The 112,031-nt window shown below is 69.5% G+C and carries 105 protein-coding genes and 2 tRNA genes (1 of these 107 running past the window's edge); 75 read left to right on the top strand and 32 right to left on the bottom strand.

The features are described from left to right. The 18 genes from BDK63_RS09945 to BDK63_RS09860 all read left to right on the top strand — a co-directional run. A protein-coding gene (locus tag BDK63_RS09945) for a tripartite tricarboxylate transporter substrate binding protein (RefSeq protein ID WP_183331416.1) crosses the window boundary here: on the top strand, positions 1-764 show its 3' portion. 232 nt of this gene lie to the left of the window's left edge; 764 of the gene's 996 nt are visible here — the last part of the coding sequence; the start codon falls outside the window, past its left edge; it ends in the stop codon at positions 762-764. A gap of 109 nt (positions 765-873) precedes the next feature. After that, positions 874-1,356: a tripartite tricarboxylate transporter TctB family protein gene (locus BDK63_RS09940; protein WP_183331414.1), complete on the top strand. Its 483-nt coding sequence runs from the start codon at positions 874-876 to the stop codon at positions 1,354-1,356. 21 nt (positions 1,357-1,377) lie between these two features. After that, positions 1,378-2,868: a tripartite tricarboxylate transporter permease gene (locus tag BDK63_RS09935; protein WP_183331412.1), complete on the top strand. Its 1,491-nt coding sequence runs from the start codon at positions 1,378-1,380 to the stop codon at positions 2,866-2,868. Positions 2,869-3,225: 357 nt separating this feature from the next. After that, a complete protein-coding gene (gene urtA, locus BDK63_RS09930) occupies positions 3,226-4,569 on the top strand; it encodes an urea ABC transporter substrate-binding protein (RefSeq protein ID WP_183331410.1) in 1,344 nt (447 codons plus the stop codon). Between the two features lie 81 nt (positions 4,570-4,650). Further along, entirely contained in the window at positions 4,651-6,249 is a 1,599-nt protein-coding gene (gene urtB / locus BDK63_RS09925; protein WP_183331408.1) for an urea ABC transporter permease subunit UrtB, read from the top strand. A 3-nt stretch (positions 6,250-6,252) separates the two neighbouring features. Then, positions 6,253-7,398, top strand: a complete 1,146-nt coding sequence (gene urtC / locus BDK63_RS09920; protein WP_183331406.1) for an urea ABC transporter permease subunit UrtC — start codon at positions 6,253-6,255, stop codon at positions 7,396-7,398. After that, positions 7,395-8,231 carry an urea ABC transporter ATP-binding protein UrtD gene (gene urtD, locus BDK63_RS09915; RefSeq protein WP_183331404.1) on the top strand — a complete coding sequence of 279 codons (837 nt, stop codon included), beginning with the start codon at positions 7,395-7,397 and terminating at the stop codon, positions 8,229-8,231. The genes urtC and urtD overlap by 4 nt, the downstream gene beginning before the upstream one ends. Further along, positions 8,231-8,929, top strand: coding sequence for an urea ABC transporter ATP-binding subunit UrtE (gene urtE / locus BDK63_RS09910; RefSeq protein WP_183331402.1), 699 nt, complete (start codon positions 8,231-8,233; stop codon positions 8,927-8,929). The genes urtD and urtE overlap by 1 nt, the downstream gene beginning before the upstream one ends. A 280-nt stretch (positions 8,930-9,209) precedes the next feature. Then, positions 9,210-10,103: an urease accessory protein UreD gene (locus tag BDK63_RS09905; RefSeq protein ID WP_183331400.1), complete on the top strand. Its 894-nt coding sequence runs from the start codon at positions 9,210-9,212 to the stop codon at positions 10,101-10,103. Between the two features lie 27 nt (positions 10,104-10,130). Next, positions 10,131-10,433, top strand: a complete 303-nt coding sequence (locus BDK63_RS09900) for an urease subunit gamma (protein WP_183331398.1) — start codon at positions 10,131-10,133, stop codon at positions 10,431-10,433. 10 nt (positions 10,434-10,443) lie between these two features. After that, positions 10,444-10,770, top strand: coding sequence for an urease subunit beta (locus tag BDK63_RS09895; protein ID WP_183331396.1), 327 nt, complete (start codon positions 10,444-10,446; stop codon positions 10,768-10,770). Continuing rightward, positions 10,767-12,482: an urease subunit alpha gene (gene ureC / locus BDK63_RS09890; protein WP_183331395.1), complete on the top strand. Its 1,716-nt coding sequence runs from the start codon at positions 10,767-10,769 to the stop codon at positions 12,480-12,482. Before BDK63_RS09895 ends, ureC begins: the two co-directional genes overlap by 4 nt. 68 nt (positions 12,483-12,550) lie before the next feature. Next, positions 12,551-13,087 (top strand): urease accessory protein UreE, encoded by a 537-nt coding sequence (gene ureE, locus BDK63_RS09885; protein WP_183331393.1) that lies wholly within the window; start codon positions 12,551-12,553, stop codon positions 13,085-13,087. Further along, positions 13,077-13,772 (top strand): urease accessory protein UreF, encoded by a 696-nt coding sequence (locus tag BDK63_RS09880; protein WP_183331391.1) that lies wholly within the window; start codon positions 13,077-13,079, stop codon positions 13,770-13,772. The genes ureE and BDK63_RS09880 overlap by 11 nt, the downstream gene beginning before the upstream one ends. A gap of 41 nt (positions 13,773-13,813) precedes the next feature. Next, on the top strand, positions 13,814-14,482 hold the full coding sequence (gene ureG / locus BDK63_RS09875) for an urease accessory protein UreG (protein ID WP_183331389.1): 669 nt from the start codon (positions 13,814-13,816) through the stop codon (positions 14,480-14,482). 124 nt (positions 14,483-14,606) lie between these two features. Then, entirely contained in the window at positions 14,607-14,762 is a 156-nt protein-coding gene (locus BDK63_RS09870) for a hypothetical protein (RefSeq protein ID WP_183331387.1), read from the top strand. Positions 14,763-14,921: 159 nt separating this feature from the next. Continuing rightward, a complete protein-coding gene (locus BDK63_RS09865) occupies positions 14,922-16,346 on the top strand; it encodes a phospholipase D family protein (RefSeq protein WP_183331385.1) in 1,425 nt (474 codons plus the stop codon). A gap of 68 nt (positions 16,347-16,414) precedes the next feature. Next, positions 16,415-16,645: a lipopolysaccharide assembly protein LapA domain-containing protein gene (locus BDK63_RS09860; RefSeq protein WP_183331383.1), complete on the top strand. Its 231-nt coding sequence runs from the start codon at positions 16,415-16,417 to the stop codon at positions 16,643-16,645. A gap of 14 nt (positions 16,646-16,659) precedes the next feature. Here BDK63_RS09860 and BDK63_RS09855 read toward each other — a convergent pair whose 3' ends face one another. After that, the gene (locus BDK63_RS09855) at positions 16,660-17,574 is read right to left on the bottom strand and encodes a YihY/virulence factor BrkB family protein (RefSeq protein ID WP_183331469.1); all 915 of its coding nucleotides are present in this window, start codon (positions 17,572-17,574) and stop codon (positions 16,660-16,662) included. Positions 17,575-17,819: 245 nt separating this feature from the next. Here BDK63_RS09855 and BDK63_RS09850 point away from each other — a divergent pair, with 245 nt between their 5' ends. The 5 genes from BDK63_RS09850 to BDK63_RS09830 are packed head-to-tail and all read left to right on the top strand — an operon-like array spanning position 17,820 to position 23,073. After that, positions 17,820-19,361: a GAF domain-containing sensor histidine kinase gene (locus tag BDK63_RS09850; protein WP_183331382.1), complete on the top strand. Its 1,542-nt coding sequence runs from the start codon at positions 17,820-17,822 to the stop codon at positions 19,359-19,361. Then, positions 19,358-19,747, top strand: coding sequence for a response regulator (locus BDK63_RS09845; protein WP_183331380.1), 390 nt, complete (start codon positions 19,358-19,360; stop codon positions 19,745-19,747). The genes BDK63_RS09850 and BDK63_RS09845 overlap by 4 nt, the downstream gene beginning before the upstream one ends. Positions 19,748-19,761: 14 nt before the next feature. Then, on the top strand, positions 19,762-20,541 hold the full coding sequence (locus BDK63_RS09840) for a YaiO family outer membrane beta-barrel protein (protein WP_221202578.1): 780 nt from the start codon (positions 19,762-19,764) through the stop codon (positions 20,539-20,541). After that, positions 20,531-21,655: a HEAT repeat domain-containing protein gene (locus BDK63_RS09835; RefSeq protein WP_221202577.1), complete on the top strand. Its 1,125-nt coding sequence runs from the start codon at positions 20,531-20,533 to the stop codon at positions 21,653-21,655. Before BDK63_RS09840 ends, BDK63_RS09835 begins: the two co-directional genes overlap by 11 nt. Beyond that, entirely contained in the window at positions 21,652-23,073 is a 1,422-nt protein-coding gene (locus tag BDK63_RS09830) for a glycosyltransferase family 2 protein (protein ID WP_221202576.1), read from the top strand. The genes BDK63_RS09835 and BDK63_RS09830 overlap by 4 nt, the downstream gene beginning before the upstream one ends. Here BDK63_RS09830 and BDK63_RS09825 read toward each other — a convergent pair whose 3' ends face one another. Then, positions 23,074-24,117, bottom strand: a complete 1,044-nt coding sequence (locus BDK63_RS09825; protein WP_246386013.1) for a serine hydrolase domain-containing protein — start codon at positions 24,115-24,117, stop codon at positions 23,074-23,076. A gap of 114 nt (positions 24,118-24,231) precedes the next feature. Between BDK63_RS09825 and BDK63_RS09820 the strand changes: the two genes are divergently transcribed. The 6 genes from BDK63_RS09820 to dcd all read left to right on the top strand — a co-directional run bounded on the left by BDK63_RS09820 (position 24,232) and on the right by dcd (position 28,888). Continuing rightward, positions 24,232-24,906 carry a polyamine aminopropyltransferase gene (locus tag BDK63_RS09820; RefSeq protein WP_183331375.1) on the top strand — a complete coding sequence of 225 codons (675 nt, stop codon included), beginning with the start codon at positions 24,232-24,234 and terminating at the stop codon, positions 24,904-24,906. 81 nt (positions 24,907-24,987) lie between these two features. Next, the gene (gene arfB, locus BDK63_RS09815; protein ID WP_183331373.1) at positions 24,988-25,401 is read left to right on the top strand and encodes an alternative ribosome rescue aminoacyl-tRNA hydrolase ArfB; all 414 of its coding nucleotides are present in this window, start codon (positions 24,988-24,990) and stop codon (positions 25,399-25,401) included. Further along, the gene (locus BDK63_RS18660) at positions 25,398-26,108 is read left to right on the top strand and encodes an RNA pseudouridine synthase (RefSeq protein WP_183331371.1); all 711 of its coding nucleotides are present in this window, start codon (positions 25,398-25,400) and stop codon (positions 26,106-26,108) included. The genes arfB and BDK63_RS18660 overlap by 4 nt, the downstream gene beginning before the upstream one ends. A 135-nt stretch (positions 26,109-26,243) precedes the next feature. Further along, a complete protein-coding gene (locus tag BDK63_RS09805; RefSeq protein ID WP_183331369.1) occupies positions 26,244-27,263 on the top strand; it encodes a coiled-coil domain-containing protein in 1,020 nt (339 codons plus the stop codon). Further along, positions 27,232-28,218, top strand: coding sequence for an iron-sulfur cluster carrier protein ApbC (gene apbC / locus BDK63_RS09800; RefSeq protein WP_281379266.1), 987 nt, complete (start codon positions 27,232-27,234; stop codon positions 28,216-28,218). The genes BDK63_RS09805 and apbC overlap by 32 nt, the downstream gene beginning before the upstream one ends. Positions 28,219-28,321: 103 nt before the next feature. Further along, complete coding sequence (dcd, locus tag BDK63_RS09795; RefSeq protein WP_183331367.1) at positions 28,322-28,888, top strand: dCTP deaminase; 567 nt, start codon at positions 28,322-28,324, stop codon at positions 28,886-28,888. Between the two features lie 347 nt (positions 28,889-29,235). Here dcd and purN read toward each other — a convergent pair whose 3' ends face one another. Further along, complete coding sequence (gene purN / locus BDK63_RS09790; RefSeq protein ID WP_183331365.1) at positions 29,236-29,967, bottom strand: phosphoribosylglycinamide formyltransferase; 732 nt, start codon at positions 29,965-29,967, stop codon at positions 29,236-29,238. Next, positions 29,964-31,031 (bottom strand): phosphoribosylformylglycinamidine cyclo-ligase, encoded by a 1,068-nt coding sequence (gene purM / locus BDK63_RS09785; RefSeq protein WP_183331363.1) that lies wholly within the window; start codon positions 31,029-31,031, stop codon positions 29,964-29,966. The genes purN and purM overlap by 4 nt, the downstream gene beginning before the upstream one ends. 154 nt (positions 31,032-31,185) lie before the next feature. On the opposite strand from purM, the gene BDK63_RS09780 reads away from it, so the two are divergent. Next, entirely contained in the window at positions 31,186-32,277 is a 1,092-nt protein-coding gene (locus BDK63_RS09780; RefSeq protein WP_183331361.1) for an AI-2E family transporter, read from the top strand. Next, positions 32,274-32,975, top strand: a complete 702-nt coding sequence (gene hda / locus BDK63_RS09775; protein WP_183331359.1) for a DnaA regulatory inactivator Hda — start codon at positions 32,274-32,276, stop codon at positions 32,973-32,975. Before BDK63_RS09780 ends, hda begins: the two co-directional genes overlap by 4 nt. A gap of 6 nt (positions 32,976-32,981) precedes the next feature. Here hda and BDK63_RS09770 read toward each other — a convergent pair whose 3' ends face one another. Together BDK63_RS09770 and BDK63_RS09765 are read right to left on the bottom strand one after the other, a co-directional pair. Then, the gene (locus BDK63_RS09770; RefSeq protein WP_183331357.1) at positions 32,982-33,536 is read right to left on the bottom strand and encodes a carboxypeptidase-like regulatory domain-containing protein; all 555 of its coding nucleotides are present in this window, start codon (positions 33,534-33,536) and stop codon (positions 32,982-32,984) included. A 161-nt stretch (positions 33,537-33,697) separates the two neighbouring features. Further along, positions 33,698-34,081: a phasin family protein gene (locus BDK63_RS09765; RefSeq protein WP_183331459.1), complete on the bottom strand. Its 384-nt coding sequence runs from the start codon at positions 34,079-34,081 to the stop codon at positions 33,698-33,700. Positions 34,082-34,356: 275 nt separating this feature from the next. Here BDK63_RS09765 and BDK63_RS09760 point away from each other — a divergent pair, with 275 nt between their 5' ends. Next, positions 34,357-35,736, top strand: coding sequence for a class II fumarate hydratase (locus BDK63_RS09760; RefSeq protein ID WP_183331355.1), 1,380 nt, complete (start codon positions 34,357-34,359; stop codon positions 35,734-35,736). A 3-nt stretch (positions 35,737-35,739) separates the two neighbouring features. On the opposite strand, the gene BDK63_RS09755 is transcribed toward BDK63_RS09760, so the two are convergent. From BDK63_RS09755 to BDK63_RS09725, 7 genes are all read right to left on the bottom strand, one after another. Beyond that, the gene (locus BDK63_RS09755) at positions 35,740-36,804 is read right to left on the bottom strand and encodes an endonuclease/exonuclease/phosphatase family protein (protein ID WP_183331353.1); all 1,065 of its coding nucleotides are present in this window, start codon (positions 36,802-36,804) and stop codon (positions 35,740-35,742) included. 71 nt (positions 36,805-36,875) lie between these two features. Beyond that, a complete protein-coding gene (gene phnE, locus BDK63_RS09750) occupies positions 36,876-37,685 on the bottom strand; it encodes a phosphonate ABC transporter, permease protein PhnE (RefSeq protein ID WP_183331351.1) in 810 nt (269 codons plus the stop codon). Beyond that, a complete protein-coding gene (phnE, locus tag BDK63_RS09745; RefSeq protein ID WP_183331349.1) occupies positions 37,679-38,491 on the bottom strand; it encodes a phosphonate ABC transporter, permease protein PhnE in 813 nt (270 codons plus the stop codon). Before phnE (BDK63_RS09745) ends, phnE (BDK63_RS09750) begins: the two co-directional genes overlap by 7 nt. Beyond that, positions 38,478-39,296 carry a phosphonate ABC transporter ATP-binding protein gene (gene phnC / locus BDK63_RS09740; protein ID WP_183331347.1) on the bottom strand — a complete coding sequence of 273 codons (819 nt, stop codon included), beginning with the start codon at positions 39,294-39,296 and terminating at the stop codon, positions 38,478-38,480. The genes phnE (BDK63_RS09745) and phnC overlap by 14 nt, the downstream gene beginning before the upstream one ends. 63 nt (positions 39,297-39,359) lie before the next feature. Further along, positions 39,360-40,283 carry a phosphate/phosphite/phosphonate ABC transporter substrate-binding protein gene (phnD, locus tag BDK63_RS09735; protein ID WP_246386019.1) on the bottom strand — a complete coding sequence of 308 codons (924 nt, stop codon included), beginning with the start codon at positions 40,281-40,283 and terminating at the stop codon, positions 39,360-39,362. 314 nt (positions 40,284-40,597) lie between these two features. Next, on the bottom strand, positions 40,598-42,127 hold the full coding sequence (glpD, locus tag BDK63_RS09730; RefSeq protein WP_183331345.1) for a glycerol-3-phosphate dehydrogenase: 1,530 nt from the start codon (positions 42,125-42,127) through the stop codon (positions 40,598-40,600). A gap of 138 nt (positions 42,128-42,265) precedes the next feature. Beyond that, a complete protein-coding gene (locus tag BDK63_RS09725) occupies positions 42,266-43,027 on the bottom strand; it encodes a DeoR/GlpR family transcriptional regulator (protein ID WP_183331343.1) in 762 nt (253 codons plus the stop codon). Positions 43,028-43,198: 171 nt separating this feature from the next. Here BDK63_RS09725 and glpK point away from each other — a divergent pair, with 171 nt between their 5' ends. The 3 genes from glpK (at position 43,199) to BDK63_RS09710 (ending at position 44,942) form a co-directional block, all read left to right on the top strand. Continuing rightward, on the top strand, positions 43,199-44,686 hold the full coding sequence (glpK, locus tag BDK63_RS09720) for a glycerol kinase GlpK (protein WP_183331340.1): 1,488 nt from the start codon (positions 43,199-43,201) through the stop codon (positions 44,684-44,686). Positions 44,687-44,767: 81 nt separating this feature from the next. Next, positions 44,768-44,844: transfer RNA gene (locus BDK63_RS09715), tRNA-Val, on the top strand. A gap of 21 nt (positions 44,845-44,865) precedes the next feature. Further along, positions 44,866-44,942, top strand: a tRNA-Val gene (locus BDK63_RS09710). 74 nt (positions 44,943-45,016) lie between these two features. Here BDK63_RS09710 and BDK63_RS09705 read toward each other — a convergent pair. The 4 genes from BDK63_RS09705 to BDK63_RS09690 form a co-directional block, all read right to left on the bottom strand. Continuing rightward, complete coding sequence (locus BDK63_RS09705; protein ID WP_183331338.1) at positions 45,017-45,484, bottom strand: GAF domain-containing protein; 468 nt, start codon at positions 45,482-45,484, stop codon at positions 45,017-45,019. A gap of 72 nt (positions 45,485-45,556) precedes the next feature. After that, positions 45,557-46,351 (bottom strand): MetQ/NlpA family ABC transporter substrate-binding protein, encoded by a 795-nt coding sequence (locus BDK63_RS09700; RefSeq protein WP_183331337.1) that lies wholly within the window; start codon positions 46,349-46,351, stop codon positions 45,557-45,559. Between the two features lie 238 nt (positions 46,352-46,589). Beyond that, a complete protein-coding gene (locus tag BDK63_RS09695) occupies positions 46,590-47,243 on the bottom strand; it encodes a methionine ABC transporter permease (RefSeq protein WP_183331335.1) in 654 nt (217 codons plus the stop codon). Then, a complete protein-coding gene (locus BDK63_RS09690) occupies positions 47,224-48,309 on the bottom strand; it encodes a methionine ABC transporter ATP-binding protein (protein ID WP_183331333.1) in 1,086 nt (361 codons plus the stop codon). The genes BDK63_RS09695 and BDK63_RS09690 overlap by 20 nt, the downstream gene beginning before the upstream one ends. A gap of 433 nt (positions 48,310-48,742) precedes the next feature. Here BDK63_RS09690 and BDK63_RS09685 point away from each other — a divergent pair, with 433 nt between their 5' ends. From BDK63_RS09685 to BDK63_RS09620, 14 genes are all read left to right on the top strand, one after another. Beyond that, positions 48,743-49,372 (top strand): riboflavin synthase subunit alpha, encoded by a 630-nt coding sequence (locus BDK63_RS09685; RefSeq protein ID WP_183331331.1) that lies wholly within the window; start codon positions 48,743-48,745, stop codon positions 49,370-49,372. A gap of 215 nt (positions 49,373-49,587) precedes the next feature. Then, positions 49,588-50,889, top strand: a complete 1,302-nt coding sequence (locus tag BDK63_RS09680; RefSeq protein WP_183331329.1) for an NCS2 family permease — start codon at positions 49,588-49,590, stop codon at positions 50,887-50,889. A 36-nt stretch (positions 50,890-50,925) separates the two neighbouring features. Beyond that, positions 50,926-51,471, top strand: coding sequence for an adenine phosphoribosyltransferase (locus tag BDK63_RS09675; protein ID WP_183331327.1), 546 nt, complete (start codon positions 50,926-50,928; stop codon positions 51,469-51,471). Between the two features lie 2 nt (positions 51,472-51,473). Beyond that, positions 51,474-51,953, top strand: a complete 480-nt coding sequence (gpt, locus tag BDK63_RS09670) for a xanthine phosphoribosyltransferase (protein WP_183331324.1) — start codon at positions 51,474-51,476, stop codon at positions 51,951-51,953. A 20-nt stretch (positions 51,954-51,973) separates the two neighbouring features. Next, complete coding sequence (ung, locus tag BDK63_RS09665; protein ID WP_183331322.1) at positions 51,974-52,657, top strand: uracil-DNA glycosylase; 684 nt, start codon at positions 51,974-51,976, stop codon at positions 52,655-52,657. A gap of 115 nt (positions 52,658-52,772) precedes the next feature. After that, a complete protein-coding gene (upp, locus tag BDK63_RS09660) occupies positions 52,773-53,402 on the top strand; it encodes a uracil phosphoribosyltransferase (protein WP_183331320.1) in 630 nt (209 codons plus the stop codon). Positions 53,403-53,716: 314 nt separating this feature from the next. After that, positions 53,717-54,805: an ABC transporter ATP-binding protein gene (locus BDK63_RS09655; protein ID WP_183331318.1), complete on the top strand. Its 1,089-nt coding sequence runs from the start codon at positions 53,717-53,719 to the stop codon at positions 54,803-54,805. Between the two features lies 1 nt (position 54,806). Beyond that, positions 54,807-55,907, top strand: a complete 1,101-nt coding sequence (locus tag BDK63_RS09650) for an ABC transporter ATP-binding protein (protein WP_183331316.1) — start codon at positions 54,807-54,809, stop codon at positions 55,905-55,907. Then, a complete protein-coding gene (locus tag BDK63_RS09645; protein ID WP_183331314.1) occupies positions 55,900-56,787 on the top strand; it encodes a carbohydrate ABC transporter permease in 888 nt (295 codons plus the stop codon). Before BDK63_RS09650 ends, BDK63_RS09645 begins: the two co-directional genes overlap by 8 nt. A gap of 1 nt (position 56,788) precedes the next feature. Continuing rightward, positions 56,789-57,682, top strand: coding sequence for a carbohydrate ABC transporter permease (locus tag BDK63_RS09640; protein ID WP_221202574.1), 894 nt, complete (start codon positions 56,789-56,791; stop codon positions 57,680-57,682). Between the two features lie 13 nt (positions 57,683-57,695). After that, a complete protein-coding gene (locus BDK63_RS09635) occupies positions 57,696-57,968 on the top strand; it encodes a DUF2160 domain-containing protein (RefSeq protein ID WP_183331312.1) in 273 nt (90 codons plus the stop codon). A 65-nt stretch (positions 57,969-58,033) separates the two neighbouring features. Then, positions 58,034-59,773, top strand: a complete 1,740-nt coding sequence (locus tag BDK63_RS09630) for an ABC transporter substrate-binding protein (protein WP_183331310.1) — start codon at positions 58,034-58,036, stop codon at positions 59,771-59,773. Positions 59,774-59,927: 154 nt separating this feature from the next. Next, complete coding sequence (locus BDK63_RS09625; protein WP_183331308.1) at positions 59,928-61,571, top strand: glycerol-3-phosphate dehydrogenase/oxidase; 1,644 nt, start codon at positions 59,928-59,930, stop codon at positions 61,569-61,571. A 74-nt stretch (positions 61,572-61,645) separates the two neighbouring features. After that, positions 61,646-62,890, top strand: a complete 1,245-nt coding sequence (locus BDK63_RS09620; protein WP_183331306.1) for a uracil-xanthine permease family protein — start codon at positions 61,646-61,648, stop codon at positions 62,888-62,890. A 3-nt stretch (positions 62,891-62,893) separates the two neighbouring features. Here the strand turns inward: BDK63_RS09620 and BDK63_RS09615 are convergent, their stop codons facing one another. Then, a complete protein-coding gene (locus BDK63_RS09615) occupies positions 62,894-63,478 on the bottom strand; it encodes a cupin domain-containing protein (protein WP_183331304.1) in 585 nt (194 codons plus the stop codon). Positions 63,479-63,661: 183 nt separating this feature from the next. On the opposite strand from BDK63_RS09615, the gene mobA reads away from it, so the two are divergent. From mobA to BDK63_RS09580, 7 genes are all read left to right on the top strand, one after another. Beyond that, the gene (gene mobA / locus BDK63_RS09610; protein ID WP_183331302.1) at positions 63,662-64,267 is read left to right on the top strand and encodes a molybdenum cofactor guanylyltransferase MobA; all 606 of its coding nucleotides are present in this window, start codon (positions 63,662-63,664) and stop codon (positions 64,265-64,267) included. Beyond that, positions 64,264-64,860 carry a molybdopterin-guanine dinucleotide biosynthesis protein B gene (gene mobB, locus BDK63_RS09605; protein WP_183331300.1) on the top strand — a complete coding sequence of 199 codons (597 nt, stop codon included), beginning with the start codon at positions 64,264-64,266 and terminating at the stop codon, positions 64,858-64,860. Before mobA ends, mobB begins: the two co-directional genes overlap by 4 nt. Continuing rightward, on the top strand, positions 64,857-66,122 hold the full coding sequence (moeA, locus tag BDK63_RS09600) for a molybdopterin molybdotransferase MoeA (protein ID WP_183331298.1): 1,266 nt from the start codon (positions 64,857-64,859) through the stop codon (positions 66,120-66,122). Before mobB ends, moeA begins: the two co-directional genes overlap by 4 nt. 10 nt (positions 66,123-66,132) lie before the next feature. Continuing rightward, complete coding sequence (gene moaC / locus BDK63_RS09595) at positions 66,133-66,963, top strand: cyclic pyranopterin monophosphate synthase MoaC (RefSeq protein WP_183331296.1); 831 nt, start codon at positions 66,133-66,135, stop codon at positions 66,961-66,963. 2 nt (positions 66,964-66,965) lie between these two features. Beyond that, entirely contained in the window at positions 66,966-67,415 is a 450-nt protein-coding gene (gene moaE, locus BDK63_RS09590) for a molybdopterin synthase catalytic subunit MoaE (RefSeq protein WP_183331294.1), read from the top strand. A 22-nt stretch (positions 67,416-67,437) separates the two neighbouring features. Continuing rightward, positions 67,438-68,430: a GTP 3',8-cyclase MoaA gene (gene moaA, locus BDK63_RS09585; protein WP_183331453.1), complete on the top strand. Its 993-nt coding sequence runs from the start codon at positions 67,438-67,440 to the stop codon at positions 68,428-68,430. 198 nt (positions 68,431-68,628) lie between these two features. Beyond that, complete coding sequence (locus BDK63_RS09580) at positions 68,629-68,919, top strand: H-NS family histone-like protein (protein WP_183331292.1); 291 nt, start codon at positions 68,629-68,631, stop codon at positions 68,917-68,919. Positions 68,920-69,012: 93 nt separating this feature from the next. Here the strand turns inward: BDK63_RS09580 and BDK63_RS09575 are convergent, their stop codons facing one another. Beyond that, on the bottom strand, positions 69,013-70,620 hold the full coding sequence (locus BDK63_RS09575; RefSeq protein ID WP_183331451.1) for a ribonuclease J: 1,608 nt from the start codon (positions 70,618-70,620) through the stop codon (positions 69,013-69,015). 227 nt (positions 70,621-70,847) lie between these two features. Here BDK63_RS09575 and purU point away from each other — a divergent pair, with 227 nt between their 5' ends. Then, a complete protein-coding gene (gene purU, locus BDK63_RS09570; protein ID WP_183331290.1) occupies positions 70,848-71,702 on the top strand; it encodes a formyltetrahydrofolate deformylase in 855 nt (284 codons plus the stop codon). A gap of 23 nt (positions 71,703-71,725) precedes the next feature. Further along, a complete protein-coding gene (locus tag BDK63_RS09565; protein WP_183331288.1) occupies positions 71,726-72,397 on the top strand; it encodes an energy-coupling factor ABC transporter permease in 672 nt (223 codons plus the stop codon). A gap of 74 nt (positions 72,398-72,471) precedes the next feature. On the opposite strand, the gene dinB is transcribed toward BDK63_RS09565, so the two are convergent. Both dinB and lexA read right to left on the bottom strand, forming a co-directional pair. Then, complete coding sequence (dinB, locus tag BDK63_RS09560) at positions 72,472-73,536, bottom strand: DNA polymerase IV (protein ID WP_183331286.1); 1,065 nt, start codon at positions 73,534-73,536, stop codon at positions 72,472-72,474. Beyond that, positions 73,517-74,173: a transcriptional repressor LexA gene (lexA, locus tag BDK63_RS09555; RefSeq protein ID WP_183331284.1), complete on the bottom strand. Its 657-nt coding sequence runs from the start codon at positions 74,171-74,173 to the stop codon at positions 73,517-73,519. Before lexA ends, dinB begins: the two co-directional genes overlap by 20 nt. Before the next feature lie 204 nt (positions 74,174-74,377). Between lexA and BDK63_RS09550 the strand changes: the two genes are divergently transcribed. From BDK63_RS09550 to BDK63_RS09535, 4 genes are all read left to right on the top strand, one after another. Further along, the gene (locus tag BDK63_RS09550) at positions 74,378-75,043 is read left to right on the top strand and encodes a TetR/AcrR family transcriptional regulator (protein WP_183331282.1); all 666 of its coding nucleotides are present in this window, start codon (positions 74,378-74,380) and stop codon (positions 75,041-75,043) included. Then, positions 75,043-75,561, top strand: coding sequence for a L,D-transpeptidase (locus tag BDK63_RS09545; protein ID WP_183331280.1), 519 nt, complete (start codon positions 75,043-75,045; stop codon positions 75,559-75,561). Before BDK63_RS09550 ends, BDK63_RS09545 begins: the two co-directional genes overlap by 1 nt. A gap of 74 nt (positions 75,562-75,635) precedes the next feature. After that, positions 75,636-76,652: a beta-N-acetylhexosaminidase gene (gene nagZ / locus BDK63_RS09540; protein ID WP_183331278.1), complete on the top strand. Its 1,017-nt coding sequence runs from the start codon at positions 75,636-75,638 to the stop codon at positions 76,650-76,652. 60 nt (positions 76,653-76,712) lie between these two features. Continuing rightward, positions 76,713-77,291 (top strand): hypoxanthine-guanine phosphoribosyltransferase, encoded by a 579-nt coding sequence (locus BDK63_RS09535; RefSeq protein ID WP_183331276.1) that lies wholly within the window; start codon positions 76,713-76,715, stop codon positions 77,289-77,291. A 420-nt stretch (positions 77,292-77,711) separates the two neighbouring features. On the opposite strand, the gene BDK63_RS09530 is transcribed toward BDK63_RS09535, so the two are convergent. Further along, a complete protein-coding gene (locus BDK63_RS09530) occupies positions 77,712-79,403 on the bottom strand; it encodes an AMP-binding protein (RefSeq protein ID WP_183331274.1) in 1,692 nt (563 codons plus the stop codon). 124 nt (positions 79,404-79,527) lie between these two features. Next, complete coding sequence (locus BDK63_RS09525) at positions 79,528-79,980, bottom strand: MerR family transcriptional regulator (protein WP_183331272.1); 453 nt, start codon at positions 79,978-79,980, stop codon at positions 79,528-79,530. 229 nt (positions 79,981-80,209) lie between these two features. Here BDK63_RS09525 and BDK63_RS09520 point away from each other — a divergent pair, with 229 nt between their 5' ends. The 6 genes from BDK63_RS09520 to BDK63_RS09495 all read left to right on the top strand — a co-directional run bounded on the left by BDK63_RS09520 (position 80,210) and on the right by BDK63_RS09495 (position 87,593). Further along, a complete protein-coding gene (locus BDK63_RS09520; RefSeq protein ID WP_183331270.1) occupies positions 80,210-81,376 on the top strand; it encodes an acyl-CoA dehydrogenase family protein in 1,167 nt (388 codons plus the stop codon). A 32-nt stretch (positions 81,377-81,408) separates the two neighbouring features. After that, positions 81,409-82,563, top strand: coding sequence for an enoyl-CoA hydratase/isomerase family protein (locus BDK63_RS09515; RefSeq protein ID WP_183331268.1), 1,155 nt, complete (start codon positions 81,409-81,411; stop codon positions 82,561-82,563). Between the two features lie 37 nt (positions 82,564-82,600). Further along, positions 82,601-83,497, top strand: coding sequence for a 3-hydroxyisobutyrate dehydrogenase (gene mmsB / locus BDK63_RS09510; protein WP_183331266.1), 897 nt, complete (start codon positions 82,601-82,603; stop codon positions 83,495-83,497). A 68-nt stretch (positions 83,498-83,565) separates the two neighbouring features. After that, positions 83,566-84,936, top strand: coding sequence for an MATE family efflux transporter (locus tag BDK63_RS09505; RefSeq protein ID WP_246386010.1), 1,371 nt, complete (start codon positions 83,566-83,568; stop codon positions 84,934-84,936). Between the two features lie 97 nt (positions 84,937-85,033). Further along, complete coding sequence (locus BDK63_RS09500) at positions 85,034-86,215, top strand: acyl-CoA dehydrogenase (RefSeq protein WP_183331264.1); 1,182 nt, start codon at positions 85,034-85,036, stop codon at positions 86,213-86,215. A 172-nt stretch (positions 86,216-86,387) separates the two neighbouring features. Continuing rightward, positions 86,388-87,593, top strand: a complete 1,206-nt coding sequence (locus BDK63_RS09495) for a CaiB/BaiF CoA transferase family protein (RefSeq protein WP_183331262.1) — start codon at positions 86,388-86,390, stop codon at positions 87,591-87,593. Positions 87,594-87,739: 146 nt separating this feature from the next. Here the strand turns inward: BDK63_RS09495 and ppsR are convergent, their stop codons facing one another. Continuing rightward, positions 87,740-88,573, bottom strand: coding sequence for a posphoenolpyruvate synthetase regulatory kinase/phosphorylase PpsR (gene ppsR, locus BDK63_RS09490; protein WP_183331260.1), 834 nt, complete (start codon positions 88,571-88,573; stop codon positions 87,740-87,742). 271 nt (positions 88,574-88,844) lie between these two features. Between ppsR and ppsA the strand changes: the two genes are divergently transcribed. Then, positions 88,845-91,217, top strand: a complete 2,373-nt coding sequence (gene ppsA, locus BDK63_RS09485; protein ID WP_183331258.1) for a phosphoenolpyruvate synthase — start codon at positions 88,845-88,847, stop codon at positions 91,215-91,217. A gap of 284 nt (positions 91,218-91,501) precedes the next feature. Further along, positions 91,502-93,334, top strand: coding sequence for a gamma-glutamyltransferase family protein (locus BDK63_RS09480; protein ID WP_221202572.1), 1,833 nt, complete (start codon positions 91,502-91,504; stop codon positions 93,332-93,334). 413 nt (positions 93,335-93,747) lie between these two features. Here BDK63_RS09480 and BDK63_RS09475 read toward each other — a convergent pair whose 3' ends face one another. Together BDK63_RS09475 and rraA are read right to left on the bottom strand one after the other, a co-directional pair. Then, positions 93,748-95,631 carry a glycerophosphodiester phosphodiesterase family protein gene (locus BDK63_RS09475; RefSeq protein WP_183331256.1) on the bottom strand — a complete coding sequence of 628 codons (1,884 nt, stop codon included), beginning with the start codon at positions 95,629-95,631 and terminating at the stop codon, positions 93,748-93,750. A 96-nt stretch (positions 95,632-95,727) separates the two neighbouring features. Further along, a complete protein-coding gene (rraA, locus tag BDK63_RS09470) occupies positions 95,728-96,216 on the bottom strand; it encodes a ribonuclease E activity regulator RraA (protein WP_183331254.1) in 489 nt (162 codons plus the stop codon). Positions 96,217-96,367: 151 nt separating this feature from the next. Between rraA and BDK63_RS09465 the strand changes: the two genes are divergently transcribed. Both BDK63_RS09465 and BDK63_RS09460 read left to right on the top strand, forming a co-directional pair. Continuing rightward, positions 96,368-97,183 carry an alpha/beta fold hydrolase gene (locus BDK63_RS09465; RefSeq protein ID WP_183331252.1) on the top strand — a complete coding sequence of 272 codons (816 nt, stop codon included), beginning with the start codon at positions 96,368-96,370 and terminating at the stop codon, positions 97,181-97,183. 36 nt (positions 97,184-97,219) lie between these two features. Next, positions 97,220-98,212, top strand: a complete 993-nt coding sequence (locus BDK63_RS09460; RefSeq protein WP_183331250.1) for a sensor domain-containing diguanylate cyclase — start codon at positions 97,220-97,222, stop codon at positions 98,210-98,212. Positions 98,213-98,307: 95 nt separating this feature from the next. Here the strand turns inward: BDK63_RS09460 and BDK63_RS09455 are convergent, their stop codons facing one another. After that, positions 98,308-98,742: an REP-associated tyrosine transposase gene (locus tag BDK63_RS09455; RefSeq protein WP_183331248.1), complete on the bottom strand. Its 435-nt coding sequence runs from the start codon at positions 98,740-98,742 to the stop codon at positions 98,308-98,310. Between the two features lie 901 nt (positions 98,743-99,643). After that, positions 99,644-102,247, bottom strand: a complete 2,604-nt coding sequence (acnB, locus tag BDK63_RS09450; RefSeq protein ID WP_183331246.1) for a bifunctional aconitate hydratase 2/2-methylisocitrate dehydratase — start codon at positions 102,245-102,247, stop codon at positions 99,644-99,646. 286 nt (positions 102,248-102,533) lie between these two features. Here acnB and BDK63_RS09445 point away from each other — a divergent pair, with 286 nt between their 5' ends. The 3 genes from BDK63_RS09445 to BDK63_RS09435 are packed head-to-tail and all read left to right on the top strand — an operon-like array spanning position 102,534 to position 107,657. Further along, a complete protein-coding gene (locus BDK63_RS09445) occupies positions 102,534-103,052 on the top strand; it encodes a DUF1289 domain-containing protein (protein ID WP_246386008.1) in 519 nt (172 codons plus the stop codon). Between the two features lie 18 nt (positions 103,053-103,070). Continuing rightward, positions 103,071-103,709, top strand: a complete 639-nt coding sequence (locus BDK63_RS09440; protein ID WP_183331244.1) for a MiaE family protein — start codon at positions 103,071-103,073, stop codon at positions 103,707-103,709. A 33-nt stretch (positions 103,710-103,742) separates the two neighbouring features. Next, a complete protein-coding gene (locus tag BDK63_RS09435; RefSeq protein WP_183331242.1) occupies positions 103,743-107,657 on the top strand; it encodes an ATP-binding protein in 3,915 nt (1,304 codons plus the stop codon). A 174-nt stretch (positions 107,658-107,831) separates the two neighbouring features. Here the strand turns inward: BDK63_RS09435 and BDK63_RS09430 are convergent, their stop codons facing one another. The 4 genes from BDK63_RS09430 to BDK63_RS09415 form a co-directional block, all read right to left on the bottom strand. Then, a complete protein-coding gene (locus tag BDK63_RS09430) occupies positions 107,832-109,895 on the bottom strand; it encodes a YjbH domain-containing protein (RefSeq protein WP_246386005.1) in 2,064 nt (687 codons plus the stop codon). A 71-nt stretch (positions 109,896-109,966) separates the two neighbouring features. Next, positions 109,967-110,791 carry a capsule biosynthesis GfcC family protein gene (locus tag BDK63_RS09425; RefSeq protein ID WP_183331238.1) on the bottom strand — a complete coding sequence of 275 codons (825 nt, stop codon included), beginning with the start codon at positions 110,789-110,791 and terminating at the stop codon, positions 109,967-109,969. Then, positions 110,782-111,498 (bottom strand): YjbF family lipoprotein, encoded by a 717-nt coding sequence (locus BDK63_RS09420; protein WP_183331236.1) that lies wholly within the window; start codon positions 111,496-111,498, stop codon positions 110,782-110,784. The genes BDK63_RS09425 and BDK63_RS09420 overlap by 10 nt, the downstream gene beginning before the upstream one ends. A 13-nt stretch (positions 111,499-111,511) precedes the next feature. After that, on the bottom strand, positions 111,512-111,907 hold the full coding sequence (locus BDK63_RS09415) for a hypothetical protein (protein ID WP_183331234.1): 396 nt from the start codon (positions 111,905-111,907) through the stop codon (positions 111,512-111,514). Between the last annotated feature and the right edge of the window lie 124 nt (positions 111,908-112,031).

Genomic DNA, 112,031 nt, shown 5'->3' with positions numbered 1-112,031 from the left:
GCGGCGCGGTGGCCTGGGCCCAGATCGCCCGCGACAGCGGCAACCCTCACAAGCTCTTCGCCACCAGCCCGCCGATCATCCTGGTGCCGCTGGCCGGCACCTCGCGCTACGACCACACCGACTTCACCCCGATCGCGCGCCTGATCACCGACTACTCCATCGTGCTGGTGCCGGCCGACTCCGAGTACCAGGACCTCAACGATCTGTTCGCCGCCCTCGAGGCGGACCCGGGCCTGAGCGTCGGCGGCGGCAGTGCCCCGGGCTCCATGGACCATATCTCCATCGCCGGCCTGGCCTCGGCCGCCGGGCTGAACGCCGCCGAGGTGAACTACATCCCCTTCTCCGGGGGCGGCGAGGCCATGACCAGCCTGATGGGCGGCCACGTCGAGGCGGTGATCACCGGGGCGGGCGAGGCGGCCGGCCAGCTCGGCGAGGGCAGCCAGCTGCGCGCCCTGGGGGTCTCGGCACCGGAGCGCATGGGCGGCCCGCTGGCCGAGGTGCCCACCTACCAGGAGCAGGGCATCGACTACACCTTCGACATCTGGCGCGGCGTGATGGGCACCCCCGACATGCCCGCCGAGGCCGTGGCCTACTACGAGGATCTTTTCGCACGGATGCTCGAGACCGACGGCTGGCAGCAGGCCCGTGACCAGCTCGGCTGGCTCGACGCCTACCAGGACAGCGAGGCCTTCGGTGACTTCCTCGACGCCCAGCAGGCGCAGTTCAGCGGCGTGCTCGGCGATCTCGGCCTGCTCGGCGACTGAGCCTCCCTGACCCCGCGATCCCCGCCCGCCCCGTCTCCCCGGGGCGGGCCACCCGACCTCAGCCATTTGGTCCCCCGTCCCGCCTGGGCGGGGGCCGGGAACGATTCCCATGACACGACTCAATTCCAACCAGATCCTGGCGCTGCTCCTGGCGCTGGTGGCACTGGGCTACCTGGCCATGGCCTGGCAGATCCCGGCCTTCCCGCTGCCGCGTCCCATCGACTCCGACCTCTTTCCCAAGGTGCTCGGCTTCACCCTGCTGGGGCTGTCGCTGCTGCTGTTCCTCGAGCGCCCCCAGGCCCAGGACGCACCGCCGGCGCCCGATCCCGAGGAACAGGCCCGGCCGCTGCTGCTGCGCCCCTGGTCCCGGGTGGTGGTCACCGCCCTGGCGATCGCCGCCTATGCGCTGCTGCTGGTGCCGGTGGGCTTCGTGCTGGCCTCCACCCTGCTGGGTGTCGGCCTGACCGCCTACTACGGCTATCGCCGTCACGGGGTCAACCTGGCCGCCATCCTCGGGGTGGTGCTGGCCCTCTACCTGACCATGACCCGGGTCATGGACGTCTACCTGCCCACCGGCGTGCTGCCGTTCTGACCGGCCGGAGAGAGTGATCCCATGGAAGCCCTGAACAACCTGATGTACGGCTTCGGCATCGCGCTGGAGCCCATGAATATCGCCTACGTCTTCTTCGGCGTCTTCGCCGGCACCATCATCGGCATGCTCCCCGGCCTGGGGCCGATCAGCGCGCTGGCGCTGATGATCCCCATCACCTTCGCCATGGAGCCCTCGTCGGGCCTGATCCTGATGGCGGGGGTCTACTATGGCGCGATCTTCGGTGGCTCCACCTCGTCGATCCTGCTCAACGCGCCGGGCGTGGCAGGCACCGTGGCCACCTCCTTCGACGGCTATCCCATGGCCAAGCAGGGCATGGCCGGCAAGGCCCTGGCCATCGCCGCCTATGCCTCCTTCATCGGTGGCACCATCTCCATCGTCTTCCTGATGCTGGTGGCCCCGCTGCTGTCGAAGGTGGCGGTCAGCTTCGGTCCGGCCGAGTACTTCGCCCTCATGGTGCTGGGCCTGACCGCGGTGGTCTCGCTCTCCGACAAGTCGCTGGTCAAGGGGCTGATCGCCGCGGTGGTCGGGGTGATGATCTCGATCATGGGCATCGACCTGCAGACCGGCACCGAGCGCTTCACCTTCGGCTCGGCCCACCTGCTCGACGGCATCGACTTCCTGGTGGTGGCGCTGGGCATCTTCGCCTTGGCCGAGGTGTTCGTCATGCTGCTGCGCGGCGGCGGTGGCAAGGAGCAGCCGCGCAACGCCATCGGCTCGCTCAGGCTGACGCGGGGCGAGGTGAAGGAGATCGCCGGGCCCATCGGCAGAAGCTCGGTGCTGGGCTTCTTCACCGGGGTGCTGCCCGGGGCCGGCGCGACGATCGGCTCCTTCCTCGGCTACAGCATGGAGAAGCGCCTGGCCAAGGACGGCGACACCTTCGGCAAGGGCAACATCAAGGGCGTGGCGGCGCCGGAGTCCGCCAACAACGCCGCCTGTACCGGCTCCTTCGTGCCGCTGCTGACCCTGGGCGTGCCCGGGTCGGGCACCACCGCGGTGCTGCTCGGCGCGCTGCTGGTGATGGGGGTCACCCCCGGGCCGATGATGCTCGAGCAGCGCCCGGACGTGTTCTGGGGGGTGATCGCCAGCATGTACATCGGCAACATCTTCCTGCTGGTGCTGAACCTGCCGCTGATCCCGCTGATCGCCAGGATCCTCGACCTGCCGCGCCCGCTGCTGCTCTCGCTGATCCTGATCTTCTGCATGATCGGCGTCTACGGCATGAGCTTCAGCGTCTTCGACCTGCTGCTGCTGCTCGGCTTCGGCCTGCTGGGCCTGGGCATGCGCCTGTTCGGCTTCCCGGCCGCGCCGCTGATCCTGGCGCTGATCCTCGGCAACATCATGGAGGAGTCCATGCGCCGGGCCCTGCAGATCTCCGGCGGCGACTGGATGATCTTCGTCGAGAAGCCGATCTCCCTGGTGCTGCTGGTCATCGCGCTGCTCTCCCTGGCGCTGCCGCTGGCCAGGAAGGCCCTGCAGCGCGCCCTGGCCTGAGCCTTCGCCTGCCGTGACCCTCGACAGGGGCGCCGCTACCGTCGGCGCCCCTGTTGCATGGTGGGCCGGGAGGTGGCCTCGAGCGCCAGGGCCCCGGTTGCATCGCTCCGGGCCGGGGCGTGCACCGCGGGAGTGCAGCGGGGCGGGCGGTGCGGCAGGCGCGGTGCACGGGACGGCCGCGCCCCCGGGTCTCCTGCACCGGACGGGTGCAGCCCGGCGCCGACGAGCCGCCGGTCCCGTCAAGCAACCTGCTGTTATATCGAATCTTTCGTGGGAATGTCGCCTGATGGCGCAGCCCTTGCTTTGTCTTGTTGCCACACAACAACGACCCCCCCCTCGGGGAGCAAGGAGATTCTCATGACCCTGTCCCATCGCAAGACGCTGCGACTGCGCCCCCTGACCACTGCGCTGCTGACCGCCTCCCTGCTGGGGGCCGGTGGCCAGGCCCTTGCCCAGGAGGATCCCATCAAGGTCGGCATCCTGCACTCGCTCTCCGGCACCATGGCCATCAGCGAGACGGTGCTCAAGGACACCGTGGAGATGCTGGTCGCGAAGCAGAACGAGGAGGGCGGCCTGCTCGGCCGCCAGCTCGAGGCAGTGGTGGTGGACCCGGCCTCCAACTGGCCGCTGTTCGCCGAGCGCGCCCGGGAGCTGCTCGCCCAGCACGAGGTGGACGTGGTCTTCGGCAACTGGACCTCGGTGTCGCGCAAGGCGGTGCTGCCGGTCTTCGAGGAGCTCAACGGCCTGCTCTTCTACCCGGTGCAGTACGAGGGGGAAGAGTCCTCCGAGAACGTCTTCTATACCGGGGCGGCGCCCAACCAGCAGGCCATCCCGGCGGTGAACTACCTGCATGACCAGGTCGGCGTGGAGCGCTGGGTGCTGGCCGGCACCGACTACGTCTATCCGCGCACCACCAACCGCATCCTCGAGGCCTACCTTCAGGAGGAGTTCGGGGTGGCCGAGGAGGACATCCTGGTCAACTACACGCCGTTCGGCCACTCCGACTGGCAGAACATCGTCGCCGAGATCCGCCGCTTCGGCTCCGAGGGCAAGAAGACCGCGGTGGTCTCCACCATCAACGGCGACGCCAACGTGCCCTTCTACCGCGAGCTGGCCAACCAGGGCATCGACGCCGCGGATATCCCGGTGGTGGCCTTCTCGGTGGGCGAGCAGGAGCTGACCGGGATCGACACCGGCCCGCTGGTCGGCCACCTGGCCGCCTGGAACTACTTCATGAGCGTCGACACCGACGCCAACTACGACTTCATCGACGCCTGGATCGAGTGGACCGGCGACGAGGAGGCGGTGACCAACGACCCCATGGAGGCCCACTACATCGGCTTCAACATGTGGGCGGAAGCGGTGCGCAAGGCCGGCACCACCGAGGTGGATGCGGTCAAGGACGCGATCATCGGCGTGGCCGTGCCCAACCTGACCGGCGGCTATGCGGCGATGATGCCCAACCACCACATCACCAAGCCGGTGCTGATCGGCGAGGTCCAGGACAACGGCCAGTTCGACATCGTCTGGCAGACGCCCTCCACCGTGGTCGGCGACGCCTGGTCCGACTACCTGCCGGGGTCCCGCGACCTGATTGCCGACTGGCGCGCCCCGATGCGCTGCGGCAACTACAACGTCGCCAGCGGCTCCTGCGGCGGCAGCACCGCGGCCGAGGAGGCCGAGGCCGCCCTGGCCGAGTAACGCCCTCACCCGCCCCGCCGTCCGGCGGGGCGCACGCCCGCTTGACCCTTTTCGCTTCTCCCTACCGTGAAGGATGAACCCATGAGGCGTCTCCTTTTTTTCTGGCTGCTGTCGCTGCTGGCCGTGCCCCTGGGCGCCCAGGCGCAGCCCTCGGCCGACGACGACTCGGCCGCCATCGCGCTGCTCGAGGCGCTGGACGTCGGTTCCTTTGCCGACAAGGCCGCCGGCATCGAAGCCATCGTGCAGAGCGACGACGAACGGGCCCGCGGCTGGCTGCAGGCCCTGCTCGACGGGCGACTGCAGCGCGCCGACGACGGCCGCTTCGTGGTGGTGCTCGACAACCGCGGCCGCGACTGGCCGGTGGAGGATGCCCTCACCGGCGAGCCGCTCGGCGAGATGTCGCGCCGCGACCTGGACCGCATCGGCATCAACAATGCCCTGCGCAACCAGCTGCGCAGCGCCATCGCCGTGGTGGACCTCTACGCACCGGACCTCACGCTGCGCCGCGCCTCCGCCGAGCGGCTGCTGGGCGAGGTGGACGCCGACCTGGCCGGTCCCCTGGCCGAGGTGATCGAGGGCGAGGAGGACGCCCGGGTACGCCAGCGGCTGAGCCAGGCACTGGCCATCCACCGCCTGGAGCAGGGCGAGGTGGCCGCGGTGGCGGACCTCGAGGGCAGCCTGCATCCTCGCGTGCGGGTGGCACTTGCCCGTGCGGCTTCGGGCGACGACCCGGTGCTGGTTGATGCCGCCCGAAGCGCCCTCAACGGCATCGAGCAGATGATCAAGGTCAACCGCGCCGCCGAGACCCTCTACTTCGGCCTGTCGCTGGGCTCGGTGCTGGTGCTGGCGGCCATCGGCCTGGCCATCACCTTCGGCGTGATGGGGGTGATCAACATGGCCCACGGCGAGCTGATCATGCTCGGCGCCTACACCACCTGGGCCATGCAGCAGCTGCTGCCCGGCCAGCCGGGCCTGGCGCTGGTGCTGTCGGTCCCCGCCGGCTTCCTGGTGGCGGCGCTGGCCGGCATCGCCATCGAGCGCGGGGTGATCCAGTTCCTCAAGGGCCGGCCGCTGGAGACCCTGCTGGCCACCTTCGGCATCAGCCTGATCCTGCAGCAGCTGGTGCGCACGGTGATCTCGCCGCAGAACCGCACGGTGGTCTCGCCGGAGTGGATGAGCGGCTCCATCGCCATCAACGACGCCCTGTCGCTGACGCTCAACCGCATGGTGGTGATCGGCTTCGCCCTGGCGGTGTTCGCCGGCCTGATGCTGATCATGCGCCGCACCCGGCTCGGGCTCGAGGTGCGGGCGGTGACCCAGAATCGCGCCATGGCGCGCTCCATGGGCATCCGCGCGACCCGGGTCGATATCCTCACCTTCGCCCTGGGCTCCGGGGTCGCGGGCCTGGCCGGGGTGGCGCTCTCCCAGCTCACCAACGTCGGGCCCAACCTGGGCCAGAACTACATCATCGACTCCTTCATGGTGGTGGTGTTCGGCGGCGTCGGGAACCTCTGGGGCACCCTGGTGGCGGGCCTGTCGCTGGGCGTGATCAACCAGGTGCTGGAGCCCTGGGCCGGCGCCGTGCTGGCCAAGATCATCGTGCTGGTCTTCATCATCCTGTTCATCCAGAAACGCCCCCGCGGACTCTTTCCGCAGAAGGGCCGCGCGGCGGAGGGCTGACCCATGCAGGCTTCGAGATTCTGGCTGACGCGCCCCTTCGCGGAGCGCTCGACGCAGCTGTTCCTGGCCGTGCTGCTGGCCGCCATGACCCTGGTGACGCTGCTGCATGTGGCCCTGCCCCAGGGCCATCCGCTCCACGTCAACGCCTATACCGTCAACCTCTTCGGCAAGTACCTGAGCTACGCGCTGCTCGCCGTCGCCGTGGACCTGGTGTGGGGCTATCTCGGCATCCTGAGCCTCGGCCACGGCGCCTTCTTCGCCCTGGGCGGCTACGCCATGGGCATGTACCTGATGCGCCAGATCGGCGACCGCGGGGTCTACGGCCACCCGGAGCTGCCGGACTTCATGGTGTTCCTCAACTGGGATGCGCTGCCCTGGTACTGGGCCGGCTTCGACATGGCCTGGTTCGCCTTCCTGATGGTGCTGCTGGCCCCGGGCGCGCTGGCGCTGGTGTTCGGCTTCCTGGCCTTCCGCTCCCGGGTCACCGGGGTCTACCTCTCGATCATCACCCAGGCGCTGACCTTCGCCCTGATGCTGGCCTTCTTCCGCAACGAGATGGGCTTCGGCGGCAACAACGGGCTGACCGACTTCCGCGACATCCTCGGCTTCAACCTGCGCAGTGACCAGACTCGCCTCGGGCTCTTCCTGGCCAGCGGCGTGGCCCTGGCGCTGGGCTATCTGCTGTGCCGCGCCATCGTCGGCAGCAAGCTGGGGCGGGTCTGCGTGGCGACCCGCGATGCCGAGGCGCGCACCCGCTTCCTCGGCTACCGGGTCGAGCGCGTCCAGCTGTTCGTCTTCGTGGTCTCGGCGATGCTGGCGGGGGTCGCCGGCGCCTTGTACGTGCCCCAGGTGGGCATCATCAACCCCAGCGAGTTCTCGCCGCTGTTCTCCATCGAGATCGTGCTCTGGGTGGCGCTGGGCGGGCGCGCGACCCTCTATGGCGCGGTGATCGGGGCGATACTCGTCAACTACGCCAAGACGGTGTTCACCGGGGTGATGCCCGACGCCTGGCTGTTCGCCCTGGGTGGGCTCTTCGTGCTGGTCACGGTGTTCCTGCCGAGGGGCGTGGCCGGCCTGCTCGCCTGGCGGATCAGGCGTCGGCGACGGCCGGATGATGACGAACCCACCGGCAGTGAGGTATCCGCATGAGTCTCCTGAGATCCCTGGCCGACCGCGATCGCGTCTTCGACTTCCTGGTCCCGGCGACCTCGCCGGTGGACGTGCGCCACGGCCCGATCCTCTACCTGGAGGACGTCACGGTGAGCTTCGACGGCTTCAAGGCCATCAACAGGCTCAACCTGACCATCGACGATGGCGAGCTGCGCTGCATCATCGGCCCCAACGGCGCCGGCAAGACCACCATGATGGACATCATCACCGGCAAGACCCGGCCCGACAGCGGCCAGGTGTGGTTCGGCAGCCGCCACGACCTGCTGGCCATGAACGAGCCGGAGATCGCCAGCCTCGGCATCGGGCGCAAGTTCCAGAAGCCCACGGTGTTCGAGGCGCTCTCGGTGTTCGAGAACCTGGAGCTGGCCATGGCCGCCGACAAGCGCATCCTGCCGACACTCACCGCGCGCATGAGCGGGGAGATCCGCGATCGCATCGAGGAGGTGCTGGTCACCATCGGCCTGGCCGAGCTGCGCGCACGGCCGGCGGGCATCCTCTCCCACGGCCAGAAGCAGTGGCTGGAGATCGGCATGCTGCTGATGCAGCGGCCGCGGCTGCTGCTGGTGGACGAGCCGGTGGCCGGCATGACCGAGCAGGAGATGGCGCGCACCGCGGAGCTCCTGACCGGCCTGGCCGGCAAGCAGTCGGTGGTGGTGGTGGAACACGACATGGGCTTCGTGCGCTCCATCGCCCGCCAGGTGACGGTGCTCCACCAGGGCAGCGTGCTGGCCGAGGGCACCATGGACCAGGTGGCCAGTGATCCCCGGGTGGTGGAAGTCTACCTGGGCGCGGAAGACGAGGAGCCGGCCTGATGCTGACCATCGACACGCTCAACCAGTACTACGGCGAGAGCCACACCCTGTGGGACCTGGACCTCGAGGTGCCGGCAGGGGAGTGCACCTGCGTGATGGGCCGCAACGGGGTGGGCAAGACCACCCTGATGAAGGCGATCATGGGCGAGGTGGGCATCGCCTCCGGCAGCATCCGCTTCGCCGACGACGTGGAGCTGACCCGCCAGCGGGTGGAGGCGCGCTCGCGGCTGGGCATCGGCTACGTGCCCCAGGGGCGGCAGATCTTCCCGCTGCTCACCGTGGAGGAGAACCTGCGCACGGGCCTGGCTGCCCGCAGCGATGGCCTGAAGCGCATTCCCGAACGCATCTATGAGCTCTTCCCGGTACTCGAGGAGATGAGGCATCGCCGCGGCGGCGACCTCTCCGGTGGCCAGCAGCAGCAGCTGGCCATCGGCCGGGCGCTGGTGCTCGAGCCGCGCCTGCTGATCCTCGACGAGCCGGGGGAGGGGATCCAGCCCAATATCGTCACCCTGATCGGCGAGGTGATCCGCCGGCTGATCCAGGAGGACGGCCTGACCGTGCTGCTGGTGGAGCAGAAGCTGCCCTTCGCCCGCAAGTACGCCGACCGCTTCGTGATCATGGACCGCGGACGGCCGGTGGCCAGGGGGCCGATCGGCGAGCTGACCGATGCGCTGATCAGGGAGCACTTGACGGTCTAGGCTTGAAGCGCCGAGCGCCGAGCGCCGAGCGCCGAGCATCGAGGCGCCCCCGTGATTCGCAGGTGGCGCCTTGCACCTTTATGGCCTGCCCGCCCGTGCGCCCGCACTCGCGAGGTGCGTGGCGGCCCGCCCTGATGCACCGCGAGAGGGCGAGGGCGCCGCCGGCCTGGCTTCGGGATATATTTCAAATTACTGAATATATTAAGAAAAATATCTCCCTCCCCATTCTGGTACGCCCCTTGCTGAAAACTGATCAGACCCGCTGGACCACGAGCCGCCGATGACCGCCTTCGAGACCTCCCTGGATGCCACTCCGCCGACGGATTCCGGCCATCGCTTCGATGCGGGGCGCCGCTGGGAGTCCTCCCTGGATCTGGGCTTCGCCTCCCGCCATGCGGTGACCCGCCTGGTTCATGCCCGCCATCAAGGCCCACTGCGGGTGCAGCGGCCCTTCTACCCGGAGGGCCCGCAGGGCACCTGCCACCTCTACCTGCTCCACCCGCCGGGTGGCCTGGTCAGCGGCGACGCCCTGAGCATCGATGTCGGCGTCGAGAGCGGCGCCCGGGCGCTGCTGACCACGCCCGCCGCCAACAAGCTCTATCGCGCCGACAGCCACGGCGTGGCCTGGCGGCAGCAGGCGCACCTGCGGGTGGAGGAGGGTGCCACCCTCGAGTGGCTGCCTCAGGAGACCATCGCCTTCGACGGGGCCCGGGGCGAGCAGCGGACCACCATCGAGCTGGCCGGCAGCGCCCGCTGCCTGGGCTGGGAGGTCATGGCCCTGGGGCGTCCGGCAAGCCGGCTGCCCTATGCCTCGGGTCGCATCGAGCAGTGCTTCCGACTCACTCGCGACGGCAAGCCGTTGTGGCTCGAGCGCCAGCCGCTGGACCCCGCCCACCCGCGCTTCACGGGGCGCTGGGGGCAGGGCGGTGCCAGCGTACAGGCGACCCTCTGGGCGGTGGGGCTCGATGACGAGGGCGAGGCCATCGAGGCACTGCGTGAAGCGCTTCCCACCTCGACTCGCTGGGCGGTGACCGTGCGCCACGGCGTGCTGCTGCTGCGCTACCTGGGCCAGGAGTGCCGCGAGGCCTGGGCGCTCTGCGAGGCCGCCTGGCGGGTGCTTCGCCCCCGGCTGCTGGGCCTTCCGGCCCAGGTGCCGCGTATCTGGCTGACCTGACCACTCACCTTCGACGGAGACCACGCCATGGAACTGACCCCCAGAGACAAGGACAAGCTGCTGCTGTTCATGGCGGCCCAGCTGGCCGAGCGCCGCCGCGCCCGGGGCCTGAAGCTCAACTACCCCGAGGCGGTGGCGCTGATCAGCTTCGAGATCCTCGAGGGGGCCCGGGACGGCCGCACGGTGGCCGAGCTGATGAGCGCCGGCCGCGAGATCCTGACCCGCGACGACGTCATGGAGGGGGTGGCAGAGCTGGTCGACGAGGTACAGGTGGAGGCCACCTTCCCGGATGGGACCAAGCTGGTCACCGTTCATGGTCCGATTGTCTGAGGAGCTTGCGATGATTCCTGGCGAATACCAGCTGAAGGAGGGCGAGATCGCGCTCTGCGAGGGGCGTGATCGCCTGACCCTCGAGGTCGCCAACACCGGCGACCGGCCGATCCAGGTCGGCTCCCACTACCACTTCGCCGAGGCCAACCCGGCGCTCACCTTCGATCGCGACCGGGCGCGGGGGCATCGCCTCGATGTGGCCGCCGGCACCGCGATCCGCTTCGAGCCGGGCCAGACCCGCGAGGTCACGTTGATTCCCTATGCCGGCCGTCGCCATGTCTATGGCTTCCGGGGCGAGGTGATGGGTGCGCTGGAAGGCAAGGGAGACGCGTCATGAAGTCGGTCAACAAGATCAGTCGTCAGGCCTATGCCGACATGTACGGCCCCACGGTGGGCGACCGGGTGCGCCTCGGCGATACCGCGCTGTGGATCGAGGTGGAGCGGGACGCCACCCACTATGGCGAGGAGGTGAAGTTCGGCGGCGGCAAGGTGATCCGCGACGGCATGGGCCAGAGCCAGCGCCATGACGACAGCGTCATGGATACCGTGATCACCAACGCCCTGATCCTCGACTGGTGGGGCATCGTCAAGGCCGACGTGGGCATCCAGGCCGGGCGGATCGCCGCCATCGGCAAGGCCGGTAATCCCGACACCCAGCCCGACGTTGCGATCGTCATCGGCCCCGGCACCGAGGTGATCGCCGGTGAAGGCAGGATCCTCACCGCCGGTGGCATCGATGCCCATATCCACTTCATCTGCCCCCAGCAGGTGGAGGAGGCGCTGATGAGCGGCATCACCACCATGCTGGGCGGCGGCACCGGGCCGGCCACCGGCACCAACGCCACCACCTGCACCCCGGGGGAGTGGCACCTGGGCAAGATGCTCCAGGCGGTGGACGACCTGCCCATGAACATCGGCTTCCTGGGCAAGGGCAACGCCAGCCTGCCCGAGGCCCTGGAGGCGCAGCTCGAGGCCGGCGCCATGGGCCTCAAGCTCCACGAGGACTGGGGCACCACTCCGGCGTCCATCGACAACTGCCTCGCCGTGGCCGAGCGCTACGACGTCCAGATCGCCATCCACACCGACACACTCAACGAGTCGGGCTTCGTGGAGGACACCCTGGCCGCGTTCAAGGAGCGCTGCATTCACACCTACCACACCGAGGGGGCCGGGGGCGGCCATGCGCCGGATATCCTCACCGCCTGCTCGAAGCCCTATGTGCTGCCGTCCTCCACCAATCCGACGCGGCCCTACACGGTCAACACCATCGACGAGCATCTGGACATGCTGATGGTGTGCCACCATCTGGACCCCAACATCCCCGAGGATGTGGCCTTCGCCGACTCGCGCATCCGCCGCGAGACCATTGCCGCCGAGGACATCCTCCAGGACCTGGGGGTGATCTCGATGATCGCCTCGGATTCGCAGGCCATGGGTCGCGTCGGTGAGGTGATCTGCCGCACCTGGCAGACCGCTCACAAGATGAAGGTGCAGCGGGGGCTGCTGCCCGAGGACGAGGCCCTCGGCGCCGACAACTTCCGGGCGAAACGCTATATCGCCAAGGTCACCATCAACCCGGCCATCACCCACGGGATCGGTCACGAGGTGGGCTCCATCGAGGTGGGCAAGCTCGCCGACCTGGTGCTCTGGAAGCCGGCCTTCTTCGGCGTCAAGCCGGCGCTGATCCTCAAGGCGGGGATGATCGCCGCCGCCCCCATGGGCGACCCTAACGCCTCGATCCCCACCCCCCAGCCGGTGCACTACCGGCCGATGTTCGGGGCCTTCGGCCGCGCCGCCAGCCAGACCCGCCTGACCTTCGTCAGCCAGGCGGCCCTGGACGCCGGCATCAAGGAGCGGCTGGGACTCGCCAGCGAGCTTTCCGCCTGCCGCAACGTGCGCGGAGTGAGGAAGGGCGACATGAAGCTCAACGACGCCTGCCCCGCGCTCAGCGTCGACCCCCAGACCTACGAGGTGCACTGCGACGGGGAGCTCTTGACCTGCGAGCCCGCCACCGAGCTGCCCCTGGCCCAGCGCTACCACCTGTTCTGAGCCGCAGGCCATGACAACCGAGGCGAGCGGCGCCGGATCAGCCGCAAAAGACACCAGAGGCGATGCCAATGCTGACACTGACCGAACGCCTGGGCCCCATCGAGGCAGACCGGGCCACCGACACCCTGACGCTGCCTTATGAGCTACGTATTCGCGGCCGCCTCAAGGCGACGAGCGACGCCGGCCGCGACCTCGGCCTCTTCCTGGACCGCGGCCCGGTGCTGCGCGACGGCGAGGGGCTGCGCGCCGAGAGCGGCGAGGTGGTGCGCATCCGTGCCGCCGCGGAGCCGGTGGTCACCGCCCGCATCGCCGCCGGCCTGCCCCTGGCGCGGCTCGCCTACCACCTGGGCAACCGCCATGTGCAGCTGTCGCTGGGCGAGGACGAGGAAGGTGGGTACGTGCGCTTTCCGCCGGACCATGTGCTGGAGGAGCTGGCCGAACGGCTCGGCGCGCGGCTGGAGCACCACCAGGCCCGATTCGACCCGGAGCCCGGCGCCTACCAGCAGCTGGGCGGGCACGGCCACTCGCACGGCCATGGACATGGCCATTCACATAGCCACGACCACCGCCACTCCCATGCCCATGGCCACGCGCATGAGCACTGAGCCCGACGACCTGGCCCTGCTCGGGTTGCTGCAGTGGGTCAGCCCCGCGCTGCCCATCGGCGCCTTCGCCTTCTCCCAGGGGCTGGAGAGCGCCTTCGAGCTGGGCTGGGTGACCGACGAGGTGAGCCTCGGCGACTGGCTGGAAGGCGTGCTCGAGGATGGCCTGACCCGCTGCGAGCTGCCGGCGCTGGCGCGCCTGCATGCCGCCTGGTCGGAAGGCGACGGCGAGGCCCTGGCCGAGTGGGACGCCTGGCTTGCCGCCAACCGCGAGACGGCGGAGCTCGCCGCCGAGGATGCGCGCCTCGGGGCATCGCTGACGCGTCTGCTGGGCAGCCTCGCGCTGCTGCCCCCGGATCGCTCAGGCGATCTGCCGGCGCTGCCGGAGGGGGCGGGCTATGTGACGGTGTTTGCCTGGGCAGCCCGGGTGCGCGGCATTCCCGTGCGCCAGGCGCTGCTCGGCTTCGCCTGGGCCTGGCTGGAGAACCAGCTGGCCGTCGCCTGCAAGGCGCTGCCCCTGGGCCACACCGCCGCCCAGCGCCTCGTCGAGCAGCTTCGCCCGGCGCTGGTCGCCGCGGTGGATGAGGCCCTCACTCTCGATGACGACGCCCTCGGCCCGGCGCTGCACGGCCTGGCGCTGGCCAGCGCCCTGCACGAGACCCAGTATTCGCGCCTGTTCAGAAGCTGACGTGTTCAGAAGTGAACAATGTACAACCAGGAGATACGACCATGACCCATTGCCTGCGTGTCGGCGTCGGCGGCCCGGTGGGCTCCGGCAAGACGGCGCTGCTCAAGCAGCTCTGCCTTGCCCTGCGCGACCACTACGATATCGCCGTGGTCACCAACGACATCTACACCCGCGAGGACGCCGACTTCCTGCTGCGCCACGAGGCGCTGGCCGCCGACCGCATCCTCGGCGTGGAGACCGGCGGCTGCCCCCACACGGCGATCCGCGAGGACGCCTCCATGAACCTCGCCGCCATCGACGAGCTCCAGGCGCGCCACCCGGGCCTGGAGCTGGTGCTGGTGGAGTCCGGCGGCGACAACCTCTCGGCCACCTTCAGCCCCGAGCTCTCGGACCTCACCCTCTACGTGATCGACGTCTCCGCCGGCGACAAGATCCCCCGCAAGGGCGGGCCGGGCATCACCAAGTCGGACCTCTTGATCATCAACAAGATCGACATCGCCGAGCAGGTGCATGCCTCGCTCGAGGTGATGGAGCGCGACTCGAAGACCATGCGCGGCGAGCGCCCCTTCGTCTTCACCAACCTCTACGACGGCGTCGGGCTCGAGACCATCATCCGGTTCATCCTCGAGCGCGGCATGCTGCCGGAGCGCCGGCCGCCGGAGCGCCGGCCACCGACAGACGCCCCGTCCGAATCCCGGGCCACTGCCTGAGCCCCTTTCCCCCGACTGCCATCATCCAGGAGATCGCCCCATGAAAACATCCTCGACCCCTCGCGTATCGGCAGCGGCTCGCGCTGTCGTGACCGTGCCTCTGCTGCTGACAGCGGGAGCGGCCATGGCTCACCCCGGCCACGACGCCCCCGCGGTGCATGCCCATACCGGCAGCCCGGTGATGCTGGCGGTGCTGGCGATCTCGCTGCTCGGCCTGGTGGCGCTGGTGCCCCTGGCGCGCCTGGTGCGGCGGCGCCGTAAGCCGCGCCTGAGCCGCTGACGCCAGCCGCCTTCCCGTCCCAAGCGCCCGGCCTCGGCCGGGCGCGCTGCGTTTCGGCTCGCCAGGCGCTATGCTGCCCTTCCGACGCCGCGGACCACGGCGATCGTTCACGGCAGGGAGTGGGCCCGCATGGGACAGAGAGTGCAGGGGAGGCGACGCATGTGGCCATGGATCGTGACGCTGCTGCTGGTGGCCTGGGTCGCCATGGGCGCCTGGCAGCGCTACAAGCCGCTGCCGGAGGGGGTGGGGCGGGCCTGGCCGGAGCGTCCCGCCGGCGAGGTGCGCTTCCTGGCCGACGAGTCCTGGTTCGACGCCGAGGGCGAGCGCCACCTGGACCAGGCCATCTTCGACGAGGTGCTGGCGCTGGTGGGGCAGGCCCGGCGCCTGGTGGTGCTGGACATGTTCCTCTTCAACGACTTCGCCGGGGGCAGCGAGGGCGACGACTTCCGGCCGCTCTCCACGGAGCTGACCGACGCCCTGGTCGAGCAGAAACGGCGCCATCCCGGCCTCGAGGCGGTGGTGATCACCGACCCGCTCAACACCCTCTACGGGGGCCTCGAGCTCGACCACCTGGAGGCCCTGCGCCGGGCCGGCATCACCGTGGTGCTGACCGACCTCAACCGGCTGCGTGCCTCCAACCCGCTATGGTCGGGCGTCTGGCACCTGGGGCCGCGCTGGCTCGGCAACAGCGCCCGGGCGGGCTGGCTGCCCAACGCCCTGGGGCCCGGGCAGGTCTCGCTGCGCAGCTACCTGGCGCTGCTCAACTTCAATGCCAACCATCGCAAGACCCTGGTGGTGGATCGTGGCGACGGCTGGGCGGGGCTGGTGACCTCGGCCAACCCCCACGACGCCAGCAGCCTCCATGGCAACGTGGCGCTGCGCTTCGAGGGGGCGGCGGCGCTGGACCTGCTGGCCTCCGAGCGGGCGGTGGCCGGCTGGTCGGGCGTGGCGCTGCCGGCACCGGCGCAGCGGGATGCCACCGCCGATGACGACGCTTCGCGCCTGCAGTTGCTCACCGAGAGCGCCATCCGCGATGCCCTGCTGGCTGCCATCGACGCCAGCGGCGAGGGCGACCGGCTGGACCTGGCGGTGTTCTATCTCGCCCATCGCCAGGTGATCGAGGCGCTCCAGGCGGCCAGCGGACGAGGGGTGAGGGTGCGTGCGCTGCTCGATCCCAACCGCGATGCCTTCGGCCTGGAGAAGGGCGGCATTCCCAACCGGCCGGTGGCCCGCGAGCTCGTCGCGGCCGGCATCGAGGTGCGCTGGTGTGCCACCCGCGGCGAGCAGTGCCACAGCAAGCTGATGCTGCGCCGTCCCGCCGACGGCGGGGAGGCCGAGCTGCTCCTCGGCTCGGCCAACTTCACCCGGCGCAACCTCGACGACCTCAACCTGGAGACCAGCGTGCGCCTGGCCGGCCCCTTGGACGCGCCGGCGATCCAGGATGCCGCGGCGTTCTTCGAGCGGCGCTGGCAGAGCTCCCCCGAGCGCACCACCAGCGAACCCTTCGCGGCCTTCGATGACGCCACCCCCTGGCAGCGGCTGCGCTACCGGATCATGGAGGCCACCGGGCTCTCCACCTTCTGAGGGCGCGCCTTGACAGCGCCCCGGCCGCCGGCCAGCTTGGAAGGGCCGATTCGACAAGGAGAACGGGCATGGACAAGCTGCTGCTGGCCGTGAAGCTGATCATCACGGCTCTGGTGCTGATCCTCTTCGTGCAGAACATCGCCGTGGTGGAGGTGCGCTTCCTGACCTGGAGCCTGTCGCTGCCCCTGGCCCTGCTGCTGGTGGTGATCTACCTGCTGGGGATGGTCAGCGGCAGGAGCCTGATGGGCCTGGTGCGCAGGCTGGGCCGCCGTGGCGAAGGGCACGAGAAGCGCCCCTGAGACGCCTCCCGGGGTCAATCGACGTGCGTCACCGCCTGGCGGCGCGGGTCGACGTGCCAGGCCAGGCCGAGCCGCGCATTGCGCTCCAGTTCGGCGATCACCTGGGCGCCCAGCAGCAGGATGATGGCGCCCACCTCCAGGCTCAGCAGCACCACGATCAGGGTGGCCAGCGACCCGTAGACGGCATTGACGAAGGAGATGTTGGCGAAGTAGTAGACCAGCAGCAGGCGCACCCCCTCCCACAGCAGGGCGGCCACCAGGCCGCCGACGATCGCCCGCCGCAGCGCGACCTTCACCACCGGCAGCACCTTGTAGATGGCGCTGAACAGCAGGAAGACCCCGAGGAAGCTGGTCAGGTTGAGCGCGGTCTCCGAGAATCCGGCCAGCGGCAGCTCGCGGTCGAACAGTGCCAGCCACAGGGCATTGAGCGAACTGGCCAGGGTCACCAGCAGGGTCAGCGCCATCAGCCCCGCCCCCAGCACCAGCATGAAGGCGTAGGGCATCAGCACCGAGACCCAGGCGCTGCGGCCGTGGGGATGGGTGTCCGGGGCATGGAAGATGATCGCCAGGGCGTCCTCCAGCATGCGGAAGGCGAAGGAGCTGAACAGCAGCAGCACCGGAAAGCCGAGGATGCCGATCACCTCGCGGGAGTCCAGCAGCGCTCGTACCGCCTCCAGCAGCACTTCGGCATGGGCCGGCGCCAGGTGGCGCGCCTGGACCGACAGCACGCCGAGCAGGTGGGCCTCGTCCACCACCCGGGCCAGCAGCACCACCAGCAGCGCGAACAGCGGCACGATGGAGAGCAGGATGTTGTAGCCCACGCCGCCGGCCAGCAGGATGCCGCGGTTGCGCAGGAAGGCCGTGATCACCCGCCACAGGAAGCGTCCCACCCGCGGCAGAAGAGTCAAGAACGCTTGGCGCGATAGCATTCGGCGGGCGAGTTTCATGGCAGGGCCTTTCATGAATATCGTTCATGATAGTCTTCAGGCATCGATAAGGGTCAAGCGAAGCAGGGCCACATAGCCCGTGCGACTGGCATCGAGTGAGCAGCGTGTGGAGGGGAGGGAGTCAGAGTCTGTGCAGTTGAATCAGCGATTTTTGGGGAGGCGGTTGGGCTTGATACTATCTGTCATGGAGACTTCAACCGCTTGACCATGATGACAAAGGATATGCCATGCGAACAGCAGCCAGGCCCGGCGGTGAGCTCCATCGGCTTAATGCCCTGTATGAGTTCCAGATACTCGACACTCCTTCGGATCCTGGCTTCGATCGCCTGACGGCACTGGCCAGCGACCTCTTCGATGTGCCCATCGCCCTGATCTCCCTGGTGGATGAGCATCGTCAGTGGTTCAAGTCACACCATGGTCTCGGGCCTCGCGAAACCTCGCGGGATATTTCCTTCTGTGCCCACGCGGTGGCCAACGACAGGACCCTGGTAGTTGAGGATGCCTTGCAGGATCACCGCTTCTGCGACAACCCCCTGGTGACGGCTCCTCCCCATATTCGCTTCTATGCCGGTCAGCTGCTCCGGCCAGATGGCCGTCACGCCCTGGGTACCCTATGCCTGCTGGATCCCAGGCCCCGCACTTTTTCCGCCGATGATCAGCGGCGGCTATCCCTGCTGGCATCCCAGGCCGAGGAGCTGCTCCGTGAACACCAGTTACGAGTGCAGCTGTTTGAGCAGAAACGCGTATTGGCCAGTACGTCCCAGCGGCTGGCTGCGCTGCTGCGGGCGATTCCCGATGCCCTCTATGTGGTGGATGCTTCAGGGGGTGTGGCACGTCTGGACGGTGACCTTCCGGTGAGCGAAGCCTTTGCCGATGCGCTCAGGAAACAGCGCGCCCCCTCTGACAGGGCCTCCGATGTTCGCACCTTTTCCTGGCAGGAGGCGGACGTCATCTTCGAGGTACGACTCCTGCCAACCCAGGATGGCGAGCACCTCGCCATCGCCCGTGACGTCACCGAGCGGCGCCAGGTAGAGCGGATGAAGGCCGAGTTCGTCTCCACGGTCAGCCACGAACTGCGCACCCCCCTGACGGCGATTCGCGGCGCGCTGGGCATGCTGGCCCAGGGCATGGCCGGTGCGCTGCCCGGCGACGCCCGCTCGCTGGTGACGGTGGCCGACCGGAACGGCGAGCGGCTGGCGCGGCTGATCGATGACATCCTCGACATGGAGAAGCTCGAGGCCGGGCAGCTGGTCATGCAGCCCAGGCGGGTCTCACTGTTCGAGCTGGTGCAGCAGGCGATCGCCGACAACGCCCCCTTTGCCGAGAGCTTCTCCGTCGAGCTCGCGCTGGCGGGGCCGCTGCCGGAGGCGGAGCGGATCAGCGTCGATCCCGAACGCTTCGCCCAGGTGATGGCCAACCTGATCTCCAATGCCATCAAGCATTCGCCGGCAGGCGGGGAGGTCACCGTGGCGGTGACGCCCGACGTCCGGGCCGGGCGCGAGGGGCTCGAGGTGTCGGTGGTCGACCGGGGGCAGGGGATCCCCCTGGCGTTCCAGCCACGGGTCTTCGAGCGCTTCGCCCAGGCCGACGGATCGGACCGTCGCCGAACCGGTGGCACCGGGCTGGGCCTGGCCATCACCCGACGCCTGGTCGAGCTGATGGAGGGCGAGATCGATTTCGTCTCCGTGCCTGGGGAGGGAACCCGGTTTCGCGTATGGTGGCCCCGTTGGCAACCGCCATTCGAGTCGATCAAGGAGGAGACACCATGAGCGATTCCGACCGCCAGCCGAGCATCCTGATGGTGGAGGACGAGGAGGATATCGCCTTCCTGATCCGCTTCCTGCTCGAGCGACATGGCTTCACGGTCCGGCATGCGGCCGATGGTCGCCAGGCGCTTGAGGCGCTGGACCAGGAGACCCCGCCCGACCTGGTGCTGCTGGACGTCATGCTGCCCTACCATGACGGCCTGGAAGTGGTCGAGCAGCTGCGCCAGCGGCCCGCCTGGCAGGCGGTGCCGGTGCTGATGCTCACCGCCAAGGCCCGCGAGGCGGACGTGGTGCGCGCCCTGGAGCTGGGCGCGGATGACTACGTGACCAAGCCCTTTCAGCCGGATGAGCTGCTGGCGCGCCTGCGCCGTTTGATGAGGAGGCGTTGATGCCAGGGAGTGTGATGACTCGATCCGACCGGCGGCTGGCCGGCCTCGCCTGCCTGCTGATGGGCCTCGGCCTGGTGGTGGCCCAGCCCGCGGCGGCCGAGCCGCGGCGGCTCGAGGTGGAGCTGTCCCAGCGTTTCGACCAGCTGGATAGTGGCTTCTCTAACTGGCAGGGACAGCGTCTCGAGTTACAGTCCACGCGCCCGGATGCCCCCACCTGGTACGGCGCCGCGACCCGCGACCGTCGCTATGGCGAACGCGATGAAGGCGTGGAGCTGGGCGCCGCGCTGCCCCTCGATGCCGACTGGGTGCTCCAGCCCGAGGCGGGGCGCACCTTCGGTGCCGACTTCCTGCCGCGCTGGTATGCCGACCTGAGGCTCCAGCGGCGGCTGCCCCATGGCCTGGTGGGGGCGCTGAGCCTGCGTCGCACCGAGTATGAGGCCTCGCGGGTCGACCGGCTGGCCCTGGGGATGGAGCGCTACTGGGGCCCCTGGCGCGCCGGCTATACCCTCAATGTCAGCGATGTCTCCTCTGCGGGCACCCCGGTGGGCCATGCCCTGGCGCTGGACCACTACTACGGCGAGCGCAGCGTCATCGGTCTGCGTGCCAGCCTGGGCCGTGAGGAGGAGGGGCTGCCGGGCGGTGAGGTGGTCACCTCCGAGGTGACCGCCGTCGCCCTGCGCGGCCGACACTGGTGGCGCCCCGATTGGGCGCTGAGCTGGGAGGTCGGCACCCTGAGCCAGGGCGATCTCTACGACCGTCACGGGGTCCAGCTCGGTATACGCCATGCCTTCTGAGTGGCTGCCCCTCGGTCTGACCTGGCTCGAGTGGGTCCGGGGCGTCGCCAGCCTGCCGGAGGACCCGGTGCTGCGCCTCGCCGTCTACTCCGCCATGTCGCTGGGCGGCCTGACCCTGCTGATCATGGTCCAGGTGCTGGTGGTCTCCGAACTGGCTGCCCGGCGCGAGCGGCGCCAGGTCGCCTTCGTGGCCGAATGGCGGCCGCGCCTGGTGGGCTGGACCCTGGCCGAGGAGGCGCCGGCGACGGCCCCGCCCCTTCGCCGTCGCGAGATGCTGTGGTTCCTGCTGCTCTGGACGCGGCTTCATCGCCAGCTGCGCGGTGTGGCCCGGGAGCGGTTGAACACCCTGTTCTTCTCCATGGACATGACCGGCGCGGTACTCGCGATGCTCGACTCGCGCCGGACGCACCGACGGCTGGTGGGCCTGGCCTGCCTGGGTCACCTGGCCAGCGACCGCTTCTGGTCGGACGTCTCGCCGCTGCTGGAGGCCCGTAACCCCCTGGTGGCCCTGGCCGCCGCCCAGGCCCTGGTGGCCATGGACGCCCGGCGCGCCATGGCCCGGCTGGTGCCGCTGGTGGCCCGGCGTCGCGACCTGGCCATGCCGCGCCTGCAGGCGCTGTGCCGCCAGGCGGGACCCGCCGCGGTGACGCCGCCGCTGCTGGAGGGGCTCGACGCCGCTGCCCCGGCACACCGGGAGCGCCTGGCGGCCCTGCTGGGCACCGCCGACCCGGCCCGGGTGGCGCCCTGGGTGCGGCGCTGCCTGGCGGAAGGCGGCGAGAGCGAGGCACTCCACTGCGCGGCGCTGGCCTGCCTGGGGGAGCTCGGGGATCCCCGGGATCACGCCCTGCTGAGCGACGCCCTCCACGTCGATGCACCACGGGTACGCTTCGCCGCCCTCAAGGCGCTGCGGCGACAGGCCCGTCGCGATGACGAGGCGCTGCTGACACCGCACCTCGGGGACCGGGACTGGTGGGTGCGCCAGGCGGCGGCGGACTCCCTGGTCGCGCTGCCCGGCATCACCCGGGAGCGTCTCGAGGCGCTGCTGGAGGCCTGCGGCGACCGCTACGGACGCGACGCCCTGCGGCGCGCCATGGCCGAGGGGGCGCGCCCATGAGCCTTCTCGAGGGCGTGCTGGCCATCGACTGGGCCTGGTGGGCCCAGGTGGGCTTCATCGGCTACTTCCTGCTGCTCAACGGCGGCTACCTGCTGCTCAACCTGCTCTCCATGGTCAGCCTGCGCCGCTACATGCGGCTGCGTGCCGAGCTGGGCGCCGAGGCCCCCTACCTGGGCATCGAGCCCTCGGTGTCGCTGCTGGTACCCGCCTACAACGAGGCGGCGACGATCCGCACCTCCGTGCTCTCGCTGCTGCAGTTGCAGTACCCGGACTATGAGGTGGTGGTCATCAACGACGGCTCGAAGGACGAGACCCTCGAGGTGCTGCGCGAGGCCTTCGACCTCGAGGCGCATCCGGAGCCGCTGCGGCTCGGCGTCCCCCACCAGGAGGTCCTTGGCCTCTACCGCTCGCGGCGCCACGCCAACCTGCGGGTGATCGACAAGCGCAACGGCGGCAAGGCCGATGCCCTCAATGCCGGCATCAACGCCGCCCGCCACGGGCTCTTCTGCGCCGTGGATGCCGACTCCATCCTGCAGCGCGACAGCCTGCTGCGGGTGGTCCAGCCCTTCCTCGAGGATGAGCGCACCGTGGCGGCCGGCGGCACCGTGCGGATCGCCAACGGCTCCCGGGTCCAGGGCGGCTTCCTGCTGGAGGCAGGCATCCCGAAGAGCCTGCTGGCGCGCTTCCAGATCGTCGAGTACCTGCGCGCCTTCCTGTTCGGTCGCCTCGGCTGGTCGCCGATGAACGCCGTGCTGATCATCTCCGGGGCCTTCGGTCTCTTCGACCGCGAACGGGTGATCGCGGTGGGCGGCTACAGCACCGCCACCGTGGGCGAGGACATGGAGCTGGTGGTCAGGCTGCATCGCTATCACCGCGAGAAGCGGCTGCCCTATCGCATCCGCTACCTGCCCGACCCGATCTGCTGGACCGAGGCGCCGGAGGACCTGGCCACCCTGGGCAAGCAGCGCAGCCGCTGGCAGCGCGGCCTGGCCGAGAGCCTGAGCCGCCATGCACGTCTGGCGGCAAGCCCCAGGGGCGGAGCGGCGGGGCACCTGGCCTGGCCCTTCATGACGCTCTTCGAGTGGCTCGGGCCCCTGGTGGAGCTGGCCGGCTACCTCTTCATGATCTGGGGCTTCGCCTTCGGGGTGGTGTCGCCGGCGGCGCTGACCGCCTTCCTGCTGGTGGCCATCGGCATGGGCATCCTGCTGTCGGTCAACGGCCTGCTGCTGGAGACCCTGTCGTTCCGTGTCTATCGCCGCCGCCGCGACATGCTCCGCCTGTTCCTGGTGGCGATCCTCGAGAACTTCGGCTATCGCCAGCTCAACACCCTGTGGCGCTGCCGCGGCATGTGGCAGTGGTTCGCCCGGCGCAAGCACCAGTGGGGTGCCATGAAGCGCTCGGGCCAGTGGGGGCAGTGATCACCCGCGCTCTTCGCCCAGCAGCGTCGCCACCAGGGCATTGAGCTCCTGCTGGAAGGCGCCGCCGGGGGAGGGTGGGGTGGGGTCCGCGGTGATCGCTACGGTCAGCGCCCGGGCGGGGATCACGAAGAGCGCCTGGCCGCCGAAGCCGCGGCCGTAGTAGACGCGCTCGCCGGCGAGCTCGGTGACGAACCAGCCATAGCCGTAGCCGTCGCCGGTCCAGGGCGAGGTGCCCCGCGGCTGCCAGGAGGCCTCGACCCAGCCCTCGGGCAGCACGCGCCGGTCGTCGATGACCCCGCCCAGCCGATAGAGCTCGCCGATCCGCACCAGCGCCCGGGGCGAGAGCCGCATGTCGTTGCCGCCGAAGTAGACGCCCTGGGGGTCCCGGGGCCAGGCGGGGATGGTGATGCCCAGTGGCTCCCCCAGCAGCCGCCGAGCCAGGGCCAGGGTGCTCTCGCCGCCGGCGCGGGTCAGCGCCGCCGAGAGCAGGTGGCTCGAGCCCGTGGAGTAGAGCATGCGCCCGCCCGGCTCGTCGACGAAGGGGCGTGAGAGGGCGTCACGCACCCAGTCGGCGCTGGCCACCCAGCTCCCGTAGTTGGCGCCGGAGGTGCGCTGAAGCCCGGCCTGCAGCGACAGCAGGTGGCCGACGGTGATCTCCCGGACCCGCGGGTCGGCCCCGGCCGGTACCCGGTCGCCGAGCAGGTCGGCCACCGACCGGTCGGGGGAGTCGATCACCCCGGCTTCGATGGCGGCGCCGACCAGCGCCGCCAGCACGGTCTTGGAGAGCGACTTGATGTTGGTCGGCCGATCGACTCCGGGGCCGCCGTAGGCGCGCTCGAAGCGGATCTCGCCCTGCTCGGCCACCACCACCGCATGCAGCCGGTCGAGGCCCGCGGCCTGGGCGTCGAGGCGCTCCAGAGCGGCCGGGTCGAGGGGCAGGGGTGACGTCTCGGCGGCCTGCGCATGGCATGCCGCGGCGACAGCCAGCATAATGAGCCCCCCCAGCAGGGGGCGAAGGGGATTCAAGAGATGCAGGTTCGGCATCGGGACTCCTTGTCCACTCCAGTGGGTTGTTCGCTCGGGCCGGCGAGCGCCTGATATTCGAGGCGCCGGCGGCGGCCGGGTTCCCCCCTCTTTTTCCATAGCCAGCGAGAGACCATGGCCAAGTTCGAAACGATCGGCACCGCCAGCATTCCCGGCAAGGGCACCGAGCTGCGCCTGCTGCAGCGCAACGACGAGTTCTCGATTCGCATCGTCGGGGCACCCGGCGAGCTGATGAACACCCGCCTGCACGGCTCCGAGGATGCCCTGGCCGAGCTGGCCTGCCAGCGGGTCGCCGATCGGCCCGGGGTCCGGGTGCTGGTCGGTGGCCTGGGCATGGGCTTCACCCTCGCCGCGGCGCTGGCCGCCCTGGGCGAGGATGCCGAGGTGGTGGTCGCCGAACTGGTGCCGGGCGTGGTGGAGTGGAACCGGGGGCCGCTGGGCGCCGCCGCCGGCTATCCGCTGAACGACCCGCGCACCCGGGTCAGCGTGGGCGACGTGGGCGAGCTGCTGCGCCGCGAGCCCGGTGGCTTCGACGCCATCATGCTCGACGTGGACAACGGCCCCGAGGGGCTGACCCGCCGCGAGAACGACTGGCTCTACTCCCCCAAGGGGCTGGCCGCCGCCCAGGAGGCGCTGCGCCCCGACGGCGTGCTGGCGGTGTGGTCGGCCGGCCAGGACCCGGCCTTCACCGAGCGGCTGCGCCGGGTCGGCTTCCTGGTCGAGACGGTCACGGTGCGGGCCCACCGGCCCGGCAAGGGCGCCAGGCACTGCATCTGGCTGGCCGGCTGAGGGGCCGCCCGCGGCGACCGGCGCACGCGTCAGCGCTGGCGCCTGACCCCGATGTTCCACTTTCTTCACAAGGCAGACAGCATGCTGGAACTCTCCCGCCAGGTGGTCATCCCCGACCACGAGATCGAGATGCAGGCGGTCCGCGCCCAGGGCGCCGGCGGCCAGAACGTCAACAAGGTGTCCTCGGCGATCCATCTGCGCTTCGATATCCGCGCCTCCAGCCTGCCCGAGGGCTTCAAGGAGAAGCTGCTGGCGCTGGGCGACCGGCGGATCAGCCAGGACGGGGTGGTGATCATCAAGGCCCAGAACCATCGCACCCAGGAGCGCAACCGGGCCGAGGCGCTGGCGCGGCTCAAGGCGCTGATCAAGGGTGTGATGTACGCGCCGAAGAAGCGGGTTCCCACCCGGCCGAGCAAGGGCGCCAAGCGCCGCCGGCTGGAGAGCAAGAAGAAGCGTGGCCAGCACAAGGCGCTGCGCGGGAAGGTGGACCTGTGAGCGACACCGAGCGCCTTTCCCGGCGCCTCGCCCGCCAGCTGGGCTGCTCCCGCCGCGAGGCGGAGCGCTACATCGCCGGCGGCTGGGTGCGCGTCGATGGCCGGACCGTGGAGACGCCGCAGTTCCGGGTCGCCGACCAGCGCGTCGAGCTGGCGTCGGGGGCGCGCGCCGAGGAGATCCCGCCGTGTACCTTGCTCTACCACGCCGAGGCGGGGCTGTCGGCGGAAGCGGCGCTGTCGCGCCTGGCCGCCGACACCCACTGGCTCGAGGACCCGGACGATCGGCGCCTCCTCCAGGCCCATTTTCGCGGCCAGGCCGTGAAGCTGCCGCTGGAGCGGGGCGAGGCGGGACTGCTGGTGCTGACCCAGGACCGGCGGGTGGCCAGGCGCCTGGACGAGGACCGTGCCCGGCTCGAGCAGGAGTGGCTGGTGGAGGTGGCCGGCAGCCTGGACGACGCCCAGCTGGCGAGACTGCGTGAAGGCACGGCGGTCCCCGGTCGGCGCCTGGCGCCCGGCAAGGTGAGCTGGCAGAGCGAGCAGCGCCTGCGCTTCGCCCTGAAGGGGATGGTGCCGGGCCAGCTGTCGGCGATGTGCGAGGCGCTGGGGCTGGAGGTGATCTCGGTCAAGCGGCTGCGGATCGGTGGGGTCTCCCTGGCGCGGGTGCCGCCCGGGCAGTGGCGCTACCTGCGGGCCGACGAGCGGTTCTGAGGCGCGGCCGGGGAGCGGGAGCCCGCCTTTCCCTCCCCGTTGGCGCTATGTATGCTGGTCGAGGATGCACCTGCGCCGTGCGGCTCCTGCCGGTCGGCACCGTACCCCCGCCTGAACCAGAGAGGACAAGCCCCCATGTCGGAAACCTCGCAGACTTCACCGTTCAAGGACAATCGGGTCAAGGGACTGGCCGCCGTGGCCGCCGTCGCCGTGATCTGGGCGATCGTTGCCCAGTCCGGCTCGAGCAGCCAGAAGGAAGCGCGGGAGGCCGCCGAGGCCGAGCTCGCCGCGCTGGAGTCACGCAACCAGGCGCTGGTCAGCCAGCTGGACGAGCGCGACGAGGCCGGCCAGGAGATCGAGGCCCTGGAGGCGCAGCTGGCCGAGCTCGAGACGCAGCAGGAGGCGGCCCGCGGCGAGCTCGAGGGGCTCCAGTCCCAGGTCGAGGAGACCGGCGCCGAGCTCGAGGAGCGGCGCGAGTCCCGCTCTGCCCTGGAGGCGCGCATCGAGGCCCTGCAGGGCGAGCAGGCCGAGGCCGAAGCGGCCCTGGCGGCACTGCAGGAGGAGCACGACGCCGTGGCCGAGGCGCGCCAGGAGGCCGAACAGGCCCGCCAGGACGCCGAGGCCGCTCGCCAGGATGCCGAGCAGGCCCGCCAGGCGGCCGAGCAGGAGCGCCAGGACGCCGAGGCGGCTCGCCAGGAGGCCGAGGCCGCCCGCGAGCAGGCCGAGTCCGACCTGGCCGCGCTCAACGAGGAGATCGCCACCGCCGAGGGCCGTCTCGAGACACTCGGCAGCGAGATCGACGAGCGCCAGGCGCAGCGTGATGCCCTGGAGAGCGACATCGAGGCGCTGGAGATCTGGCGTGACGAGGTCGAGGCGGAGGTCGACGCGGCCCGCCAGACCCGCGAGGAGGTCCAGGCCGAGGTCCAGGAGGCCCGCGCCGAGCGCGATGACCTGATGATCGCCATCGGTATCGGCCGCGACGAGGTGGCCACCATCGAGGGCGAGGTCGAGCGTCGCGAGAACCAGCTCGAGCGGCTCGAGGCCCAGCTGGCCAGCTGGCGCAGCGAACTGGCCGATCTCGAGGCCAGCGTTACCGCCGAGCAGGACCAGGGCGCCGATCAGGATGAGAGCGCCGAGGAGGGCGACGGGCAGTAATCAGCGCCCGGACACCTCAGTGACGACGGCGGGCTTCGGCCCGCCGTCGTCGTGTCTGGCACCCCGTGCCGGCGATGGCCATGGCGCGTATACTGGGCTGACACCGCATCGTCAGGATGCGCCCGCAGGACAAGCGAAGGAGCAGGATGTGATCGAAGGGGTCAAGCATATCGTCGCCGTGGCATCCGGCAAGGGCGGGGTGGGCAAGTCCACCGTGACCGTCAACCTGGCGCTGGCCATGGCCGCCGAGGGGTACCGGGTGGGCATCCTGGATGCCGATATCTACGGTCCCAGCCAGGCCCAGATGCTCGGCGTGGGCGAGGGGGTACGCCCTCAGGCGGCCGGCGAGAACCGCTTCCTGCCGCTCGAGGCCCACGGCCTGCAGGCCATGTCCATGGCCTTCATGGTCGACGTCCGCGAACCCATGGTGTGGCGGGGGCCCATGGTGGCCGGCGCCTTCCAGCAGCTGCTGACCCAGACCGCCTGGGAGGACCTGGACGTGCTGTTCATCGACATGCCGCCGGGCACCGGCGACATCCAGCTCACCCTGGCCCAGAAGGTGCCGGTGGACGGGGCGGTGATCGTGACCACGCCCCAGGACATCGCGCTGCTGGACGCCCGCAAGGGCATCGAGATGTTCCGCAAGGTCAACGTGCCGGTGCTGGGGGTGGTGGAGAACATGAGCCTGCATGTCTGCTCCCAGTGCGGCCATGCCGAGCCGATCTTCGGCGAGGGCGGCGGCGAGCGCATCGCCACCGAGTACGAGACCCGGGTGCTGGGCCGCCTGCCGCTGACCCTGGCCATTCGCGAGCAGGCCGACGGCGGGCGTCCCACGGTGGTCGCCGAGCCCGACGGCGAGGTGACCGCGACCTTCCGCGAGATGGCCCGGCAGGTGGCCGAGCAGCTCGAGGGCCAGGCCGCCGACTCGGGGCCGAGCATCTCCTTCAGCGACTGAGGTCGCCGGTCGCCCGACCGTGACGCTCGGCGCCGGGGCCGCTATCATGGCGGCCCCGGCTCGTGCAGCCCTTCACCCCAGACTCCAGCAGGACACTCCCCCGATGAGCATCAAATCCGACAAGTGGATCCGCCGCATGGCCGAGCGGGAAGGCATGATCGAGCCCTTCGAGGCCGACCAGATACGCTATGTGAACGATCGTCGGGTGATCTCCTACGGCACCTCAAGCTACGGCTACGACGTGCGCTGCGCCGACGAGTTCAAGGTGTTCACCAACATCCACTCCGCGGTGGTGGACCCCAAGGCCTTCGACGAGAAGAGCTTCGTCGACATCAAGGGCGACGTCTGCGTGATCCCGCCCAACTCCTTCGCCCTGGCCCGCACCGTGGAGTATTTCCGCATCCCGCGCAGCGTGCTGACCATCTGCCTGGGCAAGTCCACCTATGCGCGCTGCGGCATCATCGTCAACGTGACGCCGCTGGAGCCGGAGTGGGAAGGGCACGTGACCCTGGAGTTCTCCAACACCACCAACCTGCCGGCCAAGATCTACGCCAACGAGGGCGTGGCCCAGATGCTGTTCCTGGAGTCCGACGAGGTGTGCGACATCTCCTACAAGGACCGCGGCGGGAAGTACATGGGGCAGCGCGGGGTGACATTGCCGAGGACATAAGGGACTTGGCCAGCGTCAAGCGACAAGGAGCAAGCTTCAAGGAAACCCCTGGCTTGCTCCTTTCGTGTGGATCTTCGCACTTTGGCGTGATTCAGGTTGTAGGAGGGATGCTTTGCATCGCGACGGGAGGCCGAAGGACTCCCCAGGTGAAGCCACCAGGATTGGCAAACCGCCAGGGCGCCTGGCGGCGCCAGTCGCGAGGCGGAGCCTCCCTCCTACCATGATGTCGCCACCCAATGGTGGTTACGACACCTATCAGACAGCTTCACGCGAATGTGCGATGAACCTTTCGTTTGAGCGTAGGCTGTACATGTCGCTTGTCGCTTGTCGCTTGTCGCTTGTCGCTGTCAGTCCTCGTCCAGCTCCTCGGCGGCATCGGCGTGGGACATGCGCAGGCCGTGGGGCGGCAGCGGCATGCCGTCGAAGGTGGCGCCCTCGCTGCCGAACTGCAGGCGACCCTCCAGGCACCACTTCACCGCGATGGGGTAGATCAGGTGCTCGCGGGCGTGCACCTTCTCCTTCAGCGTCGCCTCGGTCTCGCCCTCGGCAACCTCGACCACCGCCTGCATCACCACCGGCCCGCCGTCGAGCTCCTCGGTGACGAAATGCACGCTGCAGCCGTGCTCGGCCACGCCGTCGGCCAGGGCGCGGGCGTGGGTGTTCAGCCCCTGGTAGTCCGGCAGCAGCGACGGGTGGATGTTGAGCATGCGGCCCAGGAAGCGCTGCACGAAGCGGGGCGTCAGGATGCGCATGAAACCGGCCAGCACGATCAGGTCGGGCTCGTGGCGCTCGATCACCTTGATCAGGGCGCCGTCGTAGGCCTCGCGGCTGTCGTACTCGCGGTGCGGCAGCACAACGGCATCGATGCCGGCCTCCCGGGCGCGCTGCAGGCCGTAGGCGTCGGGCTCGTTGGAGACCACTGCGACGATCTCGCCGCCCAGCTCGTCATGGGCCTGGGCATCGATCAGCGCCTGCAGGTTGCTGCCGTTGCCGGAGATCAGCACCACCACCCGCCGGGTCTCGCCGGGCTCCGGGGTGATCTCCCTGAGGGTGTCGCTCTGGTAACGGGTGTCGGTCATGCCGGCAGGTTCTCCAGCTGGACCTGCTCCCCGTCACCCGGGCGGGCGATGATCTCGCCGATGCGATGGACCGTCTCGCCCTGGGCCTGCAGGTGGGCGCGGGCCTGGTCGGCCTTCTCGGCCGGGACCACGACCACCATGCCGATGCCGCAGTTGAGCACGCGGTGCATCTCGTGCTCGTCGACGTTGCCCTGCTGCTGCAGCCAGTCGAACACCGCCGGGCGCTTCCAGCTGGCCACGTCGACCCGGGCGGCGAGCCCCTCGGGCAGCACCCGGGGCAGGTTCTCGGTGAGGCCGCCGCCGGTGATGTGCGACAGCGCGTGGACCGGCACGCCGCTCTCGCGGATCAGCGACAGCAGCGGCTTGACGTAGATCCGGGTCGGGGCCATCAGGGCGTCGGCCAGGGGCACGCCGTCGATGGCGGTCGCGAGGTCGGCCCCGCTCACCTCGAGGATCTTGCGGATCAGCGAATAGCCGTTGGAGTGGGGCCCGGAGGAGGCGATACCCAGCAGCACGTCGCCCTCGGCCACCTGGCTGCCGTCGAGGATCTCGGCCTTCTCCACCACGCCGACGCAGAAGCCGGCCAGGTCATAGTCGCTGCCCTCGTACATGCCGGGCATCTCGGCGGTCTCGCCGCCCACCAGGGCGCAGCCGGCCTGCTCGCAGCCCTCGCCGATGCCGGTGACCACATCGGCGGCGATGTCCACGTCGAGCTTCCCCGTGGCATAGTAGTCGAGGAACAGCAGCGGCTCGGCGCCGGCGACCACCAGATCGTTGACGCACATCGCCACCAGGTCGATGCCGATGGTGTCGTGGCGGCCGAGGTCCATGGCCAGGCGCAGCTTGGTGCCTACGCCGTCGGTACCGGAGACCAGCACCGGCTCCCGGTAGCCGCTCGGCAGCTGGCACAGCGCGCCGAAGCCACCCAGACCGCCCAGCACCTCGGGGCGAGCGGTGCGCTTGGCGACGCCCTTGATACGGTCGACCAGGGCATTGCCGGCATCGATGTCGACGCCGGCATCCTTGTAGCTGAGCGAGGGGCGGGAGGAGGGGGAATCGGTCATCTCGGGTCCTGTCGATAGGTCGTCGGCATGGGATCGGCGCGCTCGGGCGGGCCGACGGGCGGTGGGCAAGATTCGGGTGCAGGATTGTAGCATCAAGACGCCGGACTGGCAGCCGTGGAAGCGCCAGCAACGGCCGAGACAGGGAGAGGAGAAGATGCGCAGAGAGTGGTGGGTCCTGGCGGGAGTGGTGGCCCTGGTGTGGCTGCTGTTCCGGCTCGAGGCGATGCTGATGCCGTTCATCGCCGGCATGATCCTGGCCTACCTGGCCGACCCGCTGGCCAAGCGGCTGGTGAGCTGGGGGGTGTCGCGCCCGCTGGCGGTGTCGGCCGTGTTCCTGGTGCTGCTGGTGGTGCTGGCGGTCGCCCTGCTGGTGCTGATCCCGCTGCTGGTCCAGCAGCTTCGCCAGTTCGGCGAGATGATCCCCGGTATCTTCGACTGGGTGCAGACGGTGCTGGCCCCACAGATCCAGGCCTGGACGGGCTTCGACGTGGCCGCCGAGCTGGACAACGTCCAGGCGACGCTGGCGGAACACTGGCAGGATGCCGGGGGCTACCTGACCCAGGTGCTCGGCCAGGTCGGCCGCTCGGGCATGGCCTTCGTCACCTGGATCACCTACGTGGCCCTGATTCCGGTGGTGACCTTCTACCTGCTGCTCGACTGGAACCACCTGATGGCGAGTCTGCGCGACCTGCTGCCGCGCCGCTGGGAAGACGATGCCTTGCGCCTGGCCGGGCGCTGCGACGAAGTGCTGTCGGCCTTCCTGCGTGGCCAGCTGCTGGTGATGCTGAGCCTGGGCCTGGTCTACGGGATCGGCCTGTCGCTGATGGGGCTGCGCTTCGGGGTGCTGATCGGGCTGATTTCTGGCCTGGCCAGCATCGTGCCCTTCCTGGGCTTCATCGTCGGCCTCGGCATCGCGCTGGTGGTGGCCTTCTTCCAGTTCGGCAGCTGGCTGGCGCTGCTCGGGGTGGTGGCGGTGTTCAGCGTCGGCCAGACGCTGGAGAGTACCGTGCTGCAGCCCAAGCTGCTGGGCGATCGCATCGGCCTGCACCCGGTGGCGGTGATCTTCGCCGTGCTGGCCGGCGGCAACCTGTTCGGCTTCACCGGGGTGCTGCTGGCGCTGCCGGCGGCGGCGGTGATCATGGTACTCTTGCGCGAACTCAACGACCGCTACAAGAACAGCACCTTGTACGACGAGACGCTCTCACACCGCCCGCTTGACCGCCGTCAGGACGAGGAGTCGCCATGAGCCGCACGCCGGCGCAGCTGCCGCTGGGCGTGGGGCTGCGCGACGACGCCACCTTCGTCAATTTCCTGCCCGGGCCCAACGCCAGCCTGGTCGACCGCCTGGTCCACCAGTTCGACGACCAGGGGGAGCCCTTCCTCTACCTCTGGGGCAGGCCCGGGGTCGGCCGCAGCCACCTGCTGCAGGCGGCCTGCCATGCCGCCTCGGACCGTGACCTGCGCAGCCTCTACCTGCCCCTGGAGGAGCTGGGCCACTTCCCGCCGCTGATGCTCGAGGAGATCGAGCGGCTCGACCTGGTGGCCATCGATGACCTGGAGCGGGTAGTGGGGCGCAAGCGCTGGGAAGAGGCGCTGTTCCACGCCTTCAACCGCCTGCGGGATGCCGGCAAGCGGCTGCTGGTGGCCGCCGAGGCGCCGCCCCGCCAGCTGCCGGTGAAGCTGCCCGACCTGGCCTCGCGGCTGAGCTGGGGGGTGACCTTCCACGTGCAGGGGCTCGACGATGCCGGTCGGCTGGCCGCCCTGCAGCTGCGCGCCCGGGTCAGGGGCATGCTGCTCGCCGACGAGGTGGCACGCTATATCCTCCACCGCGGCCCGCGGCGCCTGGAGGAGCTGTTCGATGTCCTCGAGGCCCTGGACCGCGCCTCGCTGTCGGCCCAGCGCCGGCTGACCATTCCCTTCGTCAAGCAGGCGCTGGGGTGGTAGGGAGCCTCAGCGGCTCAGGTCGACGCCGAGCTGCTGGCCGTTTCCCAGGATGACCTGGCGGATGACCACCCGGACATTGCCGGTGCGCGGGTCGGGGCCGCTGCCCGAGACATAGAAGTGGCCGGCGGGCAGGCCGCTCAGGCGAAAGCGCCCGTTGCCGTCGGTGCGCGTGGTATGGGTGTACCTGCGGGCTCGCGGGTCGGCCGGCTCCACCGCGCGGCCGGCCAGGGCCTGCTCCGCGGCCTCGGCGGAGTAGGTGGTCACCGGCGCGGCCGAGACGCCGGCGTTGGGCACCGGGCGCCCGCCGATGGTCAGCTGGCCGCTGATCACGGCGCTGCCCGACGTCTCCAGGGCGGCGTACTCGGCCTCGGGAAAGGCGACCTGCCGGGCGACCCGCCCCGGGGCCGGGGCCTCCTCGACCCGCTCGGCCTCTCTCTCGACCCCTGGCGTGACCTCGCGGTCGATCACCTCGATGCGCTCGCCCGGGGCGGGGGCGGGCGGCATGATCTCGCAGCCGGCCAGCAGCAGTCCCGGAAGCACCATCATCATCCAGCGTTTCATCGCATCACTCCCTGTGGGAATCGTCGGCGCCCTGTGCCAGGGGAAGAGTAACGCAAACCGCGCGGCGTGAAACCCGGCATCCTGACACGACGAAGCCGCCGACAGGCGTCGGCGGCTTCGTTCAGGCTCCGGTCGCCGGCGGGTGCCGGCGGCGCGGGGGCTTACTGCTGGGCGGTAGCCTTGGTGGCAGTCGCCTGGGCCTGCTTGACGTTCTCTTCGGTCAGCTTCTGGCTCTGCTGGACGAAGTCCTGCTGCAGGGCCACGACCTTCTCGGCGTCGCCCTTCAGGCGCTCGGCCAGGTCCTTGGCGACCTTCTGCTGGCCTTCCATGTAGCTCTTCAGGCCTTCGGCATCCTTGACGTTCATCAGGGTGCGCAGCTGGGCCAGGCCGGTATCGGTGTAGGCCTTGGTGGCGTCGAGCTGGGCGTGGGCCAGCTTCTCGGCGTAGTCCACGGACAGGGAAGCGTAGGCACGAGCCGGGCCGAAGAAGATGGACTCGAACTGCTTGGTGTCGAACTGCTTGGTGTCGAAGTTGAAGGCGTTCATCATGGTGGAACCTCCTGGTTCATCTGGTGTTGAGGAGCAGGAAGCCTGCCCTGTTGCAATGCACAATAGCAGAGCACTTTGTGCAGTGCAACATGCAGTCGTGCCATTTTTCTCGGCGGTCGGAGGCCGGCCTCCCGGCCGTTGATATCCGAGCGGGTGCGGTGCGGGGCGTGCGGCATGGGGAGCAGGCGCAGGCTTGCAGAGTCGCCGTGGCGCCACCATGGTGAGGGCAGTGACGCGTGAACCCTTCCGACACGGCCGACGAGGAGCCGACCATGAGCGACAAACGCATCGAACGCGACAGCATGGGCGAGCTGGAGGTGCCGGCCGAGGCCCTCTACGGGGCCCAGACCCAGCGTGCCGTCAACAACTTCCCGGTCTCGGGCCAGGCGATGCCGCTGCCCTTCATCCACGCCATCGCGCGGATCAAGCTGGCCGCGGCCCGGGTCAACCGCGACCTTGGCCTGCTCGATGGCGAGCGGGCCGAGGCGATCGTGGCGGCGGCGCAGGCGGTCATCGACGGCCACCACGACGACCAGTTCCCGGTGGATGTCTTCCAGACCGGCTCCGGCACCTCGAGCAACATGAACGTCAACGAGGTGCTGGCCAACCTGGCCAGCCGCCGGGGCGTGGCGGTGGGGCCCAACGACCACGTCAACATGGGGCAGTCCAGCAACGACGTGATTCCCACCGCGATCCACCTGTCGGCGGCGCTGGAGGTGACCGGCCGGCTGCGTCCGGCGCTGCTCCACCTTCGCGAGACCATCGACGCGCGGGCCGCCGAGCTCGACGGCGTGGTGAAGACCGGGCGTACCCACCTGATGGATGCCATGCCGCTGCGCATGAGCCAGGAGCTGGGGGGCTGGTCGAGCCAGGTGGGCCAGGCCATCGAGCGCCTGGACAGTGCCCTGGTGCGCCTCTGCCGCCTGGCCCAGGGCGGCACGGCGGTGGGCACCGGCATCAACGCCCACCCCGAATTCGCCGCGCGCATGGCGGCCGACCTTGCCGCCCAGACCGGCCTGGCGCTCGCGCCCAACGACAGCTTCTTCGCCGGCCTGGCCTCCCAGGACGCCGCCGTGGAGCTCTCCGGGCAGCTCAGGGGGCTGGCCTGCGTGGTGATGAAGATCGCCAACGACCTGCGCTGGATGAATTCCGGCCCCCTGGCCGGGCTGGGCGAGATCGAGCTCGAGGCGCTGCAGCCGGGCAGCTCGATCATGCCGGGCAAGGTCAACCCGGTGATTCCCGAATCCGCCGCCCAGGCCGCCGCCCAGGTGATCGGCCTCGACGCGGCGGTCACGGTGGCGGGGCAGAGCGGCAACTTCCAGCTCAACGTCATGCTACCGCTGGTGGCCCACAACCTGCTCACCGCCATCGGCCTGATGACCACGACCTCCCGGCTGCTGGCCGACCGGGCCATCGCCACCTTCCGGGTGCGCGAGGAGCAGCTGCAGGGGCCGCTGTCGCGCAACCCCATCCTGGTCACCGCGCTCAACTCGGTGATCGGCTACGACGCCGCGGCGGCCATCGCCAAGCGGGCCTACCAGGCGGGGCAGCCGATCATCGACGTGGCCGAGGAGGAGACCGACCTCTCCCGGGCGGAGCTCGAACGGCTGCTGGACCCGGCGGCGCTGACCCGGGGCGGGATCCCGGGGTAACGTTCAGCCCGCCTGGTCCCGCTCCCTGCCTTCGGCGATGGTCTCCCGGGCGTCGCGGCGCTCCTCCCGGTCGGCCTCGGGCGTCTCGTGCTCGTCGGCGCGGGAGGGCCGGTAGCAGAGCGTGACCAGCATCGGGAAGTGGTCGGAGCCGATGTGCGGCAGGCGTCGCAGGCGGGCCAGGGTGAAGTGCTCGCTGCTGAAGACGTGGTCCAGGGGCCAGCGCAGCAGCGGATAGTCGGCGTGGAAGGTGCTGAACATGCCGCGCCCGCGGCGCGGGTCGAGCATGCCGCTGACCCGGCAGAAGAGCCGGGTGGTGCGTGACCAGGCCACATCGTTCAGGTCACCGGCCACCAGCGTCGGGACCGGGTCCTCGTGGATCGCCCGGCCCACCAGCAGGAGCTCGGCATCGCGCCACAGCGACTCCTCGCTTTCGTTGGGGGCCGGCGGGCGAGGGTGCAGGGCATGCAGGCGTATCACGTCGCCGCTGGGCAGCGTGATGCCGGTGTGGATCGAGGGAATATCCTCCTGGATCAGCCACCTCACCTCGGGGTCGACCAGCCTCCGCCGGGCGTAGAGGTGCATGCCGTAGAGGTTGTCCAGCGGGACTCGCACCGCGTGGGGCCAGCCATCCCCCAGGGCCGCATCGAGCCGGGCCTGCCACCAGGCGTCGGACTCCAGGGTCAGCACCAGATCCGGTCGATGCTCATGGATCAGCCGGATGAGCGTCTCGGCATTGCGGTTCGTGGTCAGCACATTGGCGATCAGCAGCGTCACACAGCGCGGCTCCTGTCCCGGTTCGGCACGCTGCACCTGCACCGGCCACAGCGGGGTCCAGGGCAGGATGCGGGCCGCCTGGAGGCCCAGGGTGGCGAGGCTCGCCGCCAGGGCCAGCCACGACCAGGGCGGCTCGGCCGCCAGGGCCAGCAGGGCGGTCAGCACCGCCAGCGCGGCAATCTGCAGGCGCGGGAACTCGCAGGCGCGTATCCACCACCAGGTGAGCGGCGAGCGGGCGATCAGGGTGGCCGCCAGCAGTGCGATGGCGAGCATGGCCGGCAGGATGGAGAGCAAGGGATGGCCTCCCGGTGGTCGCGGTGACGTAGAGGCTCCAGCCTACGCCTGCGCCCACCGGTAATGAAGCCTCAGATCACCTTGCGGCGCAGCAGGCCGGTGATCGCCTCGCCGATCAGCACCAGGGCGATGATGGCGATCAGGATGGTGGCCACGGTCGGCCAGGCGAAGGTGTCGATGGCCCCCTGCAGGATCACCCCGATGCCGCCGGCACCCACCAGCCCCAGCACCGTGGACTCGCGGATGTTGATGTCCCAGCGCAGGATCACGATGGCGAAGAACGCCGGCATCACCTGGGGCACCACGGCATAGGCGATCACCTTGAGCTTCGAGGCCCCGGTGGCCTCCATGGCCTCCACCGGGCGGCGGTCGATCTCCTCGATCGCCTCGCCCATCAGCTTGCCGATGAAGCCGATCGACCGGAACATGATCGCGAGAATTCCGGCCAGCACCCCGGGGCCGAAGATCGCCACGAACAGCAGCGCCCAGATGATGGTGTTCACCGAGCGGCTCGACACCAGGATGAAGCGCCCCAGCCACAGGCAGGCGCGGTTGGGCGTGGTGTTCTGGGCGGCGATGTAGGAGACCGGCAGGGCGATGAGGATCGTCAGCAGGGTGGCCAGGGTGGCGATGTGCACCGTCTCGACCATGGCGGCGAGGATCTGACCGAGGCCGCTCGGGTCCGGGGGCCACATCCGCGCGCCGAGGCTGGAGATCTGGTTGGGCGCGTCCCACACCCAGGGCCAGAAGATGTCGATGTCGCGCACGGCCCAGACGACCACCATCAGGGTCACCAGCATGACGGCATAGCGGGTCAGGCGCTGCTTCCTGTCGTAGCGCCGCCAGACGCGATCCGCCAGGGCCTGGGAGTGATCTACCATATCTTCTTCCTTACCCAGCCGCTGATGCCCTCGCTGACCAGGATCACCGCGATGATGATCAGCAGGATGGCGAAGGCGAAGTCGTAGTCGTAGCGGCCGAAGGCGTTCATCAGGGTCCCGCCGATGCCGCCGGCGCCGACGATCCCCACCACCGCCGAGGCGCGCAGGTTGCTGTCCAGCTGGTACATGGAAAGCCCCACCTGGCGTGGCAGGATCTGCGGGAAGACCGCGTAGAACAGCGTCGCCAGGTAGCCGGCGCCGGTGGCGCGCATCGCCTCCACCTGGCCCCAGTCGATCTCCTCGATCTCCTCGGCGAGCAGCTTGCCGACGAAGCCGATGGAGTAGACGGTCAGGGTGAGGATGCCCGCCAGGGGGCCGAAACCCACCGCGGCCACGAAGAGGATGGCGACGATCACCGGGTGGAAGCTGCGCGAGACGATGATCACCGCGCGGCCGACCAGATAGACCGGCCGGGGCACGATGTTCTTCGCCGCCATCACCGCGAAGGGGATCGACAGCAGCACCCCGAGCAGGGTCGCCAGGATGGCGATCTGGAAGCTCTCCTTGAAGCCGGTCAGCAGCAGGTCGGCCCGCTGGAAGCTGGGCGGGAAGCCGCCGCCGAAGATGCGCGCGGCCCGGGGCAGCCCCTCGCCGATGCGCTCCCAGTTGAAGGGCAGGGTGCCGAAGGCCCACACCAGGTAGCCCGCCAGCAGCAGCCAGGCGCCGTAGCGCAGCCAGGGGTTGGCGATGAAGGGCGGCTTGCGCCAGGTCCGGGGAGCGGTGGCCCCGCGCTCAGGTCGCGTCATGGGGCAGGCCTCGATCGCGCTGGGCAGGGGGTGGGTTGGCCGGCGCCACGGGCTCCTCCTCGGGCGACTCGATGCCGCCGTAGATGGCGTCCAGGGCGTCCCGGGTGAAGTCATCGGGGGCGCCGTCGAAGATCATCTTGCCGTGGCGCAGGCCGACGATCCGCTCGGTGTAGGTCCTGGCCTGGGCCACGTTGTGGATGTTGATCAGCACCGGCAGCGACAGCTCGCTGGCCAGGCTCTGCAGCAGGATCATGATCTGCTCGGAGGTGCGCGGATCCAGGGAGGCGGTGGGCTCGTCGGCGAGCAGCACCTCCGGCTCCTGCATCAGCGCCCTCACCACGCCGACGCGCTGGCGCTCGCCCCCGGAGAGGGCGTCGGCGCGCTTGTTGGCATAGTGGGCGATGCCGACCCGCTCCATCAGCGTGAAGGCCCGCTCGATGTCCTCGCGGGGGTAGCGACGCGAGATCGCCTGATAGAGGTTCACGTAGCCGAGCCGGCCGGCCAGTACGTTCTCCATCACCGTGAGGCGATCGATCAGATTGAAGCCCTGGAAGACCATGCCGATCTTGCGGCGGGCGCGGCGCAGTGCCGCCCCCTTGAGCGCCACCAGTTCGGTGCCGTTGAGCCGGATCGATCCCGAGGTGGGCTCCACCAGGCGGTTGATACAGCGCAGCATGGTGCTCTTGCCGGCCCCGGACGCGCCGACGATGGAGACCACGCTGCTGCCCTCCACCGTCAGGTCGAGCTCCTTGAGGACCGGCTCGTCACGGCCGTAGCGCTTCACCAGTTTCGAGATTTCCAGCATGCATCCCCCTCGAGGATCGGGTTGGCGGGCGGTGCGCCCCCGGCTGGCCGGGGGCGCCGGGCCTCACTCCAGGTTCTCGCGGGTATAGCGGACGTCGTTGGCCGCCTGGATGGTGCGGATGACCTGCCAGTGCTGCTGGTAGTTGATCGGGACGAACTTCTCGACCCCCTCGAACTCGTCGCCGAGCGCGGTGCCGACGAAGTCGAAGCTGAAGAAGGCTTCCTTGATCTTCTCGACCAGGTCGGGATGCAGGTTGTGGGCGTGGGTGTAGGAGGTGGTGGGGAAGGCGTCGGTCTCGAAGATGATCTTGACGTCCTCTTCGTCGTAGAGGCCACGGGCGGCCATGCGCTCGACCACCTCGGAGGCCACCGGGGCCGCGTCATAGTCGCGGGCCACCACGCCGAGCATCGACTGGTCGTGGCTGCCGGAGTAGACCACCTCGTAGTCCTCGTCGGGGACGATGCCGAGTTCAGGGAAGAGCGCCCGCGGGGCCAGGTTGCCGGAGTTGGAGGTCGGCGAGGTGTGGGCCACCCGCTTGCCCTTGAGATCCTCGATATCGTCGATCCCCGAGTCGACGTGGGTATAGAGCTGCAGGGTGTAGCCGAACTGGCCGTCGTCGGAGCCCATCAGGGCGAAGGGGACGGCGCCGGCCAGGTTCACCGCGAAGGGGGTCGGACCGGTGGAGAAGCCGGCGATGTGCAGGCGGCCGCTGCGCATGGCCTCGACCTGGGCCGAGTTGGACTGCACGGCAAAGAAACGCACGTTGCGTTCGGTCACCTCCTCGAGGTGGTCGATGAACGGCTGCCAGATATCCGAGTAGATGGCCGGGTCCTCCACCGGGGTGTAGGCGAAGATCAGGGTATCGGGGTTGGCCCACTGGGACTCGTCGGCGGGCAGGTCGGCCACCATGTCGCCGTCCTCGTCGCAGAAGATGGCGTCCAGGTCGCCGCGGGGGCAGTCGGCCAGGGCCGGTGCCGCCACCAGCATCGACAGCGGCAGCAGGGAGGAGGCGGCCAGGGCAGCCAGGGGAAGCCGTCTCGACGCCCTTGCCGGGGCCGCATCAGAAACGGGGCTTGTCACTACGGGATCGGTCTGCATGGCGTGCCTCTCGCTTGTTGTTGTATTGACGACAGGATGATGCGCGAAACTCGACAAGCACGGCACGGGAGTGCGTGCATTCGAAAGACGCACTCCAATCTAGGTTTTGTGCCAAAGCGATGTCAAACACTTTACCCGACCGGTCAGGATGGCCGGCGTACCGTGCGTCTCACCCGCCTGCGGCGAGGCGCCGGCTGCGGCTGTCATGCCGCCGTGGCGGGGGCCGTCGCCGACGTCGCCGCCGTCGGCAGGGTGGCCAGGTAGTCGGCCAGCCGCCGACGGGCCGGCGGGTCGAGCCGGATGCCGAGCTTGGTGCGCCGCCACAGGATGTCCTCGGCGGTGGTGGCCCACTCCCGGGTGACCAGGTAGTCCACCTCGGCCCGGGTGAGGCCGGCGCCGAACGCCTCGCCGAGCGCCTCGCGGGACCGCTTGCCGTCCAGGAAGGCCAGGCAGAGCGAGCCGTAGCTACGGGCATAGCGCCGGGCCTGCCCGGGCTCGAGGAAGGGATAGGCCGCGAGCAGGCGCTCGGCAAAGGCCTCCTGGCTCTCGATGTCACCGCCGGGCAGCGGTGCCGTTGCGGTCCAGGGGCGCCCCATGGCGGGCAGGTGGGGCGCGAGCTCGGCCAGGGCCGCCTCGGCGAGCTTGCGGTAGGTGGTGATCTTGCCGCCGAACACCGAGAGCAGCGGCGCGCCGCGGGTGTCCAGGTCCAGGGTGTAGTCCCGGGTCATGGCCGAGGGGTCTGCCGATTCGTCATCGCACAGCGGCCTCACGCCGGCGAAGGTGTGGAGCACGTCGTCCGAGGTGAGCCGGGCCCGGAAATGGTCGTTGACCACGGAGAGCAGGTAGGCGATCTCCTCGTCGCTGGCGGTGACCCGGGCCGGGTCGCCCTCGTAGCGGCGGTCGGTGGTGCCCACCAGGCTGTAGTCCTCCTCCCAGGGCAGCACGAAGATGATGCGGCGGTCGGTGTGCTGCAGGATGTAGGCGCGGTCGTCGTGATTCAGGCGGGGCACCACCAGATGGCTGCCCTGGATCATGCGGATGGCGTAGCGGGAGTCGCGCCCGGCCTGCCGGCGAACGACCTGCTCGACCCAGGGGCCGGCGGCGTTGACCAGGACCCGGGCGCGACGGATGAAGCGCCGGCCGCTGCCGGATTCCTCGAGCTCGACCTCCCACTGGCCGTCGACCTCCCGGGCGCCCACGCAGCGGGTCCGCACCAGCACCTCGGTGCCCTGCTGGCGGGCCTGCAGGGCGTTGAGCACCACCAGGCGGGCGTCGTCCACCCAGCAGTCGGAGTACTCGAAGCCCCGGGTGATGTCCGGGTTGAGCCCCTGCGAGGCCTCGAGCCTCACGCCCCTGGAGCCCGGCAGCCGGTCGCGGCGTCCCAGGTGGTCATAGAGGAAGAGCCCGGCGCGGATCATCCAGGCCGGGCGCAGGTGGGCGCGGTGGGGCAGGATGAAGCGCAGCGGCCAGATGATGTGGGGCGCCTTGGCCAGCAGCACCTCGCGTTCGCGCAGCGCCTCGCCGACCAGGCGGAACTCGCGGTGCTCCAGGTAGCGCAGCCCGCCGTGAATCAGCTTGCTGCTGGCCGAGGAGGTGGCGCTCGCCAGGTCACCCTGCTCGCAGAGCCCCACCGAGAGGCCCCGGCCCGCGGCATCGTTGGCGATGCCCACGCCGTTGATGCCGCCGCCGATCACGAAGAGGTCGAGAAGCGCTGTCTGCCGGGTCGTTGCCATGTCTCGCTCCAGAGTGCATGAACCCCGGCCCGCGGCCAGGGTTGGTTGAATACGAACATAGATTATTCGAAACCGAACATCAAGGGGCGATGGTGATCACCTCGGATGGCGGAGAGGGCGATCCGGGGCCTGGCGGGGTCACTCGGCGATATGCAGCGCCACGTCGTGGCTGGCCATCAGCTGGCAGATCGCCTGGGGCGGTCGGCGATCGGTGAACAGGGCGTCGATCTGGGCGATGTTGCCCTGGCGTACCGACGGGTTGCGGTGGAACTTGGAGTGGTCGGCGGCGAGGTAGACCTGGCGGGAGTTGCGGATGATCGCCTGGGCGACGCGCACCTCCTGGTAGTCGAACTCCAGCAGCGAGCCGTCCTCGTCGATGCCGCTGATGCCGATGATGCCGTAGTCGACCTTGAACTGGTTGATGAAGTCGATGGTGGCCTCGCCGATGATGCCGCCGTCGCGGGATCGCACCTGGCCGCCGGCGATGATCACGTTGAAGTCCTCCTTGTGCTGGAGGATGGCGGCCACGTTGAGGTTGTTGGTGATCACCTCGAGGTCGCGGTGCTCCAGCAGGGCCTCGGCCACCACCTCGTTGCTGGTGCCGATGTTGATGAACAGCGAGCTGCCGTCGGGAATCTGTCGGGCCAGCAGCGCCGCGATGCGCTGCTTGGCATCCAGGTTGAGGGTCTTGCGGGTGCTGTAGGCGGTATTGACCGTGCTCGATTCCAGGCCGGCGCCGCCATGGACCCGGCGGATCCGCCCCTCCTCGGCCAGGGCGTTGAGGTCGCGGCGAATCGTCTGGGGGGTGACCGTGAAGTGCTCGGTCAACTGTTCGATACTGGCATAGCCCTGGCGGCGGACCAGGTCGACGATGGCTTCCTGTCGCTGTTGCTGGTTCATGCTGGCTCCTTGTGATCATGCCATTGTAGGCGATGAAGGCCGCGTCCGGCAGTCGCCCGCGGGGCGGCATTCGACCAAGGTAGTAGAGCATTCCGAACACGCTGCAGTACTCTTGGTGATCACAAACGAACATGTCATCGCATCGACAACGATAAAACGACAGGAGCCTCCATGGCCGACTACCTGCTTGCCATCGATCAGGGCACCACCAGTTCGCGCGCCATCCTCTTCGACCGCGAGGGCCACAACATCGCCTCCGCCCAGCGGGAGTTCCCCCAGATCTTCCCCAGCGACGGCTGGGTCGAGCATGACCCCGCCGCCCTCTGGTCCAGTGTGCTGACCACCTGCCGCGAGGTCATCGAACGGGCCGGCGTCGGCCTCGACGCCGTCATCGGGGCGGGCATCACCAACCAGCGCGAGACCACCCTGGTGTGGGACCGCGAGACCGGTGAGCCGCTCTACAACGCCATCGTCTGGCAGGACCGCCGCACCGCCGATACCTGCCAGCAGCTGCGGGAGGCCGGCCACCTGGAGGAGGTGCAGGCGCGAACGGGGCTGCTCATCGACCCCTACTTCTCGGCCACCAAGCTGGCCTGGATCCTCGACCATGTGGAGGGGGGCCGCGAGCGGGCCGAGCGCGGCGAGCTGGCCTTCGGCACCGTCGATACCTTCCTGATCTGGAAGCTCACCGGGGGCAGGGTGCATGCCACCGATGCCACCAATGCGTCGCGCACCGCGCTGTTCAACATCCATGAGCAGTGCTGGGATCCGGTGCTGCTCGAGCTGTTCGGGATACCCGAGTCGCTGCTGCCCGAGGTGAAGGACTCCAGCGACGATTTCGGCATGATCGACGCCGAGTGGCTCGGTGGCGAGCTGCCCATCGCCGGGGTGGCCGGCGACCAGCAGGCGGCGCTGGTGGGCCAGGCCTGCTTCGCGCCGGGCATGGGCAAGAGTACCTACGGGACCGGCTGCTTCATGATCGTCAATACCGGCGACAAGGCCGAGCTGTCGCGCAACCGGCTGCTGACCACCGTGGGGTATCGCATCGATGGTCGCACCACCTATGCCATGGAGGGCAGCATCTTCGTGGCCGGCGCCACGGTGCAGTGGCTGCGGGACGGCCTGCAGCTGTTCGCCGATGCCGCCGAGACCGAGGCACTGGCGCGCAACACCCGCAGCGGCCACAGCGTCTACCTGGTGCCCGCCTTCACCGGGCTCGGCGCGCCGCACTGGGATCCCAAGGCCCGCGGGGCCATCTTCGGGCTGACCCGCGACACCGGTATCGCCGAGATCGTCGCCGCCGGGCTGCAGGCGGTCTGCTACCAGACCCGCGATCTGCAGGCCTGCATGAGCGACGACATGGCCGCCGAGCCCGACACCCTGCGCGTCGATGGCGGCATGGTGGCCAACAACTGGGTGATGCAGTTCCTCGCCGACATGCTGGGGCAGCCCGTGGACCGCCCCACGGTGCTGGAGACCACGGCCCTGGGGGCCGCCTACCTGGCCGGGCTGCGCCTCGGCTGGTACCGCGACCTGGACGAGATCGCCGAGCTCTGGCAGTGCGAGCGGCGCTTCACGCCGCAGATGCCGGAGAAGGAGCGCGAGCGGCTCTACGCCGGCTGGCAGGAGGCGGTGGAACGGGTCAAAAGTGATCGCTGAAGGCTTGCAAAACCCGGCGGAATCGGTAATATATGCATCCGTTGCCGGCGCCAGCAAGCGTCGGCAATCTGCTGCTGAAACAGGACCATAGCTCAGTTGGTTAGAGCGCTACCTTGACATGGTAGAGGTCGGCGGTTCGAATCCGCCTGGTCCTACCAGCACGCAGAAGGCATCACCACAGGACCATAGCTCAGTTGGTTAGAGCGCTACCTTGACATGGTAGAGGTCGGCGGTTCGAATCCGCCTGGTCCTACCAGATCCCGAGACGCCCCCGCAGCCCTGCTGCGGGGGCGTCTTGCTATGGGCTATGGGCTATGGGCCTCGTCAGGGTCAGGGCCGCTCGGCCAGGTCGGTCTGCGCCAAGAACACCGCCACCAGCGACTCGATGCCGGCCTGGTCGGCCTCGCTGAAGCGCCCCTTCACCGGGCTGTCCAGGTCCAGCACGCCCCAGAGGCGATCCGCGACCAGGATGGGCACCACCAGTTCGGCCCTGGAGGCGGCATCGCAGGCGATATGGTCGGCCACGGCGTGGACGTCGTCGATGCGCTGGGTGGTGCGGGTGCGCGCCGCGGCGCCGCACACCCCCTTGCTGAAGGGGATGGGGTGGCAGGCGGGCTTGCCCTGGAAGGGGCCCAGGCAGAGCGTCTCCGGCTCGCGCTGCAGGTAGAAGCCGGCCCAGTTCAGCTCGGGGAGCGCCTGCATCAGGAAGGCGGTAGTCTGGGCGCTGTTGGTCAGCCAGTCGCGGGTGTCGAGCAGCGCCGCCAGCTGGCGGGCGAGCAGGGCATAGTCAACGGTCATGGGGGCTCCTGATATAGCAGAGGCCGGCTGAGGCCGGCCTCACATTTCTCGATAGGTAATCAAGAAAAAGCCTCACTCCCAGCCGGGCACCGCCGCCGGCCCAAACAGCTCGGCCGCCTTGGCCTTCACTTCCTCGGTCTGGTAGCTGCGCACCAGCTGCTGGATCGCCTCGCGCTCCTCGTCGCCGCCGCGCACCACGATCAGGTTGACGTAGGGCGACTCCGGGCCCTCCTTGATCAGGGCGTCGTCCAGGCTCAGGCCGGCGGGCTGGGCGAAGGTGTTGTTGATGAAGGCCATGTCCACGTCGGGAAGCACGCGGGGCAGCTGGGCGGCCTCGATCTCGCGGAAGCGGAAGCCGCGCGGGTTCTCCGCCACGTTGAGCGGGGTGGCCTCGAGGTTGGTCGGGTCATCGAGCTCGATCAGCCCCTCGTTGTGCATCAGGATCAGCGCGCGACCCTCGTTGGAGGGGTCGTTGGGCAGGGCGATCTGGGCGCGCTCGGGCAGCTCGTCGATGCTTGCGTACTTTTCAGAGTAGGCGCCGATGGGGTAGACGAAGGTGCGCCCGGCGATGGCGAAGTCGTAGCCGCGGTCGTTGACCATGGCCTGCATGTAGGGCTCATGCTGGTAGGCGTTGGCGTCCAGGCTGCCGTCCGCCAGGGCGGCGTTGGGGGTCACGTAGTCGGTGAACTCGATGATCTCCACGGTCAGGCCGTACTCGCGCTGGGCGATCTCGGCGGCCACCTGCATCACGTCGGTCTCGGGGCCGGCCACGGTACCCACCTTGATGCGGTGCTCGTCGGCCAGGGCGCTGCCGGCGCCCAGGGCCAGGCTGGAGGCGAGCAGGGTGCTGATCAGTGTCTTGCGCATGACGGGTCTCCTGTAATGATGCTGCGATACTAATGGAATAAAAATAATATTTTAAATATAAAAAAGCTATTAATGGTGGCGGAAAAGCTACCGATTTACGTTGCGAGCGAAGTCAGGCCGGCTGCCGCCGCAGCGCAGCTTCCGGAATGTAGCCCGCTACATGAGGACAGCGACCGGGCCGGCGCACCGGCAGCGCCGGCGGCCGGGATGTCGAGCGCAGCAGGAAATCGGTGTCTTTTCATTTGTGATCGCTCTTGCGGACCAAGTAATCCCCCAGGCTCTGGAAGCCCTGCACCATCACCACCAGGATCGCCACGGTGATCAGCATGATGGTCGGGTTGAAGCGGTTGTAGCCGTAGCGGATGCCCAGGTCGCCGAGGCCGCCGCCGCCCACCGCGCCGGCCATGGCCGAGTAGCTGACCAGGGTGACCACGGTGACGGTGAGCGCGGTGAAGATGCCGCCGCGCGCCTCCGGCAGCAGCACCCGGGTGATGATCTGCCAGGGGGTGGCGCCCATGGACTGGGCGGCCTCGACCAGACCCGGGTTGATCTCGTTCAGCGCGCCTTCCACCAGGCGGGCGATGAACGGGATCGCGGCGATGGTGAGCGGCACGGCGGCGGCGTTGGTGCCGATGGAGGTGCCCACCAGCATGCGCGTGAAGGGGATGATCGCCACCATCAGGATGATGAAGGGGATCGAACGGCCGATGTTGGTGATCACCCCCAGCACGCCGCTGACCACCGGCTGGGCCAGCACCTGGCCGGGGCGGGTCACATAGAGCAGCACCCCGAGCGGGATGCCGACCAGGGCGGAGATCACGCCCGACACCGCCACCATGTAGAGGGTGTCGAGGGTGGCCCGCAGGATCAGGTCAATCAGTGCGCTGGACATGGCCGAGCACCTCCACGTGCAGATCATGGGATTCGAGGTAGTCGATGGCCTCGCGGGTCTTGATCGGCGAGCCCATCAGTTCGGCGATCATCAGCCCCAGGGTGCGGTCCTGGATCGACTCCACCTTGGCCTGCAGGATGCTGACGTCCACGCCGCACTCCCGGGCCAGCCGCGAGATCAGCGGGGTAGAGACCGCGTCGCCCGAGAAGGCCAGTCGCACCACCGGGTGGGTCTGCTCGCCGGGCGTCGCCTCCAGCTGGTCGATCAGCGCGCGGGGCGGCTCCAGCTGGAGGAAGTCGTTGAGGAACTCGCGGCCGAGACGGGTGCGCGGCGCGGTGAAGAAGTCGCCCACGTCGGCCTCTTCCACCAGCTCGCCGCCCGAGATGAGGCTGGCCCGGTGGCAGATCGACTTGACCACCTCCATCTCGTGGGTGATCAGCAGGATGGTCAGACCCAGGCGCTGGTTGATGTCGCGCAGCAGGGCGAGGATCGAGCCGGTGGTCTGGGGGTCCAGCGCCGAGGTGGCCTCGTCGCAGAGCAGTACCTTGGGACGGCTGGCCAGCGCCCGGGCGATGGCCACGCGCTGCTTCTGGCCGCCGGAGAGCTGGGCCGGGTACTGGCCGGCCTTGTCGGCCAGGCCCACCAGCTCCAGCAGCGGCGCGACCCGCTCGCGGATCTCGGCGCGCTTCATGCCCATCAGCTGCAGCGGCAGGGCCACGTTGGCGAACACGGTGCGGTTGGTCAGCAGGTTGAAGTGCTGGAAGATCATGCCGATGCGATGGCGCGCCTGGTTGAGCGCCTGGCGGGAGAGCCCAGTGAGCTCCTGGCCATCCACGCTGACGCTGCCGCTGGTGGGGCGCTCGAGCAGGTTGATGCAGCGGATCAGCGTCGACTTGCCGGCCCCGGAGAGGCCGATCACGCCATGGATCTGGCCCTGGGGGACGTGCAGGTCGACGTTCTTCAGGGCCTGGACCGTCCTGGCGCCGCCGTCGGGCCCGCCTGCATCCGGGCCTCGCTTGCGGCCCTTGATGACGAAGGTCTTGGAAACGTTGTGGAGTCGTATCATGGAAGCCACCGCAGGGGGCGCCGTGGCGGGCCGTGCAGGGCAGGGCGCACAAAAAAAGGCCACCCTTGCGGGTGGCCATCAACGCTGGACACACCCTTTTAGCTGCACTTCGCGCCGTGACATCCCGAGGGAGCCACGGCGCTGGCGCCCGCAATCCGGGGTCAAATCGGCGCCGTCAAAATGTGCGCGAAATGATAGGGTGCGTGCGGGGGCAAGTCAATCTCGATGGTGCATGCTGTCGACCCGGCGCGGTGATTCAGCAATATTTCCTGTTTCATTGCCCTTGGTCAGTTGGCAAGACTGCCCTGTCTGCCCGGGCGGGTCGCCCGGGGGGCGCCTCTCCGGGGTCGTCGTGGACGCGGTCGGCGCGGATTCCCTACACTGTTCTCCCTTCGTGCCCCGTGCCGGGGCACCGGTCAGTCGAGGAGACGCCATGTTTACAGGCATCGTGCAGGGCACCGCCGAGGTGGTCGCCATCGAGGAGGCCGAGGCCTTCCGTACCCATGTGATCGCGCTGCCCGAGGCGCTGCGCCAGGGGCTCGAGATCGGGGCCTCGGTGGCCCACAACGGGGTCTGCCTCACGGTCACGGCCATCGACGGTGAGCGGGTCAGCTTCGACCTGATGCGCGAGACCCTGCGGGTGACCAACCTTGGTGCAGTCGAGGTGGGCAGCCGCGTCAATATCGAGCGGGCGGCCCGCTTCGGTGACGAGATCGGCGGCCATGCCATGTCGGGCCACGTGATGGCGGTGGCCGAACTGGTCGAGCTCGACGAGGCGCCCAACAACCGCCGGCTGTGGTTCGAGCTGCCCCATGCGCTGGGGCGTTTCCTGTTCGACAAGGGCTACATCGGCGTCGACGGCATCAGCCTGACCATCGGCGAGGTGCGTCCGGCCACCGCGGCCCACGGGCCGCGGTTCTGCGTCAACCTGATCCCCGAGACCCTGGCGCGCACCACCCTGGTGGACCGGGTGCCGGGGGATGGGGTGAACATCGAGATCGACCCCCAGACCCAGGCCATCGTCGAGACCGTCGAGCGGGTACTGGCGGCGCGGGGCATCTGAACGCAGCGGGTGGTTGACCGCTTCGTCAAGTCTGCGTTGGCGGCCCGGCTGGCGCCTGGCCCGGCCTTTGCTTATACAGGGGGAAGCGTCTGAATCGGCGGCCTTCCGGTCCCTCGCATCCCGTCGGGGATGCGGGTACCATAGGCCGCTTTTCTCGTGACCCTTCTCGCCCCCCAGGGACCGTCGCAACGTCCACGCGCGCAGGAATGAGCCCCATGAAGAGCCTGATCGACAAGCAGTTCAAGCTGACCGAGCACAACACCAGCATCAAGACCGAGGTCATCGCCGGGATCACCACCTTCCTGACCATGGCCTACATCATCTTCGTCAACCCCAGCATCCTCTCCGAGGCGGGCATGGACTACGGCGCGGTCTTCGTCGCCACCTGCCTGGCGGCGGCCGTGGGCTGCCTGATCATGGGGCTGTGGGCCAACTACCCGATCGCCCAGGCCCCGGGCATGGGCCTCAATGCCTTCTTCACCTACGGCGTGGTGCTGGGCATGGGCTACACCTGGGAGGCGGCCCTCGGTGCGGTCTTCTTCTCGGGCTTCTGCTTCTTCCTGCTGAGCATCTTCCGGGTGCGCGAGTGGATCATCAACTCGATCCCGCTCTCCCTGCGCCTGGGGATCGCCGCCGGTATCGGCCTGTTCCTGGCGATGATCGCGCTGAAGAACGCCGGCATCGTGGTCGCCAACCCGGCCACCTACGTCTCCCTGGGTGACCTCTCCGAGCCGGCGGCCATCTACGCGCTGCTGGGCTTCTTCGTGATCACCGCACTGGCCTACCTCAAGGTCACCGGGGCGGTGATGATCGGCATCCTCGGCATCACCGTGATCGCCATGGTGCTGGGCCACAACGAGTATGGCGGCCTGATGTCCATGCCGCCCTCCATCGCGCCCACCTTCATGGCGCTTGACCTCTGGGGCGCGCTGGATGTCGCCATGCTCAGCGTCATCTTCGCCTTCCTGTTCGTCGACCTCTTCGACACCTCCGGCACCCTGGTGGGCGTGGCCCATCGCGGCAAGCTGCTGGACAAGGACGGCAAGCTGCCGCGCATCGGCCGCGCCATGATGGCCGACAGCGGCGCCTCCATGGCCGGCGCGGTGCTCGGCACCTCGACCACCACCAGCTACATCGAGTCCACCGCCGGCATCGCCTCCGGCGGTCGCACCGGCCTGACCGCCGTGGTGGTCGCCGCGCTGTTCCTGATCAGCCTGTTCTTCGCCCCGCTGGCCGGCTCGATTCCCGCGTACGCCACCGCCGGCGCCCTGCTCTACGTGGCGGTGCTGATGGCCGGCAGCCTGGCCCATGCCAACTGGGAAGACCCTACCGACGCCGCGCCGGTGCTGATCGCCGCCCTGGCCATGCCGCTGACCTTCTCGATCGCCGAGGGCATCGCCCTGGGCTTCATCAGCTACGCTGCGATCAAGGCGCTCTCCGGTCGCTTCAAGGACCTGAACCCGGCGGTGATCGTGCTGGCGCTGCTGTTTGCCGCCAAGTTCCTGTTCCTCGACTGATCCACCGATTGCACCCACTCACCGAGACTCGACTTAATGAGCATCTACGGCGACTACATCAAGTCCGTGATCCGCACCGTCCCCGACTGGCCGCAGCCGGGGGTCAACTTCCGCGACATCACCCCGCTGCTGCAGAACAGCGCGGCCTTCCGCAAGCTGATCGACAGCTTCGTGCACCGCTACCAGGAGATGGACCTCGACGCCATCGCCGCCATCGATGCCCGCGGCTTCATCGTCGGCGCGCCGCTGGCCTACGAGCTGGGCTGCAGCTTCGTGCCGGTGCGCAAGAAGGGCAAGCTGCCGTTCCGTACCATCAGCGAGACCTACACCCTGGAGTACGGCGAGGCCGAGGTGGAGCTGCACTCCGACGCCTTCAAGCAGGGTGATCGCATCCTGATCGTCGATGACCTGATCGCCACCGGCGGCACCATGCTGGCCGCCGCCAAGCTGATCACCCGCAGCGGCGGCCAGGTGGTGGAGACCGCTACCATCGTCGACCTGCCGGACCTCGGCGGCTCCGAGCGCATCCGCGAGGCGGGCTACAGCGTCTTCGCCGTCTGTGCCTTCAGCGAGGACGAGTGACCATGAGCAGCAACCGCTACCACAAGCACTTCACCGTCTCCTGGGACCAGCTGCACCGCGACGTGCGCGAGCTCTGCCACCGGCTGGTGGAGCGCGACTTCAAGGGCATCGTGGCCATCACCCGCGGGGGACTGATCCCCGCCGCGCTGATCGCCCGGGAGCTCAACGTGCGGCTGATCGATACCGTGTGCATCAAGAGCTACGACCACATGGAGCAGGGGGGCCTCGACGTGATGAAGGGCGTCGACCACGATGGCGAGGGCTGGCTGCTGGTGGATGACCTGGTGGATACCGGCAAGACCGCGCGCAAGGTGCGCGAGATGCTGCCCCGTGCCCACTTCGTCACCATCTACGCCAAGCCCGAGGGCAAGCCGCTGGTGGACCAGTACCTCACCGAGGTGGCCCAGGACTGCTGGATCCAGTTCCCCTGGGACATGGGCGTAGCCTACGTCGAGCCGCTGGTCGACCAGGCCAAGCGCTGAGCCTTGAGGAGAGCCCCGTGATGGCCTGTCCGCTCCCCGACAGCTGGCAGCAGTGGCTGGGTGACGAGTTCGAGGCGCCCTACATGCAGGCGCTGCGCGACTTCCTGGCCGCCGAGAAGGCGGCCAGAAAGGTGATCTACCCGCACTCCGCGGACTGGTTCCGGGCCTTCGAGCTCACCCCGCTGGACGCGGTCAAGGTGGTGATCCTCGGCCAGGACCCCTACCACGGGCCGAACCAGGCCCACGGGCTCTGCTTCTCGGTGCGCGAGGGCGTGCGCGTGCCGCCGTCGCTGGCCAACATCTACAAGGAGCTGCAGGCGGACCTGGGCGTCACGCCGGTGGATCACGGCAACCTCGAAGCCTGGGCGCGCCAGGGGGTGCTGCTGCTCAACACCTCGCTGACGGTGGAGCAGGGCAACGCGGGGTCCCACCGCGGCCGCGGCTGGGAGACCTTCACCGACCGCGCCATCGAGGTCGTCAACGCCCATGCCGCCCCGTCGGTGTTCCTGCTGTGGGGCAGCCCGGCGCGGAAGAAGAAGGCGCTGGTCGACACCTCCCGCCACCTGGTGCTGGAGTCGCCGCACCCCTCGCCGCTCTCGGCCCACCGCGGCTTCTTCGGCAACCACCACTTCTCCCGGGCCAATGCCTTCCTGGTGGAGCAGGGCCGCACGCCCATCGACTGGCAGCTGCCCGAGGTACCCTGAGTCGCCTACAACTCGCGGCGGGATGCGGGTAGAATGGCCGGCAATTTGTCGGCCCGGTCCATGCGACCAAGGTCGGCCCTGTCTCCCGCCGCCCCAAGAGTGAAGAGGTCCGCCCATGAGCGTCCACGCCATCCAGCACCCCCTGGTCCAGCACAAGCTCGGCCTGATGCGAGAAGCCGGCATCAGCACCAAGAGTTTCCGCGAACTGGCCGGGGAGCTGGCCAAGCTGCTCACCTACGAGGCGACTCAGGACCTGGAACTGCAGACCCAGGAGATCGACGGCTGGAGCGGCGGCAAGATCCCGGTCAAGCTGCTCAAGGGCAAGAAGGTCACCATCGTGCCGATCCTGCGCGCCGGCCTCGGCATGCTCGACGGCGTGACCGACCTGATCCCCAGTGCGCGGATCAGCGTGGTGGGCCTCTACCGCGACGAGGAGACCCTCGAGCCGGTGCCTTACTTCGCCAAGTTCGCCAACGACCTCGACGAGCGCATGGCCATCGTCATCGATCCCATGCTGGCCACCGGCGGCACCATGGTGGCGACCCTGGACATGCTGCGCGAGCGCGGCTGCAGGCACATGAAGGTGATCGTGCTGGTGGCCGCCCCCGAGGGCATCAAGCGGGTCCAGGAGGCCTATCCGGACATCGAGATCTACACCGCCTCGGTGGATGACCACCTGGACGAGCACGGCTACATCGTGCCCGGCCTGGGGGATGCCGGCGACAAGATCTTCGGCACCCGCTGAGGCCCGACTGAGGCCCACGAGACAGACCAACGCCTCAGCCGCTCCGTCTTCGCCTCGCCCACGGGGCCGTGTTCATTCGTGAACATGGCCCTGTTTGCTTTTCGCCTCGTGTGTCGCCGCCCACGACTTCGCCTAAAGTATAAATGCGAAAATATCTCTTTATTTTCATAGGGTTGATGGCCGCTCATGGCGGATCGTCGGCGATTCTCGAATTTTCGTTAAGCAACATGGATGTCATCTTTGCGCGCCTGATCTATGGTGTTCGGACGTCGACATGATCGTCGTCATACAAAAACGAACAACCGAGACTCGCCATGTCATTGATCCTGGAAAATATCGATCTGACGGTCGGTGGCGCCACTCACGTTGCGGATGTGAACCTCGAGCTGGAACCCGGCTCCTTCAACGTCCTGCTGGGGCGCACCCTGGCCGGCAAGACGACCCTGATGCGGCTCATGGCCGGGCTCGACACGCCCACCCGCGGCCGCGTGCTGATGAACGGCCAGGACGTCACCGGGGTGTCGGTGCGGCGCCGCAACGTCTCCATGGTCTACCAGCAGTTCATCAACTACCCCTCGCTGAGCGTCTACGACAACATCGCCTCGCCGCTGCGGCTGGCCAGGGTGAGCAAGGCCGAGATCGACCGGCGGGTCCGCGAGACCGCCGAGATGTTGCATATCGAACATCTGCTCGATCGGCTGCCCCTGGAGCTCTCCGGCGGCCAGCAGCAGCGCACCGCCATGGGGCGGGCGCTGGTCAAGGATGCCGATATCGTGCTCTTCGATGAGCCGCTGGTGAACCTCGACTACAAGCTGCGCGAGGAATTCCGCGAGGAGCTGCGCACCCTGTTCAGCGAGCGCAACTGCATCGCCGTCTACGCCACCACCGAGCCGGCGGAGGCCCTGGCCCTGGGCGGCCACACCGCGGTGCTCCACGAGGGGCGCCTGCTGCAGTACGGACGCACCGACGACGTCTACCACCGCCCGCTGGATATCCTCACCGCCGAGATGTTCTCCGAGCCGCCCATCAACATCATGCGCGGCATCATCTCGGGGGCCGAGGTCACCTTCGACAAGCGCGTCCACTTCCCGCTCAACGACGACCTGCGCACCCTGGCGCCCGGCGAGTACCGCTTCGGCGTGCGTCCGGCGCATATCGCACTGGCGCCGCGCTCCGACGATGACATCGAGGTCGAGATGGAGGTCGACATGGCCGAGATCAGCGGCTCCGAGACCTTCCTGCACGTGCGCAATGCGCTGTTCCACCTGACCGTCCACCTCGAGGGGGTGCACGAGTTCACCCCCGGCCAGGCGGTCAGGCTCTACATCCCCACCCACAAGGTCTATGCCTTCGACCGTCAGGGTGCGGTGGTCCACATTCCGACCCACGCCGGGAGGGCATGAGATGGCCGAGATTACCCTGAAGGGCCTGGCCCACTCCTACCTGGCCGCACCATCCTCCCCCGAGGACTACGCCATCCGCGAGATGAACCACGTCTGGCACCAGGGCGGGGCCTATGCGCTGCTCGGCCCCTCCGGCTGCGGCAAGTCGACCCTGCTCAACATCATCTCGGGGCTGCTCGAACCCTCCAGCGGCGACGTGCTGTTCGATGGCGAGCGGGTCAATGCGCTGCCGCCCGAGGCACGCAACATCGCCCAGGTGTTCCAGTTCCCGGTCGTCTACGACACCATGACGGTCTACGACAACCTGGCCTTCCCGCTGCGCAACATCGGCACCCCCGCCGACAAGGTGCGCGAGCGGGTCCTTGAGGTGGCGGACGTCCTCGAGCTGACCCCCCAGCTCGGCCGCAAGGCCAAGAACCTCACCGCCGACGAGAAGCAGAAGGTCTCCATGGGGCGCGGCCTGGTGCGCGATGACGTCTCGGCGATCCTCTTCGACGAGCCGCTGACGGTCATCGACCCCCAGCTGAAGTGGAAGCTGCGCCGCAAGCTCAAGGAGATCCACCAGCGCTTCAACATCACCATGGTCTACGTCACCCACGACCAGCTCGAGGCGTCGACCTTCGCCGACAAAATCGCGGTGATGTACCAGGGCCAGGTGGTGCAGTTCGGCACCCCGCGGGAGCTCTTCGAGACCCCCAACCACACCTTCGTCGGCTACTTCATCGGCAGCCCCGGGATGAACTTCCTCGAGGTGGCGGCCCGCGACGGCCGGGTGATGGCCGGGGAGCTGCCCCTGGCCGTGCCGGAGGCGGTGCATGCGGCGGTGGCCGGCGCGGGCTCGGCCAGCGTCAAGCTGGGCATCCGGCCCGAGTTCGTCGAGGTGCATGCCGCCCCGGTCGAGGACGCCATGGAGGCCGTGGTGGAGGATGTCCAGGACCTCGGCACCTACGCCATCCTCTCGCTGCGGCTGGGGGATACCCCCTTCAAGGCCCGCATCGAGGAGGACGAGACCCTGCCGCGTGACAGGGCCTGGTTGCGCTTCCCGCTGGCGCGGCTCGGCCTCTATGTCGACGAGTTCCGCGTGGAGATTCCCCATGAATAACAAGATCTACAACAACCGCGCCTGGTGGTTGATCCTGCCCATGCTGCTGCTGGTGGCCTTCTCGGCGATCATTCCGCTGATGACCGTGGTGAACTACTCCGTCCAGGATGTCTTCGACGCCAACACCCGGTTCTTCACCGGCGTGGAGTGGTTCCAGGAGACCCTCAACAACCCGGCGCTGCAGGCCGCCCTGATGCGCCAGTTCGCCTTCTCGCTGACGGTGCTGGCCATCGAGGTGCCACTGGGTATCGGCATCGCGCTGCTGATGCCCAAGAAGGGCTGGCAGGCCTCGGCGATCCTGATACTCGTGACCATGCCGCTGCTGATTCCCTGGAACGTGGTGGGCAGCATCTGGCAGATCTTCACCCGTGGCGACATCGGCCTGATGGGCTGGGGCCTGCGCGAGCTGGGCTATGGCTACAACATCACCCGCAGCGCCGTGGATGCCTGGGGCACCATCATCCTGATGGATGTCTGGCACTGGACGCCGCTGATCGCGCTGCTCTGCTACAGCGGCCTGCGCTCGATCCCGGACGCCTACTACCAGGCGGCGCGCATCGACCGCGCCTCGCGCTGGGCGGTGTTCCGCTACATCCAGCTGCCCAAGCTCACCAACGTGCTGGTCATCGGCATCCTGCTGCGCTTCATGCACTCCTTCATGATCTACGCCGAGCCCTTCGTGCTGACCGGGGGCGGGCCGGGCAACTCCACAACCTTCCTCAGCCAGTCGCTGACCACCATGGCGATCGGGCAGCAGGACCTCGGCCCCTCGGCGGCCTTCTCGCTGATCTACTTCCTGATCATCCTGCTGGTCTGCTGGGTGTTCTACACGGCGATCATGAATCTCCAGAAGGACAAGCAACAGGACAAGGGGGCCTGACATGAACCAGCCGATTCCCACCACGCCGGAGGCGGTACGCAAGCAGGCCGCCGCGGCCGATGCCCGGCGCCGCCGCCAGGCCCGCCCGGTCTCCCGCCAATGGCGCCGCCGCGGCCTGATGACCCTCTATATCGTCTTCGTGCTGCTGCCGGTCTACTGGCTGCTCAACATGTCGTTCCAGTCCAACAGCGAGATCCTCGGGGCCCTGACCCTGTGGCCCCAGGACTTCACCCTGGAGCACTACGCCAAGATCTTCACCGATTCGAACTGGTACATGGGCTACGTGAACTCCATCGCCTACGTGCTGATGAACATGCTGATCAGCCTGGCCGTGGCCCTGCCGGCGGCCTACGCCTTCAGCCGCTATCGCTTCATCGGCGACAAGCACCTGTTCTTCTGGCTGCTGACCAACCTGATGGCGCCGCCGGCGGTGTTCCTGCTGCCCTATTTCCAGCTCTACTACACCGTCGGGCTGTTCGACACCCACGTGGCCGTGGCGCTGGCCCACTGCCTGTTCAACATCCCCCTGGCGGTCTGGATCCTCGAGGGCTTCATGAGCAGCGTGCCCAAGGAGATCGACGAGACGGCCTTCATCGACGGCTACAGCTTCCCGCGCTTCTTCGTGAAGATCTTCATTCCGATGATCAGCTCGGGGATCGGCGTGACGCTGTTCTTCCTGTTCATGTTCTCCTGGGTCGAACTGCTGCTGGCCAGCACCCTGACCGCCACCAGTGCCCAGCCCATCGGCTCGGTGATGACCCAGACCAAGGGCGCTTCGGGCATCGACTGGGGGGCGCTCTCCGCCGCCGGGGTGCTGACCATCCTGCCCGGCATCGTGGTGGTCTACTTCGTGCGCAACCATATCGCCAAGGGCTTCGCCCTGGGCCGGACCTGAGGAGGAAACCGTCATGGAATGGATGGTATGGACCACGCCCACCGCGATTTTCTTCTCCGCCATCGCCGCCATCCTGCTGGGGATGACGGCCTGGGAGCTCGCCTCGCCGACCGTCGAGCGCAAGGGCTTCCTGCCGATCGCCACCACCCGCGGCGACCGGCTGTTCATCGGGCTGCTCTGCGCCGCCTACATCCACCTGATGGTGGTGGGTTTCACCTCGATCAGCCTCTGGCTGGCCCTGGCCATCTCGATCCTGTGGCTCATGATCCTGATGCGCTGGGGCTGACAGAAACGCACGGAGCCGAATGACAACCGGTTCAAGGACGAACCCCCACAACCGAAGAGGTCAACATGAAAGCGACAACAATGCGACTCTCTCTGCTGGCGGCCGGCGTGATGCTGGCCAGCGGCGCCCTGCACGCCGACAACCACGACGCCCGCGCCATCGCCGAGCGGCTGGTCGACGAGCACTTCCAGAACTCGACGCTCTCCCGCGAGGAGCAGATCGAGGAGCTGCTGTGGTTCGCCGAGGCGGCCGAGCCGTTCCGCGGCATGTCCATCAGCACCGTGGCCGAGGGCCTGACCACCCATGTCTACGAGCGGGACGTGCTGGCCGAGGCCTTCAGCGAGCTGACCGGCATCGACGTCACCCACAACATCATCGGCGAGGGGGACGTGGTCAACAACATGCAGACCCAGATGCAGTCGGGTCGCAACATCTACGACGGCTACGTCAACGACTCCGACGCCATCGGTACCCATATCCGCTACGGCACCACCATCAATATCTCCGAGGCGATGGAGAACGAGTGGGCCGACTTCACCCTGCCTACCCTGGACCTGGACGACTTCATCGGCATCCAGTACACCACCGGCCCCGACGGCAGCATCTACCAGCTGCCGACCCAGCAGTTCGCCAACCTCTACTGGTTCCGCTACGACTGGTTCCAGCGCGAGGACCTCCAGGAGCAGTTCCGCGACATCTACGGCTACGACCTGGGCGTGCCCACCAACTGGACGGCCTACGAGGACATCGCCGAGTTCTTCACCGAGCACGTCGGCGAGATCGACGGTACCCGGGTCTACGGCCATATGGACTACGGCCGCCGCGACCCGTCGCTGGGCTGGCGCTTCCACGACTCCTGGCTCTCCATGGCCGGCATGGGCAGCCCCGGCGTGCCCTTCGGCAACCCGGTGGATGACTGGGGGATCCGCGTCGACGAGGAGAGCCGCCCGGTGGGCGCCAGCGTGACCCGCGGCGGCGGCACCAACGCGCCGGCCTCGGTGTTCGCCATGCAGAAGGCGGTCGACTGGCTTCGCGACTACGCCCCCGAAGAGGCCCAGGGCATGACCTTCGGCGAGGCGGGACCCGTGCCAGCCCAGGGCCAGATCGCCCAGCAGATCTTCTGGTACACGGCCTTCACCGCCGACATGACCGATCCGGGCCTGCCGGTGACCGACGACGAGGGCAACCCGCTGTGGCGCATGGCGCCGTCGCCCACCGGTCCCTACTGGGAGGAGGGCATGAAGGTGGGCTATCAGGACGTGGGCTCCTGGACCTTCTTCGACTCCACCCCGGAGGATCGCCGCACCGCTGCCTGGCTGTTCGCGCAGTTCACCACCGCCAAGACCGTCTCGCTGGAGAAGCTGATGGCTGGCCTGACGCCGATCCGCGAGTCGGACATCTTCTCCGAGCAGATGAGCGAGATGGCCCCGAAGCTGGGCGGCCTGGTGGAGTTCTACCGCAGCCCCAACGAGTCCAACTGGACGCCCACCGGCACCAACGTGCCCGACTACCCGCGCATGGCGCCGCTCTGGTGGCAGAACCTGGCGCCTGTGATCAGCGGTGAGATCTCGCCCCAGGAAGGGCTGGATAACCTGGCGGGTGACCTGGACAGCGTGATGGCGCGTCTGGCTCGTGCCGGGGTCTTCGAGGTCTATGCGCCGCAGCTCAACGAGGAGCGTGACGCCGAGTACTGGCTCTCCCAGCCGGGCGCCCCCAAGGCGAAGCTCGACGACGAGATGCCCCAGGGCACCACCGTGCCCTACGACGAGATGATGGAGGCGTGGATGGCGGCCGGCACACGGTAACAGGCGACCGGTGGGCGGTTCGCCGCCCGCCAACCTCCCGGCACTACCGGGATCAGCAACGTGTGACCGGTTGCCCGAACGGGACCCAGGCCCCGCTCGGTCATGCCGAGCGGGGCCCCGTTTTTTCAGGAAGGGCTTTCAGGAAGGGCAAGAGATGCAACTCAGACAGAACAACCTGCGCAAGCTGCCCCGGCGCTGCTTCGACGTCCTGGTGGTGGGCGGCGGCATCAACGGGGCCTCCGCGGCGGCCGCGCTGAGCGGCAAGGGGGCTCGGGTGGCGCTGATCGACAAGGGCGACTTCGCCGGCAGCACCAGCATGCACTCGTCGAACCTGGTATGGGGCGGCATCAAGTACATGGAGAGCGGCGACTTCGCCCTGGTGCGCAAGCTCTGCCGCAGCCGCAACCACCTGATCAGGAGCTATCCCTCCTCGGTGCAGGAGATCCGCTTCCTCACCACCATCAACCGGGGCTTTCGCCACCACCCGCTGGTGCCCTGGGCGGGCACCTGGCTCTACTGGCTGATGGGCAACGCCTTCACCCGCCGGCCCCACTACCTGAGGCCGGCGGCGCTCCACGTCCGGGAGCCGATCATCGACATCGGCTCGGCGGTGGGGGGCTTCGAGTACTCCGACGCCTACCTCCATGACAACGATGCGCGCTTCGTCTTCAACTTCGTGCGCGCCGCCCTGGACTTCGGCACCGTGGCGGCCAACTACGTCGAGTACCTGGAGTCTCGCCGGGAGGAGGGCGTCTGGATCACCCGGGCTCGCGACGCGATGACCGGCGATACCTTCGAGATTCGCTCGCGGGTGCTGATCAATGCCGCCGGTCCCTGGGTCGACCAGCTCAACCAGCGCGCCGGGCAGCGCACCGACCACCACCATGTCTTCTCCAAGGGGATCCACCTGATCGTGCCGCGGCTCACCGACAGCCGACGGGTGCTGGCCTTTTTCGCCGACGACGGACGGCTCTTCTTCGTCATTCCCATGGGGCCGCGTACCTGCATCGGCACCACCGATACCCGGGTGGAGTCGCCCGAGGTCGAGGCCACGGAGGCGGACATCCGCTTCGTGCTGGACAACATCAACAAGCGCCTGGCGCTTCCCAAGCCGCTGGAGGCGTCGGACATCATCGCCACCCGCTGCGGGGTCAGGCCGCTGGCCGTGAAGCCCAGCGGCGGCGGCGAGCGGGACTTCCTCAACCTGTCGCGCAAGCACGCCATCGACCTCGACCGCCAGCGTGCCCACCTCAGCATCTTCGGCGGCAAGCTCACCGACTGCCTCAACGTGGGCGAGGAGGTGGTCGAGGCGGTGCGCGGCCTGGGCATCGAGGTGCCCTATCCCCGCCAGCGCTGGTACGGCGAGCCGGACGCCTCGGTGCGCGAGGCCTTCCTGCACCAGGCCCGGCTGATGGAGCTGGACGCGATGACTGCCGATCACGCCTCCGAGCCGCTCAGCCAGCGGCTGTGGCGGCGCTACGGTTCCCAGGCCTTCGAGATGCTCGAGGCGATCCGCCAGGACGAACGCCAGGCCGAGGTGCTGATCGAGGGCACCGAGTACCTGCGAGTGGAACTGGAACAGGCCCGGCGCCGGGAGATGGTGACCCGCCTGGAGGACTTCCTGCGCCGGCGCTCCAAGGTCTCGCTGGTGGTGTCGGAGGCGGCCATTCGTCGCTCGCCCGGCCTGCAGGAGGCCTGCGACATCCTGTTCGGCGACCAGGCCAGCGAGCGGCTCGAGGAGTACCTGCAGGGGGCATCGCCCGAGCCCCGTGAGAAGCGGGTGGAAGAGGGCGGGTGAGGGCCCATCGTGCCGGCGGGCGCGGGCTGCTAGAATGCCGCGCGTTTCCCTCACCCTGACTCCCTGGAGCCCCCATGACTGATACCTCGGCGGCCGCCCGACCCGCGGCCGAGTCGCCCCTCAGGACCCTGCTCACCGGCGCCCAGATGCTCTTCGTGGCCTTCGGCGCCCTGGTGCTGGTGCCGCTGCTCACCGGCCTGGACCCCAGCGTCGCGCTGTTCACCGCCGGGGTCGGGACCCTGGTGTTCCACGGCGTGACCCGCGTCACGGTGCCGGTGTTCCTGGCCTCGTCGTTCGCCTTCATCGCGCCGATCCAGGGCTCGGTGGCCAACTTCGGCATCCCGGCCACCATGGGCGGGCTGATGGCCGCCGGCCTGGTCTACGTGGCGATCTCCCAGGCCGTGCGCCTCAAGGGCACCGCCTGGCTGCATCGGCTGCTGCCGGCGGTGGTGGTGGGGCCGGTGATCATGGTGATCGGCCTGGCCCTGGCGCCGGTGGCGGTGAGCATGGCCACCGGTGAGACCAGCGACCACATCGGCTATGGCCCGGCGATCTTCCTCTCCATGGTCAGCCTGCTGGTGACCCTGGTGCTGGCGGTGTTCGGCCGCGGGCTGGTCCGGCTGATCCCGATCATGGGCGGCATCGTCACCGGCTACGTGCTGGCGCTTGCGATGGGCCTGGTGGACTTCTCCCCGGTGCGCGAGGCGGCCTGGCTGTCGATGCCCGCCTTTACCGCCCCGAGCTTCCACTGGGCGGCGATCCTGTTCATGATCCCGGTGGCCATTGCCCCGGCGGTGGAGCACATCGGCGACATGGTGGCCATCGGGTCGGTCACGCGGAAGAACTACCTGGAGAAGCCCGGCCTGCATCGCACCCTGCTGGGCGACGGCCTGGCCACCTCCACCGCGGCGTTGTTCGGCGGCCCGCCCAACACCACCTACTCCGAGGTGACCGGGGCGGTGACCCTGACCCGCGCCTTCAACCCGAAGATCATGGTGGTGGCGGCCTGCATCGCCGTCGGCCTGGCCTTCGTGGCCAAGCTAGGGGCCCTGCTGCAGACCATTCCCGGGCCGGTGATGGGCGGCATCATGACCCTGCTGTTCGGCTCCATCGCCGTGGTGGGCATGAACACCCTGGTGCGCGCCGGCCATTCGCTGACCGCGCCGCGCAACCTGGTGGTGATCTCGCTGATCCTGGTGTTCGGCATCGGCGGCATGCAGTTCGGCGGCGGCCAGTTCACCCTGCAGGGCGTCAGCCTGGCTGCCCTGGTGGGCATCCTGCTCAACTGGGTGCTGCCCGGCGCCGAAGAGGACGAGTGACGCTCAGGCGTGGTGCTGCTCCTGCCCGCCGTCCGAGAAGGTCGGCGGGGTGCTGGCGCTGACGATCACGCACTCGCGGTCGCCCACGTTGCGGAAGCGGTGGGGCAGCCGCGAGTCGAAGTAGTAGGCGTCTCCCTCGCCCAGCACCGCCATCTCGCCGCTCACGGTGATCTCGATCTCCCCGGCGATCACCACTCCGCCTTCCTCGCCATCATGCTCCAGCATCTCCACGCCGGTGTCGGACCCGGGCGGATAGCGCTCGTGGATGATCGACATGCGGCGGTCGGGCTGGCGGGCGGCCACCAGCCGCCAGGAGAGGTGGCCGTCGCCGATCTCGGTGAGCTCGCCGGCGCGGTAGAAGGGACGCGGCGGGCTCGGCTCGTCGCCGGCGAAGAAGGCGCTGATCGACACCGGCAGGGCGTCGAGGATCTTCTTCAGCGAGCTCACCGAGGGGCTGACGCTGTTCTGCTCGATCAGCGAGATGGTGCTGTTGGTGACGCCGGCCCGCTTGGCCAGCTCGCGCTGGGAGAGGCCGCGGGCGAGGCGCAGCTGGCGCAGCCGGGCGCCCACGTCGAATCCTGCTTCCATGGTCGGTCCTGTCAAGAATAGTGCACACATGATACCGGCAACGGCCCCCGGCGGTAAGCCGTGGCCTTGACCCGGATCAGCGCGGCGGCGCCTGGGGCGGCGCGGCGTGGCACGCTCCGGCCGGCTCAGGCATCATGAGGGCAGGACACTATCACGACCGGACCGGGGAGGTCACAGGCCCTCATGATCACGCAGGACGAGCTCACCGGGATGATCCTGGCCGGCGGCCAGGGGCGGCGCATGGGCGGCCGCGACAAGGGGCTGGTGACCTTCGCCGGCCGGCCGCTGGTGGCCCATGTGCGCCAGCGCCTCGAGGGGCGGGTCAGGGAGGTGCTGATCAATGCCAACCGCCACCTGGACGACTACCGGCCGCTGGCCGACCGGGTGATCGTCGATGCCGAGACCGGCTACCAGGGACCGCTGATGGGCATCTACAGCGGCCTGCGCGCGGCCACCACGCCCTGGCTGCTGGTCGTGCCCTGCGACACCCCGGCGCTGCCGGCGGACCTGGTCGAGCGGCTGGTCGCGGGGCTCGGCGATGGCGACATCGCGGTGGCCGACGACGGCGAGCGCCTGCACCCGGTGGTCGCGCTGATCCGCACCTCGCTGGCCGATGACCTGGCGGCGGCGCTGGCCGCCGGCGAGCGCAAGATCGACCGCTGGTACGCCCGCCACGCCTGGCGGCGGGTGGACGTCTCCGACTGCCCCGAGGCGTTCGCCAACCTCAACACCGATGACGAGAAACGGCGCCTGGAAACGGCGCTCGGCAAGGAGTCACCGACCCCATGAGTCACGCCAGTCAACCGGGGCTGCCCCTGGATGAACGCCTGCCGCTGCTGGGCATCGCGGCCTGGAGCGGCACCGGAAAGACCACCCTGCTCGAGCGGCTGCTGCCGTGTCTGCGCGATCGCGGCCTGCGGGTCGCGGTGATCAAGCATGCCCATCACGGCTTCGACGTCGACCAGCCCGGCAAGGACAGCCACCGCCTGCGCCAGGCGGGGGCGACCCCCATGCTGGTGGCCTCCCGCCACCGCCTGGCGCTGATGATGGAGACCCCGGGGCAGGAGGAGGCGGACCTCGCCCAGCTGGTCGAGATGGTCCGCCTCCAGACTCCGGACCTGGTGCTGGTGGAGGGCTTCAAGGCCTGGCCGCTGCCCAAGCTGGAACTCCATCGCCCGGCGGTGGGCAAGCCGCTGCGCGTGGCCGAGGACCCCTGGGTGCGGGCGGTGGCCAGCGATGCCCCCCTGGCGCTGCCGGCGGGGGTCGAGGCGCTGGACATCAACGACCTGGAGGCCGTGGCCGACTGGGTGGCGGCCTGGCCGGCGCGCTGGCCGGACGAGCGCCGGCCGCGGCCGACCCCGGTCGGGGAGCCGGCCCCATGACCCTCTCCTGCTTCGAGCTGGGCGAGCGGATGCTCGAGGTCGAGGCGGCCCGGGAGGCGGTGCTGGCGCTGGCCGAAGGGGCGCTGCCCGCCGAGACCCTGCCGCTGGCCGAGCTCCATGGCCGGGTGCTGGCCGAGGCGGTGGTCTCGCCCCGGGACGTGCCACCCGCGACCAACGCCGCCATGGACGGCATCGCCCTGGCCTGGCCCGAGGCGGCCGAGCGACCGGCCGACTGGCGGCGCGTGGCCGAGGTCTTCGCCGGCCGGTATCATGCGCAGGCGCTGGCGCCCGGCGAGTGCGTGGGGATCACCACCGGGGCGCCGCTGCCGCCCGGCGCCGACACCGTGATCATGCGCGAGCAGCTCACTGAGACGGCGGCCGGGGAGGGCGTGCGGGTCTCGGTGGCGCGTCCGGAACGCGTGCGGCGCGGCCAGAACGTGCGCCGGGCCGGCGAGGATATCGCCCGCGGTGCCCTGGCGCTGGCCGCCGGCACCCGACTGGGCGCCGCCGAGCTGGGCCTGCTGGCCTCCCTGGGAGTCGACCGGGTGGCGGTACGCCGGCGCCCCCGGGTGGCGCTCTTCTCCACCGGCGACGAGGTCACCGCGCCGGGCGAGCCGCTCCCGCCGGCCGCCATCTTCGATGCCAACCGCTACAGCCTGATCGGGCTGGTCACCGAGCACGGCGGCGAGGTGCTCGACCTCGGTATCCTGCCCGACGACCGGGCGGCGCTCTCCGCGGCCCTGGCGACGGCCAGCGCCGAGGCCGACCTGGTGATCACCAGCGGCGGGGTCTCGGTGGGCGATGCCGACTTTACCCGCGAGGCGCTGGCCGATCAGGGCGAGCTCGGCTTCTGGAAGATCGCCATCCGCCCGGGGCGGCCGCTGGCCTGCGGCCGCCTGGGGGCACGCCGCGTGCCCTTCCTGGGGCTGCCCGGCAACCCGGTGGCGGTGATGGTGACCTTCCTGCAGTTCGCCGCGCCGCTGCTGGCGCGCCTGCAGGGGCGCCCCGTCACGGCGCCGCGCCGGCTGGCCGCCATCGCCGACCACGACATGGCGAGCCGGACGGGGCGTGTCGACTACCTGCGCGGGGTCTACCGCTGCGACGCCGAGGGGCGGCTGCGGGTCGCCAGCACCGGCGCCCAGGGCTCCGGCATCCTCTCCTCCATGGTCGTGGCCAACTGCCTGATCGAGATCACCACCGAGCGCGAGGCCGTCGGCCAGGGCGAGGTGGTGGCCATCCAACCCCTTTTCCGACTCCCGTGAGGCGTTTCCCATGTCACTGACCCATCTCAATGCACGCGGCGAGGCCCATATGGTGGACGTGGCCGACAAGCCGGAGAGCCGGCGCGAGGCCACGGCCAGCGGGCGGATCCGCATGAAGCCCGAGACCCTGGCGCTGCTGGCCGAGGGCGGGCTGCCCAAGGGGGATGTGCTGGCCACGGCCCGCATCGCCGGCATCCAGGCCGCCAAGCGCACCCATGAGCTGATCCCGCTCTGCCACGCCCTGGCGCTGTCGAAGGTGGCCATCGACTTCCGCCTGGACGAGGCCGCCTCCTGCGTCGACGTCACCGCCACCTGCCGCCTCAACGGCCGCACGGGGGTGGAGATGGAGGCGCTGACCGCGGTCTCCGTGGCCTGCCTGACCCTCTACGACATGTGCAAGGCGGTGGACAAGGGCATGGAGATCGATGCCATCCGGCTCGAGACCAAGACCGGCGGCAAGTCCGGCGACTATCGGCGCGAGGCCGGCGAGGGAGGAAGCGAGGCGGACGAGGCGGCGTCGCCGATCGTCACCGGCCAGGGGCACGGAGGCCAGGTCTCGCTGGGTTCCCGCTGCGACATCGCCACGCCCTGCATCCGCGTCAAGTGTCTCGCCGAGCTGCGCGAACGGCTCGGCGTCGGCGACATCTCGGTGCCGCTGGACAGCCTGACCAGTGCCGACGTGGCCGGGCTCAAGGCAGCGCTCAAGGCCCAGGACCCGCGCTTCTCGCGACTCGACGAGGGGCGGGTGCTGTGTGCGGTGAACCAGGTGATGGCCGGCGATGCCACGCCGATCACCAACGAGGACGAGGTCGCCTTCTTTCCCCCGGTGACTGGAGGGTGAACATGATTCGTGTCCAGGAGGCGCCGTTCGATGCCGGCGCCGAGCAGCAGGCGCTGCTGGCCGGGCGCACCGATATCGGTGCGGTGGTCAGCTTCACCGGGCTGGTGCGTGACTTCAACGAGACCCCCGAGGTCACGGCCCTGACCCTCGAGCACTATCCGGGCATGACCGAGTCGGCGCTGGCCGGCATCGTCGACGAGGCCCGCGAGCGTTGGCCGCTGGATGGCGCCACCGTGATCCACCGGATTGGACGCCTGGCCCCCGGAGACCCTATCGTGTTGGTAGTCGTGGCGAGTGCCCACCGTCGCGCGGCGTTCGAGGCCTGCGACTTCATCATGGACTACCTCAAGACACGCGCCCCCTTCTGGAAGAAAGAGCACGCCACCGGGGGCGACTACTGGGTGTCGGAGCGTGAGTCCGACCAGAAGGACGCTCGCCGCTGGCAGCAATGAGCTGGGAGAGATCGCAATGACAATACCCCCGGAACTGATCGATGACTTCGGCAGACGGGTGCGCTATGTGCGTATTTCGGTCACCGACCGCTGCGACTTTCGCTGCGTCTACTGCATGAGCGAGGAGATGACCTTCCTGCCGCGCGCCCAGGTGCTGACCCTGGAGGAGCTGGCGCTGGTCGCCCGGGCCTTCGTCGAGCTGGGGGTGGAAAAGGTACGTCTGACCGGCGGCGAGCCCCTGGTGCGTCGCGACATCGGCACCCTGGTGGAGCAGGTCGGCGCGCTGCCCGGCCTGCGGGATTTCGCCATGACCACCAACGGCGCCGGCCTCGGCAAGCACGCCGAGCGCCTGCGCCAGGCGGGGCTGAAGCGCCTCAATATCAGCCTGGATTCCCTGGATCCCGAGCGTTTCCGGGCGCTGACCCGCACCGGGGACCTCGATCGCGTCATCGACGGTATCCGTGCCGCCAGGGCGGCCGGCTTCGAGCGCATCAAGCTCAATGCGGTGATCCTCAAGGGGCGCAACGACGACGAGGTGCTTGACCTGGTCGACTTTGCCCGGGAAGAAGGCCTCGACATCAGCTTCATCGAGGAGATGCCGCTGGGCGATGTCTCCGACCACCGCCGTGACGAGACCTACTGCTCCAGCGACGAGGTCCAGGCGCTGATCGAGGCGCGCTATCCGCTGTTGCCCACCACCGAGACCACCCTGGGCCCCTCGCGCTATTTCCGCATGGCCGACAGCGAGAGCCGGGTCGGCTTCATCTCGCCCCATAGCCACAACTTCTGCGCGACCTGCAACCGGGTTCGGGTCACGGTGGAAGGGCGCCTGCTGCTCTGCCTGGGCAACGAGCACTCCGTCGATCTGCGCGCCGTGCTGCGCCGCCACCCCGGTGATATCGACGCCCTCAAGCGGGCGATCGTGGCGGCCATGCCGCTGAAGCCCGAGCGCCACCATTTCACCACCGACGGCGATGTCCAGGTGGTGCGCTTCATGAACATGACCGGCGGGTGAGTCTCACCCGCCCGCTTCTTCCGCTTCCCCGACGGCGCCCTGTGGCGCCGTCTTCATTGGATCATTGCCCCCTTTTTCACCAACCCTTCTGTCGGGAATGACAGACGACTTTCCTTGCCAAGGGACGATGTGTGCATATACTTTCTCCTTACACAAAGAGGAAATACCCGTCTCATTTACCCGGCTATGGAGGGGGCAATGTCCAGCGAATCCCTGGAGCGCATCGCTCGCAACAAGAACGTGGCTCGCGCCGCGGCACGCCAGCTCAGCATGGAACAGCTGCACAAGCTGGCCGAAGTGATCGGCGAGGTCATCGAGCAGAAGAAGGACGAGGAGCGTCAGCGCCAGGAGGAGGAAGTCCAGAAGGAGCGCAAGCTGGCGGAGATCCGTGAGGCGATCAACGACGCCGGGCTTTCCCTGGATGACCTGGTCACCGAGCAGCCCCGTCGCAAGCGGGGACGCCCGCCGAAGAACGCCAGCAAGGCGTGACGCCTGTGGTCATGTGAAGGTCAGCTGTGAAAGCCAGCTGTGAGAGTCAGTAGAGTCCGCAAGGCCGCTCCCCGGAGCGGCCTTTTTCTGCGCTCAGAGATCGCTGTGGGAAGGGGCTTCCACGGCGAGGATCTGCAGGTGGATCTCCGGCAGCCGCCGCAGGTGATCGGCGAGCCAGGCCAGCAGCTTCGGCTGCAGGGCCAGGCGCAGTTCGGCGAGGGTATCGACCCGCAGGTGCTCCAGCACGTCATCCAGCCAGTCGCTGAAGGCGTCCTCGTCGATGGGGCTCGCCTGGCTGGCATCGAGCATCAGTCGCCCGATACGGGTCCAGCCTCCCGCCTCGGTGACGGTGACCGACAGCGCGAGGTAGAGGCTGCCATGCCGTGCGCCGCCGGCCGCACCGCCGAGGCCGGGCATCGGTCCCACGGCGTCCTGGCTGACGATGCAGGGCGGCTGGGGGTGGCGGGAGACGCGGCTCAGGCCCTCGGCGTCGAGGCGGATCAGGTCGCCGTTGAGTGGCACCAGGGGGGCCCGGATGCCGAGTGATTCGGCCAGCTCGCGATGGGCCTGCTGGTGGCGCGGTTCCCCGTGCACCGGCAGCAGGTGGCGTGGCCTGATCCAGCCGTAGAAGGTGCGCAGCTCCTCCTGGGCGGGATGGCCCGAGGCGTGGAGCTCGGGGTGGCTGAACTCGTCGAGCAGGATCACGCCCAGCTGGCGCAGTCCGGCCTTGAGCCGCTCGATCAGCAGTTCGTTGCCGGGGATCGCCTTGGCCGAGAAGATCACGCTGTCGCCGCTGCCCAGCTCGAAGGCGGGGTGGCGGCCGCGGGCCAGGCGGTGGAGGGCGGCGCGGGGCTCGCCCTGGCTGCCGGTGGCGATCACCAGCACCTCCTCGGGGGGCAGGTAGCCGAGGTCGCTGGTCGGCACCAGGGGCGGGAAGTCATCCAGGTAGCCGAGCCCGCGGGCCACCCCCACCATGCGCTCCATGGAGCGCCCCATCAGGCTGACCCGCCGGCCGCAGCGCTCGGCGGCGCGGCCGATGGCCAGCACCCGGGCCAGGTTGCTGGCGAAGCAGGAGACCACCACGCGCCCCTCGCAGCGGGCGATGGTGTGTTCCAGGGCCTGGGCCACCTCACCCTCGCTGCGCGAATGGCCGGGGAGGGGGGCGTTGGTGGAATCGCCCACCACCAGGTCCACCGGCGCGATCGCCCGGAAGGTCGCGGCGGAGATCGGCGGCCCGATCAGCGGCTCGGGGTCGAGCTTCCAGTCGCCGGTGTGCAGCACCCGGTGGTCGCCGGCGGCCACCAGCAGGGCACAGCTCTCGGGGATCGAGTGGGTCAGCGGCAGGTAGCGCAGGATGAAGGGGCCGACCTCCAGCGCCTCGCCGGGCTCGATGACCCGGATGGCCTCGGTGGCGAGTCCGCGCTCGGCGAACTTCGCCCGCAGCAGGCCGGCGGCCAGCGGCGTGGCATGGATGGGGCAGCCCCATCGGGGCCACAGCCAGGCCGCGGCACCGATATGGTCCTCGTGGCCATGGGTGATGATCAGGGCCCGGGGGGTGATCTCGAGGGTCGCGAGGGTGTCCAGGTTGGGCACCTGCAGCGGACTGTCGGGCAGGTCCTGGCGGATCATCATGCCGCAGTCCACCGCGATCCAGCTCTCCTCGGCGCCCCGCTCCCCGAAACCGTAGAGGCTGAGGTTCATCCCGATCTCGCCGCAGCCGCCCAGGGGGAGGAAGTGCAGGGGAGGGCGGCGGCGGGGGCGGATCTGGACTCTGGGCTGTGGCATCGGGGGGGCGCGGACTCGGAAAGTGTGACATCACTATACGGGATGGCCGCGTGGCGTCACAACGCGCCGGGGGCAAGGGTGTCTGAACCTTCTGTTTTCGCTACACTGTCGCACCCCCGACGACAGCCGCTCAGAGTCACGACATGTCACACTACTACCGCCTGGTGGTCTCCTGCCCCGACCGCGTGGGGATCGTCTCCCGGGTCTCCGGGTTCATCGCCGGACACGGCGGCTCCATCACCGAGGCGAGCCAGCACTCCGACCTGGAGACCGGCCGCTTCTTCATGCGCTACGAGATCCTGGCCGACTCCATCGGCATGCCGCCCGAGGCGCTGCGCGAGGCCTTCGCGCCCATCGCCCGCGAGTTCGAGATGCACTGGCGGCTCACCGATACCCGCCTGCGCCCCCGGGTGGTGCTGATGGTCTCGAAGGAGTCCCACTGCCTGGTGGACCTGCTCTACCGCTGGACCGCCGGCGAGCTCGACTGCGATATCGCCGCGGTGATCTCCAACCATGAGGCCATGCGCGGCCTGGTGGAGTGGCACGGGATTCCCTACCACCACGTGCCGGTGCTGCCCGAGCAGAAGCAGGCGGCCTTCGACGAGGTGCAGCGACTGGTGGACGAGGTGCGGGCCGACTGCGTGGTGCTGGCCCGCTACATGCAGATCCTGCCGCCGGCCGTCTGCGAACGCTACGCCGGCCGGGTGATCAATATCCACCACAGCTTCCTGCCCTCCTTCGCCGGGGCCAAGCCCTACCACCAGGCCTACGAGCGGGGCGTGAAGCTGATCGGTGCCACCTGCCACTATGTCACCGAGGAGCTCGATGCCGGGCCGATCATCGAGCAGGACATCCACCGGGTGAGCCACTGCCATACCCCCGACGACCTGGTGCGCTTCGGCCGCGACGTGGAGAAGGCGGTGCTGGCCCGGGGCCTGCGCTGGCACCTGGAGGACCGGGTGCTGATCCATGGCAACAAGACGGTCGTGTTTGCCTGACCGGACAGTGACGGAGGGGCGCGATGTCGTTTTCCGAACCGGTGCTGGCCCCCTGGCTGCTGGTGTTCACCGGCCTGGTCTCGCTGCTGACGGTCGGCCTGGCCCTGGCCCGGCGGCCGTGGCGGCCGCTGCTCGAGGACCATGCGCTGCAGCACCGCTGGCTGGCCGCCACCGTGGCGGTGCTGCTGATGTGGCAGCTGCGCGCCCAGGCGGTGGAGTGGCTCACCCTGCACCTGATGTTCACCGCGCTGCTGACCCTGGTGTTCAAGGCCCCGCTGGCGCTGCTCTCGATCCTGCTGGTGAACCTCGCCATGGTGGCCACCGGCCGCGCCGACTGGTCGCTGCTGGGGGTCAACCTGCTGGTCACCGGGGTGGTGCCGGCGCTGGTGATGGTGCTGGTCTGGCGCCTGGTGGACCGTCGCCTGCCGGACAACCTGATGGTCTTCCTGTTCGTCTGCGGTTTCTTCGGCGCGGCGCTCTCGACCCTGGCCGCCGGGGGTGCCGCGGTGGGGCTGATGATGCTAGGTGCCAGCGACGCCCACGCGCTCTACCAGGTGATGGAGTACGCCCGCTTCCTGCCGCTGCTGATGCCCTCGGAGGCCTTCATCACCGGGATGCTGATGGCGATCCTGCTGGTCTATCACCCGAGCTGGGTGGCCACCTTCAACGACCACCGCTATATCGATACGAAATAGCGCCGAGCGCCAGGAAACCCGTCGTCCTGCGGGTGACTCGGCATACCCTTGCTTGGCCGCTTGGTCCCTCGGCGCTACAACTCCAGCGCCAGCTGGCGGCGCTCCGCCTCGGGCTGCAGCCGGGCGCCGACGCCGAGCAGCCGGACCGGCCGGCGGCCGCGCTCCCAGGCCTGCTGCAGCAGGCGAGCGAAGCTCTCCGGACAGGGGGCGAGGCCGCGGCTCTCCAGGGTGGTCAGGCTGAAGTCGTCGAAGCGCACCTTGACCACCAGGCCCGCCAGGGGCGGGTGGCCATGGCGGGCGATGCGCTCCTCCAGCCGCTCGCAGAGCGGCACCAGGGCCTCGCGGCAGTGGGCCAGGTCGGGCAGGTCCCGGGCAAAGGTGGTCTCCACGCTGATCGACTTGCGCTCCCGCTCCACCCTGACCGGCCGCTCGTCGATCCCGCGGCAGAGCTCGAAGAGCCGCCGCCCGAACTTGCCGAACTCCTCGACCAGCCGCTCCAGCGGCACCTCGCGCAGCTGCTCGCAGGTGGTGATCCCCAGGGCATCCAGGCGCGCGCCCGTGGCCGGCCCCACGCCGTGGAGCTTCTTCACCGGCAGGGGGCGCAGGAAGGCGTCCACCCGGGCCGGGGCGATCACCGTCAGGCCGTCGGGCTTCTCCCAGTCGCTGGCGATCTTGGCCAGGAACTTGCTGGGTGCCGCGCCCACCGAGACGGTGATCCCGGTGCGCGCCAGGCACTCCTCCTTGAGCCAGCGGGCCATCCAGGTGGCGCTGCCGGAGAAGCGCTCGACCGCGCTGACGTCCAGGAAGGCCTCGTCCAGGGAGAGCGGCTCCACCAGGGGGGTGAGCTCGTGGAAGATCGCCTGGATCTGCCGCGAGACCTCGCGGTACTTCTCGAAGTCGCCGGGCAGCAGCACCAGCTGGGGGCAGAGGCGCAGGGCCCGGGCCGTGGGCATCGCCGAATGGATGCCGAAGGCCCGGGCAGGATAGTTGCAGGTGGCGATGACCCCGCGCCGCTCGCGGCTGCCGCCGATGGCCAGCGGCACCTCCCGCAGGCGGGGGTCGTCTCGCATCTCCACGGCGGCATAGAAGCAGTCGCAGTCGGCGTGGAGGATCTTGCGCTCAGCCGAGGGCCTGACCATTGCCACCGCGTATCACGCCCACCCCGACGCCCTCGATCTCCAGCGCCTGATGGCGTAGGTCCACCTCGATGGGGGCAAACTCGGCATTCTCGGCGGTCAGGGTGACCCGGTGCCCCTCCCGGTGGAAGCGCTTGACCGTTACCTCGTCTTCCAGGCGTGCCACCACGATCTGCCCGTCGCGGACCCGCTCGGTGCGATGCACCGCCAGCAGGTCGCCCTCCAGGATGCCGACGTCCTTCATCGACAGGCCGCGGACCCGCAGCAGGTAGTCCGCCCGGGGGGTGAAGTACTCCGGGGGCAGCGGGCAGTAGCGGTCGATATGCTCGGCGGCCAGGATCGGGCTGCCGGCGGCTACCTCGCCGATGATCGGCAGCCCCGGCGCCGGGGGGGACTCCTCGCCGCCCTCGGGGGCCTCGGCCTCCTGGGCCGGCAGGCGAATGCCCCGGGAAGTGCCGGCGATCATGCGGATCACCCCCTTGCGCTCCAGGGCGCGCAGGTGCTCCTCGGCGGCATTGGGGGAGCGGAAGCCCAGGGCGCGGGCGATCTCGGCGCGGGTCGGGGGGTAGCCGAGTTCCTGGATGGTCTTGACGATGAAGTCGTAGACATTCTGCTGGCGCTGGGTGAGGGGGCGTGTCATGCGACCTCCTGGAGTCGGGGGGCGATCGAGGATCGCGCATCATGTATTGGTCAAGTATACAGCATGGAAGTTCATCCAGTAAAAGGCGGGGCAAGCCCGATGTTTCAAACGCCGGCAAGGCCCCGGCATTGAGTCGGGTGCGGCGGCTGGCGTAGAATTCGACTACGTTTGAAACAGCTGTTTATAACCGGGACGCCTTAGCTCATGGCCCAGACCGACACCGTCACACGGATTCTCGACACGGCCGAAGTGCTGTTCGCCGAACGCGGCTTCGCCGAGACATCGCTGCGCAACATCACCGGCAAGGCCAAGGTCAACCTGGCGGCGGTCAACTACCACTTCGGCTCCAAGAAGTCGCTGATCCAGGCGGTGTTCGCCCGCTACCTGGACCCCTTCACCGAGCGCTTCCACCGCGCCCTGGACGACCTCGAGGCGCACTACGACGGCCAGGTGATCCCCCTCGAGGAGCTGCTCGAGACCATGGCCCGCACCGTGCTGGAAGTGCCCGCCGAGCGCAACAGCCTCAAGGTCTTCATGAAGCTGCTCGGGCTCGCCTACAGCCAGGCCCAGGGGCACCTGCGCCGCTACATCCAGGAGGAGTACGGCAGCGTCTTCACCCGCTTCACCGAGCTGGTTCGCCAGGCGACCCCGGACCTGCCCGATGCCGAACGCTTCTGGCGGCTGCACTTCATGCTCGGCACCGTGATCTTCACCCTCTCGGGCCTGGATGCCCTGCGCGATATCGCCGAGAAGGACTACGGCGAGCATGTCACCGTGCGCCACCTGATCCGCCGGCTGCGTCCGGTGGTGGTGGCCGCCATGCAGGCGCCGCTGCCGGAGCCCGTCCCGGCCGCCGCCGAGGCGGGCTGATGGCCACCCCCGACCTGACCCGGCTGCCCCCCGAGCGGGGCACCTGGCTGGAGATCGATACCCGCGCCCAGTCGCTGCGGATCCGGGAGGGAGGCGAGGTGGTAGCCGAGTTCCCGGTCTCCACCGGGGTGGCCGGCACGGGGCAGCAGGAGGGGAGCGGCCAGACCCCGCTGGGCTGGCACTATGTGCGCGCCGCCATCGGCGCCGGCCAGCCGCCCGGCACGGTCTTCCGCGGGCGGCGGCCCACCGGCGAGCGCTTCTCGCCGGCGCTCGCCGCCGCCCATCCGGGACGCGACTGGATCCTCACCCGGATCCTCTGGCTCTGCGGCCTGGAGCGGGGCCACAACCGCGGGGGTGACGTCGACTCCCAGCGCCGCTATATCTACCTGCATGGCACGCCGTCCGACGAGCCCATGGGCGAGCCCCGCTCCCACGGCTGCGTTCGCCTGCGCGATGCCGACCTGCTGGCGGTGTTCGACGCCGCGGCCCCCGGCACCCCGGTCTGGCTACACGACTAGGCGGCGGTCGGCGCCTGTCGTCGCAGCGGCCTTTGGTCTAGAATCTGCCCCCTTTCACGCCAAGGAATCCCCCCATGACCCAGACCCTCGGCCCGGTGATGCTGGATCTGGAAGGCCCCCGACTGAGCGCCGACGAGGCCCGCCTGCTGCGGCGCCCCGAGGTCGGTGGCGTGATCCTGTTCGCCCGCAACACCGAGTCGGCCGCCCAGGTGCGCCGGCTGTGCGACGAGATCCGCCGGGTGCGTCCCGAGCTGCTGCTCGCCATCGACCAGGAGGGCGGCCGCGTCCAGCGCCTGCGCGACGGGGTGACCCGCCTGCCGGCCATGGGGCGCCTGGGCCGCGACTATGCCGGCATGCCCGAGGTCACCGTGCGGCGCTGCCGGGATGCCGGCTGGCTGCTGGGCATGGAGATGGCCGCCTGTGGGCTGGACCTCAGCTTCGCCCCGGTGCTCGACGTCGACGTCGGCACCTCCACGGTGATCGGCAACCGCAGCTTCTCGGCCGACCCCCAGGCGGTGACCGCCATGGCCGGCGCCTTCATCGACGGCCTCCATGAGGCCGGCATGGTGGCCGTGGGCAAGCACTTCCCGGGCCACGGCGGAGTGGCCGCCGATTCCCATCATGAGCTGCCGGTGGACCCGCGACCCCTCGACGCGCTGCGCGCCCATGACCTGGTACCCTTCACCCGCCTGGCGGGCCGGCTCGACGGCGTGATGCCCGCCCACGTGGTCTACTCGGCCTTCGATGCGCGCCCGGCCGGCTTCTCGCCGACCTGGCTCGGCCTGCTGCGCCAGAGCCTCGGCTTCAAGGGGGTGATCTTCTCCGACGACCTGAGCATGGCCGGGGCGGCCTCGGCCGGCTCGCCCGGCGAGCGTGCCGAGGCCGCCCTGGCGGCCGGCTGCGACATGCTGCTGGTCTGCAACGACCGCGGCGCGGCCCTCGAGGTGCTGGACGCCTGCCAGGGGCGCGCGGGGGCCCAGCGCCTCTCGCGGCTGCGCTACGGCCGGGCGCGCCCCGACCTCTCGACCCTGGAGGCCCTCTCCCGCTGGCGGCGCGTGCACGCCTGCCTCGAGTCCCTGGCGGCGGACTGAGTCCGCCGCCCGCCCGTTTCCCGACCCACGTTTCTCGACATCCACCACGAGCTGCAACCGATGCCCAAACTCGATCCCGACTTCCACCAGTCCCTCGCCGACATGCGCGAGGTCATGGACCATGCCGACTGCCTGATCGACCAGCAGGCGGTGGAGCGGGCCCTGGACCGCATGGCCGACGAGATCACCCGCGACCTGGGCGACAAGCTGCCGGTCTTCTACTGCGTGATGAACGGCGGCCTGATCACCACCGGCCACCTGCTGACCCGCCTGGGCTTCCCGCTGGAGGTGGACTACCTGCACGCCACCCGCTACCGCGGCGGCCTGCGCGGTGGCGAGCTGTTCTGGCGGGTCTCCCCGGAGATCCCCATGGCGGGGCGCCACGTGGTGATCGTCGACGACATCCTCGATGAGGGCGCCACCCTGGCGGCGATCCTCGACTACTGCCGCGAGGCGGGGGCGGCGAGCATCTCCACCGCGGTGCTGGTCGACAAGCAGCACGACCGCAAGGCGGTGCCCGACCTCAAGGCCGACTACTGCAGCCTGGAGGTCGCCGACCGCTATGTCTTCGGCTTCGGCATGGACTACAAGGGCTACTGGCGCAACGCGCCGGGGATCTTCGCGCCGAAGGGGTTGTAGGCACCTGATAGGTGCCGAAACCGCCATTGGCTGGCGACATCATTGTAGGAGGGAGGCTCTGCCTCGCGACTGGCGCCGTCAGGCGCCCTGGCGACGTTGCCAAGGTGTGAGACCCCGCCGGGAGGCCTGCGGCCTCCATTCGTCGAAGCGTCGAACCGCCGGTGAACCCGGCCTCCTACAGCAGGTACCGGTAGCCACCCACCTTGGTGGTGCATGAAATCAGAAACCCCGCGGGCCCCTAAGGCCTGCGGGGTTTTTTCTGGTTTTTCGCACTCTGGCGTGATCCGGTTTGTAGGAGGGATGCTCCGCATCGCGACTGGCGCCGCCAGGCGCCCTGGCGACGTTGCCAAGGTGTGAGACCCCGCCGGGAGGCCTGCGGCCTCCATCGCCCGGCAGAGCCGGCCTCCTACTTAGTGGCGCTTACGCCAGCCCCAGCTCGTGGGTGGCTTCCTCGCGCATCTTGAACTTCTGGATCTTGCCGGTGACCGTCATCGGGAACTCGTCGACGAACTTCACGTAGCGCGGCACCTTGTAGTGGGCGATCTTGCCCTTGCAGAAGTCCTTGAGCTCGTCGGCGGTCAGCGCCTGGCCCTCGGCCAGCTTGACCCAGGCCATCACCTCCTCGCCGTACTTCTCGTCGGGCACGCCGATCACCTGCACGTCGGAGATGGCCGGGTGGGTGTAGAGGAAGTCCTCGATCTCGCGCGGGTAGATGTTCTCGCCGCCGCGGATGATCATGTCCTTGATCCGGCCGACGATGGCGATGTAGCCGTCCTCGTCCATGGTCGCCAGGTCACCGGTGTGCATCCAGCCGGCGCTGTCGATGGCCTTGTCGGTGGCCTCCGGGTTGTTCCAGTAGCCGAGCATCACGCTGTAGCCGCGGGTGCAGAGCTCGCCGGTCTCGCCGCGGGGCACCACGGCGCCGGTCTCCGGGCTCACCAGCTTCACCTCCAGGTGGGGGTGGATGGTGCCGACGGTGGTCACGCGCTTCTCCAGCGGCGCATTGGTCTGGGTCTGGGTGCTGACCGGGCTGGTCTCGGTCATGCCGTAGCAGATGGTGACGTCCTGCATGTTCATGCGGTCGATCACCTTGCGCATCACCTCGATGGGGCAGATGGAGCCCGCCATGATGCCGGTGCGCAGGTGGGAGAGGTCGAAGCGCTCGAACTCCGGGTGCTCCAGCTCGGCGATGAACATGGTGGGCACGCCGTAGAGGGTGGTGGCCTTCTCCTCGGAGACCGCGGTCAGGGTCTGCTCGGGGTCGAAGCCGTCGCCCGGGTAGATCATGGTGGCGCCGTGGGTGACGCAGCCGAGGTTGCCCATCACCATGCCGAAGCAGTGGTAGAGCGGCACCGGGATCACCATGCGGTCCTTCTCGGTGAGCGCCATGGTGCGCGCCACGAAGAAGCCGTTGTTGAGGATGTTGTGGTGGGAGAGGGTGGCCCCCTTGGGCGCGCCGGTGGTGCCGGAGGTGTACTGGATGTTGATCGGGTCATCGAACTGCAGGGTCGCCTGCACCTCGGCCAGGTGCTCCGCGGAGACCTCGTCGGCGTGGGCCAGCATCGAGGGCCAGGTGAACATGCCGGTCAGGGCACGGTCGGCGTCCAGGCAGACCACCCGCTTGAGCTCGGGGAGCCTGGCGCTCCTGAAGGTGCCGGGGCCGCCGTCGCGCAGCTCGGGCGCCAGCTCGGCCAGCGTCGCCACGTAGTCGGAGGTCTTGAACTTGCCCTGCAGGATCAGCGTCGAGGTACCGGACTGCTTGAGGGCGTACTCCAGCTCATGGGTGCGGTAGCTGGGGTTGATGTTGACCAGGATGGCACCGATCTTCGCCGTGGCGAACTGGGTGATGGTCCACTCGGCGCAGTTGGGTGACCAGATGCCGACCCGCTCGCCCTGTTTCACGCCCAGGGCGAGCATGGCGCGGGCGGCCTCGTCCACGGCGGCCTGCAGCGACTTCCAGGTGTAGCGCAGCCCCTGGTGGCGGCTGATCAGGGCCTCGCCATCGGGGAAGCGGGCCACGGTATCGTCGAAGCAGTCGCCGATGGTCTGGCCCTTCAGGGGCATGTCGCTGGTGCCGCTGACGTAGCTGATCGGAGTATGTTGGCGTGTCATGGTTTCCCGTCTCTTGTTGTTGCAGAAGGTGGCCGAACTGAGGGTGCAACCCGGTCATGGTGCCTGCCGATCCCCCGTGGTGTCGTCGGGCATCGATGCCGGCGACGGCAGGGGGTGTCCCGGCTCAGTCCCCGGGCGGCTCCCCCTTGAGACTCTCCAGCACATCGCGGGCGCGGCTTTCGACATCGTCGAGTTCGCGATGCATCAGCCGGATATCCTCGAGCTGACGCTCGAGGTTGGCCCGCTTGTCGGCGAGGATCTCGAGAAGACGCTGCAGCTGGCGCGCGTTGCCGTCGGGCATGGCGTCGTACATCTCCACCACCTCGCGGATCTCGGCCAGCGAGAAGCCCAACCGCTTGCCGCGCAGGGTCAGCTTCAGCCGCACCCGGTCCTTCTCGCGGTAGATGCGGGTCTGGCCGCGGCGCTGGGGAGCCAGCAGCCCCTCCTGCTCGTAGAAGCGGATGGTGCGCGGCGTCACCTCGAACATCTTGGCCAGCTCGCCGATCGAATAGGTGCGGCGCTGACGGGGCAGGCCGCCGGCGGCAGGGGCCGGAGTGTCCGCTGTGCGCTGGGTCATGGGCGTCTTCCTCATTGTTCTTGCGGGGCCGTGGCTGCGCAGCGGAGCGCAGGCCAGCCGCCTGATGGCAACACTAGCCGAGGTTTACGTTAACGTAAAGTGCTTGTTCGACCATGGGGTGATGTGGGATAAACCTAGCAAGTGCTAGGTTGGTACCCATGCGGGTCGCCGACCCCGCGTCAGCACGCGACCAACAACAATCCCAGCCACGCGAGACGAGGATACCGCCATGGATTTTGCCTTGACCGACGACCAGAAGGCCCTGGTCCAGGCCGCCGCCGACTTCAGCCGGGCCGAGCTGGCCGACCACGCCGCCGAGTGGGACGCCACCTCCCACTTCCCCCTGGAGGTGATCCGCCGCGCCGGCGAGACCGGCTTTCTCGGCATCTACACCCCCGAGGAGCACGGCGGGCTCGGGCTCTCGCGCCTCGACGCCTCGCTGATCTTCGAGCAGCTCGCCCAGGGCTGCGTGGCCACCACCGCCTATCTCACCATCCACAACATGGTGACCTGGATGATCGCGACCTGGGGCGACGACGCCCTGCGCGAGGCCTGGGTCCCCGCCATGGTAACCGGCGAGGTGCTCGGCTCCTACTGCCTGACCGAGCCCGGTGCCGGTTCCGACGCCGCCAGCCTGCGCACCAGGGCCGTCCGAGACGGTGATGACTATGTCATCAGCGGTTCCAAGATGTTCATCTCCGGCGCCGGCGCCACCGAGGTGCTGGTGGTGATGGCGCGCACCGGCGAGCCGGACAGCGGCGCCGGCGGCGTCTCGGCCATCGTGGTGCCGGCCGATGCCGCGGGCATCGAGTACGGCAAGAACGAGGAGAAGATGGGCTGGAAGAGCCAGCCCACCCGCCTGGTCAGCTTCGACGGCGTGCGGGTGCCGGTGACGAATCGCCTGGGCGCCGAGGGCGAGGGCTTCAAGTTCGCCATGAAGGGGCTCGACGGCGGGCGCCTCAACATCGCCAGCTGCTCGCTCGGCGCGGCCCAGCAGGCCCTGACCCTCTCCCGCGACTACCTGGGCGAGCGCAAGCAGTTCGGGCGCGAACTCGGCCAGTTCCAGGCGCTGCAGTTCAAGCTCGCCGACATGGCCAGCGACCTGACCGCGGCGCGGCTGATGGTGCGCCATGCCGCCTGGCGCCTGGACCAGAACGACCCCGAGGCCACCGCCCACTGCGCCATGGCCAAGCGCTTCGCCACCGACGTGGGCTTCCAGGTCTGCAACGAGGCCCTGCAGCTGCATGGCGGCTATGGTTATATCCGCGAATACCCGCTGGAGCGGCTGGTCCGCGACACCCGGGTGCACCAGATCCTCGAGGGCACCAACGAGATCATGAGGGTGATCGTCGCCCGGCGCCTGCTCGCCGACGGCGTGATCGAGTCGCTCCAGTAACCGGACCCGCTTACCGACCAGGAGACCCATCGATGTCGGATCTTCCCGTGCTCTTCGACGAGCTTCCCACCCGTGACGGTGGCCGCATCGGCGTGGCCACCCTCAACGCGCCGCGCGCCCTCAACGCCCTCTCCCTGGAGATGATCCGCCAGCTCGAGGCCAAGCTGGAGGCCTGGGCGGTGGACCGCAGCATCGTCGCGGTGTGGCTCGACGGCAGCGGCGACAAGGCGTTCTGCGCCGGCGGCGACGTGGTGGCCCTCTACCGCTCGCTGACCGAGGAGGGCGAGAATCGCGGTGCCGGCCGCGACAGCCTGCTCGCCGAGACCTACTTCACCGCCGAGTACCACCTCGACTACCGCATCCACACCTATCCCAAGCCGCTGATGGTCTGGGGCGACGGCATCGTCATGGGCGGCGGCCTGGGGCTGATGGCCGGTGGCTTCCAGCGCCTGGTCACCGAGACCACCCGCATCGCCATGCCGGAGATCACCATCGGCCTCTACCCGGATATCGGCGCGAGCTGGTTCCTCAACCGCATGCCCACCGGCGTGGGCGCCTACCTGGGCCTCACCGGGGCCCAGCTCAACGCCTGCGACGCCCTGGACCTGGGGCTTGCCGACCGCTTCATCCCGCGCGAGCGCCGCGAGGCGCTGCTCGGCGCCCTGGAGGAGGCGGAGTACGGCGACCGCAGCCCGCGGGCCCTGCGCGGTGCCGTGCAGCGGGTGCTCGACGCCCATGAGGACCGCACCGCCGTGCCCGAGGGGCAGGTGATGCCGCGGCTGGACCGCATCCAGGCGCTGGTCGGCCATGTCGACCCGGCCACCGCCGTGCGGCGCATCCTCGCCGACGACAGCGACGATGCGTGGCTGGCCGCCAACCGCGCGCGGCTGGCGACCGGCTGCCCGATGACCGCCCACCTGGTGTGGCGCATGCTCGACCGCCACGCCCACACCAGCCTGGCCGACGCCTTCCGCGACGAGCTGGCGCTGTCGGTGCAGTGCTGCCGCCTGGGGGACTTCCCCGAAGGCGTGCGGGCGCTGCTGATCGACAAGGACAAGTCGCCCCGCTGGAGCCATGCGGACGTCGACAGCGTACCCGAGGAGGCGATCCAGGCGCTGTTCGTCTCGCCCTGGAGCGACGAGGCCCACCCGCTGCGCGACCTCGGCTGGGGCCATCGCGTAGGGTAATCAACCGGAACAACCACAACACGACGAGGAGCCACTCATGAACATCGCCTTTATCGGCCTCGGCAACATGGGCGCGCCCATGGCCAGCAACCTGGTCAAGGCCGGCCACAGCGTCACCGTCTTCGACCTGGTGGAGAGCGCCATCCAGGCCCTCGAGAGCGAGGGCGCCAGCCGCGCCGAGAGCGCCGAGGCCGCCGCCCGCGGCGTCGAAGTGATCATCTCCATGCTGCCCGCCGGTGCCCACGTCAAGGGGCTCTACCTGGGTCGCGACGGCGCCCCGGGCCTGCTCGACGTCCTCGACGGCAAGCCGCTGCTCATCGACGCCTCCACCATCTCGCCGGACGACGCCCGCACCGTGGGTGCGGCGGCGGCCGAGCGGGGCCTGAGCTACCTGGACGCGCCGGTCTCCGGCGGCGTGGGCGGCGCCAGGGCCGGCACCCTGACCTTCATCGTCGGCGGCGATGCGGCCGGCTTCGAGCAGGCCAGGCCGGTGCTGGAGGCCATGGGCAAGAACATCTTCCACGCCGGCGAGACCGGGGCGGGGCAGGTGGCCAAGATCTGCAACAACATGCTGCTCGGCATCCTGATGAGCGGCACCGCCGAGGCGCTGGCGCTGGGCGTGAAGAACGGCATGGACCCGGCGGTGCTCTCCGAGATCATGAAGCAGAGCAGCGGCGGCAACTGGGCGCTCAACGTCTACAACCCCTGGCCCGGCGTGATGGAGGGCTCCGCGGCCTCCCGCGACTACCAGGGCGGCTTCCTCACCGACCTGATGGCCAAGGACCTGGGGCTTGCCTGGGAACTGGCGCTGGGCTCGAAATCCTCGGTGCCCATGGGCTCCCAGGCGCGCAACCTCTTCGCCCTGCACAGCGCCCAGGGCCACGGTGGCCTGGACTTCTCCAGCATCCAGAAGCTATACCGCGCCGGGGAATAGGTTAGCGTCCTACACGTAGCTGGCGAAAACGGGCACAATCCAGTGCCCGTTCTTCGTCGAGAGCCTCCATGCCGTCGCCGTCCTCCACTGCCTCCGCCCCGCGCCGCCCCATGCGGCGCGAGCTGCTGGAAGGGCCGATCGCCCTGACCCTGCTGCGCAAGACCCTGCCGGTCATCGGCGGCATGATCGCCATGATGAGCTTCAACCTGGTGGACACCTGGTTCATCTCGCGGCTCGGCACCGAGCCGCTGGCGGCGGTCTCCTTCACCTTCCCGGTGGTCTTCACCGTGATCAGCCTGGCCATCGGCATGGGCATCGGCACCTCGGCGGTGGTGGCCCGGCGGCTGGGGCAGGGCGACCTGGAGGCGGTTCGCCGCCGGGCCACCGACGCCGGCCTGCTGGCGCTGGCGGTGGGACTGGTCATGACGCTGCTCGGCCTTGCCACCCTGGAGCCGCTCTTCCGGCTGCTCGGCGCCGACGACACCCTGATGCCGCATATCCGCGACTACATGGGCATCTGGTACCTGGGGGCGGCGGCGGTCATCGTCCCGCGGGTGCTCAACAGCATCCTGCGCGCCCATGGCAACACCGTCACCCAGGGGCTGATGATGGCGCTCGCCGCCGGGGTCAACGTGCTGCTGGACTGGTGGCTGATCTTCGGCGTGGGGCCCTTCCCGGCCATGGGCGTCGCCGGAGCGGCGCTCGCCACCGTGCTGAGCTGGGGCCTGATGGCGGTGGCCCTGGCCTTCCAGCGGGAGCTGCGCGAGCTCTTCGACCCGGCCGGCCTGACCTGGCGGGGGCTGCTCGCCTCCTGGCAGGAGCTCGGCCGCATCGCCGGGCCCGCCGCGATCACCAGCGTCTTCACCCCCATCGCCATGGGGCTGCTGACCCGTATCGTCGCCGGCCACGGCCACGACGCCGTGGCCGGCTTCGGCGTCGGTACGCGCATCGAGGCCATCGCCCAGATCGCCGTGCTGGGGCTCTCCATGACCCTCTCGCCGCTGGTCAGCCAGAACGCCGGCGCCGGCCAGCACGAGCGGGTGCGCCGCGCGATCTTCGGCTGCTTCGCCTTCGTGCTGGCCTGGCAGCTGCTGGTGTGGGGCCTGCTGCAGGCGCTGGCCCCCTGGCTGGTGGCGGGCTATGCCGAGCGCGAGGCGGTGGGGGAGGTGCTGCGCAGCTTCCTGTGGCTGGTGCCGCTGGGGCTCGGCGCCCAGGGAGTGGTGATCCTGGCGGTGTCGTCGTGCAACGCCCTGCACCGCCCGGCCCGGGCCATGCGGCTCTCGGTGGTGCGGCTGTTCGTGCTCAGCGTGCCGCTGGCCTGGCTCGGCGGGCGGCTCGCCGGCACCACCGGCATCTTCGCCGGCATGCTCGCTGCCAACCTGCTGATGGCGCTGGTGGCCGGGTGGCAGATCCGCCGGGTGCTGGCGCGCTACCGCTGAGGTTTTCGTCGACGGGACTTGGCAGGCGGGGTTCCTTGGTCTACATTTGATAAAAATGTAGACATTATTCCGGACACGCCACCCTGGAGCCCACCCCATGAGCCAGATCACCCCCGTCACCTGGGAAGACCCCTTCCGCCTGATCGACCAGCTCAGCGAAGACGAGCGCATGGTCCACCAGACCGCCCACGACTACTGCCAGGAGAAGCTCCTGCCGCGGGTGCTGGAGGCCAACCGCCACGAGATCTTCCATCGCGAGATCATGAACGAGATGGGCGAGCTCGGCCTGCTGGGTTCCACCATCGACGGCTACGGCTGCGCCGGCCTCAACTACGTCAGCTACGGCCTGGTCGCCCGCGAGGTGGAGCGGGTCGACTCCGGTTACCGCAGCGCCATGAGCGTGCAGTCGAGCCTGGTGATGTACCCCATCCACGCCTTCGGCAGCGAGGCCCAGCGCGAGAAGTACCTGCCGAAGCTGGCCACCGGCGAGTGGGTCGGCTGCTTCGGCCTCACCGAGCCCGACCACGGCTCCGACCCGGGCGGCATGGCGACCCGCGCCACCCGCACCGAGAATGGCTGGCGCCTCAACGGCACCAAGACCTGGATCACCAACTCGCCCATCGCCGACGTCTTCGTGATCTGGGCCAAGGACGACGAGGGGGTGATCAACGGCTTCATTCTCGAGAAGGGCATGAAGGGGCTCTCCGCGCCCAAGATCGAGGGCAAGTTCAGCCTGCGCGCCTCCATCACCGGCCAGATCGCCATGCAGGACGTGGAGGTCTCCGACGAGCAGCGGCTGCCCAACGTTACCGGCCTGAAGGGCCCGTTCTCCTGCCTCAACCGCGCCCGCTACGGCATCGCCTGGGGCGCCATGGGCGCCGCCGAGGCGTGCTGGCATGCGGGGCGCGACTACACCCTGGAGCGCAAGCAGTTCGGCCGCCCGCTGGCCGCCAACCAGCTGATCCAGAAGAAGCTGGCCGACATGCAGACCGAGATCGCCCTGGGCCTGCAGGCCGCGCTGCGCGTGGGCCGCATGATCGACGATGGCCAGCTGGTGCCCGAGGCGATCTCGCTGATCAAGCGCAACAACTGCGGCAAGGCCCTGGACATCGCCCGGGTGGCCCGCGACATGCACGGCGGCAACGGCATCAGCGACGAGTACCACGTGATCCGTCACGTCATGAATCTGGAGGCCGTCAACACCTACGAGGGGACCCATGATGTCCACGCGCTGATCCTCGGTCGCGCCCAGACCGGCCTCCAAGCCTTTACCGGTTGATAAAAAGCTGATGAAAACGCGGGGCGCCGGGGGCAGGGCGTAGAGGAGGTCCGAGGACCATGGATGGCCGAGGTAGCGTACAGGGACGTATTCACAGCGCCTCCTCGACGCCCTGCCGCCGGGTCAGCCCCGAGTGGTGCCACTATCGGCACACGGTAGCAAGGAGCTCAAGATGAGCGGACCGCTTGAGGGCATCACGGTGCTCGACATGTCGCGGGTGCTGGCCGGCCCCTGGGCCGGCCAGCTGCTCGCCGACCTGGGCGCCCGGGTGATCAAGATCGAGCACCCCGAGCGCGGCGACGACACTCGCGGCTGGGGGCCGCCGTGGCTCGCCGAGGCGGATCGGGTGGAGAAGGTCGCCGCCTACTACCTCTGCGCCAACCGCGGCAAGCAGTCGCTGGCCGTGGACATCGCCGCCGAGGAGGGGCAGGCGCTGATCCGCCGCCTGGCCGAGGGCGCCGATATCCTGCTGGAGAACTTCAAGGTCGGCGGGCTCGAGAAGTACGGCCTCGACTACGCGAGTCTCAGGGCCCTCAACCCGCGGCTGATCGGCTGCTCCATCACCGGCTTCGGCCAGGACGGCCCCTACGCCCACCGCGCCGGCTACGACTTCATGATCCAGGCCATGGGCGGGCTGATGAGCCTCTCCGGCGAGGCCGACGGCATGCCGATGAAGACCGGCGTGGCGATCACCGACGTGATGACCGGGCTCTACGCCACCGTAGGGGTGCTGGCGGCGCTGCAGGAGCGGGCGCGTACCGGCGTGGGGCGGCACGTGGACGTGGCGCTGCTCGACGTCCAGGTGGCCACCCTGGCCAACCAGGCCCTCAACGCCCTGGTGTCGGGCCGTGACCCCGAGCGTCACGGCAACGCCCACCCCAATATCGTGCCCTACCAGGCCTTCGCCTGTGCCGATGGCCACCTGGTCCTCACCGTGGGCAACGACGCCCAGTTCGCCCGTTTCGCCGCGCTGCTCGGCCATCCGGAGTGGGCCGAGGACCCGGCCTACGCCACCAACGCGGCGCGGGTCGGCAACCGCCAGGTGCTGGTGCCGATGATCCAGGCGATCCTCATGTCCCGTTCGCGGGACGAATGGCTCGCCGAGCTGGAAGCGCGCGGCATCCCCGCGGGGCCGATCAACACCCTCACCGAGGTGTTCGACGACCCCCAGGTGCAGCATCGCCGGCTGCACCGCCAGCTGACGCGGGGCGAGCTCGAGGTGCCCCAGGTGGCCAACCCGCTGCGCTTCGACGGTGACTCCGCCACCAGCGAGGTGGCCCCGCCACGCCTCGGCCAGGACAGCGACGCGATCCTCGCCGAGATGGGCCTGACGCCGGACGATATCGCCAGGTTACGGAAGGCCGGAGTAGTGAAATGAGGTCAGCCGATACCTGTAGGAGGGCAGCTCCGCTGCGCGACTGGCGCCGATCAGGCGCCCGGCGGTGTGCCCGTGGTTAGTTAGCCATCGCCGGGAGGCCTGCGGCCTCCATCGCCCAGCAGAGCTGGCCTCCTACAACCCGGCGCTTACCGCGGCGAAAACCGCCGCTTCAGCCCCACCTCGGCGATCATCCGGGTGGAGATCTCCTCCACCGAGAAGCGGGTGGTGTCGATGAAGGGGATATGCATCTGGCGGTAGAGGCCCTCGGCCTGGCCCACCTCCTGGACGCACTGGTCCATGGAGCTGTAGCGGCTGTTGGGCCGGCGCTCGTGGCGGATCGCCGCCAGCCGGCGCGGGTCGATGGTCAGGCCGAACAGCTTGTGGCGGTGGGCGGCCAGGGCGCGGGGCAGCTTGAGCGAGCCATCCTCGTCCAGGTCGTCCTCGGTGAGCGGGTAGTTGGCCGCCCGGATGCCGAACTGCAGGGCCAGGTAGAGCGAGGTCGGGGTCTTGCCGCAGCGCGAGACGCCGATCAGGATCACGTCGGCCTTGTCGTACTGGTGGGTGCGGGCGCCGTCGTCGTTGTCCAGGGCGAAGTGCACCGAGTGGATGCGGTCCATGTAGACCTCATCCTTGCCGATGGAGTGGGTGCGCCCCACGGTGTAGCTGGAGTGGGTCGCCAGCTCCTGCTCCAGGGGCTCGAGGAAGGTCGAGAAGATGTCGATCTTGAAGCCCTCGGCCTCGCGGATCACCTGGCGGATCGCGCCGTCGACGATGGTATCGATGATGATCGGCTGCTCGCCGTCGCTCACCGCGGCGCCGTTGATCACCTGCACCAGGTCGTGGGCCTTCTCCACCGTGTCGATGTAGGGCTTGGTCAGCATGCGGATCTCGACGTTCTCGAACTGGGCCAGCAGGCTGCGGCCCAGGCTCTCGGCGGTGATGCCGGTGCCGTCGGAGATGAAGAAGGCGGTACGGGTCATGGCGGTGTCGCTGTCGGCTGGGAAAGGGATCCCCCATTGTCGATGCCTGTCCGCCCGGCGACAAGCCGCAGGATCCTCGACGCTGGACGCCCGATGACTACAGAAATGCGGCAATTCCCCGGATTGTTGTAAAAATCCTCCAGTGACTTCGATGTTAGACCAATGGCGAATATGGTCGGCCGCTGTTAGAGTCGCGACCATCCCTTCATGCCCGTGCGCAGGACATCGTCAACCGGCATGAAGCCCCATCGTCGATATACTGGGAGGTCACGTGGACGATTACATTCTGTGGTTCGATCAGCTGGGCATGGACGACGTCGACCGGGTCGGGGGCAAGAACGCCTCCCTCGGCGAGATGATCTCCAACCTCTCCGGTGCCGGGGTGACCGTTCCCGGTGGCTTCGCGACCACCGCCCACGCCTACCGCGAGTTCCTCTCCCACGAGGGGCTCAACGACCGGATCAACCAGGCGCTGGCCCGGCTCGACGTCGATGACGTGGGCGAGCTGGCCCGCGTCGGTGCCGAGATCCGCCAGTGGGTCATCGACACCCCGCTGCCGCCCACCTTCGAGCAGCACCTGCGCACCGCCTACGACCAGCTGCTTGCCCAGCACCCCAACCTCAAGGTCGCCGTGCGCTCCTCGGCCACCGCCGAGGACCTGCCGGACGCCTCCTTCGCCGGCCAGCAGGAGACCTTCCTCAACATCGAGGGCTTCGACAACATCAAGCGCGCCGTGCACGAGGTGTTCGCCTCGCTGTTCAACGACCGCGCCATCTCCTACCGCGTGCACCGCGGCTACGCCCACGAGAACGTGGCCCTCTCGGCCGGCGTACAGAAGATGGTGCGCTCCGAGACCGGCGCCTCCGGCGTGATGTTCACCCTGGACACCGAGTCCGGCTACCGCGATGCGGTCTTCGTCACCGCCTCCTGGGGGCTGGGCGAGACGGTGGTGCAGGGCGCGGTGAACCCTGACGAGTTCTACGTCCACAAGCCGACGCTCGCCGCCGGCCGCCCCGCCGTGCTGCGCCGCAACCTGGGCTCCAAGCTGATCAAGATGGTCTACGGCCAGGAGGCCAGCGCCGGCAAGTCCGTGGAGACCGTGGACGTCCCGCTCAAGGAGCGCGGCCGCTTCTGCATCAACGACGAGCAGGTGATGGCCCTGGCCCGCCAGGCGGTGACCATCGAGCAGCACTATCAGCGTCCCATGGACATCGAGTGGGCCCTGGACGGCGACGACGGCGAGCTCTACATCGTCCAGGCGCGTCCCGAGACCGTGGTCTCCCAGCAGGAGGGCGGCAAGCTCGAGCGCTTCCAGCTCAAGGAGAAGGGCCGCACCCTGGTGGCCGGCCGTGCCATCGGCCAGCGCATCGGCCAGGGCGCGGTCAAGGTGGTCTTCTCCCCGGACGATATGGACAAGGTCAAGCCCGGCGACGTGCTGGTCACCGACATGACCGACCCCGATTGGGAGCCGATCATGAAGCGCGCCTCGGCCATCGTCACCAACCGCGGCGGCCGGACCTGCCACGCGGCGATCATCGCCCGCGAGCTCGGCATCCCGGCGGTGGTAGGCTGCGGCGACGCCACCGAGGTGCTGGCCGACGGCCGCGACGTCACCGTCTCCTGTGCCGAGGGCGACACCGGCCACGTCTACGAGGGGCTGCTGGAGTTCGACCGCCGGGTGACCAGCGTCGACGCCATGCCCGAGATCCCCTTCAAGATCATGATGAACGTCGGCAACCCCGACCGCGCCTTCGGCTTCGCCAGCCTGCCCAACGCCGGCGTCGGCCTGGCGCGCCTGGAGTTCATCATCAACCGCATGATCGGCGTGCACCCCAAGGCGCTGCTCGAGTACGACACCCTGCCCGCCGACCTGCAGCAGACCATCGACCTGCGCACCGCCGGCTACGCCAGCCCGGTGGACTTCTACGTCGACAAGCTGGTCGAGGGCATCTCCACCCTGGCCGCCGCCTTCCACCCCCAGCCGGTCATCGTGCGCCTGTCGGACTTCAAGTCCAACGAGTACGAGAACCTGATCGGCGGCAAGCTCTACGAGCCCGGCGAGGAGAACCCGATGCTGGGCTTCCGCGGCGCCGCGCGCTACATCTCCGACTCCTTCCGCCCCTGCTTCGAGCTGGAGTGCCGGGCGCTCAAGCGGGTCCGCGAGGAGATGGGCCTGGACAACGTCGAGATCATGGTGCCCTTCGTGCGCACCACCGACGAGGCCCGCGAGGTGGTCGAACTGCTCGCCGCCAATGGCCTGAAGCGCGGCGACAACGGGCTCAGGGTGATCATGATGTGCGAGCTGCCGGCCAACGCCCTGCTGGCCGACGAGTTCCTCGAGCACTTCGACGGCTTCTCCATCGGCTCCAACGACCTGACCCAGCTCACCCTGGGCCTGGATCGCGACTCCGGCATCGTCGCCCACCTGTTCGACGAGCGGAACCCGGCCGTCAAGAAGCTGCTGGCCATGGCCATCCAGGCCTGCCGCGCCCAGGGCAAGTACATCGGCATCTGCGGGCAGGGCCCGTCGGATCACCCGGACCTGGCCAAGTGGCTGATGGAGCAGGGCATCGACTCGGTGTCGCTCAACCCGGATGCCGTGCTCGAGACCTGGTTCATGCTGGCCGGCGAAACGCTGGGCTAAGGCGATTGGCGGCAACGTCGGCTGACACCGCCTGAGACTGCCTTGTAGGAGGGCAGCTCCGCTGCGCGACTGGCGCCGCCAGGCGTCCGGCGGGTGGCTCGAACGTGTGGAGACCCCACGGGGAGACATTCGGTTTCCATCGCCCAACGAGCTTGCCTCTCACCATAAAGGCGCCCGGTCGACCCCCGTCGGCCGGGCGCCTTTCGTCTATGCTGTCAGACTCCCCCACGCGATTCACAGCGACGATTCACCGCGTCGATTCACAGTGACAAGGAGCCTGTCCCATGACCGTTTCGCCCGCCGTTCCCTTCCGCCGCCGCCTGCTGGTCCCGCTCACCGCCGCGCTGATGCTCGGCCTGCCCCTCGCGGCCCAGGCCGAGGTCGCCTTCCAGTACGACATCCCGGCCATCGCCCCGGAGGTCAGCTCCGGCAGCGAGGAGAAGCCCGGCTGGGCCACCGAGCGCTTCGCCGTGGCCGCCGCCAACCCGCTGGCCACCGACGCCGGCTACCAGGTGCTCAAGGCGGGAGGCAGCGCCATCGATGCCGCCATCGCCGTGCAGATGGTGCTGACCCTGGTGGAGCCCCAGTCCAGCGGCATCGGCGGCGGGGCCTTCCTGATGCACTACGACGGCGAAGAGGTCACCGCCTTCGACGGCCGCGAGACGGCGCCGTCCGCGGTGGACGGCGAGCTCTTCCTCGACGAGGAGGGCGAGCCGCTGGCCTTCATGGATGCCGCCGCCAGCGGCCTCTCGGTGGGCGTGCCGGGCACGGTGCGCATGCTGGAGATGGCCCACGAGGCGCATGGCCGGCTGCCCTGGGCCGAGCTGTTCGGCCCGGCGATCACCCTGGCCGAGCAGGGCTTCGCCGTCAGCCCCCGGCTGCATGCCAGCCTGGCCGGCGAGGAGCGGCTGCGCGACGACCCGCTGGGCGGGACCTTCTACTACGACGAGGAGGGCCAGCCCCTGGCGGAGGGCCACCAGCTCAAGAACCCGGCGCTCGGGGCGATCCTGCGCCAGATCGCCGAGCAGGGCAGCTCGGCGCTGCACACCGGCGATATCGCCAAGGACCTGGCCTTCCGCGTGCAGGAGCATCACCAGCGGCCCGGGGCGCTCAGCGTGGAGGACCTGGCCGGCTATGCGGCCCGGCAGCGCGACCCGATCTGCACCGATTGGAAGTTCTGGCGGGTCTGCGGCTTCCCGCCGCCCTCGTCGGGTCACCTCACCGTGATGCAGATCCTCGGCATCCTCCATGCGCTGCCGGATGTGGAGGAGCCGGTGGCCGACGGGATCCCGAGCGAGGCCTGGCTGCACGGGTTCCTCGAGGCCGCGCGGCTGGCCTTCGCCGACCGCGGCCGCTACATCGCCGACCCCGACTTCGTCGAGGCCCCGGGCGGCGACTGGTCGGTGATGCTCGATCCCGACTACCTGGCCCTGCGCGCCGACCTGGTCGGCGAGGAGAGCCTGGGCAGCGGCGGCGCCCAGGCGGGCAACCCCGGTGCGCTCGCCACCGCCTGGGGGCAGCACCCCGACCAGCCCGAGTACGGCACCAGCCACATCAGCATCATCGACGAGGAGGGCAACGCCATCGCCATGACCACCACCATCGAGTCGGCCTTCGGCTCGCGGATCCTCGCCGATGGCGGCACCGGCCTGCCGGGTGGCTACCTGCTCAACAACGAGCTCACCGACTTCTCCTTCACCCCGGAGGACGAGGCGGGCAACCCCATCGCCAACCGGGTGGAGGCCGGCAAGCGGCCGCGCTCCAGCATGAGCCCGACCCTGGTGTTCGACCGCGACAGCGGTGACCTGGTGGCGAGCCTCGGCTCGCCGGGCGGCGCGGCGATCATCCACTACACCGCCAAGGCGCTGGTGGCCATGCTCGACTGGGGCCTGGACGCCCAGGAGGCCCTGGACCTGCCCCACGCCATTACCCTGGGCGGGCCGGTGTTCCTGGAGGAGGGACGCTTCCCCGCCGCGACCCTGGAGGCCCTGGCCGCCCGCGGTCACGAGGTCAGCGAGCGCGAGCTGGTGAGCGGCCTGCAGGCGCTGCAGGTCACCGAGGAGGGCTTCTTCGGCGGCGCCGACCCGCGCCGTGAAGGGGTGGTGATGGGGGAGTAGCGCTGCGGGCTGCCCGGGCAACTGTTGGTTCTGGTGGGAGCCCGGCTCCGCCGGGCGAAGGTGGTGTTGGCTTTGCTGGCTTGCTTTTCTCACCTTGGCAACTCATTCATCGCCCGATAAATCGGGCTCCCACCAGTAGGGCCATGTCTCGGTGGAGTGAAAAAGCCACGGGTGGTTCGGCTTCTGGTGGGAGCCCGGCTCCGCCGGGCGATGGATGGTGCCACTGGTGCCTGGCTTGGCCACTGTCTCTGGCTCCACTGGTGGGAGCCCGGGTCCCCCGGGCGATTGGCGGAGTTGGTACCGGTGGTTGCTGTCACCATACGCTGCTAACTCAGCCAATCGCCGAAATGTCGGACCACCGCTAAATCGGGCTCCCACCAGTATCAGAAAGCCCTGGTGGTTAGCTCTCACCTTCAACTCCTCAGCCAGTTCCTCAGCTTCACCAGCAGCAGGCCGCCGTCGCTGAGCTCGCGGCGGTCCTCGATCAGCTCGGCCAGCAGGTCGGGGCGGTCGGTGATGATGGCGTCCACCCCCAGGTCGATGAGCTGCGACATGCGTGCCCGGTCGTTGATGGTCCAGGCATGCACCTCGTAGCCGTAGTGGCGGGCCAGGCGGATCTCGTTGTCGCTGATGCGGTTGTGGCGCAGGCCCAGGGCATCGAAGCCGCGGCGGTCCAGGGTGCCGGGCAGCACCAGCTGGGCCAGTAGGGTCACGCGCAGTCCCGGCTCGCGGGCCTTGGCCTCCCGGGCCAGGGTCGGCGACATGGTCGCCAGGCGGGTCTCGCCGATCACCTCCGGCTCGCCGCAGGCCTCGGCCGCGGCCACGTCGTCGGCCGCCTCCCGGCAGGCCCGGCGCAGGCGGGCCTCCTCCTCCAGGGTGGCGATCACCGCCTCCACCAGCGCCACCTCCCGGCCTGGGTCCGGCTTCATGTCGATCATCAGCGCGCTGCGGCCGCGCACCGCCACCAACGCCTCGTCCAGCCCGGCGATCCCCTCGCCGACGAAGGCGTCGCCGAACCAGCTGCCCACGTCGAAGGCGGCCAGCTCCTCGCGGGTCAGCTCGCCGAGGCGGCGCGGGTCGCCGGTCAGCCGGGCGAGGCTGCGGTCGTGGAAGAGCACCACCTGGTCGTCGGCGGTCAGCCGCACGTCAAGCTCCACGTAGTGGGCGCCGTCCTCGAGGGCGCGCCGCACCGCCGGCAGGGTGTTCTCCGGGGCGACCATGGAGCTACCCCGGTGGGCGATGATCGTCACCTCGTCGCGCAGCTCGAAGCTGTTGACGATCAGCCACGCCTGGGCCAGCGCGAAGCCCACTACCCCCAGCTCCACCGCCCAGGCCAGCCGTCCCGGGTGGGCGTCCGCCGGCGGCGCGGCGGGTCGCGGCTCGCGGTGGGCCAGGCGCAGGTAGAGGCAGGCCGAGAGCAGCGCATTGGCGGCGATGCCGGCGAAGGTGATGGCCAGCGTCACCAGCACGTAGGCGGTGAGGTAGGCCAGGGTGGCGGGGGCCAGCACCGCGTTGCGCTCCGGCAGCCACCACAGCATGGGGGTGAAGAGCCGGTCGAAGAGCAGGCTGGCCAGGAAGGGCAGGGCGACGATCACCAGCAGCAGGGCGATCACCGCCACGGCGATGGGGCCCTTGCGGCCGTGGGTCAGGCGGTGGCTGCGCGTGAGCGCCGCGCGGGGCGACAGGGCCTCCAGCGCCACCAGCGGCAGCGCCAGGATCCAGCGGAAGTAGAGGGTGGCGGCGATCGACGCCCAGACCACCACCAGCGGGCCGGCGATGGCCAGGAACTGCCACAGCGCCGGTGGCCGGACCCGCTGCACGTAGTAGGGGTCGAGCCCGCCCAGGAAGGCCCCGTAGAGCCAGGCCAGGGCGTAGGCCACGGGGATCACCAGCAGCAGGTGGGCGCCGACCTGCACCACCACCAGCCCGGCCAGCGCCGGCAGGCGGCGCAGGGTGGACCAGAGCGCCTCGAAGGCCAGGTGGACATGGTTGTCCCGGGGCCGCACGGCCACCAGGATCATGCCGGCCTGCTGCAGGTAGAGCACCAGGAAGGTCAGCCCGATGGCCGCCAGCAGCCAGAGCGCGCCGCCGGTGCTCATCAGGATGTCGATCAGCTCGGCGTTGGTGATCACCGGGCGGCCGAACTGGCCGAGCAGCCGCGTCAGGCTCCAGGCCACGGCCGGCAGCAGCAGGCTCGAGGCCAGCAGGGTGAAGAAGAGGTGGTAGGCGATCAGCGGCCGCAGGTGCTCGCGCAGGCTGCGCAGCACGTCGCGGCTCAGCTGCGAGAGGGCCAGCATGGCGGGATCGGCGTGGTGGACATGGCGTCAGGGTGACACCACCCGAGGCGCCACGGCAAGGGCCGCCGGCGGACCCTGCCGGCCGACGGCACGGCGTCAGCCCTCCAGCGGCAGGCGCGCCTCGGCGACCAGGATGCCGTTGTTGTCGGCGTAGAGCCACTCGCCCGGGGAGAGGGTCACGCCGGCGAAGGTCACCGGGATGTCGCGCTGCCCCTCGCCGCGCTTCTCGCTCTTGCGCGGATGGGCGCCCAGCGCCTGCACGCCCAGCTCCGTCTCGGCCAGCACGTCCACGTCGCGCACGCAGCCGTACATCACCACGCCGCTCCAGCCGTTGTCGGCGGCCTGCTCGGCGAGCATGTCGCCCAGCATGGCGCAGCGCTGGGAGCCGCCGGCGTCCACCACCAGCACCGCTCCCTCGCCGGGCTCGGCCACGGCCTCCTTGACGAGGGAGTTGTCCTCGAAGCACTTCACGGTGCGGATCGGCCCGCAGAAGGCCTCGCGGCCGCCGAAGTTGACGAACAGCGGGTCCAGCACCCGCACCTCGGGATGGGCATCGCAGATGTCGGGGGTGATGATGGGGCTCACGGCTTGGCTCCTTTCACGAGGGATGATGGCTTGATGATGCCACACTGGGCAGGTGGCGAAAGACGGCTTAGGTGGAAGCCGTTGGTCGGTGCCTGGCCGTGATTTGGTATGCTGGTCTTCAGCGTCCGTCCAGGCCAGGAGATCCCGTTCGATGCACCGCGATATTGTCCAGCGCCTCAACGTCACCGAGCACGGTCGGGGCCGCACGCCGCTGCTGATGATCCACGGCTTCGGCTGCGACCAGACCGTCTGGAGTCGCCTGGTGCCGTTGCTGGAGCGGGACTACCGGCTGATCCTCTTCGACCTGGCGGGCTTCGGCGCCGCCGACCCCGCGGCCCATGATCCCGGCCGCCACGGCACGCCGGCCGGCCATGTCGAGGACGTAGTGGCGCTCTGCGACGCCCTGGGGCTCGAGGGGGCGCTGATGGTCGGCCACTCCATCGGCGGCACCATCGGGCTGATGGCCTCCATTGCCCGCCCGCAGGCCTTCCGCAAGCTCTGCCTCATCTGCAGCTCGGCGCGCTACCTGGACGACCCGCCCGACTACCTGGGCGGCTACACCCCCGAGCAGCTCGACGGCCTGCTGGCGCTGATGGAGCAGAACTACCTGGACTGGGCGGGCACCCTCTCCCGGGTGGCCTTGGGCGATGCCCTGACCCCCTCGCGCCAGCACGACCTGCAGCAGCGCTTCCTGGCGGTGGCGCCCGAGGTGCTCCGCCCCCTGGCCCGCAGCATCTTCCTCGGCGATACCCGCCACCTGCTTGAGCGGGTCACGGTGCCCAGCACGGTGGTGCAGACCGCCTTCGATGTCATCGTGCCGCTCAGCGCCGCCCAGTACCTCCAGCGCCACCTGCCGGAGAGCGAGCTCGAGGTGCTGGAGTGCGCCGGGCACTATCCGCAGCTGACCGACCCCGAGCGCCTGGCCCGGGCGCTGCGCACGCACCTGACGATCTCCTCGGCCAGCTGACCGCGAGACCTTTCCTCCGAAGAAGGAGCCGTGCCGATGCCGATCCGTCCCCAGGATCTCGCCCAGTGGTGGAACCGTGCCCCCGACGGCCAGGTGGTGGTCGACGAGCAGGGGGTCATCCTGGCGGTCAATCGCTGCGTGGGGGAGTGGTTCGGGGTGCCCGCCGGTGCGCTTGTCGACACCCCGGCCAGCGACCTCTTCACTCCGGCGGCGCGCCTGCTCTACCTCGGCCTGGTCGGCTATCGCCTGGCGGAGCGGGGCCGGGTCGAGGAGGTGCATCTCGAGCTGTCGCTGCCCAGTGGGCAGATGCTGCCGGTGCTGTGCAGCGCGCGGCGGATCGACTACAAGGGCGCCCGGCTCTCGCTGCTCGGCCTGATGCCCATCGACCGCAAGCACCGCCTGGAGCGGGAGCTGCTGGAGGACCGCGAGGCCACCGACCGGCTGCTGGCCGAGAAGGGCGCCATCATCGCCGAGCTGCAGTCCCTCCAGGCGACCCTGGAGGCGCGCCGCCAGGAGCTCGAGGCGCTCAACCGCCGGCTCGACCACGAGGCGATGACCGACGCGCTCACCGGCCTGCCCAACCGGCGCCGCTTCGACCGAGTGCTCGGCGGGCTGCTGGCGCAGGTGGATACCGATGCCCTGGGGGGCGGCTTCACCCTGGCCCTGATGGACGTGGACCACTTCAAGGCCATCAACGACCGCTTCGGCCACGCCGCCGGCGACCGCGTGCTGGAGACCCTGGCCCGGCTGCTGCACGACACCCTGCGCGGCGATGACCTCGCGGCCCGCGTCGGCGGCGAGGAGTTCGTGCTGCTGATGCCCAGCACCTCCCCCGAGGACGCCCGCCGCCCCCTGGAGCGGCTGCGCACCCGCGTCCAGCAGCACCAATGGCAGGGCATCCCCGTCACCCTGAGCATCGGCCTGGCCGGTCACCGCCCCGGCGACTCCGCCGCCGGCCTGCTCGAACGCGCCGACCGCGCGCTCTACGCCGCCAAGCAGGGCGGCCGCAACCGCATCGTGGTGGGGTGACCGCGCGAGGGGAGAATGTTGCGTGTCTGGCGCCTTCGGCCTCCATCGCCGAAATGTCGGACCACCAATAAATTGGCCTCCTACGGCGCAGGCCTTCACAGCCATACGGCATCCCAGTAGGGGTAGTCGCCAACCCGTTTCACCAGCCCCGCTCGAAGGGGGTTGGCGACGATGTAACGGGCGATGCGCCTGATGTCCTCGTCCTGACGCAGCGCATGGTCATGGAAGCCGTCCTCCCAGGTGGGTATGCCCACTGCCATCGAGACGCGAGACTTGTAGAGCTTGACGGCAATCGACAGGTCGCCATGTAACTGGAGAAGCCAATGGACATGGTCTGGCATGACCACGAAGCTCTGGGTGGTGCAATGTGCGTTCACTGCCGGTGACGAGAACATTCGGCAGGCTGCACAGGCACAGCGAAATTCCTGGAAGAAGGGGTGACGCCGCCGCGTCACGATGGTGATGTGATAGAAGTGACCAGGGATTGAGCGCCGGCCGGTTCTGAGGGCTTTCCTGCCAGGAGAGTTCATGGAATGGCCTCATACGATCCATTTTTTCGCAGCCTAGGTCAGCCCGCGGCCCGGGGCGACCCGTAGGAGGGAAAGTCATCGGCTTGGCTGGTAGGAGGGCAACTTGTTGCGCGACTGGCGCCGTCAGGCGCCCTGCGGCGTTGCCAACGTGTGGTGGTACTCCCGGGAGGCCTGCGGCCTCCATCGCCCCATGAATTGGCCTCCTACAGGGTGGCGCAAGCCGACATTGCCTGATATGGCCTTGTAGGAGGGCAGCTCCGCTGCGCGACTGGCGCCGTCAGGCGCCCTGCGGCGTTGCCAACGTGTGGTGGTACTCCCTAGGAGGCCTGCGGCCTCCATCGCCCAATGAATTGGCCTCCTACAGGGTGGCTGCATCGAAGGTTCGCGCCTGCAGCCGGCTTGGTCTGTAGGAGGGCAACTTGTTGCGCGACTGGCGCTGCCAGGCGCCCGGCGATGTTACCAACCTGTGGAGGTGCCGCCAGAAGGCCTGCGGCCTCCATCGCCCCATGAATTGGCCTCCTGCAGGGTGGCTGCATCGAAGGTTCGCGCCTGCAGCCGGCTTGGTCTGTAGGAGGGCAACTTGTTGCGCGACTGGCGCCGCCAGGCGCCCGGCGGCGTTGCCACGTGTGGTGGTACTCCCTGGGAGGCCTTCGGCCTCCATCGCCCAGCAGAGCTGGCCTCCTACAGGGTGGCTTCGTCTGGCGCCTGCGGCCTCCATCGCCGAAATGTCGGACCACCAATAAATTGGCCTCCTGCAGGGTGGCGTTGCTTCAGCCATTGCAAACGAAAAAAGCGCCCCCGGCTGGGGGCGCTTCTGTCATCGGCTCAGGCCGCCGCGAGGGCGGCCATTCGATGTTGCGAGCATCGGAGTCGAACCTGAGACTATCACAACACCGGGGTATCAGGCTTCCTGAGCGACGGGAATCACGTTGGAAGCGGCGTTCTGATACTCCTCGATCTCGTGGAAGTTCATGTAACGATAGATCTCGCCGGCCATGGCGTCGAACTCGCCCATGTAGCGGCGGTATTCGTCGACGGTTGGCAGGCGACCTTCCACGGCGGCCACGGCCGCGAGTTCCGCGGAGGCGAGGTACACGTTGGCACCGTCGCCGAGGCGGTTCGGGAAGTTACGGGTGGAGGTGGAGACCACGGTGGACTTAGCGGCCACGCGGGCCTGGTTGCCCATGCACAGCGAGCAGCCCGGCATCTCCATGCGCGCGCCGGCGCGGCCATAGATGCCGTAGTAGCCCTCCTCGGTGAGCTGGTGCTGGTCCATCTTGGTGGGCGGGGCCAGCCACAGGCGGGTCTTCAGGCTGCCGGCCGGCTGCTTCTCGAGCAGCTTGCCCGCGGCGCGGAAGTGGCCGATGTTGGTCATGCACGAACCGATGAACACCTCGTCGATCTTCTCGCCGGCCACGTCAGACAGCAGGCGGGCGTCGTCCGGATCGTTCGGGGCGCAGAGTACCGGCTCCTTGAGCGCCTCGAGGTCGATCTCGATGACCTCGGCGTACTCGGCGTCCTTGTCGGCGCGCATCAGGCTCGGGTTGGCCAGCCACTCCTCCATGCCCTGGATGCGGCGCTCGATGGTACGGCGGTCGCCGTAGCCGTTGGCGATCATCCACTTGAGCAGGGTGATGTTGGACTTCAGGTACTCGCTCACGCTCTCCTCGGAGAGGGTGATGGTGCAGCCCGCGGCACTGCGCTCGGCGGAGGCGTCGGAGAGCTCGAAGGCCTGCTCGACGGTGAGGTCCTCGAGGCCCTCGATCTCCAGCACGCGACCGGAGAAGGCGTTCTTCTTGCCGGACTTCTCGACGGTCAGCAGGCCTTCCTTGATGGCGTAGTAGGGGATGGCGTGGACCAGGTCACGCAGGGTGACGCCAGGCTGACGCTTGCCCTTGAAGCGCACCAGCACGGACTCCGGCATGTCCAGCGGCATCACGCCGGTGGCGGCGGCGAAGGCCACGAGGCCGGAGCCTGCCGGGAAGGAGATGCCCAGCGGGAAGCGGGTGTGGGAGTCGCCGCCGGTGCCGACGGTGTCGGGCAGCAGCATGCGGTTCAGCCAGCTGTGGATGATGCCGTCGCCCGGACGCAGGGAGACGCCGCCGCGGTTCATGATGAAGTCGGGCAGGGTGTGGTGGGTGTCCACGTCGACCGGCTTCGGGTAGGCGGCGGTGTGGCAGAAGGACTGCATCACCAGGTCGGCCTGGAAGCCGAGGCAGGCGAGGTCCTTGAGCTCGTCGCGGGTCATCGGGCCGGTGGTGTCCTGGGAGCCCACGGTGGTCATCTTCGGCTCGCAGTACATGCCCGGGCGCACGCCCTCCATGCCGCAGGCCTTGCCGACCATCTTCTGGGCCAGGGTGTAGCCCTTGCCGGTATCGACGGGCTGCTCCGGCAGGCGGAAGACGTCGGACGGGGCCAGGCCCAGCGACTCGCGCGCCTTGGTGGTCAGGCCGCGGCCGATGATCAGGGGGATGCGGCCGCCGGCGCGCACCTCGTCCAGGATCACCTGGGTCTTGAGCTCGAAGGTGGTCAGCACCTCGTCGGTGCCGTGCTTGCACACCTTGCCTGCGTAGGGATAGACGTCGATGACGTCGCCCATCTCCATTTTAGAGACATCCATCTCCACGGGCAGGGCGCCGGAATCTTCCATGGTGTTGAAGAAGATCGGGGCGATCTTACCGCCGAAGCAGAAGCCGCCGGCGCGCTTATTGGGCACGTAGGGGATGTCGTCGCCGAAGAACCACAGCACCGAGTTGGTGGCGGACTTGCGCGAGGAGCCGGTGCCGACCACGTCGCCCACATAGGCGACCGGGAAACCCTTGGCCTTCACTTCCTCGATCTGCTTCAGCGGGCCGGTGGTGCCGGGCACTTCGGGCTCGATGCCGTCACGCTCGTTCTTGAGCATGGCGTTGGCGTGCACCGGGATGTCGGGGCGCGACCAGGCATCGGGGGCGGGGGAGAGGTCGTCGGTGTTGGTCTCGCCCGGCACCTTGAAGACGGTGAGGGTGATCTTCTCTTCCAGGGCGGGCTTGGAGAGGAACCACTCGGCGTCGGCCCAGGACTGGATAACCTCCTTGGCCACGGCGTTGCCCGCCTTGGCACGCTCTTCCACGTCGTGGAAGGCGTCGAACATCAGCAGGGTGTGCTTGAGCTGCTCGCCCACTTCCTTGGCCAGCTCGGCGTCGTCCAGCAGCTCGACCATGGAGACGATGTTGTAGCCGCCCTGCATGGTGCCCAGCAGCTTGACCGCGTGGATCCTGTCGATCAGCGGCGACTCGGCCTCGCCCTTGGCGATGGCGGTCAGGAAGCCGGCCTTGACGTAGGCGGCCTCGTCAACACCCGGGGGAACGCGGTTGGTGATCAGGTCGAGGACGAATTCTTCCTCGCCGGCCGGCGGCGCCTTCAGCAGCTCGACCAGTGCGGCGACCTGTTCGGCGTTCAGCGGCTTCGGCGGCACGCCTTCGGCGGCGCGCTCCTCGACATGTTGGCGATAGGCTTCAAGCACGGTGTGGCCCTCATTGGTGGTGGTCGCCAGGGCCCGGTGGCGTGGCGGGAGGCGTCTTACGGCGGACGCCCTGACACGGGGGCCATGGCACAAGAACAGGGGTGAAAGACGTCCTGTCTTCGGTGCCGGAAGTCTACGGTAAACTGTCGACAATGTTAAGCGAGCCCCGGTGGTTGGCGCCTTGCACTTTGGTCGGCGCCCTGTCTGTTGAACTACAGGGGGTCGAGTGACAGGTGAGGCTCCCCCCGGGGCGGGTGACGCGGTACCATGGGAATAGTCTTAGAGCATGAGAAACCTCCAGCCATCCAACGAGAGGGATGCCATGGGCGCCATCGCCTCGCCCTGCGTGGGGCTCTGTTCCACCACCCTGGGCGACGCCACCTGCCGCGGCTGCCAGCGGGCCGACGTGGAGATCCGCGACTGGGCCGGCCTGGCGCCTGACGCGCGTGCGGCGCGCATGGCCGAGCTCGACGCCCTGCGCGAGGCCGTCGCCGGCCGCTACCTGCGCCTGGTGGATGACGTGGCGCTTGCCGAGCAGCTGGCCCGCCACCGCATCCGCTACCGCCCCGAGCAGCCCGGGCTCTCCCGGGCGGTGGAGCTGCTGTGGGTGGGTCGCGAGCGCATCCGGGAGCTGGCCCGCTACGGCCTGGCGCCCCGCGAGGCCGCGGCCGGCCTGTCGGTGGTCGAGCTCCACGAGCGCATCGCTGCCGAGCTCACCGCCGCCGCCGAGCGACGCCGCCATGTCCTCTGTGGCCATGTCGTCGGCGACAATGCCCTTGGCGACAACGCCCTCTCCGAACCCTGAGCCCGAGATCCGCCTGCCATGTCCGACCCCGTGACCGATGCCCCGCCCGCCGACGAGCTGCTGTCGCCCGAACTGCTCGACTTCCTGGCCTGCCGCACCCCCGACGCCTGGATCGACTGGGCGCTCGAGAACCCCGAGCTGCTGCTGATCGACCACGCCCAGTGCGAGAAGAAGGCCGCCTCCACGGCCATGAGCCTGCTCTACCGCTACGTGGACCAGCCGCTGCTGCTCACCAAGATGAGCCAGCTGGCCCGGGAGGAGCTGCTGCACTTCGAGCAGGTGGTCAAGCTGATGGAGGCGCGGGGCATCGCCTACCGGCACATCTCGGCCTCGCGCTATGCCGAGGGGCTGCGGCGCCACGTGCGTCCCGGGGAGCCGGCGCGGCTGGTGGACATCCTGATCATCGGTGCCTTCATCGAGGCGCGCAGCTGCGAGCGCTTCGCCCGGCTGATCCCCCACCTGGACCCCGAACTTGCCAAGTTCTATCGCACTCTGGTTAAGTCGGAGGGGCGCCATTATGAGGACTACCTGATGCTGGCCCGCCATCTGCCCCCGGCCCCCATCGAGTCCCGGATCGCCTTCTTCGCCGATCGCGAAGCGGAGCTGGTGCAATCGCCTGACCAGGCGTTTCGTTTTCACAGTGGCGTACCGGCGTAAGACCGGCACCCACTTACCACGCAGGACAACAAGATGCGGGAAGCTTCCGACGTTGCCGTTACCCCGGAGCAGGATCAGCTGTCCCTCTTCGGCCATTTCTCGCTCACCCTCGGCGAGGACATGCTGACCCAGTTCAGCTACGACAAGGTGAAGGCGCTGCTGGTCTACCTGCTGTTGCACAACCAGCCGGTGAACCGCGCCAGCCTGGCCGAACTGCTGTGGCCCGACCAGGGCCTCTCCTCGGGGCGCACCAACCTGCGCCACGCGCTGCACTGCCTGCGCCAGTCGCTGGGCGAGCATGCCGAGCGGGTGCTGGTGGTCTCTCGCCAGACCATCGCCTTCCGCCTGCCCGAGGGCTGGACCTTCGACATCCACGAGGTGCAGCGTCTGCTCGACGGCGAGCGCGACCTGCCGACCCTGGCGCGCCTGCTCGAGGCCTACCAGGGTGACCTGGCCGAGGAGCTCCAGCTCGCCAACTGCGCCGAGTTCCAGCGCTGGCTGGTGCAGACCCGCAACGACTGGCGCCAGCGGGTGATCCGCTTCGCCGAGTCGGTCCTCGAGCAGCACGACAGTGTCCCCGACCGCCTGCTGCAGTCGCTGGTCAACCGCTTCTCCGGCTATGGCCCCTTCCACGAGCGGCTGGTCCGCCAGCTCGCCGAGCAGGGCCAGCTGGCCGCCGCCCACGAGCAGTACAACGCCTACCTGCAGCTGCTGGCGCTCTCCGGCCAGCAGCCCGAACCGGCCTTCCTGCAGCTGGCCCGCTACTGGTCCGACTCCCACGCCGACGCGGCCGCCGCCGGTGGTCTCGGCTTCGCCCGTACCCTGGCGGCGGACAGCGCGCCGCTGCGCGAGGAGGAGATCGAGCAGCGCCAGCTGTCGGTGATGGCCATCCGCCTGCGCCTCAAGGGCGACCTCTCGTCGCGCACCGGCAGCCGCGCCTGCCTGATGCTGCAGTTCGAGCTGCTGCGCTGGCTGGAGGAGCAGTGCCACCACCTGGGCGGCTTCTGGCTGCCCGGCGCCACCGGCGGCCTGGGCCTGGCCTGCTTCGGCACCCACGGCCCGGCCCACCAGCTGGCCGAACTGGTGGCCCTCTTTGAGCACTGCCGGCGCATGCTCCCCGAGGAGAGCGCGCGCCACTGGACGGGGGAGGGCGAGCCGCCCCGGGTCGAGCTGGCCGCCGGCCTCAACAGTGGCCGGGTGGTCTACCTGCCCGAGCGCCATCTGGTGGACCCCCTCGGCCAGGTCACCCAGGGCTCGCTGGAGCTGATGGCCGCCGCCGAGGGCAGCGAGCTCGTCATCTCCCAGGAGGCCAGCCAGCACATGCCGCCGGCCCTGGACCTGCAGCCGCGGCTGAGCTCGCGGCTGGTGGCCAGCGACGGCCGGGTGCGCCTGCGTGCCCTGGTCCTGGGCGCCAACGAGGGCGGCCGCGAGGCGCTACCGCCCAGCCTGGTGGGCCGCGAGAGCCAGCTTCGCACCCTGCGCGATGCCCTGGCCCGGGCCGGCATCGGCCTGCGCCAGAGCGTGCTGGTGCGTGGCCCCTCCGGTATGGGCAAGTCGGCGCTGATGGTCGGCTTCCGCCAGCTGGAGCAGAGCCGCGACGCGGCGATCTGCTGGCAGCCCACCACCCGGCTCTCGGTGCAGGAGCCCTACGGCGTGGCCCGCCAGCTGCTGCGTTGGCGCCTGGGCGGGCGGATCGATCCCGAGGCCCTGGCGGAGCTGCTCGCGGCGCTGGAGGCCCCGGCGCTGGACGAGGAGCGCACCCGGCTGCTCGAGGAGGCGCTGGGCGCCCGCGAGCCCCGCGAGGTGGCGGTGCTGACCCAGAGCAACGAGGCGGTGGAGCTGGTGGTGGGACTGCTGCATCGCCTGGTCATCCATATCGCCGCCGACCGTCCCCTGGTGGTGATGATCGACGACCTGCAGTGGCTCGACGAGCCCAGCTTCAAGGTGCTGGCCGGCCTCCAGGCGCGGCTGCCGATCAACTGCGCCTTCATGCTGGTGGCCAGCCACCACGGCCGCGAGGCGCTGCCGGCGCGGCTGCACTGGGACCAGCAGATCACCCTGGGCCGGCTGGACGCCATGCAGTCGTCGCGGCTGCTCTCCCAGCTCGCCCGCCGCTACCGCATCCACCTGAGCCCGCGGCTGCGCGGCCAGATCATCGAGCGCTGCGACGGCGTGCCGCTCTACCTGCAGGAGATCTGTAGGCGGGTCGACATGGACCGCCGCGAGGGGCGCAGCGTGCAGCTCGACGAGCTGCCCCACGGCCTGCTGGGCCTGCTGGCCAGCCGCATCGACCAGCTCGACAGCGACCGCGAGGTCGCCCACGTGGCCGCGGTGCTGGGCCGGCGCTTCCGCTTCGACTTCCTGGCCGAGTGCAGCGGCTGGGAGAAGCCGCGCCTCAGCCAGGCGCTGGAGCAGATGCGCCGTCTGGAGATCATCGAGCCGGTGGAGGGCGACGAGGACGGCCGCGAGTACCAGTTCACCCACCAGCTGCTGCAGGAGGCCGCCTACCTCTCCTGCCCGCGGGACGTGCGCACGGCGATCCACCGCCAGGTGGTGGCGCTGATCGAGGAGCGCTTCCCGATCTGGATCAGCCGCCACCCCGGCGACTTTGCCACCCACCTGCGGCGCAGCGGCCACTACGCCCGCGGCGCCCGCTACTTCGAGCTGGCCGCCCGGGAGGCGCTCAAGGTCAGCGCCAACCGCACCGCGTTGAAGATGGCCGACCTGGGCCTGGCCAGCCTGCGCCACGTGGAAGGGCAGGGCGAGCGGGAGATCAGCCTGCTCACCGTGCGCGGCCAGGCCGCCTTCGCCCTGGAGGGCCACGGCTCGCCCACCGCCCACGAGAGCTTCGTGCGCGCCCGCGAGCTGCTGGCGCGGCTGGGCAGCGAGGAGGAGCCCGAGACCGCCGACCTGGAGCAGGCCTTCCTGGTCAAGTGGGGCCTGTGGGTGGGCTGCAGCCAGCGCCACGCCCACGCCGACGCCTTCCACCTCGCCTCGCGCCTGGCGGGGCTCGCCGAGAAGCTCGACGACCCGCGCTACGCCCGCCTGGCCCAGTACGCCAGGGCCAGCTGCGAGTACTGGGCCGGCCGCATCCAGCGCGCCTACGACCACCTGGACGAGATCAATCCCCTCGAGTCGCCGATGATGATCGAGTGGCTGCCGTTCTCCGACCACCCCCAGGTCTCGGCGGCCTGCTTCCAGGGCTGGGCGCTCTGCCTGCGCGGCGACTACCGCCGCGCCGAGACCCAGGTGGAATCCGCCATCCGCCTGGCCGAGCGCATCAACCACCCCGGCAGCCTGGCCATGGCGCTGATGTACGCCTCGGCGCTCTACCGCCAGCTGGGCCACGTGCACCTGGCCGCCGCCCGCGCCGAGCGCGCCTTCGAGCTCACCGGCACCCCGGACCTGCACCTGTGGCAGATGGCCGCCCGCGGCGTGCTGGGCTGGCAGCGCGCCCTGGCCGGCGACCGCGACGGCCTGACCCAGGTCGAGACCGCCCAGGAGGAGCTCGCCGAGCTCACCGGCCGCGACCGCTACAGCCGTCCCTCGCTTTGGTACGTGGACGCCTGCATCGCCCTCGGCGAGTTCCGCCGCGCCGAGGATTACCTGGACCAGACCCTGATGCTGGCCCGGGAGAAGACCACCCTGTTCCTGCCGGAGCTGGAGCTCCACCTGGCCGTGGTTCGCCACAAGCTCGGCCACCCCCGCGAGGCGGTCGCCGCGCTCTGCGAGCAGGCCATCGACCAGGCCCGCGAGGACGGCAATCTCCACCAGCACCTCGCCGCCCTGGAGGTCTGGCTCACCCTCATCGACCCCGCCGACGAGGGCGCCCGCCGCGACTTCCGCCGCCTGCTCGCCGAGGTCAACCACTCCGACGCCCCCGTCCTCACCCGCTGGCGCACCCTGCTCGACCGCAGCCTGCCATACCCCGCCGACGCCACCTCCTGAGGAGGTGGCCGGTTTCAGCGTATGGTGTATTCACTGTAGGAGGGCAACTTGTTGCGCGACTGGCGCCGCCAGGCGCCTTGCGGAGGCGCCAACGCCAGGAGATCCCGCCGGGAGGCCTGCGGCCTCCATCGCCCAACGAGTTGGCCTCCTACAGTGCGACCGGCGCTCGGCGCTTCAGTCCCACGTCCTCGGATAGGCCTCCCAGTAGCCGTCCAGGCGGCGCTCGTGGGTCATCTCGTAGAGCGAGTGGCGGCGGCCCAGCATGGCGCCGCCGTCGCGGGTCAGCGGCTGCCAGGCGATGGCGGCGCGGTCGCGGCTGGAGCGGGTGAAGAAGGCGTCCAGCGGCATCGAGAGGTAGAGCCCCTTGTCGAAGCCGCCCTCGCCGAAGTCGTCGCCGGCGTCGGTCCAGGTGCCCCAGGCGCCGATGCGCACGCCGGAGTCGAACTCCCGGGAGAGGTCCAGGGTGCCGCCCACGTCGCCGGCCAGGTAGCGGCCGACGCTAACCTTGGCCAGCACGTCCTCGATGCCGGTCTCCACGTAGGCGGTGAGGTGCCCGGTCCAGGTGTCGTAGTCGCGCAGGCCGAAGCCCTGGTCGAAGTCGCGCTGGCGCACCCAGTTGAGGTCGGCGCCCAGGGCGAATGGCGAGTCGAAGGGGCGGTAGAGCAGCTCGCCGCCGGCGCCGGCGAACATCATCTCCAGCAGGCCGCCGTAGCCCATGGCAAACCAGCTGCCGCCCAGGTGGGCGGTGCGGGTGTACTGCAGGTTCTCGATGCCCACGCTGGACTCGCTCAGGTAGTCGCCGATGAAGGTGCGCACCCGCGGCAGCCGCGACTCGGCGATGTACTCGTAGTTGTCCAGGTTGTCGAGCAGGGTGGCGGTCACCCCGGCAGAGAGCCAGCCGTTGGCGTCGGTGCGGTACTCGGCGTTCAGCTCGGCCAGCAGGCGATAGAGGTAGCCGTCCGGGCCGCCGAAGTTCTGGTCCAGCCGCGGCCCCAGGCCCCACTGGAAGCGTCGCGGGTCGGCGACATGCAGCGCCTCGCCGCGCTCGCCGGTGCCCGGCGCCAGCCGCGCATGGGCGTAGATGCCGTGGCGGTGGGTCGTCTCCGCCTCGGCGTCGCGGGCCGCCGCCACGAAGGCCGCCCGGTCGTGGACGTCCTCGCGCATCGGCAGGCCGCGCTCCTGCCAGCGGAAGCGGAAGGTCTCCACCTCGGGGCCGGCCTGGGCGTGGAGGATCCGCGCGGCGCGCACCTCGCTCTGGGGGAGGTGGCGAAAGGTCACCGGCTCCGCGGTGACGCGCAGGTCGCGGCCGTCCTGGCGGATGCTCGCCACCCGCATGCCGGCATTGCTCTCCAGCGCGTCGGCCACCTCGGCCCAGCTCTCCCGGGGCGGGGCCTCGAGGGGCATCGGGGCGGGGTCGTTCTTCACCTGGCGCAGCCCGGCCAGGTCGAGGTTCCAGGCCACCCCGGCCATGGCGGTATTGCCGCGCTGCCAGCCTGCGCGCAGCTCCAGGTTGTCGGAGAGCGCCAGGCGCGCCCCCAGGTTCACGCGGCTGTCGCGGTCCTGGTCGTTGTCCCGGGGCTCGTTGTCGTAGTCGTTGCCCTCCACCTCCAGCTGCAGCACCAGCGGCTGCCAGGGGGTCTGCCACTCCACGCCGCCGAACAGCGCCATGGGCCCGCGGAACAGCGCATCCAGGGCGAACTCGCCGCCCTGGTCGCCGCCGGCCCGGCGCGGGCGCTCGTCGAAGCGCGAGTCGATCCAGCCAAAGGGGGAATCCACATCGGCCTGGTTGCCCAGATACCCCCAGCCCAGGCCCAGGGTGAAGTCGAGGTCGTACCAGCGCTTGCTCGCCGCCAGGTACTCGGCGCCGAACAGGGTGGTACCGCCCACGTCGCGGAAGCCCAGGGCCAGCTGCGGCCAGTAGCGGGTCTCTCGCAGCAGGCGCAGCTTCATGTCAAAGCCCTTGTCCAGGTAGGCCCGCTCCCCGGCGATGGATTCCCCGAACAGCTGGTTCTCCACCTCCACGTAGCGAAAGCCTCCCTCGAACCACTCGGTGGGCTGGAAGAAGACGTTGTAGCGCCGGTAGGGCGGGGTGCGGCTCCAGCTCACGCTCATGGTGCCCTCCGGCGCCATCCGCGCCGTCGGCGTCTGCATCAGCCCCACGCCGCCGAAGTCGCCCTGGCCGGTACCGAGCTCGCCTGCCAGGCCGGCCGCGGAGGCGGGTGCCGCCGCCGTGGCCAACAGCAGGGCACACGGGGTCAGACCCTTAAGTCGATTTTGGGGTCTGACCCCCAAGGGGGCTTTGGTTTTGCTCATCCTTCTTCACCCTTGCCTTGCAGAGTGCAGTCGTCGCCCGGCAGCCGTGTCGCCAGGTACGCCGGCAGTCGCTCGTTGATCAGCTCACTCTCGATCGTCGTGCCGGGAAAGGGGAAAGCGCCGGGGAAGGGCAGGGCGCCGCGCAGGCCCTGGGGGCCGGGCAGCTGCACCATCACCCGGCTGCCCGGGGCCAGCGGCGTGGTCTCGGGGTTCCAGGCGGCGATGCCCAGCCGGCGCACCTGGCCGAGCGGGTCGATCACCGCGGCATGGTCGGCGCGCCGGGTCGCGGCAGCGGGCAGCCCGTCCATCAGCGCCGCCAGGTCGATCCCGGACCGCCAGGGCCGGCGCTCCACCCCGGCCAGGCTCCACACCTCCACCCAGTCGGGCACGTCACAGCGCCCCCAGTGGGCCAGGCGGGCCAGCGGCGGGTCCTGGCGCAGGTTGGCGCCCAGCCAGGGCAGGTCGAAGCGCCCCGGGGTGCGGGCCATTCGTGGGTCGTCCTCCTCCAGCGCCTCGGCCCAGGCGGCCAGGCCCGCGGCCAGCGGGGCATTGCCGGCCACCCGGGCGCTGATCACCAGGGTGGCGAGCTCCTCCACCAGGCGCTCGCGCTGCTGCGGCAGCCGCTCGGTGGTGGCGTGCCGCAGGGCCACGCTGTGGCTCCAGGTGACCGGCTCGGGCTCGGCCTCCAGCACGGCCAGCCACGCCTCGGCCAGCGTGGTGGGCGCGAGGGTAGGCTGGGCGAGCGCCGGGGCGGCGGCGATGGCCAGGCCGGCCAGCCCCGCGGCGAACCGGCGCCCCAGGCGCGTGAACGTTACCACCATGGCCGTGCCACCTCCCATTCGATGCGCGGTCCGCCGGGCCAGGGGGTCTCCGCCACGGCCCACAGCCGGCGCGATTCGGCCTCGCGCCACAGGGTGCCGGTGGTCACCCGGCCGTCGTCCCAGGTCAGGCGCTGCTCGCAGCGCTGCAGCGCCAGGCTCGCCAGCGGCAGCTCGCGGGGCTCGGGCGCCCGGCACGCCAGCCGCCCCCGGGCCGAGAGGCGTACCACGGTGCCGTCGGCCTCCTGCCAGTTGCGCTCCAGGCGGAACTCGCCGGGGGTTGCCTCGTGCCAGGGCACATGGCCCGCTGCCGGGGCGTCGCCTTCCAGGGGGCGGTAGCGGGTGTCGAGCAGGTCGCGGGGCAGCCCGGCGGTGGCCTGCAGCCCCTCCCGGTGGAGGGTGATCAGGCCGCCGCTGCCTGTCGGCCACAGGGTGGTGTCGCCGGCCTGGGCGCCCATCACCACCAGGCCGCGGCGGTCGCCGGCGTCCAGCGCCAGGCTGGCGAAGGGGATGGCCGCGGCGCGCTCGGCGGCCGGGTCGTCGCCGGGCAGCAGCCCCTGCAGGGCATCGCCGAGCAGGGAGGGCCCGCCGCTGGCGCAGCCGGCCAGCAGCAGCGGCAGGGCAACCAGGGAAGCGGCCCGGCGCAGACGTGAAAGAGCCGCCCGGGGGCGGCTCTTGCGCACGGCCGTCAGTGAGACGTCTGGCGGCATGGGCGGCGTCCGTTCAGTTGGTACCGGTGGTGCCGGTGGTGCCGCCGGGGCCTCCGTTACCGCCGCCCCCACCGCCGGAGCTGGCGGCCACGCCCACGCCCAGGGCCGCGGCCGCGCCGATGCCAGCCAGTGCGGTGGTGGAAAGCCCGGTGGCGGCGGCGAGGCCCGCCAGGCCGCCGGTGCCCGCGGCGCCCCCGGCGGCGGCGCCCCCCGCGGCGGCGCCCGCACCAGCACTTGCCCCCGCGCCGGAGCCGGCCGCACCGGCACCCGCCGCACCGCCCTCCGCGGCACCCGCGCCGGCACCGGCCCCACCGGTGGCCGCGCCGCCGGATTCGACACCCTGGGCCATGGCCAGGGGCGAGGCCAGCAGCCCGGCGATGGCCACGATGGCGAAGCTCTGCTTGATCATGATGTGACTCCTTGTCGATGAGCGATACGTGAACTGGTCTAATTGGAGCGGACACCCCGGTAAGCCTCATACTGGAGGCATTGGAGGTGTTCATGACCAAGAAGACGCGACGTCGGTACTCCGA

The organism is Halomonas campaniensis (assembly GCF_014193375.1).
Classification (GTDB): Bacteria; Pseudomonadota; Gammaproteobacteria; order Pseudomonadales; family Halomonadaceae; genus Halomonas; species Halomonas campaniensis.
The sequence above is the reverse complement of the archived record's forward strand: the minus strand, read 5'-3'. Positions and strand labels throughout refer to the sequence as shown.

Coding starts and splice junctions, on each gene's coding strand:
- BDK63_RS09680 (WP_183331329.1), top strand. CDS start 49,588: ATGAAGAGCCTGATCGACAAGCAGTTCAAGCTGACCGAGCACAACACC.
- arfB (WP_183331373.1), top strand. CDS start 24,988: ATGCTGGAACTCTCCCGCCAGGTGGTCATCCCCGACCACGAGATCGAG.
- BDK63_RS09900 (WP_183331398.1), top strand. CDS start 10,131: ATGGAACTGACCCCCAGAGACAAGGACAAGCTGCTGCTGTTCATGGCG.
- BDK63_RS09440 (WP_183331244.1), top strand. CDS start 103,071: ATGTCCGACCCCGTGACCGATGCCCCGCCCGCCGACGAGCTGCTGTCG.
- BDK63_RS09895 (WP_183331396.1), top strand. CDS start 10,444: ATGATTCCTGGCGAATACCAGCTGAAGGAGGGCGAGATCGCGCTCTGC.
- BDK63_RS09445 (WP_246386008.1), top strand. CDS start 102,534: ATGAGAAACCTCCAGCCATCCAACGAGAGGGATGCCATGGGCGCCATC.
- BDK63_RS09480 (WP_221202572.1), top strand. CDS start 91,502: ATGACCGTTTCGCCCGCCGTTCCCTTCCGCCGCCGCCTGCTGGTCCCG.
- BDK63_RS09625 (WP_183331308.1), top strand. CDS start 59,928: ATGCAACTCAGACAGAACAACCTGCGCAAGCTGCCCCGGCGCTGCTTC.
- BDK63_RS09780 (WP_183331361.1), top strand. CDS start 31,186: ATGCGCAGAGAGTGGTGGGTCCTGGCGGGAGTGGTGGCCCTGGTGTGG.
- BDK63_RS09940 (WP_183331414.1), top strand. CDS start 874: ATGACACGACTCAATTCCAACCAGATCCTGGCGCTGCTCCTGGCGCTG.
- BDK63_RS09905 (WP_183331400.1), top strand. CDS start 9,210: ATGACCGCCTTCGAGACCTCCCTGGATGCCACTCCGCCGACGGATTCC.
- dcd (WP_183331367.1), top strand. CDS start 28,322: ATGAGCATCAAATCCGACAAGTGGATCCGCCGCATGGCCGAGCGGGAA.
- BDK63_RS09645 (WP_183331314.1), top strand. CDS start 55,900: ATGAATAACAAGATCTACAACAACCGCGCCTGGTGGTTGATCCTGCCC.
- dinB (WP_183331286.1), bottom strand. CDS start 73,536: ATGGTCAGGCCCTCGGCTGAGCGCAAGATCCTCCACGCCGACTGCGAC.
- BDK63_RS09705 (WP_183331338.1), bottom strand. CDS start 45,484: ATGACCGTTGACTATGCCCTGCTCGCCCGCCAGCTGGCGGCGCTGCTC.
- BDK63_RS09465 (WP_183331252.1), top strand. CDS start 96,368: ATGCACCGCGATATTGTCCAGCGCCTCAACGTCACCGAGCACGGTCGG.
- ureC (WP_183331395.1), top strand. CDS start 10,767: ATGAAGTCGGTCAACAAGATCAGTCGTCAGGCCTATGCCGACATGTAC.
- BDK63_RS09760 (WP_183331355.1), top strand. CDS start 34,357: ATGAGCGACAAACGCATCGAACGCGACAGCATGGGCGAGCTGGAGGTG.
- BDK63_RS09870 (WP_183331387.1), top strand. CDS start 14,607: ATGGCTCACCCCGGCCACGACGCCCCCGCGGTGCATGCCCATACCGGC.
- mobA (WP_183331302.1), top strand. CDS start 63,662: ATGATCACGCAGGACGAGCTCACCGGGATGATCCTGGCCGGCGGCCAG.
- BDK63_RS09675 (WP_183331327.1), top strand. CDS start 50,926: ATGAGCATCTACGGCGACTACATCAAGTCCGTGATCCGCACCGTCCCC.
- gpt (WP_183331324.1), top strand. CDS start 51,474: ATGAGCAGCAACCGCTACCACAAGCACTTCACCGTCTCCTGGGACCAG.
- BDK63_RS09640 (WP_221202574.1), top strand. CDS start 56,789: ATGAACCAGCCGATTCCCACCACGCCGGAGGCGGTACGCAAGCAGGCC.
- BDK63_RS09535 (WP_183331276.1), top strand. CDS start 76,713: ATGCCCAAACTCGATCCCGACTTCCACCAGTCCCTCGCCGACATGCGC.
- ureG (WP_183331389.1), top strand. CDS start 13,814: ATGACCCATTGCCTGCGTGTCGGCGTCGGCGGCCCGGTGGGCTCCGGC.
- BDK63_RS09505 (WP_246386010.1), top strand. CDS start 83,566: ATGCCGTCGCCGTCCTCCACTGCCTCCGCCCCGCGCCGCCCCATGCGG.
- BDK63_RS09865 (WP_183331385.1), top strand. CDS start 14,922: ATGTGGCCATGGATCGTGACGCTGCTGCTGGTGGCCTGGGTCGCCATG.
- BDK63_RS09545 (WP_183331280.1), top strand. CDS start 75,043: ATGGCCACCCCCGACCTGACCCGGCTGCCCCCCGAGCGGGGCACCTGG.
- BDK63_RS09525 (WP_183331272.1), bottom strand. CDS start 79,980: ATGACCCAGCGCACAGCGGACACTCCGGCCCCTGCCGCCGGCGGCCTG.
- ureE (WP_183331393.1), top strand. CDS start 12,551: ATGCTGACACTGACCGAACGCCTGGGCCCCATCGAGGCAGACCGGGCC.
- lexA (WP_183331284.1), bottom strand. CDS start 74,173: ATGACACGCCCCCTCACCCAGCGCCAGCAGAATGTCTACGACTTCATC.
- BDK63_RS09880 (WP_183331391.1), top strand. CDS start 13,077: ATGAGCACTGAGCCCGACGACCTGGCCCTGCTCGGGTTGCTGCAGTGG.
- BDK63_RS09580 (WP_183331292.1), top strand. CDS start 68,629: ATGTCCAGCGAATCCCTGGAGCGCATCGCTCGCAACAAGAACGTGGCT.
- BDK63_RS09655 (WP_183331318.1), top strand. CDS start 53,717: ATGTCATTGATCCTGGAAAATATCGATCTGACGGTCGGTGGCGCCACT.
- BDK63_RS09770 (WP_183331357.1), bottom strand. CDS start 33,536: ATGAAACGCTGGATGATGATGGTGCTTCCGGGACTGCTGCTGGCCGGC.
- BDK63_RS09805 (WP_183331369.1), top strand. CDS start 26,244: ATGTCGGAAACCTCGCAGACTTCACCGTTCAAGGACAATCGGGTCAAG.
- BDK63_RS09825 (WP_246386013.1), bottom strand. CDS start 24,117: ATGCCGAACCTGCATCTCTTGAATCCCCTTCGCCCCCTGCTGGGGGGG.
- phnC (WP_183331347.1), bottom strand. CDS start 39,296: ATGCTGGAAATCTCGAAACTGGTGAAGCGCTACGGCCGTGACGAGCCG.
- phnE (WP_183331349.1), bottom strand. CDS start 38,491: ATGACGCGACCTGAGCGCGGGGCCACCGCTCCCCGGACCTGGCGCAAG.
- BDK63_RS09425 (WP_183331238.1), bottom strand. CDS start 110,791: ATGGTGGTAACGTTCACGCGCCTGGGGCGCCGGTTCGCCGCGGGGCTG.
- purN (WP_183331365.1), bottom strand. CDS start 29,967: ATGACCGACACCCGTTACCAGAGCGACACCCTCAGGGAGATCACCCCG.
- BDK63_RS09820 (WP_183331375.1), top strand. CDS start 24,232: ATGGCCAAGTTCGAAACGATCGGCACCGCCAGCATTCCCGGCAAGGGC.
- BDK63_RS09850 (WP_183331382.1), top strand. CDS start 17,820: ATGCGAACAGCAGCCAGGCCCGGCGGTGAGCTCCATCGGCTTAATGCC.
- BDK63_RS09765 (WP_183331459.1), bottom strand. CDS start 34,081: ATGAACGCCTTCAACTTCGACACCAAGCAGTTCGACACCAAGCAGTTC.
- phnD (WP_246386019.1), bottom strand. CDS start 40,283: ATGCTGGTGGCGGCACCGGCCCTGGCCGACTGCCCCCGCGGCGACCTG.
- moeA (WP_183331298.1), top strand. CDS start 64,857: ATGACCCTCTCCTGCTTCGAGCTGGGCGAGCGGATGCTCGAGGTCGAG.
- glpD (WP_183331345.1), bottom strand. CDS start 42,127: ATGGCAACGACCCGGCAGACAGCGCTTCTCGACCTCTTCGTGATCGGC.
- BDK63_RS09860 (WP_183331383.1), top strand. CDS start 16,415: ATGGACAAGCTGCTGCTGGCCGTGAAGCTGATCATCACGGCTCTGGTG.
- BDK63_RS09695 (WP_183331335.1), bottom strand. CDS start 47,243: ATGTCCAGCGCACTGATTGACCTGATCCTGCGGGCCACCCTCGACACC.
- BDK63_RS09435 (WP_183331242.1), top strand. CDS start 103,743: ATGCGGGAAGCTTCCGACGTTGCCGTTACCCCGGAGCAGGATCAGCTG.
- BDK63_RS09845 (WP_183331380.1), top strand. CDS start 19,358: ATGAGCGATTCCGACCGCCAGCCGAGCATCCTGATGGTGGAGGACGAG.
- BDK63_RS09475 (WP_183331256.1), bottom strand. CDS start 95,631: ATGCTGGCCCTCTCGCAGCTGAGCCGCGACGTGCTGCGCAGCCTGCGC.
- urtD (WP_183331404.1), top strand. CDS start 7,395: ATGAGTCTCCTGAGATCCCTGGCCGACCGCGATCGCGTCTTCGACTTC.
- BDK63_RS09690 (WP_183331333.1), bottom strand. CDS start 48,309: ATGATACGACTCCACAACGTTTCCAAGACCTTCGTCATCAAGGGCCGC.
- BDK63_RS09415 (WP_183331234.1), bottom strand. CDS start 111,907: ATGATCAAGCAGAGCTTCGCCATCGTGGCCATCGCCGGGCTGCTGGCC.
- BDK63_RS09635 (WP_183331312.1), top strand. CDS start 57,696: ATGGAATGGATGGTATGGACCACGCCCACCGCGATTTTCTTCTCCGCC.
- moaC (WP_183331296.1), top strand. CDS start 66,133: ATGTCACTGACCCATCTCAATGCACGCGGCGAGGCCCATATGGTGGAC.
- urtE (WP_183331402.1), top strand. CDS start 8,231: ATGCTGACCATCGACACGCTCAACCAGTACTACGGCGAGAGCCACACC.
- BDK63_RS09515 (WP_183331268.1), top strand. CDS start 81,409: ATGTCGGATCTTCCCGTGCTCTTCGACGAGCTTCCCACCCGTGACGGT.
- BDK63_RS09685 (WP_183331331.1), top strand. CDS start 48,743: ATGTTTACAGGCATCGTGCAGGGCACCGCCGAGGTGGTCGCCATCGAG.
- hda (WP_183331359.1), top strand. CDS start 32,274: ATGAGCCGCACGCCGGCGCAGCTGCCGCTGGGCGTGGGGCTGCGCGAC.
- BDK63_RS09630 (WP_183331310.1), top strand. CDS start 58,034: ATGAAAGCGACAACAATGCGACTCTCTCTGCTGGCGGCCGGCGTGATG.
- mmsB (WP_183331266.1), top strand. CDS start 82,601: ATGAACATCGCCTTTATCGGCCTCGGCAACATGGGCGCGCCCATGGCC.
- urtB (WP_183331408.1), top strand. CDS start 4,651: ATGAGGCGTCTCCTTTTTTTCTGGCTGCTGTCGCTGCTGGCCGTGCCC.
- urtC (WP_183331406.1), top strand. CDS start 6,253: ATGCAGGCTTCGAGATTCTGGCTGACGCGCCCCTTCGCGGAGCGCTCG.
- mobB (WP_183331300.1), top strand. CDS start 64,264: ATGAGTCACGCCAGTCAACCGGGGCTGCCCCTGGATGAACGCCTGCCG.
- BDK63_RS09830 (WP_221202576.1), top strand. CDS start 21,652: ATGAGCCTTCTCGAGGGCGTGCTGGCCATCGACTGGGCCTGGTGGGCC.
- BDK63_RS09460 (WP_183331250.1), top strand. CDS start 97,220: ATGCCGATCCGTCCCCAGGATCTCGCCCAGTGGTGGAACCGTGCCCCC.
- nagZ (WP_183331278.1), top strand. CDS start 75,636: ATGACCCAGACCCTCGGCCCGGTGATGCTGGATCTGGAAGGCCCCCGA.
- BDK63_RS09615 (WP_183331304.1), bottom strand. CDS start 63,478: ATGGAAGCAGGATTCGACGTGGGCGCCCGGCTGCGCCAGCTGCGCCTC.
- BDK63_RS09935 (WP_183331412.1), top strand. CDS start 1,378: ATGGAAGCCCTGAACAACCTGATGTACGGCTTCGGCATCGCGCTGGAG.
- phnE (WP_183331351.1), bottom strand. CDS start 37,685: ATGGTAGATCACTCCCAGGCCCTGGCGGATCGCGTCTGGCGGCGCTAC.
- BDK63_RS09455 (WP_183331248.1), bottom strand. CDS start 98,742: ATGAACTCTCCTGGCAGGAAAGCCCTCAGAACCGGCCGGCGCTCAATC.
- urtA (WP_183331410.1), top strand. CDS start 3,226: ATGACCCTGTCCCATCGCAAGACGCTGCGACTGCGCCCCCTGACCACT.
- BDK63_RS09550 (WP_183331282.1), top strand. CDS start 74,378: ATGGCCCAGACCGACACCGTCACACGGATTCTCGACACGGCCGAAGTG.
- BDK63_RS09840 (WP_221202578.1), top strand. CDS start 19,762: ATGACTCGATCCGACCGGCGGCTGGCCGGCCTCGCCTGCCTGCTGATG.
- BDK63_RS09620 (WP_183331306.1), top strand. CDS start 61,646: ATGACTGATACCTCGGCGGCCGCCCGACCCGCGGCCGAGTCGCCCCTC.
- BDK63_RS09725 (WP_183331343.1), bottom strand. CDS start 43,027: ATGAACCAGCAACAGCGACAGGAAGCCATCGTCGACCTGGTCCGCCGC.
- BDK63_RS09495 (WP_183331262.1), top strand. CDS start 86,388: ATGAGCGGACCGCTTGAGGGCATCACGGTGCTCGACATGTCGCGGGTG.
- BDK63_RS09575 (WP_183331451.1), bottom strand. CDS start 70,620: ATGAACCTCAGCCTCTACGGTTTCGGGGAGCGGGGCGCCGAGGAGAGC.
- BDK63_RS09835 (WP_221202577.1), top strand. CDS start 20,531: ATGCCTTCTGAGTGGCTGCCCCTCGGTCTGACCTGGCTCGAGTGGGTC.
- BDK63_RS09650 (WP_183331316.1), top strand. CDS start 54,807: ATGGCCGAGATTACCCTGAAGGGCCTGGCCCACTCCTACCTGGCCGCA.
- purU (WP_183331290.1), top strand. CDS start 70,848: ATGTCACACTACTACCGCCTGGTGGTCTCCTGCCCCGACCGCGTGGGG.
- BDK63_RS09530 (WP_183331274.1), bottom strand. CDS start 79,403: ATGACACGCCAACATACTCCGATCAGCTACGTCAGCGGCACCAGCGAC.
- purM (WP_183331363.1), bottom strand. CDS start 31,031: ATGACCGATTCCCCCTCCTCCCGCCCCTCGCTCAGCTACAAGGATGCC.
- ung (WP_183331322.1), top strand. CDS start 51,974: ATGGCCTGTCCGCTCCCCGACAGCTGGCAGCAGTGGCTGGGTGACGAG.
- BDK63_RS09565 (WP_183331288.1), top strand. CDS start 71,726: ATGTCGTTTTCCGAACCGGTGCTGGCCCCCTGGCTGCTGGTGTTCACC.
- moaE (WP_183331294.1), top strand. CDS start 66,966: ATGATTCGTGTCCAGGAGGCGCCGTTCGATGCCGGCGCCGAGCAGCAG.
- upp (WP_183331320.1), top strand. CDS start 52,773: ATGAGCGTCCACGCCATCCAGCACCCCCTGGTCCAGCACAAGCTCGGC.
- ppsR (WP_183331260.1), bottom strand. CDS start 88,573: ATGACCCGTACCGCCTTCTTCATCTCCGACGGCACCGGCATCACCGCC.
- BDK63_RS09420 (WP_183331236.1), bottom strand. CDS start 111,498: ATGCCGCCAGACGTCTCACTGACGGCCGTGCGCAAGAGCCGCCCCCGG.
- BDK63_RS09855 (WP_183331469.1), bottom strand. CDS start 17,574: ATGCTATCGCGCCAAGCGTTCTTGACTCTTCTGCCGCGGGTGGGACGC.
- BDK63_RS09700 (WP_183331337.1), bottom strand. CDS start 46,351: ATGCGCAAGACACTGATCAGCACCCTGCTCGCCTCCAGCCTGGCCCTG.
- apbC (WP_281379266.1), top strand. CDS start 27,232: ATGAGAGCGCCGAGGAGGGCGACGGGCAGTAATCAGCGCCCGGACACC.
- BDK63_RS09500 (WP_183331264.1), top strand. CDS start 85,034: ATGAGCCAGATCACCCCCGTCACCTGGGAAGACCCCTTCCGCCTGATC.
- glpK (WP_183331340.1), top strand. CDS start 43,199: ATGGCCGACTACCTGCTTGCCATCGATCAGGGCACCACCAGTTCGCGC.
- BDK63_RS09520 (WP_183331270.1), top strand. CDS start 80,210: ATGGATTTTGCCTTGACCGACGACCAGAAGGCCCTGGTCCAGGCCGCC.